We start from the raw sequence: 115,343 nt of genomic DNA, 5'->3' as shown, positions 1-115,343 counted from the left end.
ATCGTCCGACCGCACTCTCCAGACCGCCACTGACCCAGGCGCTCTGCGGATTGCCGTCGAAGGCCGCGGCCGCCGAGTTGGCCGGTGAGGTCTGCCCGGGCTGAACCGCGTCCGCCGCCGATCCCGACGTGGACACGTCGACCTCGCCGCTGTCGTTGTCCAGCAACCACTCTCCGTGCACCAGTGGCTGGCCGTCGACGGGGTAATCGGCGACGGCGTTCTGCGTTCGACGCGGATCCGAGGGGGATCTGATCGCCGAGCTGTGGTCGTCGACGCGGCCGAAGTCGGTCTCCCGGTCGCTGGGTGTGTCGGTCACGATCAACGGACCGTCGACGACGCCGGCGCGGCGTGCATCGGCATCGAGCACGACCGGTCCGAGCGGCGGAAGCCCCTGGCGTGCACGAACTTCCGTCAGTTCGGCGACGGCTTCGGGACCACCGGCCACCCGCGGCAGTCCCGCGGTGTCGACGAGGCGGGGTCCGGTGCCGGCGTCCGGCACGCCGGCAGCACCGACGGCGAAGATCTGCACCGCGGGCATCGTGGGCCGCAAGCCGTTGTCGCGCACCACCCCTCGAACGCTCGGCGGGCCGATCTGCGGACCGAACGTCGCGACGCGGCGTAGTCCGGGCGAGTCGTCGAGTGCCTGTTGCACGAGCAGCGGACGGGCCGACCGTGAGGTCTCGGGGTCGAGATCGGCTCGCAGGACGACGAATCCGATACCCTGCCCGGCGAGGGTGGCGGCCAGGCCCGGTGATCCGCGGCCGGCGGCGATCTCGCGTTGCACGGAGTCGAGCGCTCGGATCGCGCCCGGCGGCGTGAGGGGTATCGCGTCGCGGACCGCCCACGGGGTGTCGGACAGCGGCTGCAGCGGTTCGTCGCGGGTGAGTCCCCACAGCTGATCGGCGAACGGGGCGCCGGGGACGACCAGTGCACGGGCGGGTGGGGCGCCGTCGCTGCGTTCGCCGTGCTCGGCCAGCCAGTTCGCGGTGTCCTGCCAGTGGCGCGGGATCGCCTGGTAGGTCCCGTTCGGTGCGAGCTGGCCCGTCCACATCAGCGATCCGGCGCCGATCACGGCGACGAGCAGGACGATCGCTGCGGCGACCGGACGCGACCGCTGGGGCTGGGCGAAGGCGGAGAGCGTCTCGCGGCGACTCGCGCTCCCTGGCAGCGGGACCCGCGCGAGCAGGTGGGCGACACCGAGGGCCAGCGGGATACGGAGAAGCGGCTCGAACTTGTGGATGTTGCGCAGGGGCGCGCCGGAACCGTCGAGGAAGACGCGTACCTGCTCGGCGATCGGCGACCCCAGCCCGCCCGCGTAGCCGATGCACATCACGACGAGACCGACGCCCAGGATCGCGACGAGCCGGCCGCGGAACGGCATGTGCCGCATGCACAATCCGGCGAGCCCCGCGGCTGCGATGGTCCCGGTCGCCAGGACCGCGGCGGGTTGGGTCACGAGCACCGCCCCGGCGACGCGCTCCGGGGACACGAAGGGCGTCCACGAACCGGCCCCGCGCAACACCTCGGTCAGCGAGGTCCACTGCGTGGTGACCCGGGACGACTCGATGTAGTCCAGGAAGGGCGGACTCACGCGCGAGAGGATCAGCAACGGGACGACCCACCACGCGCAGGCCAGGGTCAGGCCGGCCGCGGTCCAGGCGCCGAATCGCCACCAGCGGCGGTCGCGCGGGCTGTGCAGCAGCCACCACAGGGCGGCGACGCCGAGAGCCGCCAGCGTGGCGACGGCGTTGACCGCACCCATCAGTGCGACCGCGGCCGCCGCACGTGCGGCCTCACGCCAGAGCGGCGGACCGTCGTCGGCACCGCGCGTGTCCAGCGCCCGCACCACCGGGACGAGCACCCACGGCGCGAGCATCATCGGCAGGGTCTCCGACGAGATCGAGCCGAGCGTGGTGAGGACCCGAGGGCTCAGCACGAAGACGGTGGCGGCGATGACCCGCGAGGCCGGCGACCCCAGTCGTAGGACCTCGGCGAGGCGGACGATGCCCACGAAGCCGACGGTGAGCAGCACGGCCCACCACAGGCGCTGCACGATCCACGGCGGGACGGCGAGGAGGTCGCCCACCGCGAAGAACGCGCCGTGCGGGAAGAAGTACCCGTAGGCCTGGTTCTGTACCTGCCCCATCGGGGCGTTCGGCGTCCACAGATGCGCGGCGCGCGCCAGGAAACCCAGCGGATTCGCGGTGAGGTCGAGTTTGGTGTCCGCGGCGATGCGACCCGGTGACTGCAGCAGGCAGATCAGCAGCGAGATGGCGGCGACGACGGCGACGCCGCGCCGACTCAGCCGAGACCGATCGAGGCCGGACCGATCGATGCCGGACCGATCGAGCCCAGACCGAGTCAGAACGGACCGATCCGGTGGTGGAGGCGGAGTACTCAGTTGCTGCTGCCGTCGATCAGGAGACGCCGGGACCGGCGGCGTCGTGGATGTGTCAGTTGGTGTCGCCGGCTCCGCCGCGCGAACCGTAGTCCACCGAGCCCTGGATGAATCCGTTGTTCGGGCTGATGTTGTTCAGGTCGGTGGACGGGCTGTTCTCGGAGGCCAGGAAACCGCCGAGGAACACCGCGCCGAGTCCCACCAGGATGCCGGCGACTCCGGCGACGGCTCCGGCGACAAGGCGGTTGTTGGTCATGGCGATGAAACTACCATCGCCGAAGTCCGATTCCGGGTGACACCCGCGGAGACCTGCGTATCCACTCCGCCGCGGTCAGCGCCGGGAGCGCACTGTGGTGAGGGCGCGATCCCACAGCAGACGCGCGCTCGCCTTGAGCAGCTCGGGTTTGTCGACATCGCGGGTGAGCAGCATCGTCGATGTGGCGATCGTGCCGGCCGACGCCTTGGAACGATGTCCGGAGTCCAGATGCGGTTGAGGGTCGTATTCGATGATCAGCTGGATCGCCTCGGCTCGTGCGCGCCCGGCGATCTGCTCGGCCAGCCACAGCGCGAGGTCGATCCCGGCGGACACGCCGGCGGCGGTGACGAGGTCGTCGTCGGGCAGCGCGCGGACGACGCGCTCGTCGGACACGGCCTTCGCCCCGTGCAGGGTCAGTCCCGCCATCGAGGACCAGTGCGTGGTGGCCGGCTTGCCGTCGAGCAGACCCGCGGCGGCCAGCACAATCGAGCCGGTGCACACCGACGTCGTCCACTGGGCGCCGGGTCGCACGGCCCGCAGCCAGTCGAGGACCTTCTCGTCCTGCGACGCCGACAGGAATCCCGGCCCGCCCGGCACGAGGACGACGTCCGGCGCCGGCGTCTCGTCGAACGAATGCGTGGCGCCGACGACGAGCACGCCCGAATCGGCGACGACCGGCCCCGGCTCGTGCCAGACGAACCTCACCTCGGCGTCGGGCAGGGTGCGCAGCACCTCGTAGGGGCCGATGAAGTCCAGCGCGGTGAACTGCGGGTAGAGGACGATCGCGATCTGGGTCATGGGGGGCCTTTCGGTAGGTGGGATGGGCGGAGAAGTGGCGAGGGGGAGCGGGATCAGCGGAAGGTGCGGCGGTAGGTCTCCGGCGGTACGCCGAGTCGCCGGACGAAAGTTCGGCGCATCGTCTCGGCGGACCCGAATCCGCACCGGGTGGCGATCACCGGCATCGTGTCGTCGCTCTCGGTGAGTGCGCGTCGGGCGGCGTCGGTCCGAATTCGTTCGACGTAGGCGCCGGGCGCTTCGCCGGTCTCGTCGGTGAAGATGCGGGAGAAATGACGAGGACTCATCGACGCGTCGCGGGCGAGGTCGTCGACGCGGTGTGGCCGGCTCGGTTCGCCCTCGATGCGCTCCTGGATCTCGCGGATCACCGTGCGCCGGGCCCGCGGCATCCACACCGGTGGCGCGAACTGGCTCTGACCGCCGGGTCGCCGCATGTAGAGGACGAGCCACCGTGCGACGAGCTGCGCGAGGTCGGTGCCGTGGTCCTCTTCGACGAGGGCGAGCGAGAGGTCGATGCCGGCGGTGACTCCCGCGGAACTCCACACCCGTTCGCAGCCGCGGACGAACAGGGCTTCGGCGTCGACCTCGATCGAGGGGTACCGCTCGGCGAGCAGCCCGGTCACCGCCCAGTGGGTCGCCGCGCGTTTGCCGTCGAGCAGGCCCGCCTCGGCTGCGAGGAACGCACCGTTGCACACGCTGACGACCCGTCTCGCCCGTCCGGCCGCCTGCCGGATCCAGTCGACGAGATCGGGATCCCGAGAAGCGTCGTGGACGCCGGTGCCACCGGGAAGGATCAGGATGTCGATCGGATCGGCCGGATCGGGCAGCGGGTGCGCGACGAACTCCAGGCCGACGCCGGTGCCGACGGGTTGTCCCGAGTGCGAGACCAGACGCAGGTCATAGGAGATGGGTGAGCCCCGGTCGGCGAGCGCGAGGGATGCGGTGGTGAACACATCGGCCGGACCGGTCACGTCCAGGGCCTGCACCCCGGGATAGCCGAGAATCAGCACCGATCGAGTCATGAGGACATCGTTTCCGACCCACACCGTGGCGTCCAGGCCACGCATCCCACAGATCAGGACATCTACGGCGTGACCTGTGGCTCCTTCTCGCACTTGGCGGGAACGATGAACACCGGCCGATGGCAATGTTTGAGAACCCGCTCGGCGACGCTGGAGCGCAACAATGCTTTGAGTCCCGACGCCCCGCGGGTGCCGGTGACCAGGAGGTCCACGTCGAGCGCCTCGGCCGCGGCGACGAGCGCGCCCCACACCGTCGACTCCACTTCGACGAGCGTTCCACGCGCGGACAGCCCGCACTCGGCGGCGAGAGTCACGCCACGCTCATTGATTGCGGCGGCCTCGTCTTCGAGGGCTTGGTCGACGCCGGCGTCGAGCTGGGTGTCGATGAACGGTTGCATCCCGCCCGCGAGGGTGGACATCCGCGCCGGGGTCATGCCGCCGGGCTGCCAGGCGGTGACGACCACCGCGGATTGCGCGCGTAGGAATTGTCCGGCGTAGCGAATGGCGCGATCGGCGTTCGGTGATCCGTCGTAGGCGATCATCAGTGTCTGCGCGCCGTTGTCACCGCCGCTGCCGCTTCCGGCGGCGGCGGACCCGGACGAAACGGACCCCGCGTCCATTGGCTCAGACTACATGCCAGACTCGAGCCATGGGCCCAACTCGCAGACCCCGGCGGATTCGTCCTGAGGGGGTTCGTCACGCGTGGATTCGCAATGCGGTGACGACGGGAACGGTCGCCGTGGTGTGTGCGGCGCTCGCGGCGTGCACGTCGTCGACGCCGGACTCGCCACCGCCGACGCCCTCGTACTCGGCGTCGGCCGATGCAGGGGCGACGTCTTCATCGGCGTCGACATCCGCCACCCCGGTCGTGAATGCTTGCGGTGCAACCGAACTCGCGAGGTTGTCGGTCCGCCAGAAGCTTGCGCAGCTGATCGTCGTCGGTGTGACCGGGGCGGCCGATGCGCAACAAATCGTCGAGAACGAGGAGATCGGCGGGATCTTCGTCGGGAGCTGGACCGACAAGGCGATCCTGACGAGCGGTGCGGCAGCACGGATCTCGCAGAATTCCTCGATTCCGTTGATGGTCACGGTCGATCAGGAAGGCGGCCGGGTGTCGCGGCTGTCGGCCCTCGGTATCGACCACGCCTCGCCGCGCGAGCTGGCGCAGACCAAGACGCCCGCGCAGGTGCGGGCGATCGCGGCCGGCGTGGGACGCGAGCTGAAGAGCCTCGGGGTCACCGTCGACTTCGCTCCCGTCGCCGACGTCAGCGACGAATCGGACGACGAGGTGATCGGCGACCGCTCCTTCAGCAACGACCCCGCGGTCGTCACCCGATATGCGGGGGCCTACGCCGCCGGGCTGGCCGATGCGGGAATCACGCCGGTGTACAAGCACTTTCCGGGGCACGGACACGGCTCGGGCGACTCGCACCTGGGTGTCGTGACCGTGCCGTCGCTCGCCGAATTGCAGGACAGCGACCTCGTGCCGTTCCGGACGCTGTTGCGTGACCCCGGGACCGCGGGAGCGATGGTCGGACACCTGATCGTCCCGGGCCTGACGAAGGGATTGCCCGCGAGCATCAGCCGGCCCGCGATCCAGATGCTGCGCACCGGTGTCGGCTACGACGGTCCGCGCTTCGACGGCGTGATCTACTCCGACGACCTGTCGGGCATGGCGGCGATCAGCGCGCAGTACCCCATCGAGCAGGCGGTGGAGAAGTTCATCCTCGCGGGCGGCGACGTCGCGCTGTGGCTGTCCACCGACCGCGTCGACTCGGTGCTCGACAATCTCGAGCGCGCGGTGTCGACCGGTCGTCTCGCACCCGCCCGCCTCGACGACAAGGTGGTGCGCATCCTGCGGTCCAAGGGTGTGGTGAAATGTTGAACTGCGCAGGCCCGGCCCATGCGAATGGGGTTTCACCTTACCGATTGGTAAGTTGTTGATATCGTCGGTCGAACGGATGTGGTGAACGGAGGTGGCGGTCATGTCGGGCGGAACCAAGCGACTGCCGCGCGCGGTGCGCGAGCAGCAGATGCTCGATGCGGCCGTCAAGGTGTTCGCGCAGAACGGCTTCCGTGAGACGTCGATGGATGCGATAGCCGCCGAGGCGCAGATCTCCAAGCCGATGCTGTATCTGTACTACGGCTCCAAGGACGAGCTCTTCAGTGCCTGCATCGCCCGCGAGTCGGGCCTGTTCATCGACGCGATGAGCGTCGGCTTCGATCCCTCGCTCTCGCAGCGCGAGCAGGCGGTCACGGTGATCCGCGAGTTTCTCCGCTTCGTGCACGAGCACCGTCAGTCCTGGCGAGTTCTGTACCGCGTGGCCATCGGCACGGCCGGTTTCGCCGGCATCGTCTCCGAGAGCCGCCAGCGCGTCACCGAGATGGTCACCGAGCTGATCAAGGCCGGCACCACGGTCGAGGGCGCCAGCGATCTCGACTTCGAACTCACCGCCGTCTCGATCGTCGGTGCCGCCGAGGCGGTCGCCGACCGCATCACCGAGGGCGACGTCGACCTCGAGAAGGCCACCAACCTCCTCGTCGGCATCACCTGGCGCGGCCTGAAGGGTGTCGGTACCGACTCCTGAGCGACTTGGCCCCGGACGAGCGCGGGAGCGCAGCCTCTGGGCCTTTTGAGAGCTGACAACCTCTGTGCCGCAGAAACTCCCGCGGCCCCGCCTCCCAGCCGCTGATCAGATCCGATCAGCGGGACGGAAACGGGACCGCGGGAGGAAAACGCGAAAGTCGCTCAGCTCTCCCGCGTCGTCGCGGTGAGGTGCGGGAATCCCTTGCGACGGTCGCGGATCGCGATGTCGAAGCTGCCCTTGCCGTCGATGCGGCGGGTGTACAGGTTCACCTTGGCCGGCAGCAGGATCGGCTTGCCGAACTTGACGTCGTAGGTCACCGCGTCGGGAAGCTGCGCCTCCACGTTCGCGATGGCCGCTGCCGCACTCCACATCCCGTGGGCGATCGCCTTGGGGAAGCCGAATGCCTTGGCCGGCAGGTTGCCCATGTGGATCGGGTTGCGGTCGCCCGAGGCGGCCGCGTACTCGCGGATCCGCTTGAGGTCGACGGCGAGGATCGCGTCCGGCGGCGGCGGGGTCTTCGACTTCGGTTCGGGACCACGCGGTTCGTCGGAAAGGCTGGTGCGCTGCTGCTTCAGGAAGGTCGCCGTCTGCGTGGTGACCAGTTCGGACCCGACGCTGATCTCGCTCACGACATCAATCAGAATGCCCTTGCGGTGCTCCCGGAGGTTCTGGGCGTGCGTGACGATGTCGAGCGGTTCGCCGGCCTCGATGGGTCGCTTGCGTTCGATCGTGTTCGTCATGTGCACCGAACCGACGGCGCCGAACGGGAACTCGTCAGATGTCATGAGCTTCATGACGACCGGGAACTGCAACACGAACGGGTACGTCAGCGGCAGGGTGTCGCCGAAACGTTGCCCCGTCGCGTGGCAATACGCCTGCAGCGCAGCCGAGTCCACCCGTATGCCCTCGAGCCGGTAGCGCGTCTCGGGTGCGGTCGCGTCGGCGGGGACACGCGGCGGCTTGCCGATGCCGGGCAGCAGCGCGGTGACCGCCTTGCCGTACAGCTCACCGGTGCCGGGTGCCGCCGGGAGTGTGATCGTCTTCGGCATCAGGCCCCCAGGAATCCCTGGCCGCAGACGCGGACCACGTTGCCGGTGATGGCATTGCTCGCCGGGTTGGCGAAGTAGGCCACGGTCTCGGCGACGTCGACGGTCTGGCCGCCCTGCTGCAGCGAGCTCATCAGGCGTCCGGCCTCGCGGGTCGCGAGCGGGATGGCCGCGGTCATCTTGGTCTCGATGAAGCCGGGGGCCACCGCGTTGATGGTGATGCCCTTCTCGGCCAGGATCGGCGCGTAGGCGTCGACGAGTCCGATGACACCCGCCTTGGAGGCGCCGTAGTTGGTCTGGCCGCGGTTGCCCGCGATGCCGGCGATCGACGACACGTCGACGACGGCGCCGCCCTCGCGGAGCGCACCCTTCTCGAGCAGCGTCTCCACCAGGGTCTGCGGTGCGATGAGGTTGACCGCGATGACCGCGTCCCAGCGGGCGTCGTCCATGTTGGCGAGCAGCTTGTCGCGGGTGATGCCGGCGTTGTTGACGATGATGTCGATGCCGCCGTGCCGCTCGAGGGCGTGCTCGGCGAGCTTGGCGCCGGCGTCGGCGGCGGTGACGTCGAGCGGGAAGGCCGTGCCGCCGACCTTGTTCGCGGTCTCCGACAGTGCGTCACCCGCCTGCGGGACGTCGGCGGCGATCACGTGCGCGCCGTCGCGCGAGAGCACCTCGGCGATCGTCGCGCCGATGCCGCGCGCGGCACCGGTCACGACGGCGACCTTGCCCTCGAGCGGCTTGTCCCAGTTCTTCGGGGCTGTCGCATCGGCGCCGCCGACCCGGATGACCTGGGCGTCGACGAAAGCCGACTTCGCCGACAGGACGAAGCGTACGGTCGACTCGAGGCCGGTCAGACCGGTCTTGGCGTCGGGGGAGACGTAGACGAGCTGGACGGTGGAGCCCTTCAGGAGTTCCTTGCCCAGCGAGCGCGTGAAGCCCTCGAGCGCGCGCTGTGCGACACGCTCGGACGGGTCGGTCACCAGTTCCGGGGTGGTGCCGATGACGAGGAACCGGGCGCACGGTGCGGTCGAACGCATCGCGGGCTGGAAGAACTCGAAGAGCTGACGCAGCTCGGCGGGGGAGGTGATGCCGGTCGCGTCGAAGACCAGGCCGCCGAACTTGTCGGCGCTGCGGCCGGTCGTGGCGTTCTGGATGAGGTCGTAGTCCTCGGTGGAGAGCATCTCGCGAAGTGGTTCGACGAGTCGGCCGGACCCGCCGAGCAGCACCGGACCGGGCAGCGGCGGCTCGGTGGGCTTGTAGCGCCGCAACGGCGGCGGGACGGGCAATCCGGCCTGCTTGGCGATGAATGCGCCGGGCGCGGAATGGACGAAGCTCGAGTACAGGCCAGTGTTTCCGTTGGCGGCCACGGTGATCTCCTCTGACGGTCGTTCGACAACGAACTTACTGATGAGTAAGAATACGCTATAGATACCGCACACGACCCTGGGAGATCGACGTGGCCGAACAGTCCAACCCCGCCAGCAAGCCCAAGACCCGGACCGACCGCCCGGTCGCGATCCTCGGCGGCAACCGCATCCCGTTCGCGCGCCAGGACAAGGCGTACGCGAAGGTCGGCAATCAGGAGATGTTCACCGCGGCCCTCGACGGCCTGGTGAGCCGGTTCAGCCTGCAGGGTGAGCAACTCGGCATGGTCGCCGGCGGTGCCGTGCTGAAGCACGCTCGTGACTTCAATCTCATCCGCGAGTCCGTGCTCGGTTCGGCCCTCTCGCCGTACACCCCCGCCTTCGACATCCAGCAGGCGTGCGGAACGGGTCTGCAGGCCATCACGACGGTCGCCGACGGCATCGCCCGTGGCCGTTACGACGCCGCGATCGGCGGCGGCGTCGACACCACCTCCGACGCCCCGATCGCCGTGGGTGAGGGGCTGCGTCGTCAGCTGCTCGAGGTCAACCGGGCACGCAGCACCAAGGACCAGATCCTCGGCGCCGCGAAGTTGCTGACCAAGCTCGGCATCGAGATCCCGCGCAACGGCGAGCCCCGCACCGGCATGTCGATGGGTGAGCACGCCGCCGTCACCGCCAAGGAGTTCGGCATCAAGCGCGCCGACCAGGACGAGCTCGCCGCGCGCAGCCACCAGAACATGGCAGCGGCGTACGACGCGGGCTTCTTCGACGACCTGATCACCCCGTTCCTCGGCCTGACCCGCGACCAGAACCTGCGCGGTGACTCCACCGCGGAGAAGCTCGCCAAGCTCAAGCCGGTCTTCGGTGTCTCCCTCGGCGACGCGACCATGACGGCGGGCAATTCGACCCCGCTCACCGACGGCGCGTCGACCGTGCTGCTTGCCAGCGACGAGTGGGCCGCCGACCGCGGACTGCCGGTGCTCGCCTACTTCGTCGACAGCGAGACGGCCGCAGTCGACTACGTCAACGGTCCCGACGGATTGCTGATGGCGCCGACCTATGCGGTTCCGCGACTGCTCGCCCGCAACGGACTCACCCTGCAGGACTTCGACTTCTACGAGATCCACGAGGCCTTCGCGTCGGTGGTCCTCGCCACCCTGCAGGCGTGGGAGTCCGAGGAGTACTGCAAGGAGCGTCTCGGCCTCGACTCCGCGCTGGGTTCGATCGACCGCAGCAAGCTCAACGTCCACGGTTCGTCTTTGGCCGCGGGTCACCCGTTCGCCGCCACCGGCGGCCGGATCGTCGCGCAGGCGGCCAAGCAGATCAAGGAGAACGGCGGCGGTCGCGCACTGATCTCGATCTGTGCCGCCGGCGGGCAGGGCGTCACCGCGATCATCGAGGGCTGACCCGGACGGGGTCGCATCCGACGCGGCGAGGGACCGGATCCCGACAGGTGGGACGGGTTGGCGACTGATCAACCGATCCGTCTCACCTTCGTGGGACGAAACGGGGTACTTCGTCACATATTCGGCAGAATCGTCCCTCCGGGGATGCCTCCGGCCGAAAAGTAGCGTAAATATGTCTATAGCTCCGGCTGCGCTGTCAGACCCCCGACCCGACAGCTCGGCCGGAGCGCCTACTTTCCGACCGTAGTTCTGCGGCCACCCCCTGATCTGCCCACTCGTCAGCCCCACCCGGCTGTCAGCCACGATGGATGGAGATGTGACCCCAGGCTCTCGCCGAGCACGATCCGCGCTTCGCGCCGTGCTCGCCGTCGTCGCCGTGGTCACCCTCGTCCTCGCCGCCGAATTCGTCGCCACCCGCTCCGATTCCGCGCGCAACGCCGTCGTCGGCGGAATCGACGCAGGTGGTCGGGACACCGCCGGACTCACTCCCGTCCTCGACGAGCTGGCGGCGCGCTCGACCCAGCCGGTCATCGTGCGGACGCCGGAGGGTTCGGCCGAAGTCGCGCCGGCCGATCTCGGACTCTCCTTCGACCTCGACGCGACACGCACACGTCTGCTCGAGCAACCGCGCAACCCTCTCGTGCGACTGGGCGCCCTGTTCGGCCGGGACGCCCACGTCGAACCGGTCGTCAGGCTGGATCGGACCGCGATGAACGCCGCTCTCGACGCCCAGCGCACATCACTCGAGAAGGCGGCGGTCGAAGGTGGCGTGCACTACGACGGCACCCGGCCCATCGGAGATCAACCCGCCGCGGGTGAACGCATCGCCCGGGACGCGGCGGCCGCCGCCCTCGTCGACCACTGGCTGGACGGCAGACCCGTCGACCTGCCCATGGAGCCCTTCTCGCCGACCGTCAGCGCCGAGGTCGTGGCGGCCACCGTCGCCGGACCTGCCGAACGCGTGACGTCGGCTCCCGTGCGTCTCGTCGACCGGCGGAAACGGACGGTCGAGGTACCCGCGGGAGACCTGGCGTCGATGGTGACCTTCGGTCCCGACGGGCGCGGCGGACTCACGCCCCGAGCCGATGAGAAGGTCGCCCGCCAGATCCTCGCCCCCGACCTCGACGCGTCCCAGCGTGCCCCGGTCAGTGCGAGGTTCAGCCTCGCGTCCGGCCGTCCGACGGTGGTGCCCGGGGTCGCCGGCGCATCGGTCAACTGGCCGAAGACGCTCGAGGCCGTTGCGACGAGCGCGGCCGCCGACGGTGACAACCGCACGGTCGAGGTCGTCTACGACGAGGTGGAACCGAAGCTCACGACCGATGCCGCCCGCAAGCTCGGTGTCACGGAACTGATCAGCGAGTACACGACGGGTGGCTTCTCGAGTGCCTCCGGGGAGAACATCCGGCTCGTCGCCGCCGAGGTCGACGGGGCGCTGGTCATGCCCGGAAAAGTGTTCTCGCTCAACGGACACACCGGACCGCGCGGGTCCGAGCAGGGATATGTCGAGTCGACGATCATCGACCAGGGCCGGGCGTCGACCGCCGTCGGCGGCGGCATCTCCCAGTTCGCGACGACCCTGTACAACGCGGCGTACTTCGCCGGACTCGAGGACGTCGATCACACCGAGCACGCGTACTACATCTCGCGGTACCCCGAGGCGCGGGAGGCGACGGTCTTCGAAGGGGCCATCGACCTGAAGTTCCGCAACAACACGCGGCACGGCGTCCTGATCGAGACCAGCTGGTCGTCGTCGTCGGTGACCGTGAGGTTGTGGGGCACCAAAGCGTTCGACGTGGAGTCGGTGACCGGGGAACGGTACGCGACGACCGACCCGCAGCGCGTCCGCGTTCCGCGCGGAGACGACTGCATCCCCAGCAGCGGGAGCAAGGGTTTCACCACGTCGGACACCCGCATCATCAAGGATGCGCGCACGGGACGGGAGATCGACCGGTCCACCCGTACCGTCCGTTATGCGCCCGAACCGATCGTGAAGTGCGTCTGACCCGACGGGGCGTTTCGCGGAGGGACTTTACCGAGCGATAGAACGATCGATAGGCTCCGAGTCGTGGATATCAATGGAGCTAGTGCAATCGTCACGGGTGGCGCCTCCGGCATCGGCGCAGCAGCGGCTCGCCAGCTGGCGGCCAAGGGTGCGAAGGTCGTCGTCGCCGACCTCAACGCGGACAAGGGCGAGGAACTCGCCAAGGAGATCGGCGGGCAGTTCGTCAGCGTCGACGTCACCTCGACCGAGCAGATCGAGGCCGCGGTCAATGCGGCAACCGAACTCGGCCCGCTGCGTGCGCTGGTGAACTCGGCCGGAATCGGCTGGGCGCAACGCACCATCGGCCGCGACGGCGAGTTCGGTTCGGCACACAACCTGGACGCCTACAAGAAGGTCATCGCGATCAACCTGATCGGCACCTTCGACGCCATCCGCCTCGCCGCCACCGCGATGAGCCGCAACGAGCCGCTCGACGCCCACGGTGAGCGTGGCGCGATCGTCAACATGGCCAGCGTCGCGGCATTCGACGGCCAGATCGGCCAGGCGTCGTACTCGTCGTCCAAGGGCGGCGTCGTCGGCATGACCCTCCCGGTCGCGCGCGACCTGTCGGCGGTCGGCATCCGCGTCAACACCATCGCCCCCGGACTGATCGACACCCCGATCTACGGCGAAGGCGAATCGGCCGAGGCGTTCAAGGCCAAGCTCGGTGAGTCGGTGCTGTTCCCGCACCGCCTGGGCGTGCCGGACGAGCTCGCCTCGATGGTCGTCGAGCTGGTCACCAACAGCTACATGAACGCCGAGGTCATCCGCGTCGACGGCGGCATCCGGATGCCACCGAAGTAGTCAACAGCCATGATCGACTCCCGCCGGAACGCCGGCCTGGGTCTGATCGGAGCGATGGCGGCCGTGCTGATCTCGGCCGCGTGTGCAACCGAGACCTCGGGGACCGCTGTCCCCGAGGTCTCGCCGATCGCCCTGACGACAACTGAATCCGCGGTGACCTCGACCGCGACGACCACGACGTCACCCGCCACGACCGGCCGGGCCACCCGGCCACCGGCGGCGGTCCCGCCGCAGGCGGGTGCGGCGACCGACCCGGACGAGATGACCTGCGGCACCTATCTGTCGCTCACCGATTCCGAGCAGATCGCCACGATCACCGCGTTCGCGGACCGGCACGGCAAGGAACTGGTCAAGAGCAACCCCAACAGTTACCTGTTGGTTCGCGCGTTCTGTGTGGGCGACCCCGACATGCTTCTGAAGGACAACCTTCTGCTGCAGGGCAGCTGACCGACGTCGGCGATGAGGACCGTCGACGAGTAGACGCACCGCCGATCCGGCGGTGCGTTTCTCGTTGTCCGGGACCTGGTCACGTGAAAGAACTTTCATCCGCGTCTCATTGAGGTGTCACGCCGGCGACCCATAGTTGTCGCCATGAACGTTCCGCCCGCGACCGAACGACTCCCGGACCACCCGGGGCCGGTGACGATGTACGCGACGCGCCCACCCGTCCGGCCGATGGTGCCGCCGCCGTCTCGACGCAGCTTCGCCGACATCCGCGGCGGAGCGCTGTCGCCCTGGGCGGCAGCAGGTCTCGTCGTGATCGTGCTCGCCGGCGCGTTCGTCGGACACGCCGGCTGGTCGGGTGGGTTGTCATTCGACGCCGTCGTCACGCTGCTCGTGTTCCTGGTCGCGGTGTGGGCGTGGATCTTCTCGCCACTCGATGACACCTACGTCGCCCTGGGCGGCGGCATAGCGCTGGTGATCTTCGGGATCATCGACGCCGACACCTTCGCGGGAACGCTGGGCTCGGGTGTGATCTGGCTTCTGATCGGCGCTTTCGTGATCGCGGCTGCGGTCACGGCGTCGGGATTGTCCGCTCGTGTGTCGGCGCGGGTGGTCCGCCGGGCCCGCACGCCTCGTCAGCTGGTCCATCTGATCACCGCCGCGCTGTTGCTGACCACATTCGCGATCCCGGCGACCTCCGGGCGCGCGGCACTCGCGCTCCCGATCTTCCTGGCGCTCGCCGCGGTCCTGCGCGACCGGCCGCGCCTGGTGCTGTGCCTCGCGCTGGTCTTCCCGCTGGTGATCCTCTTCTCGGCGGTCGGGTCGCTCCTGGGAGCCGGAGCTCACCTGATCACCGCCGAGATCGTCTCGGCGGCAACGGGTGAGGGTATCGGCTTCGTGCACTGGGCGGTCCTCGGTGTGCCCCTGGCCATCGTGTGGTCGCACCTGGCGGCCGAGGCGTCGCTGTGGCTGATGACCGATCACGACGAACGGGCACGTGGGCTGTGCGTGCCACCGGCCGCGTTCGAGGAGATCGGGACGGCGACCTCCGGACCGCTCACCTCCGCGCAGTGTCGTGTGTCCGTCATTCTCGGAATCGTGGTGGTGCTCTGGTGTTCCGAACCGCTGCACGCCGTCGACCCGGCGATCGTCGCGGTATTCGGCGCTCTGGCCGCGTCCGCGCCGGCGGTCGGAGCTACGACGCTGAGCGCGGCACTCAAGACCATCCCGTGGACGCTGCTGCTGTTCATGGCCGCCACCCTCGCCCTCGGCATGGCCCTCGACTCCAGCGGCGCCGCACAGTGGCTGGCGGATCGTACTCTCGGTTCCATCGCCGAGACCGGCCCGGCCGCTGCGATGGTGTTCGTCGTCGTGTCGGCGATCGTGTCGCTGCTCGCGCACCTGGTGATCCAATCCCGTTCTGCCCGATCAGCGGTGCTGGTCCCCATCATCGTGGTGACCGCCCCGGCCGTCGGGGTGGATCCGGTCGCCGCGGCCTTCTTGTCCACCGCCGCCGCCGGTTTCTGCATCACCCTCACGAGTTCGGCCAAACCGGTCGCCATGTTCGCCGCGAGCGACGACGTGCCGGGTTATCAACCGCGACATCTCCTCACGATGTCGGCGTTGCTCGCACCGGTCTCGCTGGTGTTGCTCATCGTCTTCGCCTGCTGGGTCTGGCCCCATCTCGGGCTTCCCCTTCTCCCGTCCTGACCGTCTCGTGCCGACCGACTCGTTCCTTACAGCTGTGCCGCGCAGGTCATGCCGGTCCGATTTCCATCCCGTCACCAACCCTCGTCCGATCGATCAACAGGAGTGCCGATGTCCGTCCGAGTTCCGCAACGAATCCTGGTCGCCCCGAGCGGTTTCAAGGAGAGTCTCGACGCCGTGTCGGTGGCGGCCGCCATCGCCGCGGGGGTGCGCCGCACGCTTCCCGGGGTGCGCGTCGACATCGCGCCCATCGCCGACGGAGGTGAAGGAACGGCGCGCATCCTGGCCGCCGCGGGCAACGGCCGACTCCACGAGCTGACCGTGTGCGGCCCCACCGGCGAGCCCGTGCAGTCGCACTGGGCCGAAGTGGGCGTCGGCCGCAACCGTATCGGCGTCGTCGAGATGGCCGCTGCCGCAGGGCTGGCGCTCGTTCCGGCGGGGCAGCGCGACCCCGGTGCCACCACTACTTTCGGTGTCGGACAACTGATCGCCGCGGCCCTCGATGCCGGTGTGTCGGCGATTCTCGTCGGCTGCGGCGACTCGGGCACCTGCGATGGCGGGGCCGGCGCGCTGCAAGCACTCGGCGCCCGCGTCCTGGACCGCGACGGACGCGAGATCGGGCGCGGTGGTGACGAACTGGCACGTGCCGCGTCGCTGGACCTCACCGGTCTGCATCCGCGGCTGCGTGAGACGGAGGTGGTGGTCGCTGGCAATCCGCACAACGTCCTCACCGGACCGAGCGGCGTCGCGCGCGTCTTCGGCCCCCAGAAGGGAGCGACACCCGCGCAGGTCGACTCGCTGGCTGCCGCGCTCGACATCTGGGCAGGCGTCTTGCAGCGAGATGGGCTGGCCGACATCGACTATCGCCACGGAGCGGGCTCCGGCGCGTCGGGCGGTCTGGGGGCGGGTCTCGCCGCGGTCGGCGGAATCCTGCGTTCCCGGTTCGACGCGCTGCTCGATTCCGGACTGTCGGGAATCGACCTCGACCATCGGATCGGCAAGGCGGACCTCGTGATCACGGCCGAGGGTTCCATCGACTTCCAGACCCCGCACGGGAAGGTGCCCGCCGAGGTTGCTCGCCGCGCCCAGCTGCGGGGTGTGCCCGTGGTCGCGCTCGCGGGTTCGCTCGGGCACGGTGCACCGTCGGTCCACGACGTCGGGATCGGCGCGATCGCCTCGATCATCGCGGTACCCATGCCATTGTCGGAGGCGGTCGCCAACGGCGAGCAGCTCCTCGCCGACGCCGCCGAGCGCACGATGCGGATGATCCTGCTCGGCGCAGCTGTCTCCGCCCGGGCGGGACAACGGAAGCGCAAGAAGGCCGTCTGAGTCGCGGGGTGCAGGTCCGGGCCGTGGTCGTTGTACTGGCGGCCCCCGCAGGACACAGATCCTCCAATCGGTCGAATGAGCCCCGTATCCGGCCCCACTTCTCGATTCACCACACGCCGACAGCGGTCTTGCCAATACGTTGTCGAGGTGGAGCTTCGAGAGCTGTCCAAGGGTGGGAACGTGTCCGTCGACGAGGTCGCCGGTGAAATCTCACCGCGGCTGGTGGTCGTCATCCAGACAGAGGCCGCGGCGGGCCGGGAGATCGGCCTCGATGCCGGGATACTCATCCTCGGTAACGACGGGCAGGTGCGATCGAACGATGATCTGATCTTCTACAACCAGCCCACGGGAGTGGGTGGTGCGGTGAGGCTTGTCTCGGCTGACGTCGACGCGAAGGGCGCGGATGACGAGTCCTTTCGGCAGCGGGATGCGGTGGAGGTCGATCTCGCACGCATTCCCGATTCGGTCGCGCGCATTCTTGTCACGGCCAGCACCGATCCCCGGACCGACGCGAGCTTCGGCGACGCGGCGCTTGTGAACATGTATGTCGCACACGCAGACCAGCCCGATGCTCCGTTTGTCGTTCACGCGATGGAGGGACTGTCCTCGGAACGCGCACTGATCTTCGGCGAGATCTACCGGCGGGATGACGCCTGGAAGATTCGAGCGGTCGGACAGGGGTACGCCGGAGGACTCGAGGCACTCGTGTCCGACCACGGAATCGAAGTCGACAACACGGCGTCAGTTGATGACCTCCCGGATGCGGCCGGCCAGACCGAGGAGGCAGACGCCGACCCCTCTGTCGCCGATTCACTCGCCGACGCAAGTTCGGCCGAGGCTGCTCTGGCAGCCGACACAGTGGTGGCGAGTGCCGATGACATCGAGAGAGACACCGGACCCGCGCCCAGTGAACCCGGTGCCAAGGTGACGATCGCACGCAAACGTCGGCCTGCGCCGCTACCAAAGGACTGGCAGTCGAGGAGCTTGGCATATCTGCCTCGATCCGGTGAATCGGAATGGAAGCGAGCGCGGTTGTTCCCGTCTGTGGGCATCAAGTCGACCGCCGAACAGGAGGTGCGTACGACCTCGATCTTGTTGGCGACGATGGAGACGGTCCCAGAGTTCGGACGTGCGGTTCTCAGCCAGACCGGAGCACCGCGAGGACGTATCGAAACCTTCACCGAGGTTCGGTTCACCTTGGCGGGTGAGGAAGTCCGGCCGGACGGCTTGATCAGGGTCAGCCGCGGCAGCAAGGTATGGCGGGCGTTGGTCGAAGTGAAGACCGGTCGTTCGGAGTTGACCGGTGACCAGGTCGGAACCTACGTGAAACTGGCCAAGACCAAGTCGATGGACGCGGTGATCACGATCAGCGGCGACTTGATGGCGTCTCCCGACCTACACCCCTTCGTCGTCGACGCAAGGCACTCGAAGAACATTGTCTTGAAACATCTTTCGTGGGAGGAAATCCTCGCCGAGGCGATGATCGTGCACGAGCATGTCGGCATCGACGAGAGGGTGCGAGCTCGTCTGCTCGAGGAACTCTTGTGGTACGCCGCCGACAGCCAGTCCGGCATGCGGACCTTCGACGACATGGGTAAACAGTGGGTCAAGATCCGGGAAGCAGTGAAGAACAAGACCGTCGGCGCGTCGGATGACTCGACGTCGGATGTGTGCGACCGGTTTGATCGCCTGGCTCGCCATGTTGCGCTTCGGTTGAGTGCACTCACCGGGCAGCGGGTTACTGCGCAACCACCAGCGAGTCGCGTGGACACTGTGAGTCGCGCCCGGCAACTGGCTGATTCGGGTGAGCTCTTCGCGTTGTTGCGGGTATCCGGGGCGGCCGGGCCGGTAGCGATACACGCGGATCTCGGTCGCGGACGCATTGGTTGTTCGTTGAAGACGGCAGCACCCCGTGTAGGACGAACGCAGACTGAATCGCCCCGGGTTTGCTGGGGGCTCGTTTACTTGGTTCCAGCGACTGCCGGGACCGGGTTCTCACGGTAGCTGGTGACTGTGTGGGTCGACCAGTAGGTGGTCTCGTACTCGACGGGTGGGACGTGCCCGATCTCGCCGTGCAGGCGGCGGTGGTTGAACCAGTCGATGTACTCGGCGACGGCGATCTCGACCTCGCCGACACCGCCCCAGCCACCGCGAGGGCGCATGACTGGGTTACGGATACACTCGGCCTTGAACAACGAGTTGAACGCCTCGGCCATCGCATTGTCGTACGAATCACCCTTGGAGCCAACAGAAGTCACTGCGTCTGCTTCGGCGAGACGTTCGGTGTAGCGGATGGCTCGATACTGCACTCCGCGGTCGGAGTGGTGAATCAGCCCGGCCACGCCCTGGCCGGCACGCGACCGCGCCCACAACCCCATATCCAAGGCGTCGAGCGCGAGGTCGGTGTGCATGGTGGTCGAGACCTGCCAGCCCACGACCATCCTTGAGAAGACGTCGAGGATGAACGCGGCATACACCCACCCCGAGTGTGTGCGGATGTAGGTCAGGTCCGCCACCCACAGCGCGTTGGGCGCCGCCGCGGTGAACTGCCGTTCGACACGATCGGCCGGCTGCGGAGTTTCGGCCCCCTCGCTGTGCGTGGTCTTCCGCGTCTTGGATCTCGTTATCCCCTGCAGCCCATCAGCTTTCATCAACCGCTCGACGGTGCACCGGGCCACGCCGATACCCTTTCTGCGTAGTTCGGCGTGGACTTTGCGGGCACCGTAGACGCCGAGATTGTCGGCATGCACGGTGCGGATCTCACCGAGGATCTCGCGGTCACGGACCACCCGTGGCGCCTCGACTCGTCGAGAGCTCAGATGGGCTCGGACTGTGGACGGAGCGATCTGGGCGGCCGTGTCGCGCAGGGCCGCGCAGATCGGATCGACTCCGTGTTCGTCGCGGAAAGCGGCGACGAACTCCACGATCAACGCTGTGGGCGGTCGATCTCCGCCGCAAAGAAAGCTGATGCCTGCTTCAAGATGGTGTTCGCCCGCCGCAACTCCCGGTTCTCCCGTTCCAGCTGCGCGATCCGCTCAGCCTCGCTGGTCGTGGTCCCCGGGCGGTCCCCGCCATCGATCTCGGCCTGCTTGACCCAGGTGCGAAGCGCCTCCGGGTGCACACCGAGTTGATCGGCGATCCGTTTGAGCGCCCCTGGTCGCGTGGCTGGGTCCTTGCGGGCCTCCACCGCCATCCGCGTCGCCCGCTCCTTCAGCTCAACGCTGTACTTCCGTGGTGCTGCCATGCTCTCCATCCTTCACAGATTCGAGAGCCTCCGACAAACCCGGGGCGTTTCAGACCAAGGTCAACTGGTTGATTCGGCAACTTGTCGACGCGCCGGACGATCTGCGGATAACCGCACACCATTCGGGAAGTCGGGTCGAGTCGACTGCCGCTTTGCTCAAGGACATTCGTTCCGACGCCACTACTGTCATGCCTTCCGACGGCCGCGACATACGCGAGTTCACGGTGACCATGGAGTCGTCCATGGGGTCGAAGCGGTCCGGAAGCGAAGGCGGATTCGTGACGGCTATGGTCCTTCTGACCACCACCTTCTACGCTGACGTGGTCGAGCGTGTGAGGTCAGGACGAGATACCTGAGTAGTACCGTCGATACCCCCCTGCGGCCGACTGGCGAACGTCGAGTCGAGGTTCGTCAGGGAAGTTGATTCTCCCGCGTGCTGCCGGACACAGCTCCGCAGGTGGATACGGCCGGTCGTGCTCGCGCGGTTCGGGATAGTTCTCGCGGCGTGACCAATTCGCCTTATCAGTCGGGGGACCCGCGATTTGGACCACAACCCCCACCCGGGCAGTACCCTCCGCACCAGGGCTTCGTGGCGTACTCACAGCCGTACCCGCTTCCACCTTCGTACGGCCCACCGGTGCCGGGAGGCGTACGCACCGGGACCGCCGTTCCCGCCGCCCCGGAAGAAGAAGCGCACGTGGTTGTGGGTTTCGCTGGGCGTCGCGGGTCTAGTGTTCGCAGTGGCAGGGCTTGGTGTCCATCGGCGGGGGGATTCGATCCCACCCAGCACAGTGCTGACAACCAGTAGTGACGTCTCTATCGGTGAATGCGTCCAGATGGAGATCAGGCAGGGATCGCTGATTGCAAAGCGTGCGTCGTGCTCGGGTTCTGAGTTCCGCTACGTCGTGGTCTCGATGTCCACTGGCAAAGAGAGCTGCGGTCCGGAGTATGCGAAGTTCTGGTTTTCGACCAAGTATCCGTCTGCGGCCGGCGCATTGTGTCTCGCGGAGGTTCTGAACCCTGGTAGCTGCTATTACGTTTCTGCTGCCACCGAGGGTGCGGCGATCGCCGAGACTCGGGAAATTGACTGTGCTGAACCGATTGTGATTCCCGGCGTGACCAATATTCGTGTCGACTCGAAAACGGCCGGCAAGCCGACGTGCCCCCGAAGCCCAGTCGGAGTACTTCATCCCGAAGCCCACCCCCACCGGTTACTGCCTCACTTTCTGGAGTGATCGATCCGCGGTAGAGAATTCTGCCGTGCCGGTGGGGGCCGGTAGTCTTCGCGGCGTGACCAACTCGCCATATCAGCCGGGGGACCCGCGATACGGGCCACAACAACAACCCGTCCAGTACCCACCGCACGGCGGGTTCCCGCCACCGAATCAGCCCTACGGGGCTCCGCCACCGAATCAGATGCCCTACGGCGCGCCGCAGCCGTATCCAGGCGGTCCGATGCCGGGAGGGATGTACCCACCCGGGCCGCCGTTCCCGCCGCCGAAGAAGAAGCGCACCGGCTTGTGGGTCGCACTGGGCGTCGTGGGGGTGTTGTTGCTGATCGTGATCGCCGGCGGCGTGGCGCGGGTGCTGGTGTCGTCGGCGCAGGGTGGCGGGATCTCGGACGTCAGTGACGTCGACGCCGGCGACTGCATCACCGTGACCGCGGAGCCGGACACGCTCAAGGCCACAGAAGTATCGTGTGGTGACACCGATTTCCACTTCGTCGTCGCGGAGAAGTCCATCTCGCAGGGACTCTGCGGACCTCAGTACTCGCGGTACTGGGTCGCGGGAGAGGACGGCGCGCTGTGCCTGGCGCAGGTGTACCAGGAGGGTCGTTGCTACCATCTGCCGTCTGCGACCGGTGGGACCGCGCTTGCCGACATCCGTGAGATCGATTGTGGTTCACCGGTATCGGGTGGAACCAATATTCGTGTCGACACGAAGGCAGCGGGCGAGCCCGACTGTTCCGGTTCGGACGGGACCTACTTCGCGGAGAAGCCGAAGCCGGTCGGGTACTGCTTCAGCGTCATCGAATGACGTCGCCGCCGCGACGCAAACGAGAACTCCCACCGGCGATTGCACCGGTGGGAGTTCTTGTTGAGCGGAGAGTGTCTCAGAAGGCCGCTTCGTCGAGTTCCATGATGTCGTTGTCGATGTTCTCGACGGTGACGCGGACGGAGGTGAGCAGCGGCAGCATGTTCTTGGCGAAGAAGCTGGCCACGGCGACCTTGCCTTCGTAGAAGGACTTGTCGGCGTCGGAGGCCCCGTTGTCGAGGGCGGCGAGGGCGACCTCGGACTGGCGGAGGAGCAGCCAGCCGATGAGCAGGTCGCCGACGGCCATCAGGAAGCGAACCGAACCGAGTCCGACCTTGTAGAGCTCGGCCGAGTTCTCCTGTGCCGCCATCAGATCGTTGGTCAGCGACGCGGCCATCGCCTGCACGTCGTCGAGCGCGGTCTTCAGCAGTGTCCGCTCGGTCTTGAGCCGGCCGTTGCCCGCCTCGGAGTCGATGAAGGTCTGGATCTGCCCGGCGACGTGTGCGAGGGCCTGGCCCTTGTCGCGGATGATCTTGCGGAAGAAGAAGTCCTGGGCCTGGATGGCCGTGGTGCCCTCGTAGAGCGAGTCGATCTTGGAATCACGGATGTACTGCTCGATCGGGTAGTCCTGGAGGAATCCGGAACCGCCGAGCGTCTGCAGCGACTCGTGGCCGAGCGTGCCGTAGGCGCGCTCGGAGCCGACGCCCTTGACGATCGGGAGCAGCAGATCGTTGACGCGGTGGGCCATCTCGGGGTCGGCGCCCGACACGATCTGTGCGGCGGCGGTGTCCTGGTGCGACGCGGTGTAGAGGTAGATCGCGCGCAGACCTTCGGCGTAGGCCTTCTGGGTCATCAGCGACCGACGCACGTCGGGGTGGTGGGTGATCGACACGCGCGGTGCGGCCTTGTCGGTCATCTGGGTCATGTCCGCACCCTGGATACGCTCCTTGGCGTACTCGAGTGCGTTCAGGTAGCCGGTCGACAGGGTCGAGATGGCCTTGGTGCCCACCATCATCCGCGCGTGCTCGATGACCTCGAACATCTGCGCGATGCCCTTGTGAACGTCGCCGACGAGCCAGCCCTTGGCGGGGGTGCCGTGCTGACCGAAGGTGACCTCGCAGGTGGCCGAGGCCTTGATGCCCATCTTGTGTTCGACGTTGGTGACGTAGACGCCGTTGCGTTCGCCGAGTTCACCGGTCTCGAAGTCGAAGTGGAACTTGGGCACGAAGAACAGCGACAGGCCCTTGGTGCCCGGTCCGGCGCCCTCGGGGCGGGCGAGAACGAGGTGGAAGATGTTCTCGGTCATGTCCTGGTCGGCCGAGGTGATGAACCGCTTCACGCCGTCGATGTGCCACGAGCCGTCTTCCTGCTGAACGGCCTTGGTGCGTCCGGCGCCCACGTCGGAGCCGGCGTCGGGCTCGGTCAGCACCATGGTGGCGCCCCAGCCGCGCTCGGAACAGATGGCGGCCCACTTCTTCTGCTCGTCGGTGCCGTTGTTGTAGAAGATGTTGGAGAAGCCGGCGCCGGCGGCGTACATGAACACGGGCGGGTTCGCGCCGAGGATCATCTCGCCGATCGCCCAGTACAGCGACCGCGGGGCGGGGAGGCCGCCGAGTTCCTCGGCGATGCCGATCTTGTCCCAGCCGCCCTCGACCAGGGCGTTGTAGGACTTCTTGAACGACTCGGGGATCGTGACGCTGTGCTCGTCGGGGTCGAAGACCGGGGGATTGCGGTCGGCGTCGACGAAGGACTCCGCAATCGGGCCCTCGGCCAGCGCACGGACCTCGCGCAGCATGTCGACGGCGGTCTCGTGGTCGAGGTCTCCGAAGTCGCCGGACTCCAGTACCTTGTCGAGCTCGAACAGTTCGAAGAGATTGAACTGCAGGTCGCGCATGTTGCTCTTGTAATGGCCCATGGTGGTTCCTTGTCTGGTGTGGCCGTCTGCGTTGGCGTCTTCGGCCCGGTCCGATCGCTCACGAGATGTTCGCGTACCGGCCGGGACGAGGTGACTGTTCGGCTCAAGCTAAGTTACTCGCCGGTAACCACCAGAATAGACCGAACTCCCGGTCTGATCAATCGGAAGATGTGTGATCTGCGCCGGCGGCGACTTCGACACGAGAATCTCCCAACGCCGACGCGCGGGCCGGATCTGCGCTCCAATGACTGAATGGACAGAGCCCGCACCGCCGGACGCCGAAACGGCGTGGTCATCTCCGCTAGCGTCGTCGCCGCGGTACTCGCCCTGGCCGCGGGGCTGCTGGTCAGCGTCGCCCCCGCGGACGCGGCGCCCACGCCGAGGTGGGACGGCGTGTACTCGCTCAAGAGGTTCGCGGCGTCCAAGACCGGCACCAGCCTCGCGGCCCGACAGCGCGAACCCGATTTCTCCGACGACTACACCTTCGCGACCGACTGCGTGCGGAGCCGATGCGTCGCGACCGTCGTCGGAGGTCCCAAGCCGGCCAATCCGACGTTGCCGCAGCCGCCGCGATACACCTGGCAGAACGGTTCGTGGGTGCATCGCTACAGCTGGCAGTGGGACTGCTGGCAGGGGGTGGGCGTGCCCAAGGTGTGGCGGCCGGCGCGGTCGGTCGCGACCTACAAGCCCCAGAGCGACGGCTCGCTGAAGGGTGTGTGGCGGACCACCATCTACGGCGGGCCCTGCCGGGGGACGGTCGTCATGAACGTGGCCGCCTATCCGGTGCGGGTTCCGACCTCGTGAGGTGAACGCCTACAGCGCCTCTCGCAGATAGGCGAGATCGTCCGGGATGCCGTCCCCGGGCGTCTCCAGGATGACCGGAGCGCCCGCCGCCTCGGCGACCGCGACGAGGACCTCGGGGTCGATGTGCCCCGACGCGAGGTTGGCGTGACGGTCGCGACCAGAGTCGAACTCGTCGCGAGAGTTGTTGAGGTGCACCAGATCGATCCGGCCCGTGATCTGGCGGACCCGCTCCACGAGCCCGACCAGATCTTCGCCGCCGGCCCAGGCATGGCAGGTGTCGAGGCAGAATCTTGCCTGGTCGAAGTCGCCGACGGCCTCCCACAGCCGGTCGATCGACTCCAGGGTGCGTGCCATCGCGTGGTCTCCGCCCGCGGTGTTCTCGATCAGGATCGGGACACCGAAGCCGCCCTTGTCGACCTGACGGTCGAACAGCTTGCGCCAGTTGGCGAATCCCTCGGCACTGTCCTCGCCGTCGCGCAGGTGCCCGCCGTGGACGACGAGTCCGAAGGCGCCCAGCTCGGCGGCGGCCGCGGCCTGCTGTTCGACGGCCTTGCGTGACGGCATCCGCAGCCGGTTGTTCAGGCTCGCGACGTTGATCTGGTAGCTGGAGTGCACAACGACGTCGATGTCGGATTCGCGGAACTCCGCCGCGCGGGGGTTCGGCTGCGGCTTCTTCCAGCTCTGGGGGTCCGTGACGAACATCTGGAAGACGTCGATCCCGAGCTCGGCGGCCGTGGCCAGGGGATCGGCGTCCTCGCGAAGATGTGCTCCGATGCGCATGCGACAACGATAGTTGCCCTCACCGAGGGTCGGACGCCCCCGTCGACGTCGATCGGCGGACACGCCGTGGGCGCCGGAATTCGTCCCGTCGTCTCTGAACCCCTGTCCGGGGCGTCACTCACCCATGCACGGCTCGGTCTCGATGGTGATCGGCACACCGGGTGCGATGAGGAGCCGGCACGGTGCCGCGCTGTCGTGATAGAGGTTCAGCCACTCGTGACCGCGGGTCCCGTCGGCGTACACGGCGTCGAGAGTGCGGTTGAGGCGGGCCTCCGCCTCTTTGTTGATGATGTAGCGCTGATCGCCGTAGCGCAGGTAGCGATTGGGCACCGAGGCCTCCTTCAGGGGATCGACGAGTCCAGTGTGATCCACAACACCCCGTCGGGCGAGGCGTCCGCGAAAACCGCTCTCGGCGCGCGTGGGCTGGGCGGCGCCGCGCCGAAACCACTCGAATCCGACATGCCTGACCGTCGGGGTCGCTCGCCAACAAGAGATGGCCATTACACTGACGGCAGGTTAAGTGGGTGGTTGCCCTGCGGGGTGTGACAGGCGGGGTTGTGTCGGGTGAGTGTCGACGAGACGATGGGCGTCCCGCAGCCGGGCAGACCTTCAAAGCGCGACGAGCGCCAGAATCCCGAGACGACCGCCGAGACCGACCCCTCGCTGGACACCGAACGTGAGGACGCTGATCGCGAGGACACCGGTCCCGCGGGTGTGAATCCGGTCCTCGACGACTTGGCCGCGGCCGCCGAGATGGAGGCCGACCCGGAGAGCCGCCGCGACCTGACGATGGTCCGGCGCATCGCGATCGGCGCCTGGGTCGTGCTCATGGCGGTGCACGTCGCGCTCTATGGCCTCGCATTCGACCGCACGCGACTGATCGTCCTGATGTGCCTGGGACTCGCCGCCGCCTGTATAGGCCGGCGCAAGTTCATCACGATCCTCATCGACTGGGCGCCGTTCGCGCTGATCCTGATCCTCTACGACTGGACGCGCGACGTCGCGCGCATCGTCGACATGCCCACCCATTGGCATCTGGCGATCGATTTCGACGCTTGGCTGACCGGTGGTGTCAATCCCACGGCGTGGCTGCAGGAGAACCTCAAGCAGGCGACCCCGCCCTGGTGGGAGGTCATCGTCAGCGTTGTCTACATGTCCTACTTCATCATTCCGTACGCGGTCGCGGCGGTGCTGTGGCTGAAGGACCGGGCCGCATGGCGACGTTACGCGGCGTGCTTCGTGGCGACGACTTTTCTCGCCCTCGTCGGATACACCCTCGTCCCGGGTGCTCCGCCGTGGGCCGCCGCGCGATGCACCGCGGCCGAGGTCCAGGACTTCCCGCGCGACCCGATCTGCATGTACTCGCCCGAGGCGAAAGAACCCGGCGGGCTGCTCGGGCCGCTGGACAACGCGTACCCGGACGCCAATCCCTACGTCGAACGCATCTCCGCGCGGGGCTGGGGCTTCCTCAACATCCACGCGGCCTCGAACCTCGTCGAGGTCGGTCAGGGCAAGTCCAATCTGGTGGCCGCGATCCCGTCGCTGCACGCCGGTCTGACTATGCTCCTGGCCCTCTTCATGTGGCCACGCGTGAAGGCGCTGGGTAAAACACTGTTCATGGGCTACGCCTTCGCGATGGCGTTCGCCCTGGTGTACACCGCCGAGCACTACATCTTTGACATCGTGCTCGGGTGGGCGCTGGCCGCCGCGGTGGTGGCAACCTACCTGGTCATCGACCGCAAGATACTGATCCCACGACAACGACGGCGGGCTGCCGAAGAGGCTGCGGGGGAATCGGGAGACGATTCGGTCCCCGACGGCGCCAGGGCGTCGACGCCGGCGTCGTGAGCTCGTAACCTGGCACCGTGAGCCGCCGCCGTGGAACCGGTCGCGGTGCCGTACGCCGGCGCCGCGGGCTGGTTCTCGTGCTCGCGCTCGCCGTGATGCTGATGCACACGGTGGTGTCGGGTCACGCGGGTTCGCCGGCATCGTCCGCTTCGGCAGCGGGTCATTCCCAGGCCGGGCCTTCCGGCGGCGACAGCGGGATGTCGCACCACGCCGGTCATTCGGCGCACACCGGGTCGTCGACGATGAGCGCCGCGCCGGAGATGACCGGCCCGGAGATGACCGACACCGACGACTGCGGCGAGCACTCGCACGACTGCGTCTTCATCCGCGCGGCGGGCGTCGATCTCCCGGCCGTGGTGCTCGTCCTCCTCGTCTGGTCGCTCGCGGCGCTGCCGCGCATCGCCGACATCGCTCGCCGCCGAACGACAGTCCTGGGTCGGCCACCGCCGTGGGCCATCTACTCCCATCTGCAACTACAGGTGATCCGCTGCTGAGACGAGCGTCTGCGGACCGCCGGGTCCGCTCTGTCCTCATCTCTCTCCCATCCGGCCGGCCGTCGCGCCCGCCGGATACTCCGACAGCAGCAAGGAACTCACTCATGCACACGTACAACACATCTCGACGCCGTACCCGGGCAGCGGCGGGAATCGGGCTGGCCGCGGCGGCACTCATCGCGGTCGCCGGGTGCTCGCCGGACGACTCGCCGGGTGGCACCACAGCCGGTGCCACCTCGACCCCCGGGTCGGCGACGACCTCCGCGCCTGCGTCGGCCGCTCACAACGAGGCCGATGTCGAATTCACCTCGACGATGATCGGACATCATCGCCAGGCCGTCATGATGGCCGAACTCGTCGAAGGCCGAACGGACAACGCGGAACTGATCGCCCTCGCGTCGACGATCGAGAAGGCCCAGGACGCCGAGATCGAGCAAATGGAGGACCGGCTCGAGAGCTGGGGCGAGCCGGGCGACGACCACGGGGACATGGGCCATGGGGACATGGGCCATGGCGGTCACTCCGCGATGCCCGGCATGCTCACCCCGGACCAGATGGCCGCCCTACGCGACGCACGCGGTGGGGAGTTCGACCGGCTGTGGCTCGAGGGCATGATCCGGCACCACGAAGGCGCCATCGCGATGGCCGATGCGGTACTCGCCGACGGCGTCGACCCCGCGACGAAAGCCCTTGCCCAAGAGGTCAAGAGGGCCCAGCAGGCCGAGATCGACCAGATGAAGGGGATGCTCGGCCAGAGCTGATCGCCCCAACCGACGACGCCGGGGCGGTTGTGTCCGGAAACGGACGTCAACCGCCCCGACGTGTCGGTGGGTCACCTACCGACAGGCGGCAGGACGAGTTTTCGTATCGACTGAGTTAGGACCGTAACTGTCCTAACTCGACGACACACTCGGATCATGAGTGAAGCGAACCGACTGCAGGACAGCCCGATCAGACCAATATCACCGACTACGACGATCCGAACGCGCCGTGGAACCAGGCGTGGGAACAAGAGGGCGGCATCGCCAACTGGAACGATGATGTGATCAAGGAGTTTCGTGAGAACGCGGGCAAGGTGGCCGGCGCTTATGCAGGCGTCGACCTCATCCTGCTCACCACCATCGGGGCCAAGAGCGGGAAGCCACACACGACTCCACTGGGACCCTGTTACCGCGGCGACACCATGTACGTGAGCTCGTTCATCGAGGACAAGTACCCGGCTTGGTGGTACAACATCAAAGCGAATCCACAGGTCAGGATCGAGTTCCGGAACAAAACCCACCAGGGGGCCGGCAAGGTGCTCGAAGGCGTGGACTATGACGAGTTCGCAGCCTGGGTGCTGGCCAACAACCCACTGCTGGCGGACTTCCAGTCCAAGGTCGAGCGCCCCATCCCGCTGGTCGTGCTCACCATCGCCGGCGAGGGCTGAGCCCCCCCCACGTGACCTGAGCGCGGGGAGTTCGGCGTTGTCTCACGCGGCAATCGGATCTGGCGCGCCTGGGTCGACCACAGCCACGACGGTTCGGACGCTGAGGAGGTGTCTCAGGAGGTGAGTCGGACGGCGCCGAGGCCGGAGCATTCCATGTAGGGCACGGTGGTGCCGCCTTGGTAGCAGCCCCAATTTTGTCCGGCGACGGTGACTGTGATGGGGAACTGGGCGCCGGCGGTGCGTTGGGCGCCCAGGGCCGATGACACCGATTGGGCGGTGGCGCAGTCGGGTCCGAAGGCCCATACGGCCAGGCCGTTGTAGCCGGCGCCGCAGTAGGTGCCTGCGGCTGAGGGTTCGTTGGGGTCGGTCGGGCGTTCGGCGGCTGGGGGTGCTCCCTGGTCGGGTGCGGGACCGCTCACCTCGGTGGGCTGCGGTTGATCCGGGGCGTCGATGCCGGTTTCGGCGCCTGGGGTACCGCCGGGAGCTGCGGTGGATTCACCGGCCGCCGATGTGCTGGTGCTGCCCGTGGCTGCGCTGCTCGACGCTGACGGTGACTGGGGTGGGGTGTCGGTGGGGTCACTGGTACAGCCGGCCAGTGCGAGTGCCGTGGCGGCGGCCGCGACGGCGGTGAGTGTGCGGATATGCCTCATCGGTTGTGCCCCTTGCTGTCTGTGTGGTGGGTCGTAGGGGTTAGGGCACGAGGAGTGCGTTGAGGCCGGGAATGATGTTGTTGGCCACGGTGCCGCTGTACTGCTCGCGCAGTACGGTCACGGTCGCTACGACGGGTCCTGCCCCGGTCGGTGCTGATGCTGTGGTGGGCAGGGTGGAGGGGTATCCCGTGAGGGGGATGGTGCCGAGGGCGAAGTTCGGTCGCTGCCAGTGCCTCAGGTTCACCGTGCCGGTTGCACCGGTGGTGAGGTTGCGCCACGCCACTTGCACGTACTGGTAGGCGTAGAAGGTGTTGTAGTGCGCCAGGTTGGCGACCGCGAATGACACCGATGATCCGGCGGCGGGTCGGGCGGTCACGAGGGTCTGGCGAAACAATCCACCTCCCACATAGCCCGGGCCGACATTCGGGCCGCTGATCGCCGGGAGGGCGAACGTCAATTCCGGTGCGGCGACCGGGGTTGCGGGGTCTGGGGTCGCTGATGCTGTCGGAGCGATGGCGATCGATACTGCTGCGGCGCCGGCCATGGCGATCCCGGCAACGGTTGCTCGGATGCGGTGGAGCATGGGTGGGTCCTCACTGTTGAAGAAGCAAAGATGGAAGGAAGTGCAGCAATACTTTGCTACATCGAACCCCCTGTGATGATGGTCGCCCCCGCCTCGCTGGGTGTTACTGAGTCGGGTGATCGAACGACGCGCGCGGGTGGGCACTTGCGTGCGAGCGGTACTGCCGACGACCGCGGTGATCATGTATTCGTGTGCTGGCAGGCGACGCAGACCTGGCGTGACGGAGGCGGCTAGCGGTCACCGGTAGACAACTTCGAGTCAGACTGGCACCACCAGAACTAGATTCGGAACACCGAGAGATACGTCGCATCCTCCAGAACCGTAAAGTCGTCGTGGTGTGAGCCGATGGCTGCGACATAGCCTCCGCCGCTGGTCATCTCAAGGCCCTGATTGCGCAGGCGCCCGCTCACCACATACGAGAACTCAGTCGAGGTGTGTTCGTGCGGCGAACCGCTGTAACCCGCCCGCGCCTCGACAAACACGAGCATGTAGCCGTCACCGGAAGCGAGAACCTTGGCCCTGGCGAGGTTGCCCTCGCCCCACGGCACCCAGTCTGCAGTGCCATTGGGATTGATATCCCAACCGGCCGCCAATAGTGAGGAGGTGTCCATAACGCGTTCCTTTCGGGTCGGATTATTGAAAAAGGCACACTTTCACCAGCGTCAAACCGCCCGGCGAGGCGGATCTTCTCCTTCTGCGTTCTGCACACGCATCATGTTGCGGCCGGGAAATCATTCATGTCTATTTCGCAACCGTCCCTATGATCGTTTACCTTGTCTGAATGATTGATGTCCTCGGTCTACGGGTGCTTGTAGCGGTCGCTGACGTAGGCAGCGTGACGGGGGCAGCGCGAGAACTCGGGTATAGCCCGTCGAACGTCACCCAGCACCTTCGACGCCTGGAGAGGGCTCTGGGTGCAGCCATGGTTGAGCGGACCGGGCGTCGGATCATGCTCACAGATCGCGCGCAGGCCCTGGTCGAGCGTGGCCGTCACCTGCTGTTGGAACTCGACGATCTCGCCGATGGCACAACGTCTGTCCCATCTGGCTCGATCGACGTCGGCGCTTTTCCCACGGGCTTGCGCGGCCTGCTCATTCCCGCTATCGCCGAGCTCGCCGAGGACTACCGGGCCCTGAAGATTCGACCCCGCGAGCTGGAGCCGGACGAGGCTCTGAACCTGCTCCGCGCGGGCCGTCTTCACGCCGCGATCATCAAGGAGTGGGGAGCGATCCGACCGCATGATGACGAGATCGTGCACGAGCAGATTCTCGGTGTCGACCCCGTCGACGTCCTCCTGCCCGCGCAGCATGCGCTGGCACGAGCAACTTCGCTCACGCTGCAGGATCTGGCCGAGCAGTCGTGGGCGCTCACGCCCCGCGAAGATCCTACCTACCGTGACTGGTTTACCAGCCATCAGAATGTTCTCGCCCTTCGGCCAACAGCGATCTACGAGGCCAGCGAGTTCGCCTCTCTGGTCAGCTTCGTCGAGCACGGCCTCGCCATCACCGCGCTGCCCCGGCTCGGGCGCGCCCCACTCCCGAGCACCGTGGTTCCGGTGCCACTGAGTAACCCAGACGCGAGCCGGACGATATCCATTGCGATCCGCCGGACCTCGCAATCCTCCCAGAATCTGGCGTCGCTCACCGCGGCGCTTCGCGAGCAAGCAAGCAAGGCCCTCACCCAGACACGGTGAACTCCGGCCTACTAGGGGGATCGCGAAACTACCCGGCATTGCCGAGTTTCCGGTGATGGTCTCGCGAAAGGGACCATCGCAGACATCGACACGTCCACGCCCCTCGAAATCGCATCGTGGCCGCCGCCCCCTGCTTACCGGCCATACCGTGCTCGCGGACGCCCCCACCCTCGTAGCGTCTCGATCAAAGGTTCTGTGCGCGAGGAGGTGGTGGGGCAATGAGCGTCAAGGGGAGCTGAACAGTCTCCATGGCGTCCGCCGGAACGTGTGTTACACGGTGGGCGGGTTGAGCAGGGCGAAGCCTTCCTGTCGTCGGTAGGGGAAATAGGGGTAGGGCGCCTCGACTGCTGAGGCGTCGTCGAGGTAGCGGACCTGTTCGGTGGTCAGTGACCATCCGGCCGCGCCGAGGTTGTCCAGGAGCTGGGAGTCGTTGCGGGCGCCGATGATCACGCTGGACACGGTGGGTCTGCGGCTGAGCCAGTTGAGGGCGACTTGGGCGACGGTGTGACCGGTCTCTTCGGCGACGTGGTCGAGGGCGTCGACCACGGTGTAGAGGTGTTCGTCATCGACCGGTGGGCCGGCGTCTGCGGTGGAATGCAATCGACTCGTCGGTGGCAGGGGCGCGTCGCGCCGTATGCGTCCGGTCAGTCGACCCCAACCGAGGGGACTCCACACGATCGCGCCGACGCCCTCGGCGGCGGCGAGTGGCATCAGCTCCCATTCGTAGTCGCGCCCGATCAGCGAGTAATACACCTGATGAGCGACATGCCGTGGGGCGTTGCGTCGGTCGGCGGTCGACAGTGAACTCATCAACTGCCAGCCCGAGAAGTTGGACACACCGGTGTAGCGCACCTTGCCGCTGCGCACGAGCACGTCCAGGGTGTCGGTGACCTCGTCGAGGGGGGTGGCGGCATCGAAGGCGTGCAGCTGAAACAGGTCGATCCAGTCGGTGTCGAGGCGCCGCAGCGCTGCGTCGACGGCGTTGATCAACCGCGTGCGGGAGGTCCCGCGATCGGATGGGCCCGCGCCGATGGGCAACGCGGCTTTCGTCGACAGCACGACACGATCGCGCCGACCGCGTAGTGCTGCACCCAACACTTCCTCGGATGCGCCGTCGGAGTACACATCAGCTGTGTCGAACAGGGTGACACCGGCATCCAGACACAGATCGACGAGCCGGCGCGCGGCCACGACGTCGGTGTCTCCCCACGCGCCGAAGAACTCACCCCGTCCGCCGAATGTGGCGGCACCAAAACCGAATTCCGAGACCACCAGACCAGAACGGCCCACCTGCCGATACTCCATACCCACTCCTTAACGGGACAACAGAACCATTAGCAACAATACCTGCCGAACACCATAAAGGGAACTTGGTTCCCGATAAGGCGAGCGCGGTCGTAGTATCGAGTCATGGCTCAGTCCCGCCCGAGTGCCGCTCAGGTCGCTGTTCATCCGGTCGTTGCTCGCCCCGGCGGGCGCACCGCTGCAGTACGCAAGGCGGTGCTGACCGCGACTGAAGACGCGCTCATCGAGCACGGCTTCGCCGGAATCGACCTGCCCTCGATCGCTCGGTCGGCGGGGGTGGGAAAGACCACGATCTACCGCCGGTGGGGGACGCCTCAAGCGCTGGTGGCCGACCTGCTCGATGACATGGCCACAGCATCGGTGTCCGCGACACGAACCGGTGATCTGGACGCCGACCTGAGCGCCAACGCCGAACTGCTCGTACGGACGCTCACACACCCACGTCAAGGGCCTCTGTTCGCTGCGCTGATCGCCGCAGCCACCCACGATCGGGACACCAAGACCGCACTGGCCAAGTTCTACCGGCGACGCGTCGAGGAATGGTCGCTACCGATCCTCGACGCCATCGACCGCGGCGACGTTCCCGCAAACACCGACGTGACAGCCGTCGTACGCCACCTGTCATCGCCGCTGTACTACCAATTTCTCACCACCACAACACTACTCGATGACAGTGCCGCCGAGCTGGCGGTACGCACCACACTTGCGGCATTGCATGCACACTGCTTCACTCGGTCCGGTGCCGCACCGACCTCGCCCGCAGCTGCGACGACACCCCCGCGTCCGAGGCGATAGAGCACTGACGCCCTCTTGGCGCACCTGAGTGCAGCAACCACCGCTGAGTTCGCGCGTGGCGGTCTATCCATCCCGATACCCCAGAGAGGTCGAGTTCTGACTCATGGACACCGAACTACCGCGGCCGCACTACCTCACTGTCGACGGAATACGTGTTGCGACGTACGTTTTCGAGCCCACGCACCGGGCCGTTGGAGAGGTTGTGATGTGTCACGGCACCCCGTGGTCTGCGCATGTGTGGGCTGAGGTAGCCCGCCATGTCGGCCGCGATCACCGCGTGTTCCTATGGGACATGCCGGGATACGGCCAATCGATCACCCCCGATGCGCCACTCGACCTGACAGCCCAGATGTCGAGATTCGCCCAGGTGCAGTCGTTGTGGGGCGTTTCCCGGCCGCATGTCGTTGCTCATGACATCGGCGGTGCGGGGTCAAGCCCCTGGTAGTGGTGTAACTGGTTTTTGATCCTTCGTTGGTGATCAGGCGGGTAGTTGCATCAGTTCATCGGTGCTCACCTCCGTGGTCGAGCTGGTGCCGGTGTCGGTGGTCAGTGTGAGGCGGCAGCGGCTCAGGACTTCGAGTCCGAGGTAGCGGCGTCCTTCGGCCCATTCGTCGGTCTGCTCGGCCAGGACCGCCCCGATGAGGCGGACGATGGCGTCCCGGTTGGGGAAGATGCCCACGACGTCGGTGCGGCGGCGGATCTCCCTGTTGAGCCGTTCGGTGGGGTTGTTGGACCAGATCTGGCGCCATACGTCGTCGGGGAACACGGTGAAGGCCAGCAGGTCTTCGCGGGCATCGCCAAGGTGGTCAGCAACGTCGGGCAGCCTGCCTTCGGTGTACTCCAACAGCCGATCGAACTGCTCGTTCACCGCGGTGGCCGTGGGTTGGTCATACACGCTGTGCAGCATCGCTTTCACGGCCGGCCACATGGACTTGGGGCACACGCCCATGAGGTTCGCCGCGTAGTGGGTGCGGCACCGCTGCCACGCTGCACCGGGCAGGTTCGCCGCGATCGCGTCCACGAGCCCGGCGTGGGCATCGGAGGTCACCAGCCGCACCCCGCCCAGTCCGCGGGCCACCAGGTCGGCGAAGAAAGTGTTCCACGAGGCCTTGGTCTCACTGGTGGCGACCTGCATCCCGAGGACCTCGCGGTGCCCGTCGCCATTGACCCCGGTGGCCAGCAGGACGGACGCCTTGACGACCTGGTTGTTCTCGCGGACCTTGATCGTCAACGCATCGGCGGTGACGAACGTGAACGGGCCGGCATCGTCCAGGCGGCGGTGCCGGAACGCGGCCACCTGCTCGTCCAGGTCGGCGGCCATGCGTGAAACCTGCGACTTTGACAGTGAGTCGATGCCCAGGGTCTTGACCAGCTTGTCCATCCGGCGGGTGGATACCCCGGCCAGGTAGCAGTCCGCCACGACGGTGATCAGCGCGGACTCGGCCCGCTTGCGGCGCTCGAGCAGCCATTCGGGGAAGTAGCTGCCCGAGCGCAGCTTCGGCACCGCGACGTCGACGGTGCCGACGCGGGTGTCCAGGGGCCGGTGCCGGTAGCCGTTGCGCCGGTTGGTGCGCTCGGCGGTGCGGGCGTTCCACTCGGCGCCGCACACGCTGTCGGCGTCGGCGGACAGCAGGGCGTTGATCATGGTCTGCAGCAGCTCGCGCATCAGATCCGGTGATGCGTCGGATAGGGCTTGGCCAAGTAGGCCTGCAGGGTCGACAATATGGGGTGCGGTCATCGTGATGACTCCTCGAGGATTCTTTAGACGGTTGACTCGAAGGATCACACGGTGGCCGCTCTACATCCGTGTACAACACGTAGCTGCAGGCGATCTCGGCCACCGAGTTACACCACCCTATGGGGCACTACTCGGTGCGGTCGCGTTGGGCGCACATCTACTCCGCGATTGCGGGTATTCATCGTTGTTTCTCTGGGACATCGTGACCCTCGATCCATGGGGATCACCGTTCTTCCGCCTGGTCGCTGACCATCCAGAGGTGTTTGCTCAACTTCCCGACGCGCTGCACGCCGCGCTGGTACGCGAGTACATCGCCGGAGCCATACCCCACGGACTGCCCGCAGAGCAGCTCGATGCGCTCGTCCAGCCATGGCTCGGCGGGAACGGCCAAGCCGGCTTCTATCGGCAGATCGCGGCCCTGCGACCAGAGCACACCAGGCCCGTCGTGGAACGACTGTCACAGGTACGGTGTCCCACCCGCATCGGTTGGGGCGCCGACGATCCATGGATTCCCGTCGAGCAAGCCACCCGGTTACAACAGCTACTACCCGGCCGTCCCGACCTGGTCACGCTCGACGGCGTCGGTCATCTCGCCCCCGTGGAATCCGCGGCGCAAGTCGCCCAAGCCATCGACGACTGGCTGGGAGGATTCGCGTGAACCGACCGACACGGGACGGTGATGTCCATCTCCCGACGTGTCGGGGGTGGGCAGTGGTAGGTCAGCCGCGGCGCAGCGGTAGCCGCATCAGGTAGACCTGGTACCCGATGGAGATCGAGTAGGTGAAGTAGAGGGTGCTGCCCTTCGACCACGGGTGGATGTAGGGTGCGTAACCCGTGTACGGGTCCACCGAGGGTGCGACGATCTCGCCGGAAGTCCATGGGCCCCAGGGCTTGTCGGCGGTGCGCAGGGTGACGCCGACATCCTGGCTGGCCAGTGAGATGTACTTGCCGAGGTAGTCGTTCCACTGCACCGACAGCTCGCCTGTCGGCGCACCCATCACCGGGGTGGCGGCATCGGGGTTGTTCGGTACCCAATTGCCGTAGGAGAAGTACTGCCACTTCCCGAGCTTCTCGATGTCCTTCTCGTCGACGCGTGCGAGATAGACCCCGCCCCAACGTCCGTCGGGCGTCCCGTAGTAATAGATGGTCTTGCCGACCTTGAGGAAGGCGCCCATCTGGAACTTCTTGTTGCCGCCCCCGTTGGGACGGAACGAATTCACCGCACGCCAGTTCTCCCCGTTGTCGGCGGAGGACACCAGACCGGCCCAGTTGGTGGTCCAGATGCCGGGCGAGTCCCAACGTTTCACCGACATCACGGTCATGTACTGCTTGCCGTTGGCGGCCACACCCGCGGTCGGGATGATCGTGACCTCGCGGCGGACGTTCGGCTTCAGCAGACGCTTCGCATGGCCGGGGCGGCCGGCATGCGAGGTGAACGTCATCCCGTCGTTCAGATGCCTGTCGGTGCTGCGGAGCAGGACGTTGGACCGCCAGTAGAAGAGTTCGCCGTACAACAGGGACCACCCGTTGAACGACTGGGTGTCGCCGAACGCGGTGAGTATCTCGCCGCGACCGTTGTCCCACATGACACCGAGATCGGTACCGACGATGTTGAACCGCCCGATGGTGTCGTTCATCGCGAACGGGCCGGTCAACCGGTTGACGATGGTCGCCGGACCATTGGCATACCGGGCGGCGTGCGCGGGTGAGGCGGCCAGGGTGGTCGTCAAGGCCAGGGCCAATACGGAGACGACAAGACCCAGGAAGAGCCGTGAGAGGCGCCGTGTCATGGCCGTGACCTTATCAAGACCTGAGATATATGTGTGAGGTGCACTACGGTGCTTCGCGAGGCTCAAGAAGTGCGGGCTCAGGCTTCCCGGTACCGCTCCGAGGTGTCCACAGTGGTGAAGTCGATCTGCGCCGCCGCGTTGTTCACCGCGGTCACGAGCGCGGTCCCGAACATCCCGTCCGCGTCGTAGAGGCCCGCGTTGCTGACCGAGACACCGTCGTCCTCGATGTGGGCGTCGGCCTCGACGCCGACCCGCTCACCCGACGGCAGCCGGCTCAGGGCGACGGTCAGATCACAGTTGATGAAGCCGATGCCGCTGGTGCCCCAATTCGACACGAGGCTCGCGGACTCGGCGCTGATGACGGCGCGCTGGAACGGGGTGAGTTTCTCTCCCGCCACGATGGGCGCGGCACGGGACCACATCCGCTTACGGCGTCCGTTCTGGTGGTTCGCCATGTCCCGCTCCCACTCGCCGATGGTGTCGTCCGCGGCGTCGGAGGCGAACCGGGGTGACAGGTCGTCGTCGGAGGCGATCTCGGGTGGGCGGAAGGTGGTCGTGTCCGCGGATCGATGCCACCGCTGTCCAGGCGGGTTGGTCGAGGTGCGCAGGAATACGGTCGTACCACGGGCGACGACCACCTCGTCGGAGCCCTCAGGATGCTGCACCACGTCGACGTCGACGACCCGGATGCGTCCGCCGGACCGGACGAGGCGGACCCGCGTCGAGGTGACGATGTCGCGCGCCGCCTTGAAGAGGTCGATGGTGCACCGTGCTGGTACGAATTCGTCGTCGCCGAACTCGGTCTCGACCGCACGCGCGGCGAGTCCGCACACCGCCGGACCGTTCAGGGTGCCGGGTGCCCACAGGCTGGCCGCGAAGGTGGTCGGTCGGTACCGGATTCCCTCGTCAGGCCGGCCGGTGCCGCTGATCGGCTCGAAGAAAGCGATAGTGGTCATCGTTACTTGTTACCCCCTGTTCACCCGCATCGACGACGACGGTCGGGTTTGTGCCACTCCTGCGCGAATAGCGCGCCGAATCCTCCAGTGCCGGATAACCTCCGACCATGACTTTCGCCACGGTGTACACCAAACACTTCCCCGACGAACTGGTCGGTGCCGTGCGCACGGCACTGATCATCACGTCGATCGTCGGCATCGTGATCGGCGTCATCGCGATTCTGTGGCCCGGGCCGACCATCGTCGTCGTCGCGCTGCTGTTCGCGATCTCGCTGATCATCGCCGGCATCTTCCGCATCTACCAGGCCTTCGCGGCATCGTTCCTGAGCACCGGGGTCCGAGTGATGCTGGGCGTCGTCGGCGCAATCGTGCTGCTGGCCGGCGTGATCGCATTGTTCAGCCCGGGCGATGCCGTGTGGCTGCTCGCGGTGTTCATCGGGATCGGCTGGATCTTCCAGGGGGTCGCCGACCTGTACGCGGCGATCACCAAGTCCGGTCACTCCCCGACCTGGTTCCTGATCCTGTCGGGCGTCGTCGCGATCATCGCCGGCATCGTGATGATGGTGCTGCCCGCGTTCTCGCTCGAGGTGCTCGCATGGGTCGGCGGCATCATGCTCGTCGCCCTGTCGATCGCCACGCTCCTCACGCTGCCCAAGAAGGTCGAGCAGCCGGCCGCCGGAGAGGCCGCGGTCTGATCGCACCCCTCTGCCGGTTGAGCTTCCCTCTGCCGGTTGAGCTTCCCTCTGCCGGTTGAGCTTGTCGAAACCCCGTCAGCGCGGCCAGGGAGCGATGGGGTTTCCCTGCCAGCGGGTGTGCGCCGGGACGACATCACCACGCATGACCAGCGACGCGGGTCCGACGGTCGCCGAGTCGCCGAGTCCGGATGCGGGGAGGGCGACGCAGTGCGGGCCGAGGGTCGCACCCGCGCCCAGGGTGACGCGATCGATGGCCATCACCCGGTCGTGGAACAGGTGGGTCTGCACCACGCAGCCGCGTTGCACGGTCGCGCCGTCGCCGAGGGTGACGAGGTCGGCCTCCGGCAACCAGTAGGTCTCGCACCAGACGCCGCGACCGATCTTCGCGCCGAGCATCCGCAACCACAGGTTGAGGATCGGTGTACCGGTCGCGGCGTTGGCGAACCAGGGGGCCGCAACGGTTTCGACGAAGGCGTCGGACAATTCGTTCCGCCAGACGAACGAACTCCACAACGGATGCTCGCTGACCCTGATGCGTCCGACGACGAGCCATTTCGCCGCGGCGGCGGTGACACAGGCGATCGCGCCGACGACCAGCAGCAGCAGGCCGCTCACCAGGGCTGCGACCCCGTAATGCACGTGTACCGCCACATATTGCAGCGCGAGCAGCAGGCCGATACCCAGCCCGAACGACACCATGACGGGCACCAGGCGCAGCGTCTCGATGAGTGAGCGGGCGACCTTCAGCGTGGCCGATGGCTCGAAGGTGCGCGAGGTGTCGGTCTCGGCGGCGGTCCGGCGCAGACGTACCGGCGGGCTGCCGAGCCAGCTCGACCCCGACTTCGCCCGGTCAGGCGTCGCCGAGAGCACCGCCACCAGACCGTTCTTGGGGACCTTGCGGCCGGGACCGGTCATGCCGGAGTTGCCCAGGAAGGACCTCTTGCCGATCTTCGCCTCGTCGATGTGCAGCCAGCCGCCACCGAGTTCGTAGGACGCGACCATCGTGTCGTCGGCGAGGAAGGCGCCGTCGCCGATGGTGGTGAACCGGGGGAGTACGAGTGCGGTCGAGATCTCGGTCCCCGCACCGACCTTCGCGCCGAGGATACGGAACCAGATCGGTGTCAGCAGGCTCGCGTACAGCGGGAACAGGTAGGTGCGCGCGGCGTCGAGGAGGCGTTCGGTGATCCACACCTGCCAGCCGACGCGGGAACGCACCGGGTGGTAGCCGGTGTTCAGGCCCAGCGAGGCGAGCCGGACCAGGGCCGCGGTGATCGCGGCGAACACGAACAGACTCGTGACGGTGGCCGCGGGCAGCAGGATCAGCGCGCGAATCCCGGCGTCCCGCAGGCGGTCCGCGGTCAGTGCCCAGGACCCGATCACCGCCAGGCCCGACGCCAGCGAGATCAACGGGATCGCGGCCAGCCCCAGTGAGGACAGGCCGAAGACCGGCACCCACCACGTCGCCCGTGGGGGCCGGTGGTCGGGCCAGGGATGTTCGGCCTTCCCGATCTTGACCGCGGGCGAACCGGCCCAGTGTTGGCGGGCCTTGACCCGGCCGAACACCGCCGACCCGGGGGCGACGACGGCGTCGCGTCCGACGACCGCGCCCGGGGTGAGCGTCGACCGGGCGCCGATCGACGCCCCGCGTTTGATCGCGATCTCACCGATGTGGACGTCGTCGCCGTCGATCCACCAGCCGGAGATGTCGACCTCGGGTTCGACGGACACGCCGTCGCCGACCGTGAGCAGCCCTGTCACCGGTGGGATGGTGTGCAGGTCGACGCCGCGCCCGATCGTCGCACCGAGCGCCCGCGCGAGATAGATCATCCACGGCGCCCCGGACAGATTGGCGGCACCGCTGGCGTCGAGGAGCCGCTCGGCCACCCACAGCCGCACGTGCACGTTGCCGCCGCGTGGGTACACGCCCGGAGAGACGCGGGCGAGGAGTACTCGCGCGCCGATGGCCGCGATGCACATGCGTCCGGGTGGGGTGATGAAGACCAGGAACGCCGCCAGCAGGACCCACCAGTTGATCTCGACCAGCCACTCGACCGTGCGGTCCATCCGCTCGGCGGTGAGGACCGCGAGGTTGTTGACCACGCCGAGCCACGTCGCCCACTGCAGTCCGGTGAGCGTCGTCAGCGGGAGGGTCAGTGCGAGCTGTGCCAGCCCGGCCGAGCGCGGGGTCGGTTCGATGTGGCGTTCGTCGATGCTCGTCGTCGGGCGCCGGGCGTCGAGCATCTCGGCCATGGAGCCCAGGCGCGGGTGGTCATAGAGATCGGCCACCGAGATGTCGGGATACCGTTCGCGGACAGCGGTGACGAGCTGTGCCGCGGCCAGTGATCCGCCGCCCTCGGCGAAGAAGTCGACATCGGGGCTGGAGACGGTCAGACCGAGGACATCGGTCCACAGTTGCGCCAGCCACAGCTCGGTCTCGCTGAGTTCTACGTCGTCATCCACTGGTCTGCCGCTGCCTGGCAGGGGCCAGGGCAGCGCATCACGATCAACCTTTCCCGAAGTGCGCGTGGGCAATTCGTCGACAAGGGCAAGAGTGGGCACCATGGCGGCGGGCAGTTGGCGCCGCAATTCGGCGTGCGCGCCGGCCACGTCGAAGCCGGGGTCGGCGGACACGAGATAACCGACGAGCAGGCTGTTGCCGGCCGCGGATTTGCGGACCGCGGCCGCTGCCCCACTCACCCCGGGCAGGTTCTGCAGCGCGTTGTCGATCTCGCCGAGTTCGATGCGCCGGCCGCCGACCTTCACCTGGTCGTCGGCGCGGCCCATGAACAGCAGGCCCGCGGTGTCCAGCCGCACCAGATCGCCACTGCGGTAAGCACGTTCCCAGCCGAGCGTCGGCATCGGAGCGTACTTCTCCGCATCCTTCGCGGGATCGAGATACCGGGCCAGGCCGACGCCGCCGATCACCAGTTCACCGACCTCGCCTTCGGCCACCGGTTGGCCCTGGGCGTCGACGACGGCGAGATCCCAACCGCGCAAGGGTAATCCGATGCGTACCGGACCACCGCCGCCCAGTGGTGCGGCGCAGGCGACGACCGTCGCCTCGGTCGGGCCGTAGGTGTTCCAGACCTCACGGCCCGGGACGGCGAGCCGGTCGGCGAGCTCGGGCGGGCAGGCCTCGCCGCCGAAGATCAACAGCCGCACCGCTTCCAGGGCTTCGGGCGGCCACAGCGAGGCCAGCGTGGGCACCGTCGACACGACGGTGATGTCCCGCGCCACCAGCCACGGTCCGAGGTCCATGCCGCTGCGTACCAGCGAGCGCGGTGCGGGTACCAGGCACGCGCCGTTGCGCCACGCGAGCCACATCTCCTCGCAGGACGCGTCGAAGGCGACCGACAGCCCGGCCAGGACCCGGTCGTGGGGGCCGATCGGGGCGTCCGGGAGGAACATGGCCGCCTCGGCGTCGACGAAGGCCGCGGCGTTGCGGTGGGTGACCGCGACGCCCTTGGGCTTGCCGGTGGACCCGGAGGTGAAGATGATCCACGCATCGTCGTCGGGTGTGGGGCGGGCCGGGGGTTCCGCAGGCGTCGAAGCGGTCGACCCCGTTCTCGTCGAACGGGGTCCGTCCGCGTCGACGATGGCGTCGACGTCGGCCTCGCCGAAGACGAGCTCGGCGCGTTCGTCCGGGTCGTCGGCGTCGACCGGCACGTAGGCGGCGCCCGCGTAGAGGGTTGCCAGGATCGCGACATAGAGGTCTCGCGAGCCCGAGGGCATCCGGATGCCGACCCGGCTGCCACGCCCGACGCCGGCCTCGCCGAGGCGCGCGACGGTGCGGCGGACCACGGCCAGCAACTGGCCGTAGGTCAGGGTCATCTCGCCGTCGTCGATGGCCGCCGCGTCCGGGTGTGCACGGGCGGTGGCGGTGAGTACGTCGCAGAGGGTGCGAGGGGGGTCTGCCTGCGCAGACAGCAGGAACTGGGGTGGGATCGGCACCTAACCGGCACCTGCCGGGCACATCCGCGATGGGGTCACGAGTCCGAGAATATAGCCGACGAAGGTGACCGACCGGCCTCGACACAGTGAACGCGGTCGCCGATGAACGGACTGAAACGTGTGGCTCCGAGGTGTAGTTTCGGGCCAGGAGGAATCTGATGCCCATCGTTCACCACCGTCGGCCCAGCCTGCGGTCGTTCCCCATGTGGCTCGGTGCACGTGTGCTCCTGAAGCCGACCCTGGCGTTGTGGCCGGTCAACAAGCCGGGACTCGCCGGTCTCTTCCTCATCGACCGGCTCATCGCGATCGGACCCAAGCCCCGGGGCGTGGTCCGCGAGCAACTGGTCCTCGCCGGCCGGCCTGCGGAACTGATCATGCCGGTCGGGCCGTCGCGCCGGGACAGCGACACGGCAATGCTCTATCTGCACGGTGGCGCCTTCGTGGTGTGCGGGCTCGGCACGCACCGCTCGATCGCGGCGCGGATGGCGCGGGCGTGTGAGGTGCCGGTGTTCTCGCTCGAGTACCGCCAGCTGCCGAAGGCGGGTGTCGGTACGTCCGTCGTCGACGCGGTCGACGCCTACGCCGAACTGATCAACGAGCGCGGGTTCCGTCGCGTCATCGTCGCCGGGGATTCCGCCGGCGGTTTCCTGGCCGCCAAGGTGGTCGAGGCGGTCGCGGCCCGGGACCTCCCGACCCCGGCGGCCCTGGTCGGGTTCTCGCCGCTGCTCGACATGGATCTGGGTACTCATCCGGACCGGTCCAGCCGTTCCGACGCCTACCTGCCGAAGACCAAGATGGCCCGGCTGGCGCCGCAGTTCGACAGGGGCCCGATCCCGCTCTCGGGTGTGCGACGCATCGTCGACGCCGACCTCGCGTCGTTTCCGCCGACCGTCCTGGTCGCGGCCGAGGGGGAGATGCTCGAGCCCGACGTCATCGACCTCGTCGAATCGCTCGACGAGGCGGGTGTCACCGCGGTGGCCCACATCTACGCCTGGCAGATCCATGCATTTCCGGTGCTGAGCTCGCATCACCCGGAGACACTGGACGCGGTCGAGGTGACCGCGGCCTTCGCCACCGACGCGATCCGAGAGGGCAAGACCACTGACGAACGAACGGGCAAGCGCGCCGGCTGACGACGTGAACACCCCGACCCCGGCGAACCCGGGCACCGCCTACGCCGACGAGTTGGAGACCAGACCCCCGGGCGCGGTGGACGCCCGGTTCACCCTGGCCGCGGAGCGCACGCTGCTCGCGTGGGTCCGGACCGCCCTCGGATTCATGGCGGCCGGGATCGCCGTCGTCTACCTGTCGCCCGACGAGACCACCCCGCTCATCGACGTCGCACTGGGCGTCCTGATGGTCGGGCTGGGTGCTTCGCTGGCCGTACTCGGGGCCTGGCGATGGCGACGGACGACGCGCGCGCTGGTCACCGGAGGCGAGATGCCGGGCCCGAAGCAGGTCATGCTCGTGGTCGCTGCGATAGTGGTGGTGGCGGTCCTCGTCGCGGTGGTCATGGTGATCCAGTCCTGACCTCGCCGTTCACCACGACACTCCTACCTTCGGGACGGCCGCGACACTCAGCCGTCCACCATCCAGGGAGATCGACGTGACCACCGGCCCCGACTTCTCGCGGAGCGCGCAGACGTTCTCGATGACGCTGACCATCGTCGGCGCGACCATCCTCATCTTCTGCATCGGCTGGCTGACCGTCGGCTGGTGGCAGGAGGGCCGGTGGTTCTGGGTGGCCGTCGGGATCGCCGTGGTCGTCGTGAACGTCGTGCTGATCGGCATGCAGCTCCGGCGCCGCCTCGGTGAGCGGGTCAAGGACACCGACGACCGCCCCCGGCGCCGCGGGTTGATCGACAACTTCGACGACCTCGACGACTGAGCCCGCCCCTGCTCCCTGAGGAGCGGGCGGAGCTTGCGGAGCCCGCGTTGCCCCTGCTCCCTGAGGAGCGGGCGGAGCTTGCGGAGCCCGCGTTGCCCCTGCTCCCTGAGGAGCGGGTGGAGCTTGCGGAGCCCGCGTCACGAAGGGTCACGCCGTCAGCGAATCCGAGTCCTCGGGATCGTCGTCGGCGAACTGGGTGCGGTAGAGCTCGGCGTAGCGACCGTTGCGGGCGAGGAGTGTCGGGTGATCACCGCGTTCGACGACGCGCCCGGCTTCGAGTACGACGATTTCGTCGGCAGCCCGGATCGTCGAGAGCCGGTGTGCGATGACGATCGAGGTCCGACCCTCGAGTGCTTCACCGAGTGCTTCCTGGACCGCAGCCTCCGACGTCGAGTCGAGATGCGCGGTGGCCTCGTCGAGGATCACGACCGACGGCTGGGCCAGGAGCAGTCGGGCGATCGTCATCCGTTGGCGCTCACCGCCGGACAGCCGGTAGCCGCGTTCGCCGACGACGGTGTCCAGCCCGTCGGGAAGTGATCCGACGAGGTCGTCGAGCCGAGCTCGCCGCAGCGCGTCCCAGATCTCGTCGTCGGACGTGTTCGGCCGCGCGAGAACGAGGTTCGCGCGAATGGAATCGTGGAAGAGATGCCCGTCCTGGGTGACGAGGCCGACGGTCCGGTGGACCGACGCGGTCTGCAACTTCCGGATGTCCACCCCGGCCAGCTGGATCGACCCCTCGTCGACATCGTAGAGGCGGGTCGCGAGACTCGCGATGGTCGACTTACCCGCACCCGAACTCCCCACGAGGGCCACCATGCTGCCGGCCGGAACATTCAGGTCGACGTTGTGCAGAACCGTCGTCCCGGCTCGATTGTCCAGTTGGGCAACCTCTTCCAACGAGGCCAGGGACACCTTGTCGGCCGCCGGATAGGCGAACGAGACGTCCTCGAACCGGACGGACACCGGCACGGGTCGGCCACTCTCGGTGCCGGGCACCGCGATCGCATCCGGCGCGTCGGTGATGAGGGGCCGCAGGTCGAGCACCTCGAAGACGCGCTCGAAGCTGACCAGCGCACTCATGATCTCGACGCGGGCATTCGCCAGGGCCGTCAGTGGCGCGTACATCCGGGTCAGCAACAGCGCCAGCGAGACCACCGCGCCCGCGGACAGGTGATCCTGTACCGCAAGCCAACCGCCGAGCCCGTAGACCAGGGCGAGGGCGAGCGCCGACACCAGCATCAGCGTCGTCATGAAATACGCCTGCAGCATCGAGCGGCGTACCCCGATGTCGCGGACGCGGTCGGCGCGTTCGGCGAATTCCCGGGACTCGAGATCGGGCCGCCCGAACAGCTTCACCAGCGTGGCGCCGGGAGCGGAGAAGCGCTCGGTCATCTGCGTCGACATCCGGGCGTTGTGCTCGGCGGCCTCGCGGGACAGCGCGGCCATCCGCCGGCCCATGCGCCGCGCCGGTACGACGAAGACCGGCAGCAGGATCAGCGCGAGCAGCGTGATCTGCCAGCTGATCGCGATCATCACGGCGAGGGTCAGGGTCAGCGTGACGATGTTGGAGACGACGCCCGACAGGGTGTCGCTGAACGCGCGCTGGGCACCGATGACGTCGTTGTTGAGCCGGCTCACCAGCGCCCCGGTACGGGTACGCGTGAAGAACGCGACCGGCATCTGCTGCACGTGGTCGAAGACGGCGCGACGCAGATCGAGGATGAGGCCCTCGCCGATGTTCGCCGACAGCCACCGGACCCCTATCCCCGCGGCGGCCTCGGCGACGGCGATCAGCGCGATGGCGACCGCGAGTCCCACGATCATCGCCTCCGAGCCGCCCTCGGTGATGAGGTTGACCACCCGGCCCGCCAGCAGCGGGGTCAGGACCGTCAGCACCGCGGTGAAGACCGACAGGACGAGGAAGAAGGCGATACGACGCCGGTGCGGGCGGGCGAAGTCGCCGATCCGGCGAAGTATCACCCGGCGGTCGCCCCGCAACCGTTTGCTGCTCGGCTGGGTGGAGGACTTGTACATCATGTCCCAGGCCACGGACTGCATGCTCATGCCGTCCACGGTAGAACTTCAAGTTGGCTTCAAGTCCACTCTGTTCGCTGCCGGAGGAATCCTCCGGCAGCGAACACACCGCCCCGCAGGGACGAGAGCGCTATCCGGCGAGCGCGTCGGCGACCCCCGCGCCGAGCACGTCGAGGAGGTCCGACGACGCGGCGACGGCGCCGAACACACCGCCCTGCATCGTGACCATGTTGAGCGCCGCCTCGTGGTTGGCGGGATCGGTCGCACCCGTGCAGTCGGAGAGGATCAGACATTCGTAACCGCGGTCGTTCGCCTCGCGCATCGTGGTGTGGACGCAGACATCGGTCGTGATGCCGGTGAGGATGACGTGCGTGATCCCGTTGGTGCGCAACACGAGATCGAGGTCGGTCGCGTAGAACGCGCCCTTGCCTGGCTTGTCGATGACGATCTCGCCGTCGAGCGGAGCGACCTCCGGCACGATCTGCCATCCCGGTTCGTCGCGGATGAGGATGCGCCCGCAGGGGCCGGTGGAGCCGATCTCGGCCCCGATCCGTCCCGACCGCCAGCGCTTGTTGGCCGGGAGGTCGGACAGGTCGGCGCGGTGACCTTCCCGGGTGTGGATGATCGTGAGGCCGGCGTCGCGCGCCGCGGCCAGGACCCGGGCGGTCGGCTCGAGCGGTGCCCGCGTCAGCGACAGGTCGTAGCCCATCGAGTCGACGTAGCCGCCGGGACCGCAGAAGTCGGTCTGCCAGTCGATGCAGAGGAGTGCGGTGGAGGCGGGGTCGAACCCGCCGTCGTAGGGCCACGCATACGGCCGTGCGCCGCCGATGGTCGAGAATTCATGTGGTGCAGCAGATGTCATGGTCGATTCCTGGTCGGGGGTGTGCGGATGTCGGGGGTGATCTGTCACACCGGCGCCGAGGTGGTGTTCTCGGCGGTGACGTCCGGCGTCGACGACGTGGCGGACGTCCGCCGGCTCAGAAGTGCCGCGAGGGCGCCGGACACGACGATCCCCACCGCGACGACACACAGGGCCGGGGCGACGTAGTGGGTGACGAGCGCTGCGATCGCACCGGCGCCCCACGCGATGAACGCCGTTGCGCGCCAGGGTGTCGGGGCGTCGGACGACGCGGCCCGCCTGGTCAGCGGCAGCACCTGGTCGACGATGAGGACCGCCCCGAGCGGTGGGACGACGACGCCGAGCAGGTTGAGCCAGTCCTCGAAGTGCTGCCAGATGCCGGCGACGGCGAGCGCGACGCCGATGGCGCCGAGTCCGACGGTGAGCACGCGCATCCGGATGCCGGTCAATTCGCTCCAGCCGACGGCGCCGTTGTAGAGGCAATGCGTGCACACCGAACCCAGGTTGATGAACACGAAGGCGACCGCGATCGGCACCAGCACGCCGCCGTTGTCGATGAGGATGCCGAGGAACCCGCCGCCGTTGGTGGCCGGATCATCCCCAGCGCCCATCGCCACGATGACGCCGCCGATGGTCAACGCGACGGTGTTGCCGACCGGGAAGGCGCTGAACGCGGCGAGGAATGCCTGCTTGCCGTTGACCGACCAGCGGGTGAAATCCGCTGTCATGGTTCCGGAGTCGGCGAACAGGGCGACCACGAGCGTGACCGCGGCTCCGAACGTGAGCGCGGTGACCCCCGCTCCGCCGGTGTAGGAGGCGAACTCTCCGGCGCCGGGTGCGGACGAGGCGTCGACGATGGCGAGAACGCCGAGGATCAGATAGAGCGGTGCCGCGACGATCCCGATCACGGTCAGTGCCCGGATGCCGAGCAGGGTCGCCGCGACATACCCGATGCCCGCGATCAGGGCGATCAGCGTGGCGTTCCACCCCATGCTTGCCTCGAGCGTCGATCCGGTGAGACCGGTCTGGAAGGCGAACCAGCCGATCACCACTGTGGTGAGGAAGGCTGCCGGGATGCGGTAGCCCTTGGCGCCGAACGTGCGGGCAGCCATCAGCGCGAAGTTCTCGCCGGTGCGGCCCGCCTGGTAGCTCAGCAGCCCGACGTAGGCCATCAGGATCAGATTGCCGACCGCGATCGCGGCCATACCCGGCCAGAACCCGAGCGAGTACACGATCATGCCGCCGAAGACGGCGCAGGTGAGGATCATCGGGAACCCGAGCCACACCGACGACACCGCGAAGAGCGATTTGCGCGCCGATGCCGGTACCGGCCGGTCCTCGTACTCGTCGAACGCCGACGTATCGCCGTCGGCGTCGTCAGGGCTGGTGCCGGCGACCGGTATGTCTGAGGTGGATCTCATGGTTCCTCCCGAACCTCGTTGCAGGTTCCTATAGGAAACGCCGGAGGCGTCGCGCTCCCGTTGCAGCTTCGTTAACAGCCGATTAATCCGCATAGTCCGCGGTACAGCGAGCGCGATCTCGCGCGGTGGTGACGGCCCGATACGCACCTCTGCGCGAGACGACCGTCGTCATATAGGATCTCTGCATGATCGAGCGTGCCCCCGTCGTGGGCGCCACCCCCGCGCCTGCCGACCGGATCCGCGCCGACGTGGAGGAGGCCATCCTCTCCGGACGGCTTGCGCCGGGCACGAGGATCAACGCCGACGAGCTCGCCCGCGAGTCCGGGGTCAGTCACATCCCGGTGCGGGAGGCCCTCCGGTCCCTGGAAGCCGAGGGGTGGGTCGTCCGTCGTCACAACCGCGGGACCTACGTCCGGGACCGGGACTCCGCCGAACTGTCGGACCTGTTCGAGGCGCGGCTCATCGTCGAGCGGAAAGCGGCGTGGCTCGCAGCGCAACGACGGACCGCGGCGCAACTCGACGATCTCGTGCGGATCGTCGAACGTCAGGACGCGACGACCGATGACGCAGTGCTGTCCGCGATCAACTGCGACTTCCACGTCGGCCTCGCCGGTTGTGCGCACAACCGTGTTCTCGAGTCGATGGTCGCCGACGTGAACAAGCGGGTTCGCTTCTACTACCTGCCGACCGCGGGCCGACGGCACGGCGTCTCGGTGGCCGAGCATCGCGCGATTCTCGACGCGGTGCGCGACCGCGACTCCGAACGTGCGGCCGACTTGCTGGAGCTGCACATCGCCGACACGAGAGCAGGAGCGTCCCGGACGCTCACCGCCGGTGAGGTAGATGAGGCGGGCACGGCCGGAAGGCAGGCCGGCTGACGCGGCGGCAGGCTGGCGACGCCGGGGTTCCCACGCATGCTCTACGTTGGTATGCGAGGTCACAACACGATTCGGCCGACTGACAGACCGGCCCGGGCCGGCGATGGGGGCCGGTGGCAAAGGAGCGAGGCGACATGGCAGAACTCAAGCTCGGTTTCAAGGCGTCGGCGGAGCAGTTCGATCCGCGCGAGCTGGTGGAGATCGCGGTCGCGGCCGAAGAACACGGCATGGATTCGGTTGCGGTGAGCGATCACTTCCAGCCCTGGCGGCACAACGGCGGGCACGCGCCCTTCTCCCTCGCGTGGATGGCGGCGGTCGGTGAGCGCACCAAGCGGGTGCAGATCGGCACCTCGGTCATGACCCCGACCTTCCGCTACAACCCCGCGGTCATCGCGCAGGCCTTCGCCACGATGGGTTGCCTGTACCCCGGTCGCATCATGCTCGGCGTCGGAACCGGCGAGGCACTCAACGAGTACGCGACGGGATTCCAGGGCGAGTGGCCGGAGTTCAAGGAGCGCTTCGCGCGCCTGCGTGAGTCCATCAAGCTGATGCGCGAGCTGTGGACCGGCGAGGAAGTGAACTTCGACGGCGAGTACTACCACACACAGGGCGCGTACATGTATGACGTTCCGGAGCAGCCGATCCCGGTGTACGTCGCCGCCGGCGGTCCGGTCGTCGCTCGTTACGCGGGCCGCTCCGGCGACGGTTTCATCTGCACCTCCGGCAAGGGGCCCGAGCTCTACACCGAGAAGTTGCTGCCCGCGGTCGCCGAAGGTGCGGAGAAGGCCGAACGCGACGTCGACACCATCGACAAGATGATCGAGATCAAGATCTCCTACGATCCCGATCCCGAACTGGCACTGGAGAACACGCGCTTCTGGGCGCCGCTGTCGCTGACGCCGGAGCAGAAGCACAGCGTCAACAGCTCGACCGAGATGGAGCGCCTGGCCGACGAGTTGCCGATCGAGCAGGTCGCCAAGCGGTGGATCGTCTCGTCCGATCCCGACGAGGCCGTCGAGAAGGTCAAGTTCTACACCGACGCCGGGCTCAACCACCTGGTGTTCCACGCCCCCGGGCATGACCAGCGCCGCTTCCTCGAGAACTTCGAGCGCGACCTCGCCCCACGACTGCGCAAGCTCGGCTGAGCCTACGAAACCGTCTGGGCGACAGCGGCGTCGAGCATGTCGAGCACTCGCCGGATCGGAGGCAGGTCGAGTCCGGCCTGTCGCACCCTCACCCGCACCTCGCGCGCGGGCGTGGGGTCGACGATGGGAATCGACGCGACACCGGGTGGCAGGTCGATGAGTGCGAGCTCGGGGACGACGGTGAGTCCGACGCCGGCCGCGACGAAGCGGATCGCGGTCGGGTAGTCCTGCGTCTCCACGCTGAAGTCGGGTACGAAGCCCACCGAGGTGCAGGCGTCGAGCAGTGCCTGCCGGCAGGGTCCGCGTGCCACGTCGTTGTCTACCCAGGGGACCTGGGACAGTTCGCGCAGGGTCACCGACTCCAGCGCGGCCCACGCTGAATCCTCCGGCACGACAGCGTGATAGGGGTCCGTGGTCAGTCGGCGACCGACGAATCCCGCGACCTCGGCGGAGGGTCGTCGGCTGTCCGCCACGTAGATCTCGATGTCGGGCGACGCCGACGACGGACCCATCAGTTCGATGAGGCGCAGATCGAGCCGCAGCCCGGGGAACTCGCGGGAGATCGTGGCGACGATCGGCGGAATCCAGGTGGCGCCCGCGGAGGCGAAGTAGTTGATGCGCAACTGGCCGAGACGCCCGTCGCGCAGCTCCGAGATCAGGCCGTCGACGCGCGCGATCTGTTCGAAGACGGTGTCGGACTCGCGTGCCAGGATGAGGCCGGCCTCGGTCGGCACGATGCCGCGCCCGTCGCGCTCGACCAGTGACAGCCCGGTCTCGCGCTGGAGCGTGGCGATGTGCTGACTGACTGCCGACGGTGTGTATCCGAGCGCGGCCGCGGCCCCGCCGATGGACCGCTCGCCGATGACCGAGCGCAGGACCCGGAGGCGGTGGATGTCGACCATGTGGAGACGATACAACGGGAACACTTCAGTGATGCTGAAGTATCGGAAATGAGTATTCACTTGTCCTGAAGTGCGGAATGGGCGAACCTGGAGGACATGTCCTCGCGCCTGACGCCGGCCTCCTCTGTGTCCGCCGCCGCATCACTGCCCGCGCTCGCCGCACTCGTGACCGTCGTGTTGTGGGCGTCGGCGTTCGTCGGCATCCGTGCGCTGGGCGACACGTTCTCCCCGGGTGCCATGGCCTTTCTGCGGTTGCTCGCCGCGGTCATCCCGCTGACGATCCTCGTGGCGGTGGTGCGTCTGCGTGCACGGGCGACCGGGGCGCAGGCACGGCCACTGTTCCCGCGGGGTCGAGCGCTCGCCATGGTGACGGCCTACGGCGTCGCCTGGTTCGCCGGGTACACCGTCCTGCTGAACTGGGCCGAGCGTCACCTCGACGCCGGGACCGCGGCGCTGCTCGTGAACCTGGCGCCGATCCTCGTCGCCGTCGCCGCGGGATTGTTTCTGGGAGAGGGATTCCCGCGCCATCTCGTGATCGGCATGACGATTGCTTTCGCGGGGGTGGTGCTGATAGCACTCGGCGGGTCGGCGACCGCGGACGCGCACGCCGACTGGCTCGGTGTCGTGCTCGGGGTAGCCGCGGCGATTCTCTACGCGACCGGCGTGCTGATCCAGAAATCCGCACTGCGCACCGTCGATGCGCTGACCGCCACCTGGCTGGGTGCGGTCGCGGGCTTGGTCGCGACTGCGCCGTTCGCGCCCGTCGCCGTCGCCGAACTGTCCGGCGCCGAGCCGGGCGCGATCTGGGCGGTCATCTACCTCGGGGTCGGACCGACCGCGATCGCATTCTCCACGTGGGCCTACGCGCTGGCCCGGACCGACGCGAGCGCGATGGCGGCCACGACGCTCGTCGTCCCTGCACTCGTCATCGTCCTCTCATGGGCGCTGCTCGGCGAGCTGCCCACCGGTGTCGGCATCGTCGGTGGACTGCTCTGCCTGGCCGGCGTCGCCGTCGCGCGCCGATTGCTGCCGAGACGGCCGCGTGTGGCCCGCCGTGCGCGTAGCCTGGACGCATCGTCGCCGGCGTTGACGCCTCCCGACCCACGACGGGTTCCCGGCACGACCGCAACCGAGGGGACACCGCCATGCGCAAGCTCGTCGCCGGCCTCGCCATCGGCGGGTCGCTGACTCTCGGTGCGGTGGCAACGCTGCTGACCGTCGACTCGGAATCGCCTGCGGCGCCGCCCACTGTGAGCTGCCCACCGTTCTCCGGTTCCGGGCCGATCCCCGGGTGCGCGTTGCGTGTCGACGGAACCCACCTGCAGATCACCCTGTACAACAACGCCACGCGCAGCCCTGCCCTGGAGTGCACCCTGACGCCGAGCGGTGCGCTCCGTCCCACCGACTCCGCGTCGATGGGGCCGGGCTCGCGCGGGACGCTCGGGGCCTCGGTGTTCCCGAACGTGTCGAGGGTCTTCGTCGTCGACTGCCGTGGCGGCGGTACGGGCGTCGACCGCGTCGAGCGCCAGACCACGATCAGCGCGCGCGCCGAGGCGCCGGTACCCGAGCGGACGACGCCGCCGGCCCGTCGATCGTCACCTCCGCCGGCCCCCTCGGCGCCCTCCACGTCACGCGAGTCCGACGTGCCCGCGGATGACTCGGCACCGCAGCCGAGTACGGGGGATGCCGGGTCCGCCGAAGCCGCGATCCCGCCGCCGACCGTCACCACGACGACCACGACGGTTCCCGCCTCAGCCTGATTCGCTACGGTTTTCGCATGGATCGCGACCGCATGGTGGATGTCGGAGTCGGGCTTGTCTCCCGGTTCGGGGCCAAGACGCTGAGTCTGACGTCGGTGGCACGGCACGCCGGGGTCGCGCGCGCCACCGCCTACCGGATGTTCGGCGGGCGCGAAGCGCTGGTCACGGCGATCGTGGAACGCGAGGTCTCGCTGCTGCGGGTGAAGCTGGTGGAGTGGTCGGCGAGTGCACCCGACGCGGCGGGCAAGATCCACGCGCAGGTGGTGAACGTGCTGCCCTACATCCGCAACCACGACGCATTGCAGTACGTCCTGCGCAAGGAGCCCGAGGAGGTCGTGCGCGCGCTGGTCGCCACCAGCGATTCGGCCGGGCCCACCCTCATCCACCAGATCGTGTCGGAGACCCTGCCCGACCTCGAACCCCAGATCGGGGACCAGCTGTTCCCGAACCCACGGGGAGCCGCGGAGTTCCTCGTACGCACCATCTACTCCCTCATGCTCATCCCCGACAGCTTCCTGAGCGATGAGCAGATCGCCGAACTCGTCGTCCGGGCGGTCGTGCGCACCGACGCCGAGGGAGACGCCCCCGGTGGGGATGATCCCGGGGGTGTTCCGCCGACCGGCGGTGCCGCACCGGGCGCGGCCCGATGACCGACGAGCGGATGTCCGACGAGACCGCGATACCCGTCGTCCAGATGCGCCGGCCGCGATGGGGGGACCCGGCGCGCACCGCCGAACTGCCCAGCGCGGCGGCTGCGCTCGCCGGCGGCCGGGACGCCGACTCCGGCGTCGACCCGGCGACGATCACCCTTCCCCGACCGGTCGTCGATCCCAGTGTCCGAGAGGAGATCTCGGCGATCGTCGGTGCCGGAAACGTCACCGACGCGGATGCCGCACGGGTTCAGCACACGCGCGGGTACTCCACCCCGGACATCCTGCGGTTGCGTGCGGGCGACGCCGGCGATGCGCCCGATCTCGTGGTGCACCCCGGTGGCCACGACGAGGTGGTCGCGATCCTGCGGCTGTGTTCGGACCGGCGGATCGCCGTGGTGCCCTTCACCGGTGGGACGTCCGTGGTCGGTGGTCTGACGCCGGATCGTGCCGCGGTCACCGGTGTGATCAGCCTCGACCTGCGACGCCTCGACCGGGTGGTGGAGATCGACGAGATCTCCCGGATGGCGACCCTGGAGGCGGGCCTGCGGGGGCCGGCGGCCGAAGCGCTCCTGCGTGAGAAGGGGTGGACCATCGGGCATTTCCCGCAGTCCTACGAGGGTGCCGGAATCGGTGGCTACGCGGCCACCCGATCTGCCGGCCAATCGTCGGCGGGCTACGGGCGGTTCGACGAGATGGTCGAGGGACTCGTGCTGGCGACCCCGCGCGGCACGATCGAACTCGGTACCGCGCCCCGCTCGGCGGCCGGCCCCGATCTACGTCAGCTGGTCCTGGGGTCGGAGGGTGTGTTCGGTGTCATCACGAGCGTGCAGGTGCGCATCCGGCCGGTGCCGGTGGCCCGCGTCTTCGACGCCTGGCGCTTCGCCACGTTCGCCGACGGTGCGACCGCGCTTCGTCGGCTCGCCCAGGACGGTCCGTTGCCGACGGTGCTGAGGCTGTCCGACGAGGTGGAGACCGCGCTGAATCTCGCGGATCCGGCCGGCGCCGGGAGCGAAGCGGGCGATGGTGGGTCAGCGGGGTGTCTGGTCGTCGCCGGATATGAGGGTGCTGCCGACGAGGTGACACGCCGTCGCGACGCGGCGTCGGCGGTCCTGACCGACGCCGGCGGCAGCGCGCTGGGCGACGGTCCCGGGGAGTCCTGGCGGACAGGCCGTTTCGCCGCACCGTATCTGCGTGATCCGTTGCTCGATGCGGGCGTGCTGGTCGAGACGCTCGAGACCGTCGCCTTCTGGTCGCGGTTGCACGAGGTGCGCGACGCGGTGACGGCCGCCCTCACGGATTCGCTCACGGCGTCGGGCACGCCACCGCTGGTGATGTGCCACATCAGTCACGTCTACGAGTCGGGCGCCTCGCTGTACTTCACCGTCGTCGCACCGTTCGGCGACGATCCGCTGACGCAGTGGGCGGCGGCGAAAACCGCGGCCAATTCCGCGATTCGGGCGTCCGGGGCCAGTATCACCCACCACCACGCGGTCGGCCGGGATCATCGGGACGCCTACCACGACGAGATCGGGCCCCTGGCGCTCGAGGCGTTGCGGGCGGTGAAGGCGTCGCTCGATCCGGCCGGCGTGTGCAATCCGGGAATCCTGATCTGACCCTCGATCCGACGGGCGGGGTGCGTGGCTCGAGCGCCACTATGCTGGGGCGCATGGCCACGGATGCAGTCCAGACCGCCGACGGACCCGCGAGTGCGGAACAGGTCGTCGCCGACACCACGACGAGTATCTACATCGCCTCCGCGGAGGGGGAGACCGGCAAGTCCATCGTCGCGTTGGGGCTGCTGGCGCTGCTGTCGGCCACCGGCGGGCGGGTCGGCGTGTTCCGTCCGATCTCGCGGACGGCCATCGAGGATCGGGATCCGATCCTCGATCTGCTCCTCGACTACGACTCCGCCGACCTCCCCTATGAGGACTGTCTCGGCGTCACCTACGAACAGGTCCACGACGACCCAGAAGGTGCGATCGCGGAGATCGTCGCCCGTTTCCACGCCATCCAGTCCCGGTGCGACCGCGTGGTCATCGTGGGCTCGGACTACACCGACGTCGGAACTCCGTCCGAACTGAGCTACAACGCCCGGATCGCAGCCAATCTCGCTGCCCCGATGGTGTTGGCCATCAGGGCGATCGACCGGACGCCGGCAGAACTGCACGGTCTGGCCGAAGGCCTCATCGCCGAGGTGAAAGCCGCGCACGCGACCCCGGTCGCGCTCGTCGCCAACCGGTGCGATCCCGATCGGCTCGGCGAGATCCGGGAACAGCTGCGCAGCACCGGGATTCCGGCGCTGTGCCTCCCCGAGGAGCCGGTGCTGTTCGCGCCCACGATGGGGGAGCTGAAAGAGGCGCTCGGCGCGACCATGTACAGCGGCGACGAGGAGTTGCTCGACCGGGAGGCGCTGCGGGTGATGGTCGGCGGCATGACCGTCGAGCACATCCTCGAAAGGCTCACCGACGGCACGGTGGTCATCACTCCGGCCGACCGATCGGATGTCCTGCTCGCCCTGGTGAATGCGAACACTGCGCAGGGGTTTCCGCGTCTGTCGGGCATCATCCTCAACGGTGGGCTCAAACCGCACCCGATGATCGAGGCGCTGGTGAGTGGTCTCAAACCGACGCTGCCCATCATCAGCTGTCCGCAGGGCACCTACGACACCGCGCGTACGGCCGCGCACACGCGGGGCAAGCTCGGTGTGGGCTCCGTGCGCAAGATCGAGGCTGCGCTGTCGATGATGGAGACCCACGTCGACCCCGAGAAGGTCATGCACAACCTCAACGTGTCGACGCCGACGGTGGTGACGCCGCAGATGTTCGAGTACCGGCTGATCTCCCGCGCGCGTGCCGACCGGAAGCACATCGTGCTGCCGGAGGGGGATGACGACCGAATCCTGCGCGCGGCCAACCGGCTTGCCCGGCGCGGCGTCGCCGATCTCACCATCCTCGGCGATCCCGACACGGTCCGCGAACGCTCCATCGAACTCGGACTCGACCTGGCCGATGTGACGGTCATCGACCCGGCCGAGTCCGAGTACCTCGACGAGTTCGCCCGGATCTACACCGATCTGCGCACACACAGGGGCATGGATTTCGAACGGGCACAGGAGAAGATGCGGGACGTGTCCTACTTCGGCACGATGATGGTGCACACCGGCCGCGCCGATGGGATGGTGTCGGGGGCGTCGCACACCACCGCACACACGATCCGGCCGGCTTTCGAGATCATCAAGACGAAACCGGGGGTCTCCACCGTCTCGAGCGTGTTCTTCATGTGCCTGGCCGACAAGGTGCTGGCCTACGGTGACTGCGCCATCGTCCCGGACCCGTCCGATGAACAGCTCGCCGACATCGCCATCTCGTCGGCGCAGACGTCGGCGGCCTTCGGCATCGATCCGCGGGTCGCGATGCTGTCCTACTCCACGGGAACGTCCGGGTCGGGCGCCGACGTCGAGAAGGTCAAGACGGCAACCGAACTCGTGCGCGAGCGGGAACCAGGGCTGCTGGTCGAGGGACCCATCCAGTACGACGCCGCGGTGGAACCGTCGGTGGCGAAGACCAAGATGCCCGATTCGCCGGTCGCCGGTCGCGCGACCGTGCTGATCTTCCCCGATCTGAACACCGGCAACAACACGTACAAGGCGGTTCAGCGCAGCGCGGGCGCGATCGCGATCGGCCCGGTGCTGCAGGGATTGAACAAACCGATCAACGATCTGAGTCGTGGAGCTCTCGTCTCCGACATCGTGAACACCGTGGCCATCACCGCGATCCAGGCCCAACAGGGGGATGTGGACCCGATCACGGGGAACGCCGACACCGCCGACGCCGAGGCCGGTCGATGAGCGGGGCGTCCGGTGCGGTGCTGGTGTTCAATGCCGGCTCGTCATCGCTGAAGTATCAACTGGTGCAGCCCGCGGACGGCACGGTGGTCGCCGAGGGCATCGCGGAGCGGATCGGCGATGCCGGTTCGTCGATGACGCATGAGCAGAACGGTGAGACGGTCACCGAGACATTGCAACTCGACGATCACCTCGCCGCGGTCCGGCGCGCGGAGCGTTTCTTCGCCGACAACGGAACCGACTTGGCGAAGGCGGGACTGAGTGCGGTGGGGCACCGGGTGGTCCACGGCGGCAGGTCGTTCTACGAGCCGACCGTGGTGACCCCCGAGGTGATCTCGGAGATCGAGCGGATCTCCCCGCTGGCGCCGCTGCACAATCCGGCCAACCTGGTCGGCATCCTGGCCGCGAAGGAGTTGCTGCCCGACGTCCCGTCGGTCGCGGTTTTCGACACCGCCTTCTTCCACGGGCTCCCCGACTCGTCCGCGACGTACGCCATCGACCGTGCGGTGGCCGAGGAACATGCGATACGCCGCTACGGTTTCCACGGCACCAGCCACGAGTACGTGGCCGGCCGGGTGGCCGAGTTCCTGGAATGCGACCCGGCGTCGCTGAACCAGATCGTGCTGCATCTCGGCAACGGCGCGTCGGCCTCGGCGATCGCCGGCGGACAGCCGATCGACACGTCGATGGGTATGACCCCGCTGGAGGGGCTGGTCATGGGAACCCGCAGCGGTGACATCGACCCTGGGCTGGTGTTGCACCTGAACCGGGTGGCGAATCTGTCGGTCGGCGAGATCGACACGCTGCTCAACAAGCGTTCGGGACTTCGAGGTCTGTGCGGTGAGAACGACTTCCGCACCATCACCGAGCTGATGGACTCCGGTGACGACGCCGCCCGTCGCGCCTTCGACGTCTACATCCATCGCCTACGTCGCTACCTCGGCGCCTACGCCTTCGCCCTCGGGCGCGTCGACGCCATCACCTTCACGGCTGGGGTTGGGGAGAACTCGGCAGTCGTCCGGTCTCGTGCGCTGGCGGGCCTGGAGGTGTTCGGGATCGTTGTCGACGAGGAGCGGAACGCTCTGCGCGGCAAGGCTCCTCGGCGGATCTCGACGGATGACAGCGCCGTGGATGTGCTCGTGGTGCCGACCAATGAGGAGCTGGCGATAGCGCGGCAGTCGGCGGCGGTTGTGGCCGGCTGACCCCGGCCGACGACGAGGTATCGCTGTAGGTGTGCGCCACGGCGGGGTTCGCTGATGGTGCAATAATCGGCTGCCCTAGCACGCACCACCGACAAGACTAGGTGTGCGACCGACAACAAAACGTGTTGCAGACCAGCGCTGTAGCCACTGAACTCGAACATCTTTGGATCTCCTGACCTGGTAGTGGGCGGTTTTTGGTCAGTTCTGATGCGGAAGTGTCGGGCTGTCCAACGCCTGATTGACCCACTGCAGCACATGAAATGGGTCCATACACCAATACGCGCCTGGAGCTTGTTCGGCGAGGACCGCACCGATGTACTCGGCCCCATCAGCACTGATGTGGGTGATCTTGCGTGCACGCACATCGCCTAGTTCATCGAAGAACCGCTCGATGGTCTCCTTCTTGGCGCCTTCACCAGCCCAGACCAGTTGGCCTGTGTCGTGGTTGACGACCACCACCAGGTAGCGGCGGCCCTTGCGGTAGGCGATTTCATCGATGCCGATGCGCCGCAACCCGTTCAAGCGTTTGGTGAGTCCGACATGGTCGTCGACGACACGCTCGACGATCCGAGACACCGTACGCCAGGAGACCCGTAGATAGGCACTCACCGCGGTCATCGGCGCGTGCGCACACATCCACGCGACTGTGTCATCGAAAGCCCTGGTCATCTTCGCTTGCGGCCGCGCCCACGGCACCCATTCGCTGCACACATTGTGGCGAGGGCACTGCACCCGGGTGGCCGGAAGCTCCAGAAAGCACCGCCAGCCGCCCATGTCAAGATGCCGCCACCGTCGCGGTGCCGGCGGCTGATCGTAACCAGGGCAGCGGTTCCGACATTGCGGGCACCGTAATCGTGCCCTGCTGTGCAGTTCCAACGACACCACCAAAATCTGCCCGCGATCATCCTCATCGAACCTGACACCCACGACACGGGCACGCTCGATTCCGAGCAACTTCTGCAGTACTCTGACAGTGCGCAACGCCCACTCCTTCAGTTTTGGTCTTCGCAACTCAAAACCTAAGGGACAGTGGGCGTTGCGTGCATTAGGCGCGCGACAAGGCACCCACTTTTGCGTCAGAAGAGCCACATCTTTTCGAGAAAGTTCGAAAAAAGTTCTCCGGGGGTGACCATGTCCGTGTCATCTCGCAGGACATCGGTGACAGTTCTGCATCAAGACATCGATGACAATCTGAGTGGTCTTGGTGGTGACACTTCTGCCTCGATGCTCAGGTGGCTGTAACTTCACCGCTCGCTGCCTGTGCGCCGTCGACGGTGGGCAGGTGGTGTGGTTGCTTCTGGGCGCCTGCGGCGTGGTGACTGTGCCCGTCTGAGAGGGTGGGTGATGAAGCGAAGCTCGGCAACGTTTGGGGTGACGGTGAACGACCACTTCTGGAGGACTCGACGGGTCCACTTGACGGTTTGGGTACGGGTGACGATGTTTCTCGCCCCATTGATTGCGGCGGTGTTCGTTCCTGGCGAGTTCGCCGACCCTGAGGGGAGCCCGTGGCCTCTGGTCTTTGTGTTCCTGTTCATGGTGATCTGCATGTGGCCTTTGGCGTTTGTCGCCCACTGGGTCGAAATAAGCGGTGATGGAATCACTCTCAGGTACTGGCCTCTCCTGTCACGGCGCATCAGCTACTCAGACCTCGCGTCCGTGCAGTACCGCGACAACGTCTCGTCGTGGGAGTTCGCCGGTATCGGGCTCAGGGTCGCTTCTGGCGGCGTGTTGGCTTTCGTGAATCGCAAGGGGCCAGGTGTCGAACTGCGTCTGACGGGCGGGCGAGCATACTTCGTGATTCTCTCTGACATCGCTGAATTGACCACAGTTCGAGACCGTCTCGCCCATGCGCGTCCCGATCTGACGTAGCAGGTGGACGCCAGGCCATCACCATATGGGCTTCGCGCCGCTGCTGATTTCCCGGCTCGGGAGGTCACCTTCCAGGACATCGGCACTTGTTCGTCAACGCTCAGGCGGGGGCTGTGAATGAACCTATCGATCCTGTCGTGCGGCTGGCGATCTCGCAGTGGCCTGATGATGCACCACGCGGAGCGGTCTCGACGTTCTGCGCCGAATACCGTATTTCCCGGAAGTCGTTTCACGAGGCAAGTGAGCGAAGACAGAGGGGCCGTCGGCGGTACTTGAACCGCGGACGCGCCGCCCGAAGTCGAGCCCGTCGGCGCTCGGTGATGAGGTCAAAGCGCAAGCGGTAGCAGTGCGTGCCGCCCTGGAGGCGTCCGGGCTGGACCACGGACCGACCAGCGTCCACGACAAGATGCAGTCGATGGGCCTTACCTGCGTTCCTTCGACGGCATCGCCGGCGCGGGTCTTCCGCGACGCCGGTGTCGCTCGCTGCGAGCCGAAGAAGAAGCCCCGATCGGCGTGGCGGCGGTTCGTCGATCCGGCTCCGAACGCGTGCTTGCAACTCGACGGCACCGAGTACGTCCTCACCGGCGGGCGTAGGTGTGCCATCCTGCAGCTGATCGACGATCATTCGCGCGACGCCGTCGGCTCCCACGTGGCCTCAGGTGAGACCGCTGACGCAGCGATTGTCGTGTTCGACAAGGCGGTCGCCGCGTATGTCACCGATGTCCCGACACACAAGTGTCACCGATTGGCGTGTCCCCCGTGAACCGGTCCGGGTGGTTCTAGAGTCCTGATTGCCCTGTTGAGGGCGGAGAAGGGACGATAGGGGTCATGGCGGGACGTAAGTGTCGCTCGGCGGGGGACATCGTGGGCAAGTTGCGCCGGGCCGATGAGTTGGCGGCGGAGGGCAAGACCGGTGAGGAGATCGCCGCCGACCTCGAGGTGTCGGCGGCCACCGTGTACAACTGGTGCCGCCAGTACGGCGGGATGGACGCTGATGCCGCCAAAGAGCTCAAGGAGCTTCGCGAGCAGAACGGCCGGCTCCAGCGCCTCCTCGCCGACGCCGAGTTGGAAAAGGACGCACTGCGCGAGATCGCGAATGGAAAATTGTGAGCCCTACTGCGAAACGCGCCGCGATCGACATGCTCAAAGACGTGAAGAGTATGTCAGAACGTATGGCGTGCAGGGTAGTTGGGCTCTACACGATCTGCGTACCGACGTGTGCCATTGGCTCGTGCTCCGGCCGACCCGGACGCTGGCCTGCGTGAGCAGCTTCGCACCTACGCCCGCAAGAACCCTCGGCACGGGTTCCGGCGGGCGTGGGCGCACCTGCGGTTCGACGACGGCATCGAGGTGAACAAGAAGAAGGTGCACCGGCTATGGAAGGAGGAGGGCCTGCAGGTGCGCCGGGCTCCGCGGCGCAAATGGGCTGGGCAATCCTCGGCGCCGATCATGGTCGCCGATGCACCGAAGGTGGTGTGGGCATTAGACTTTCAGTTCGACTCGACCGTGGATGGCAAGAAGGTCAAGATCGCGTCGATGGTCGATGAACACACCCGGTTGTCGTTGCTGAACATCGTGGATCGTTCGATCACCTCCGAGCGGTTGATCGAGGAGTTGGAGAAGACATTCGCGATCTGGGGCGGCCCGCCGATGGTGCTGCGCATGGACAACGGCCCTGAGTTCATCTCTGAGGCCCTACAGACGTTCTGTGCAGGGTTGGTGGGGATCTCCTACATTCCGCCCGGCACGCCATGGAACAACGGGTTCATCGAGTCGTTCAACAACGGCTGCGCGACGAGTGTCTGAACCGCAACTGCTGGCTCACGCTGCTCGAAGCCCGGGTGGTGATCGGCGACTTCAAGGACGACCACAACCACCGGCACCGGCATTCTGCGTTGGGCTACCAGACCCCGGCCGAGTACGCTGCCCGATGCACCCACCAGCATCACCCCGTGGGCTGCGAGATCGACTGACCGACTGCTAAAGACTTCACGCCGGCAGGTCAGCTCATCAGGCCAGGACTGCTCATCTTGTAGGACCTCGCGTTTGAGCGTGGCGTTGAACGCCTCGGCCATCGCATTGTCGGCACTGGTGCCTACCTCTCCCATCGACTGGGTCACGCCGAGTTCGGAGCACAATCCGGCGTAGGCCTTGCTGGTGTAAACCGAGCCGTGATCGGAGTGAAAGACCGCGCCCGACAACGATCCTCGCATCTGTTGCGCCGCACGCAAGGCATCGGTGACGAGCTCTGTGCGCATATGATCGGCCACAGCCCACCCTGCCAACCGTCGGGAGTAACAATCGATCACCGTAGCCAGGTACAGGTTGGAGCCACCGGCGATCGGCAGATACGTGATATCTCCGACGTACACCCGGTTCGGTGCGGGCGCGGTGAAATCGCGTTCCAGCAGGTCAGGAACCGTGCAGTCGGCAGGTTCGGGGATCGTGGTGACCACTCGGCGGCGCCGCCGATAGCCGGTAATGCCGTGGGTGCGCATCACTCGGGCCACCCGTTTGTGGTTGACCCGCTCCGCCAGCGGTACCCCGTCGTTGAGTTCAGCGGTGATCCGCGGTGCTCCACAGGTGCTGTCACCGTCGTGAACCTCACGGATACGTTGCGCCAGAACACGTTCAGCCTCCGCAGGAGCCGCCCGCACGGGGGCAGCCTTCCGCCACGCATAGAACGAGGAACACGCGATCTCGAGGAGATCGCATAGCCACTTGACCGGGTAGGTGTCGAGGTGGTCGGCGACGAACTGGAAGTGGCTCACCAGTTCGTCTCCCCGGCGAAATACTTGGCCGCCTGACGCAGAATCTCGCGTTCGGTACTCAGCTTGTGCTGCTCAGTGCGAAGCGCCGCGTTCTCCTTCTCCAACCGCGCAATCTTGGCCTCGGCGCTTTCTGGCCCGACTACAGCCGACCCATCGCCGGTACGGGCTTTGAGCGGGCTGACCGCCCCGGTGCCATCGGCAGCGGTCTTGCGGCCGGTGCCGTAGCGGTCGAGCCAGTGACGCAACGTGCCGCGCTCGACCCCGAGGTCGGCCGCGATACCGCGAACCGTGGCCCCGGGGGTCGACTCGTACAAGTCCACCGCGTCCTGACGAAACTGCTCTGAATAGTGTCTCCGAGCCATACCTTGATCATCTCGCTTCTCCCGCGAACTGCGGGATTCAACGTGTCCAAGGTCCGGGGTCAGGTCCCGTACACCCGTCACGTATTTTTGGACTTGCGCACAATGGGGGCAGCCCAAGAAAAGCCGTCTCCTCAGCGTTAATGAGACGATCGTCACATGCGAGCTTCGGGACCACCGCAACGGCCGCGCGCTCTCAGTGCCATCCGAATCCAACCGACACCCATCAACTGCCCGAGTGCATTCGCATACCGAAAAGGTGCTGAGCGTACGGAACTTTCGGCCACACACCACCACAGCACCGGGTGGATTTTTCATTGACCACACAGGGCAACAGCGAAACAACGCCTGGCCGTATCACGTCTCAGAAACCCACCTGTTCATTCGTGGCTCAGGAAACTGCCCCTCTCCTTCACGGGAAACGTGGAAAAGAGCCGGACAGGAAGTATCTCCATCAACATCCATGGGGCTCGTATCGGGCTCGAGTCCCCACGCCCCTACTCCAGAGAGAAGCCAGATGGTATCGGAAAGCACGCTTACCACTCGTGCGGGCAGCACAGTTACCCGCAGCGCCAGGAAGGCAATTGTTGCGGCAAGCTTCGGCACATACGTGGAGTATTACGACTTTGTCGTATACGGGTATGTCGCTGTGTACATCGCCCATGCGTTCTTCCCCTCCAACAATCCCCTCGTCGGCTTACTGCTCACCTTCGGGGCTTTTGCTGCGAGCTACGTGGCGCGTCCGCTGGGCGCGGTAATCTTCTCCCCGCTTGGCGACAAGTACGGACGCAAAACCGTACTCGCCGTCGTCATCTTGATGATGACCCTTGCGACCGCAGCGATCGGGCTTCTACCGACATATGCACAGATCGGTCTCTTCGCCCCGATACTGCTCACCGTGCTTCGTGTCCTACAGGGGATCTCAGCCGGTGGCGAATACGGTGGCGCAACCTCGCTGATTGCCGAGTTCTCCCCACCCGATAAGCGTGGGTTCTACGTCGGATTCATAGCTCTCACCACCGGTCTTGCACTTCTTACCGGATCGATCGTGGCTCTCTCCCTTACACGGATGCTGCCGGAGGGATCCATGCTCTCATGGGGATGGCGTATCCCCTTACTGCTCTCCCTACCGCTTGGTCTCGTCGGCCTGTACATCCGCTTCAAACTTGAGGAGACCCCGCACTTTGCGGCGCTGAGCTCGCAAGAAAAGGCGGTAAACAAACCTCTGGCAACTACTGTCAAACGTGACTACAAGACGGTGGTAATCGCAATTGGACTCGCGGCCACGAACGCAAGCTTGCTGGCCGTCTACTTCATCTATATGCCATCAGCTTTGAAGCAATTTGGGAATTTCGAGGCCGCCGCTGCCCAACTCATCACGTTCTCGGGACTGGCCGCCTACTGCCTGGCAATCGTTCCCTTCGCAAGGCTGACCGACAAGATAGGGCGCCGACCACAGTTGATCACCTCGACGATCGCGCTTGTCCTCGTAATCTATCCATCCTTCCTGTTGGTATCACATGGCAGTATTGCTCTTGCTGTCTTGGGTATGGTCATCGTCACGCCGCTGATGGCAGCCAACGTAACGGCGGTGCTCCCGCTCCTTACCGAGCTATTCACTACCGCCAATCGGTACACCGGATTGTCGTTGGGCTGGCAGATCGCGACCACGCTGTTCTCGGGCCCCACTCCGGTCGTGCTGGCCGCGCTGGCCGGCGCCGCTGGCGCAACGATGCCGGCGTTCTATGCGATGGCCATCGTCGCAGTGTCAGCATGTGCCGCATTTGCCGTTCGGGAAACCTTCGATACACCACTGCAGTAGGTGGTGACCTTGGGAGCAGACTGAATTGTCGGGGGTCTCCGCAGAACGACTGGGCATCAGACGAATCGTCCGTGCGACTCATCGGCCGTCTGCAGAGCGTCAAGCATCCAGCTGCTCCTCCGCCGACCGCACACACCCACCCGCCGACGCCGGTCAAGAACGTGTGAAGTTCTCAGGCCGCGGCGAATAGCCGCGGCCTGAGAGTCTGATCTTCCCAACGGAATGACACCGCGATCGGCACGACAATGGCCGACAGACAAGAGGAGGATCGCACGACACCTTCTGCTACACCCAGACCCTTTTCCGGATTGGGTTGGAAGGAGCCGAGCAATGGTCAATACCTGCGGATCGGGGAGGGCGTGCCTTCCCCGATGATGGTCTACAAGAAACCGGGCCTGTGCTCACGACCACGACCAGTCCAACGACGACAACCCCACCCGTGGCCAGTCGTTGCTCGACGAGATCGTCCGCGACGGTGCCGGCAGATGCTCGCGGCCGCTCTGCAGGCGGAGGTCGCCGCCTGTATCGAACAGTTCGCTGATCAGGTCGACGAGAACGGTCGCCGTCCGCAACGGCTACCTCCACGCCCGCAACGGCCTGACCGCCGCGGGCGCGACCACCGTGAAAGCCCTCCGGGCAACGATAAGCGCATCGACCCGGACATCGGCGCGCGGCAGCGATTTTCGTTCGCGATCCTTCCGTCCTGGGTGCGCAAGTCCCCGCAGATGAACGAGGTACTGCGCTGCAGTATCTGCACGGGGCTCCACCAGCGACTCCGGGGCCGGCGCTAGAGCAGTTCCTCGGATCGGGCGCAGGGCTCTCGGCGGCCTCGATCACCCGGTTGACGACCCAGTGGCAGGACGAGGCCAAGGCCTTCCAGGGTCGGGACCTCTTGGGCACCGACTTCGTCTATCTGTGGGTCGACGGCATCCACCTCAAGGTGAGGACTTGAGCAGGACGAACTATGCCTGCTGGTGATGATCGGGGTCCGCGGGTACCGGCCGGAAGGAGCTCCTCGCCCTCACCGACGGATATCGCAAGTCCACCGAGTCGTGGGCGGACCTGCTGCGCAGTTGCCGACGCCCCGGCATGACCGCTCCCGTCCTCGCGGTCGGTGACGGCGCGGTGGGGTTCTGGAGGGCACTGCGCGAGGTGTTCCCCGAAACCCGCGAGCAGCAGCGCTGCTGGTTCCGCAGCAGGCCAATATTATTATTCTTGCTGCGGTGCCGAAGTCGGCGCATCCGGGTGCACTTGCGGCGATGAAGGAAAGAATCCCACACCCGAACTGGGCCTTCGCTTGAACGCACACCGATCGAGCAAGCCACCTGAGCGGCCCGAAGTTGACCCCTGCCAACCAGCACTCAACGAGAGACGTATGTGGAAAGCAGATCCACGAAGGATGTCACTCTCAGGAGCTCACCTGCATACACGCGTTTCCTCGTTGGGACGACACGTATCGACCACGAGACGTTATCTACCCGCGACGAAAACGGCCTGTTGCTGACTGGGGAGAGGGCTATACGTCGAGGACGATGCGAGGGGTCTTCGACCTGGAGCAGCACGGAGTGATGACCTCTCCGGAGGCGCGTTGCTCCTCGGTGAGCACTGCGTCGCGGTGCTCGGGTATACCTTCGAGCACCCTCGTCTCGCAGGTTCCGCAGACTCCTTCACCGCAGGAGACGGGAATGTTGATGCCGTATCCGGCGAGTACGTCGACGATGGTTTGGCCGGCGGGTACCTCTGCGGTTACTCCGGACTGCGTCGCGACGACCTCGAACGTCGCCTGCCCTGAAGACTCCGCCCCCGTGGCAACGGGTGCTTGGAATCGTTCCACGTGCAGTGATCCGGGGGGCCATGAGCGTGCAAGGCGTTCGACGGCTTTGATCAGAGGTTCCGGGCCACAGCAATAGATAGCCGTCCCGAATTGCGGCGTACCCAAAACGGTGTCGAGGTCGATCAGGCCCCGCTCCTCTTCGGGCCAGATCTCTACCTTGTCGCCGAAGCGGTCGAGTTCGGTGAGGAACGCCATGGATTCGCGGTGGCGGCCGCCGTAGACAAGTGTCCACGGTGTTTCCGGACGGGTCGCGTCGAGTTCTTCGATCATCGGTAGGAGGGGTGTGATGCCGATTCCACCTGCGATGAAGAGGTACCTGCGGGCGGATTTCAGCGGGAACTTGTTGCGCGGTCCCCTTATCCGGAGGTGGTCGCCGGCTCGGATGCGGTCGTGAACCCATTCGGAGCCGCCCCGGCTCTCGCTGGCGCGGAGGACCGCTACCCGCCAACGGGACCGGTCGTCTCGGGGTCCGCACAGGGAGTACTGCCGTTCGAGTCCGTCGTCCAGTATCAGATCGATATGTGCGCCGGGATCCCAACCGGGTAGCGGCCGGCCGTCGGGCGTGACCAAGGATAAGGTTCGAACTCCGTCGGATTCCTCGTGCACGGTTTCGACGAGGACGTCGAATCCGGTCACGTCATGAGGTTGGGACATGCTGTCGGTCTTGATGTTTCCGCTAGTGGTCATCGTCGGTTCCTGCCGCTTGTGCTTCGCGCTCAACCATGCGCAAGTACAGTTCCAATATTTTTTGCTCGAGTTGCTCGCGGAGCGCTTCGTCCAGCGACTGGTCTGAGCGCCAGCGGCGGTCGAAGTCTTCGAGGAGGCCCTGAAGGGCTTCGTTGACGGCCATTTCCATGGCCAGTCTGTGGTCGTGCACGCGGTACTGCCGTGTATCCGTACCGTTACCGCCGGTTGCTTTTGTCAGGCGAGTGAAGAGGGCGCTGTAGTCAGCCCCGGTGGTCGCGGCGGCGACGTCGGCGAGGGCGATGCTCAAGGTTGCGGCAATGTCGTCGTTGTCGGCCGCCAAATAGGCGGGCATCCGGTCCCAGGAGCGTTCGAGTCTGCCGAGGATGTGCAGTGCCGCCCGAAGTTGGCGGGCGGCGCCCCCGTCGGACACCTTCGGGAGCACGTCCTCGGTCAAGCCGCGGCGTACTCCGCCGAGCAGTTCTGTGGTCGTCGGTTTCAGCACCAGGCCCGTCCTTTCCCGTCGTCGGCGATCCAGTTCAAGCTGCGTTTGAGCGAGGCGGTGACGGTCGCGGCGCGGTCCGCCAAGCGGAGGTTCCCGCTGACACCGTCGGCGAACGAGCGTGATGCCCGCAGGGAGATGGTTGCGAACTTCACTTCGGCGAAGACCCGGTAGAACCGCAACGCGTGTTCGGTCACCTTCGGTCCGCCGAACTCCTCGTACGATCGGACGAATTCCTCGAGGCCGACAAATCCTTCCGGACTCCACAGCGCCCGGTAGGCCCAGGCGAGATCTTCGACCGGGTCACCGAGATGCGCCATCTCCCAGTCCAACAACGAGATCACGGTGTTGTCTTGGTAGAGAAAGTTGCCCGGGCGGAAATCGCCGTGCACCACACAGATCCGGGTCGGCTCGGGCAGGTTCTCCCGCAGCCATCCGAATACGTATCCCAGCGCGGGATGAGGCTCCATGCGGTTGGTCCGGAACTGGGCCTCCCAGGATTCGATCTGTGCGAGTGGGCTGCGGTCGGTGGGTCCGGATGCGAGGATTTCACCGAGGCCGAGTCCTTCCCAGTCCGAGCAGTGCAGTTCCGCGGCGGCCCGGGCGAGGTCGAGGGTCAGCTTTCGGCCACCTTCCCGGTCCTCGGATCGCAGGAAGGCGAGCGGGTCCGCGCGTCCAGGCATCCGCTCGAGCAGGATCGACGGCGCGCCGACCACGGAGCCGTCCGCGTCGAGCGCGAAGGCGCGTGGTGCGCGGGTCGCCGAGTGCCCGAGTGCGCTGAGAACACCGAACTCCCATTTTGGGTCGACGTCGACCTGTGAGCCGTTCGTGCGGCTGAGCATGATGACCGATTCGGAGCGGCTGGCACCGGATTGGTCCGTCCAACGGGCCGTCGATGCCCAGGCGCGTCGGGCGTTGCCGCCGAAGACGCGCTCGACGCCGTCGGCCCGTACGTCGCGAGCACCGGGGATCGAGACGCGCAGCAGCTCCTCGATCCGCTCGCCGATCTCCGAATCGTCCATGGTCAGCGCACCCCGGCCGCGACTCGCATGACCTCACCGGTGACGGCGTCGGACTGCGGTTCGAGGAAGAAGGCGATTCCCTCGCCCAGATCCTCCGGGGTGGCCAGGTCGCCGAGAGCGGTGTAGGCGAGGTGGCGCTCGTGATAGCCCGGTTCGATCCACGACTTGACGCGGTCACTCAGGACCAGGCCCGGGGCGATGCAGTTGGCGCGGACGCCCTTGCGGCCCATCGACATGCTCAAGCTGCGAGTCAATCCGACGACGGCGGCCTTTGCCGAGTTGTAGGCGGCGTTGCCGAGTTCGGGGCGGTTGGCGAAGGCGGCCAGTGAGGCGACGTTGACGATCTTGCCGTAACCCTCGTCGTAGAAATGTCCTTCGATCGCCTTCGACAACAGGAAGGCACTGTTGACGTTGAGTGCGAAGGTTCCGACGAAGTAGTCGAGTGAGATGTCCGACAACGGCAGGTCGTACACATCCTGGTTGATGTTGACCATGCCACCGGCGACGTTGGCGATGCCTTGCACGGAGCCGAACTCGGACAACGCGTAATGGACGGCGTCCTGGGTGCCGGACTCGGTGGTCACATCGACCTTGATCGTCTTCAGCTTCCCGGGCAGATCTTTGGTCTTGTCCTCCGTCTCCGCCAGTCGTCGCGAGCTCAGATCAACCCCGACAACGTTCGAACCGACGCGCAGCAGTCGTGCTACCGCGGCGCCACCGATGCCGCCACCCGCTCCGGTCACGATGTAGGTCCGATCCTGCAGGGCCCGATTGGATCGGGGCGGAGCGGTAAAAGGCTGAGTTGACATGTGTGGTCGTCCTTCTGGTGTGGTCGTACGGTGATCAGATGTAGGAGCGCTGCTCGAACACGGGGGGCCGCTTTTCCTGCAGCGCGGCGAGCCCCTCTTTGGCTTCGGGGCCGGTGAAGCCGAGGATTCCGAAGGCCAGTGACGCCTCGAAGGACGGCCACGCGGCCCGAATCCAGTTGTTGAGAGCAAGTTTGGTGAATCGGATCGCGCTGGGCGCTCCGCGGGAGAGGCGGACCGCGATCTCGAGGGCGCGAGTATCGACCTCGTCGTCGTCCACGCAGAACGACACCAACCCGATGCGCTCGGCTTCCTCGCCGGTGATCGCGTCGCTGGTCATGAGGTAGTACTTGGACTTGGCCATGCCGCACAGCAGCGGCCAGAGCGCGACCGCGTGGTCGTCGGCGGCAACGCCGAGGGTGGTATGTCCGTCGACGAGTTTCGCTGTTCGTCCCGCGACAGTGACATCGGCGAGTAGTGCTGCGGCCAGTCCGCCGCCGGCGGCGGGACCGCTGATCGCCGAAACGATCGGTTTGGTGCAGTCGAGCATGTTCTGCACCAGTGCGCGGCCTTCCTTCCACATCTGGCAGCGGAAGTCGTAGTCGTCGATGATCCGCTGGACCATGTCGAAGTCGCCGCCGGCGGAGAAAGCGCGGCCTTCGCCCGCCAGTAACACCGCTGAGACGGTCGGGTCCTCGTCGATCAGGCGCCAGATGGATCCGAGGTCCTTGTGCATTTGGAAGTCCAGCGAGTTCATCTTGCCGCGGGAGAGCAGGACCCGCAGCACATGGGGAGCGGGCCGGTCCAGCTTCAGGCTTTCGTAGTCGGGGTAGACGACCGGAGATGTTTCCGGGGCGGTTGTGGCGTTGTTGGGGGTGGGCATCAGGCGGTTCCTCCGACGTATTCGATGGGTGCGCCGGTACCGAATTCACGGCGCAGAGCCTCTTTTTGGATTTTTCCGTACACGGCGCGCGGCAAGTCCTCTCGGAATATCACCGCACTGACCCGTTGGTACTTCGCGAGTTGGTCGTTACCCCAAACCCGCAGTTCCTCCTCGGTGATCGCGGCACCGGGGCGGGGAATGGCGATCAGGATCGGGGTCTCTCCCCACTTGGGGTCCGGCTTGGCGATCGCCGCGACCTCGAGGACGTCGGGATGGCGCATGAAGACCTGCTCGATGTCCACGGCGAAGATGTTGATGCCGCCGGACTTGATCATGTCCTTCGCACGCCCGGAGACGTAGAGAAAGCCGTCTGCGTCGACGTGGCCCACGTCGCCGGTGCGCATGAAGGAACGACCGTCCGGTGCGTACCAGGTCGCCGCTTCGGTCAACTCCGGGTTGTTGTAGTAGCCCTTCATCATGCCGATGGACCGGGCGACGATTTCTCCGGTCTGCCCGACGGGCAGTTCGATACCGTCGTCGCCGACGATGCGTACCTCCTCGAGCATGATCGGCTTGCCGACCGAGGTCCGCTTGCCTTGGGCCGCGTCCTGGGGGATGCGCAGGTAGGCAAAGCCTTCCGAGAATCCGTAGACCTCGTAGATGCCGGCGTTCTCGAAGGCGCGGTCGATGGCGTTGTAGGTCTTCTCGGCGATCGGCTGACCGGAGGTAACCAGGCATTGCATCGAACTGACATCGAAGTCGCTCAGGTGCGGATCCTCGAGCAACGCGATGTACTGGGTCGGCACGAGGAAGGCGTGTGTTCCCCGTTCCCGTTCGACCGCTGCCAGGAAGGCGTTCGAGGTGAACTTTTCCAAGATCACGATTTTTCCTCCCCGGTACATCGTGGGGATCATCGTGATCCAGGTACCCGACGCGTAAGGCGGAGTTGCCAGGATGGCGGTCGAGTACCGATCGATGCGCAGCCCCATGCCGAAGCCGTAGGGGTACATCATCCGGCTCAGATGGGTGTGTTCGATGCCCTTCGGCATCCCGGTGGTTCCGGAGGTGTAGAGGATTGTGATGGTGTCCTGCGGCTTGATCTTCACCGGTGGCGCCTGCGGTGAAGCGCCCTCGATCAGGGGCCGGATATCGGACCATCCCGTCCCGGGTGTCCCGAAGGTGAAAAACCGATCCGCGGGAATGTTGGTCAGCTTCGAGCGAACGGACTCGATCTGGGCCGCGGTCTGCGAATCGACGAAAATGATCTCGGCATCGGAATCGTTGAGCAGACGGGCCAGTGAGTCGCCGTCGAGTAACACGTTGAGCGGAACGGTCACGCACCCCGCCTTCGCGCTTCCCCAGAACGCGATGAAGGTGTCGATCGAGGCGGGCATCAGGAGTGCGACTTTGTCGCCCTTGCCCAGTCCGAGGTCCCGGAGGGTGTTGGCGAACCGATTGGTCGCCTCGTCGACCTCACGCCAGGTCATCCGGGTGTCCCCGCACACCAACGCAGTCTGATCTGTGAAGACGCGACCGTTGTGGCTGATCACGTCCGGACACATCAGGGGAAAGTCGTACTCGAGGGTCATGGGGTGCTCTCCTGTGCGGTGGTAGCGCTTCATGCGGATGGGGAGGTCGGTGCATGTGGTGCCCTGCGGCCGTGACACATGCACCGGGTGCGGGAGTCACACTGTGGTGATAGCCACACTAGGGAACGAAGGCGAAATTCTTTGGACTAGTCACCTCTATCCTTTGTGCACAAGTCCAAGATCCGGTTCGTCGGCTGCACCGGGGTCGGGGGCTCTGATCGGCGCCGGTTCAGAGGAAGGCCCACCCGCGCTCACCGCGGGCGCAGGACTCGTAGGCGTCCGGTTCCAATGGTTGCAAGATCCCCGTGGTGGTGCGGTCCTCACAGGTGATGCGGCAATGGTGCTCGTTGAGACCGCTGAGCTTCGAACGCACGGAGGCCTCCCGCACGTCGAATTCGTCGCCTTCCACCATCGGCTCTCCGAAGTATTCGCCGTGATGCAGACCCGTTTCCGGGCTCCCACCGTAGAGGCCGCACTTCATGTACGCGGTCTGGAAGCCCAACCGTTCGAAGTGCACTTGCCGTTGCTCACCGGTGTCGAAGGTGTAGTCGATCACGCCCTCGGTGAAGATTTGGGTGTCTTCCTCGAACCGGAGCCGGCGTTCGACGTTGACCACCCTTCCCGCTCCCGGGCGGGGATCGCCGAAGTCGTAGAGGACGGTGCGACCCCAGATCGCGAAGTCGTCGAACCAGATCCAGTTTCCGCCCTTCCAGCCGGCCTTCACCGTGCGGCCCGGATGCATTCCGGGTCCGCCGACACCACGCCCGATACCCCAATGCCGGTCCCGGGTTCCGCGCGCGGCACCTTCCGGCCATTCGACTCGGGCGTCGCCGATCTGCACCCACCCGGTCACGTCGCCGAAGCCTTCGAAACCCGCGGTCACATGCTTCTGGGAACCCGCGGGCGTTGCTGATTTCAAAGATCCGTAGGCGGCGCTGTAGACCTGCCGCTTGCGGTCGACCCAGTCCAGGTCGTAGGAGATGTCCCAGTCATTGGGTGCGAGTACATGGCGCCATCGTCGAAGCCCCTCGACGATAGACGGCCGGATCGGACCGACTTGCAGGTCCATGCGGTCGACGCCGAGTGGACGGAATGCACGGATGGACCGGTGGATGCCGCGATAATTGACGATCGCATACGCCTCCGCCAAGTCGAGGTTCGGGTAGAAGGTTCCCCCCGCAGCGATCAGCAGATCACCCACCTCGTCATGGAAGACGTTCCAGTATCGCTCGTAGAACCGTGGGTCCGAGGAGTAGGCCACCCTAATCGGATCCGGGGTCTGATGAATGAGGTGATCGTCGAGTGGTGCCAGGGGAAACTGCTCGTCGAGGTGGTCCATGGATCAGCTCAACTTCACCGGAAGCCGGGTGGGGCCACGGGTGACCATCGAGTTGCTCCAGGCGATCTCCTCGACCGGCTCACTGATCCGGTAGTCCGGGAAGCGCCGCACGATTTCCGTCAGGGCGATCTGCGCCTCGAGCCGGGCGACGGGGGCTCCGAGGCAGAAGTGTGCGCCCTTGGAGAACGCAACATGGGCATTCGGGCGACGCTGAAGATCGAGTTCGTCGGGTCGATCGAACACGGCAGGGTCACGATTGGCGGCGGCAAGGATCGCGAAAATGCGGTCGCCCTCGGCCAGATGCTGTCCACCCAGCTCGGTGTCCTCGGCAACTATTCGGGCTGTCGAGAGCACCGGACCGTCGTAGCGCAGGAATTCCTCGATTGCCCCCGGTGTCACCTTGGCTGGATCTGCGCGCAATTCAGCCAGCGTTTCCGGGTGCTCCTGCAACGCCAGGAGGGCATTGCCGATCAAGTGGGCGGTGGTCTCCTGGGCGCCATTGCCGATCATCATCATCGAGGCGACCAGTTCGTCCTCGGTCAGTGTCTCGCCATCGATTTCGCTGGTGATCATGCGGGTGAGCACATCATCCTGCGGGGCCGCCTTCCGGTCCGCAATCAACTCGCGAAACAATTCCGCCATCGACAATGCGCCGTGGCGGGCCCGGCCGTACTTGTTCTCCACCGAGCGGGCACTGCCGATGAACAACATCATCTCGTCCGACCACTGCTTGACCTCCGGCAGCCGCTCCCGCGGGACGCCGAGCAGATCCATCACGACGTATCCGGGCAGCTGCAGACCAAAGTCGGTGTAGAAGTCGAACGATTCGTTCTTCGGGAGACCGTCGAGCAATTCCGTGGTGATTTCCAGGATCGGCTCGCGCAGGGCCTTGGTCATGTTCGGGTTGATCACCTCCGCCAAATGGCGGCGCAGACGGGTATGGTTCGGCGGGTCCTGGAACACCATCCAGATCGACAACCACCGCATGACGTCGGCGGCGGAGGCCTGATCCTTTTCCTTGAGCCGATCGAAGACCGGCACCAAACGGTTCGCCGAGAACACCGCCGGTGTCGTCAACACCGTCTGAACGGACGCCGCGTCCACCGCCAACCAGGCCGACAGCTCCGCGCTCCAGTGCACGGGGGCCTCGGCCCGCATCCGGGCGAAGGTGTCATACGGGTCACGGAGGGTCGCAGGATCCGTCGGGTCGAATTTAGTAGTCGAAGTAGGCACTGTTTTCTCCAGATCATGTGGCTGGGGCCACCACTTCTATCCGCGGCTAGGACTACCCGCGGCTGGGACGTGGCCGGCTCGTGTTTCGAGCATCACACGGATGAGTGCGCACCCGTTGCCGCCGGCGTCCAAAACGTTGGACATCGGCACAAATAGTCATCGACCCTGGTGATTGGTGAGACGGCGGCGTGGATGGCCGAAGAGTCGAGGACGGAGGCGGGCGCCGCGGGTACTCCTCGCCGCTGCTGGCCTTTCGGTAGTCAGGCCCGACGACACGGTGTCCTCGTCAAGTTGGATAAGGGTACAAAATTTCGTCTCACGGGCCGCGCGATAAACGAGAGCGCTATGAGACTGTCGTCACATGAGCCTTTCAATCAAACGCGTGGTCACCGGTATCGATTCCAATGGCAAGTCGGTCGTTTACGAAGCGTCCGATGTTGCACCCGTCGAGTTGGCGATGATGCCCGGCGCCCAGTTCTTCGCGATCTGGGGCACCGAGGGAGCCCTCGAGAGTCCCGTTGTCTCCCCGCAACCGGACAACAAGACCTTCTTCCCCGGCCCTGGGGGCACCCGGTTCGGGTTGCTTCGGTTCCCCCCCGAGTCCGCGGCAGAGCCGGACGCCCCTGCGCCCACGGAAGAGGAGCTTTCCGAGTGGGCCACGGAGGCCGAAGCCAAGCTTCCCGGCCTGGTCGGCGTCTTCGAGCCCGACGCCCCGGGTATGCATCAGACCAAAACGGTCGACTACTCGATCGTCGTCGAAGGTGAGCTCTACCTCGAACTCGACGACGGGGCCGAGGTGCACCTTCCCACCGGGGCGACGATCGTGCAGAACGGTGCACGCCACGCCTGGCGCAATCGAAGCGACCAGCCGGCGACCCTCGCCTACATAATCCTCGACGTCGACAAGTAGGAGTCGGCCGGACCTCAACATTGCCGCCGAGACAGATCCCCCCGCCCGGGCATCCGGGATACCTAGGAGATTGTTGTGCCTACCAACCCTTACAAGTCGCTCGATCTGACGGATAGATCGCTGATCGTCACCGGAGCCGGCAGCGGTATCGGCCGCGCCAGTGCAGAGCTGTTCGCTGCGCGTGGTGCGAACGTGATGGTCGCCGACATCAACGAGCAGAACGCGAAAGAGACCGCGGAGCAGATCAAATCCGATGGCGGCCGGGCCGAATACCTGCGCACCGACGTCTCCGTCGAAGAAGAGGTCGAGGCCCTGGTGCACACCACGGTCGAGAAATTCGGTGGCCTGCACGGCGCGTTCAACAACGCCGGAATCGGGCCGCAGTCACCACTTCACGAGACCCGCGCCGAAGACTGGTACCGCACCCTCGGCATCAATCTGACCGGTGTCTTCTTCTGCCTCAAGCATGAAATCGGATACCTGCTCAAGCACGGCGGCGGGTCAATCGTCAACACCGCATCGCTGGCAGGGTACAAGGCGGTGCCCGGGATGCCGGCGTACGTGGCGAGCAAACACGGCGTCGTAGGACTCACCCGCGCCGCCTCACTGGACTACGCCTCCCAAGGCATCCGGGTCAACGTCGTCTTGCCCGGCACCATCGCCACCCCGATGCTCGACTCGGTGCTGCACGATCCGGTGCTGGCGAAGTCATTGGCAGAGGGTCAACCGATCGGACATGTCGGGAACTCGATCGACATCGCCGAGCAGGCTGCCTGGCTACTCTCCGACGCCTCCGCCTTTTCGACGGGTGCACTGTTCTTCGTCGACGGCGGCAGCAGCGGAGTCTGACGGCGTCCTCACCGAACGCGGGTCCACCTCATCGTGGTGGTGCTTTGTGGGACTGTCCAATTCTGCCAAGCGCCGCCGAGGAAACCGCGCTAATACCCTGCTACACACAAGGAACATCACTCTCACCATCGGTGATTGCCTCGAGTACCTGGGTTCGCTGCCACCCCACTTCGCACCACCGGTGTCGTACCAGTCGTGCCGAGAAGCGGCCCCGGGGAGGGCCGTTGACCGCCGAGGCGGTCGGCGGCCGCGCCAGCCCTTCTCCGGGCACCGACCGCTTCCCCCTGCAACCGAAAGAAGTTCAACTCATGACCAACGCGGTGATCGTCGATGCCGTCCGCCTCGCCTCCGGCAAGGGCAAGCCGGGTGGTGCCCTGTCCGGCACCCACCCCGTCGACCTGCTCGCCCACGTGCTGCGCGCCGTGGTCGACCGCAACAACCTCGACCCAGTTCGGGTCGACGATGTCATCGGCGGCTGCGTCTCCCAGGTCGGGGAACAGGCGCTGAACATCTCCCGCTCTGCGCTGCTGGCGGCCGGGTTCCCGGAGTCGGTGCCCGCGACGACCGTCGACCGCCAGTGCGGGTCGAGCCAGCAGGCCGCGCATTTCGCGGCACAGGGCGTCATCGCCGGCGCGTACGACATCGTCATCGCCTGCGGGGTGGAATCGATGAGCCGGATCCCGTTGGGCGCCGCGTCGATCGGTCAGGACACTGCCGGACCGGGCATCGCCGCCCGCTACCGTCAGGGCCTGGTCCATCAGGGCATCTCCGCCGAGCTGATCGCGGCCAAATGGAAGTACGACCGCGAGGCCCTCGATGTGTTCTCGGCCGAATCCCACCGCCGGGCCGCCGCCGCGGCCGCGGCCGGACTCTTCGCCAATGAGATCGTGCCCATTGCGGTACACAACGACAACGGCAACGTCGTCGAACACACCGACGACGAGACGGTACGCGCCGCGACCACCGCAGCGGGGTTGTCCGGCCTCGAGCCGTCGTTCCGCACCGACGAGTACGCCGCCCGGTTCCCCGAGGCGCAGTGGCTGATCACCCCGGGCAATTCGTCGCCGCTGACCGACGGGGCGTCAGCGGTACTGATCATGAGCGAGGAAGCCGCGGCCAAGCTGGGTGTGACTCCGCGGGCGCGGTTCCATTCCTTCGCCGTCGCCGGGGACGATCCGCTGTTCATGCTCACCGCCCCCATACCGGCCACCCGCAAGGTGCTGGCGAGGTCGGGGCTGGGCATCGACGACATCGACGCCTTCGAAGTCAACGAGGCCTTCGCGCCGGTGCCGTTGATGTGGGCGCACGAGTTCGGGGCCGACCCGGCCCGGATGAACCCCCGAGGTGGCGCGATCGCCCTCGGACACGCCCTCGGCTCGTCCGGCACCCGGTTGCTGACCACGCTGATCAACCACCTCGAGTCCACCGGTGGCCGCTACGGCCTGCAGACCATGTGCGAAGGCGCCGGCATGGCCAACGCCACCATCATCGAACGCCTCTGAAAACGAAAAGTCGGAACAACAACGATGCAGCGCACCTTCTTCGAAGAAGACCACCAGGCGTACCGGGAGACGGTGCGCGAATTCCTCGCCCGCGAGGTCGAACCACACTATGAGCGGTGGGAGACCGAACGGCTCATCGACCGCTCCGCCTGGCTCGCCGCCGGCAAGTCCGGGATCGTCGGCCTCGCCATCCCCGAGGCCTACGGCGGTTCAGGCGTGACCGACTACCGGTTCCGTAACGTCGTCGCCGAAGAGATCGCCCGCACCGGTACCACCTCCTTCGGCGCGGGTATGAGCCTGCAGGACGACGTCGCACTTCCGTACATCATCGATCTGGGCACCGACGATCAGAAGCAGCGCTGGCTGCCCGGCATGGCCGCCGGCGAACTCATCGGCGCGATCGCCATGACCGAACCCGGCACCGGATCGGACCTGCAAGGAATCAAGACCACTGCCGTCCGCGACGGTGACGACTGGATCCTCACCGGCCAGAAAACGTTCATCACCAACGGCATCCACGCCGACGTGGTGATCGTCGTCGCCCGCACCGACCCCGGTGCCGGCGCCCGCGGCTTCTCCCTGCTCGTCGTCGAACGCGACATGCCCGGCTTTACCCGAGGACGCAAACTGCGCAAGGTGGGCCTGGCCGGCCAGGACACCGCCGAACTGTCCTTCGACCGGGTGCGCGTGCCAGCATCGAACCTGCTCGGCACCGAAGGCCGCGGCTTCCTCCACCTGATGGAGCACCTTCCACTCGAACGGACCTCCATCGCCGTCGCATCGATCACCGGCGCACGCGCCGCCTACGAATGGACCAAGAACTACGTATTCGAACGCACCGCATTCGGCGGACCGATCGGCGACCTGCAAACCACCCGATTCACTCTCGCCGAGATACTCACCGAAATAGAAGTCACCCAGTCGCATATCGACCGGTGTGTCCTGGCCCTCAACGCCGGGGAGCTGACCGCCGTCGACGCCGCCAAGGCCAAATGGTGGGCCAGCGAATTACAGAAACGTGTCGTCGATCGGTGCGTGCAACTGCACGGCGGCTACGGCTACATGCTGGAATACCCCATCGGCCGCGCCTACGTCGACACCCGCGTCCACACCATCTACGGCGGCACCACCGAAATCATGAAGGAAATCATCGGCCGCGACATCGCCGCCGACATGTCCGCACCCGAGTAACCCGAACACCGGACAGCAGGCTCCGTGACCGAACTTGTCCCCATCCAAGGAAGACCTGCCCGACGGGCCAGTTCACACCCATGAACTGGTCCAGCAACAAGGACGGGCGACCAAGTAACCAACTGCCGGGGCCGTTTTGATGCGGCCACCCGGCGTAACGCGAACTGAGGTGGAACCTATGGCCAAGCCCGTACTTCTCGTGCACGGTGCCTTCACCGGAGCATGGGCATGGGACAAAGTGATCGCCGAACTCGAACGACACGGCATACGAGTAAATACCGTAAATTTGACGAGCCGCGGTCCGGACGGAACGCTCGAGCGGGATGCCCAGGCAGTCCGCGACGCGCTGAAGGATTTCGACGAGCCGGCCGTCCTGGTCGGCCACTCGTATGGTGGTGCCGTAATTACCCGTGCCGCCGCGGACAACGACGCCGTGGCACATCTCGTCTACGTCTGTGCAGCTCTGCCCCAGGCCGGCGAATCCGTAAGCGACCTCCTGAGCCGCGACCCGGAGCCACAGGGCGATCTCGCGGCAGCGCTCGAGCCACGGGAGGACGGCACCGCCACCCTCGAGCGGGCGGCAGCACGGGAAACCATGTTCAACGACGCCCCCGACGAGCAAGTCGCCCACATACTGGACAAGATGGGATCACACGCGCTCGGCACGCTCGGCGAGAGCGCCACTGGACTCGGCTGGCAGCAACACCCCACCACCTACGTGATCACGCTCCAGGACAAGATGTTCTCCGTCGCCTTGCAGCACGAGTTCGCGAGCCACGTCGATATTGTCGTCAAGGTGGACGCGGGACACGGACCGATGTTCACCAAACCGGCCGAGATCGCCGAGGCAATCGCCGTAGCAGCGAGCTGACACAGTCCAAGGGCTGGGCCGGAACGAATTCCGGCCCGGCCTGGCGACGCGTAGTCCGATCTAGAACTCCTGCCCTCTGTTTCGCGGGACACACCTCATGCGGGCGTGTCGTCTCAACAGCACCGTGGCGTGTCATCGAGTCACACGACGCTCCGAAGGGGGCCAGCAACGACGTCCAGGCAGTGGCCGGTCGTTGGGTGTCGGTCTAGGCGAGTGGGCGGGTGGTCTGCCTCGTTACTGTTCGCGAGCCCTCCCGACTCGGTTTACCGAGCGGCGGCGCAGCTCCCCACCGATCGCGCCTGTCCGCCGGCGACATTGGCCGCGCGTGTGGGCCGGGGGATTTGCAGTTCACCTGCCCATTCGGCGGTATCGGTGAGCAATCGCACAGACCCGGCGGGTGTGGGAGAGCTGACGTTCAAGCGCCTTGGGGATGGTGCGGGCCGGCCTGAGTTCGACTGGCGTGTGTGCGCATCGATCTCTGCGGCCGGGAGGCGACAGAAGCCACGATCAGCCCGAACGGGATGCGCAGCAGGTGCTGATCTGCGGACGAGCACCCCTGCGGGAGGAGGCTGGACCCACATCCCGAGATGCGCTCGCAGTTTGCTCGAGGGCTCCTGAAATCGCTCCTCATTAACGTTTTCAGCGGGGCTCGCCGGCTCGCTTGCCGATCAGGACCCGGCAATCGCGACTATATGAGGGCCCGGAGGGCGTTCCCGATCCGTGGCTGGGGCGAACGCTACTGGGCCGGTTCAAGGCCGTTCCGGCCACTGCCCGACGGATCGTCGAGGATGCCTGTCTCGTCGACCTCGAGCTCGGCGAGCACCTGGCGCGTTTGGTCGCTTCCCCACGCGCTGGTGCCCAGCGGCCGAAGCGCCGTTCGGCTGAACCGGGGCGCCGGCGAGGGAAGGAGATCGTCGCCGGCTCGGGTGAAGATTCCGCGTTCCCGGTTGTGCGGATGGTCCGCGGCCTCCGTTGCCGTCAACACCGGGGAGAGGCAGGCACCAGCGGCCTCCGGGTGCTCGGACCACTCGGATTGCGTGCGCCGGGCGAAGACGGCCCCGAGTCGTTCACGCCACCAGGGCCAGGTGACACGATCCCACCGATCCGGCCCGTCCTCTGGAAGTTCGAGCAGCGCCAGTAGGGACTTCCAGTACTTCTCCTCCACGGCTCCGACCGCGACAAGCTGGCCGTCAGATGTTGGGTATACATCGTAGAACGGGGCGCCGGAGTCGTTGAGGTTCGAACCCCGGTCGTCGTTCCACCGGCCCTCGTTGCGCATCTCGTGACTCATGGTGCTGAGCAGCGCGTGGCCCTCGAGCATCGAGGTGTCGACCACCTGTCCCATGCCGGACTCGCGGGCCTCCAGCACGGCAGCGGTCACTCCAAGCGTGAGCAGCATTGCGCCCCCACCGTCGGCGAGCAAGTTCATCGGGGGTGCCGGCAGGGTGTCGGCGCGTCCGAGGTGGCCGAGAACGCCGGAGACGGCTAGGAAGTTGATGTCGTGGCCGGGATGGTTCGCCAAGGGCCCGGTCCGCCCCCAACCGGTGATCCGTCCGTAGACCAGCCGGGGATTTGCAGCCATACAGTCGGCAGGTCCGACACCGAGGCTCTCGGTGACTCCGGGTAAGAAGCCCTCGATGACGGCATCGACCCTGCTCGCGATCGCAAGCGCGGCCCGCCGGCCCGCACGGGTGCGCAGATCGAGACTCACTCTCCGCCGACCCCGCCCGAGCCCGACGTCTCCTGACGGTGTGATGTCATCGGCGGGCCGAGGGCGGCAGATGCTGATCACCTCGGCGCCGAGATCGGCCAGCAGCATTCCACTGAAACGCACCGGACCCCGGCCCCCCAGCTCGAGCACCTGCAGTCCGTGCAGGGGTCCCACATCGATTCCTTTCCCGTTCGGATCATCGCGCTTTGAGGGTCCGCTCGTGCTACTGCACCGAGCGGACCCCCAAAAAACGCGCGCCGACGTCAGCTAGGCAAGAGCGTGCGCCGCATCAAGCACGTAGCTCGAGAACCCGCTCTCGACCTCCTGCTTCACTGCTTCGACGTAGCTGCCCAAGCCGCCCAGGTAGCACAAGGTGCTCGGCTTCTTTCCGGGTACGTTCGCGCCCAGGAACCACGGCCGGTCGCCCAGGCCCTGCTCGAGCAGCGTCGCCTTGAGCACCATGTCGCACTGGTCCGACCAGGCCTCGACACCCTCCGGAGTGGCCTCGACACGGGTGGCCTTCTCGGCCAGGGCGCGTTCGAGGATCTTTTCGATGAGCTCGACCTGCGTCTCGATGACCGGCGGGTGGCTGGCGAAAGGCGCCTGAGGTCCCAGGATGGTGAACAGGTTCGGGAAGCCGGCCGCGGACAGACCGAGCAACATCTTGGCCCCATCTGCCCACTGCTCCGCGATCGTGCGACCTCCGACTCCGCGGATGTCCAGGTTGGCCAGGGGGCCGGTGATGGCGTCGAATCCTGTTGCGTAGATGATCACGTCCAGCTCGTACTCGGCGCCGCTCACGGTACGTAGACCGGTCGCAGTGATCTCGTGGATCGGATCCTCCCGCACACTCACCAGAGATACGTTCGGACGGTTGTACGTCTCGTAGTAGAAGGTTCCCAGCGGTGGGCGCTTGCCGCCGATCGGGTGGGTCGTGGGGCAGAGCAGCTCGGCGGTGTGCGGATCCTTCACGATGGTCCGGATCTTGCGGCGGACGAACTCCGCGGCGGCGTCGTTGACGCGCTGGTCTACCAACAGGTCGTCGACGGTCTCGAAGATGAACCGGAAACCGCCGGCCTCCCAACCGGCCTCGAAGACCTTCTCCAGCTCCTCGTCGCTGAGCTCGGAACCTAGCCGCTGCGGAGATTCCATCGGGAAGCCGAAGACGTGCTTGAACGCCTTGTCCCAGACACTCTCGTAGTCGCGACTGAGCTCGGCTTTCTGCTCGGGCGACAACGCATGGTTGCGTGTGGGCACCACGAAGTTGGGGGTGCGCTGGAAGACCGTCAGATGCTCGGCGACGTGCGCGACACTCTGGATGACCTGGACTCCGGTGGCGCCGGTACCGATGACGCCGACCCGCTTGCCGGCCAGGTCGACCGGCTCATGGGGCCACTGGGACGTCGAATAGTACTCGCCCTGGAAGGAGTCGGCTCCCGGGAAGGGGGGCTTGAAGGCGACGCCCAGCCACCCGAGGCCGGTGATCAACCAGCGGCAGCTGACCTCGAGGCCGTCCTTGGTGACCACGGTCCAACGGTTCGTGTTCTCGTCGAAGGTCGCGCCCGTGACCTGCGTATTGAACCGGATGTGCTTGCGCATGTCGTGCTTGTCGGCGACATGGCGAAGGTAGTCGAGCGTGTCGGGCTGCGCGGAGAAACGCTCACGGAAGTCCCATTGCTCCCAGCCCTCGCGGTCGAAGGAGAGGCAGTAGGCCCAGCTCTCGGTGTCGGTCCGCGCGCCGGGGTACCGGTTCCAGTACCAGGTTCCGCCGACGTCGGTACCGGCCTCGAACACTTGCATGGACAGGCCGAGCTTGCGCAGGGAGTGGATTGTGCGCAGGCCGGCGAAGCCTGCGCCGATGACGACGGCGTCCACGTCGGACAGGGTCTGCAATGGCATAACGGGTGGTCCCTTCGATCTTTCAGGTTGTGTGTTGCTGGGTGCGCCGGGCATCGGCGGTCTATCTAGATCGACGAACTGGCGTCGAGGATCAGGTGGGCAAGGTGGCCGGCGCGCTGCCGTGGGTGCCAGCTGGGTCGGACTCGTCCTGGACCCGGCCGCCCACCGGAAGGCGCATGTCTTCGGTGGTGAGGCCAGTGGCGACTCGTTGGAGGGGAACGGTCATGAGCCACTGTGACACGCATCTCAGAACCGGTCATCCTCGTGCCCAGCACAAGTTTGTGCACTAATACAGAGGCGGTCCGAGGAACGGCTCCCTGGGCTTTCCGCGGTGGTAAGTGGTCCGAGGAACGGCTCCCTAGGCTTTCCGCGGTGGTAAGTGCGGGATCCGGATCGATCTGGGGGGCGGCGACCTGCGGAAGGCGACGCCTCCGCCGGAACGGGACCCGCGGCCCCGGCGCCGGTATGGTCTGGCTGGTTGAGCGAGGCTGCTGGTTAGACCCCGACAAACGAACCTCGCCCGACGGCACCACTCGGCAGCTGCCTCACGGGGTCCAATCATCAGGCGACCTTCATGCGGTGGCTTCCCCGAGAGACTTCGGCAGCGGGCTGTGTCACGGGAGTGCGACGCCCCCGAGCGGGTCGTAGGACTGATTTGCCGTGACGGATCAGGAGCTCGGGGAGGGAACGAGCATTACTACCGGGTCGTCAAAGGGAGCCCGCGCCACCACCGGCATCCTGCAGCCCCTGCAACCCCCGCATCACCTGCGTCGACCGGCAGTTGGGCTGGTGACTGTGGGACGACCACTGCACCCTCTTTGTATGGATACACAAAATGCCGCGCCGGAATCATGGCAGCGAACCCCTGGGCGACCTATCGCTGGAGAGGCAGACACCGCCGCGGCCCAGGTCGAACCATCGTCGGGCCACCTCTTCGCCCTGGCTACCTTCGTAGGAGCTGAAATGTTGAGATTCCAACGTCGCGGCGCGGGTCCAGCTGCACCAACTCCATCGACTGGGAGTACGACTTTTCCCTGGATATGACCAAACATCAAGACTCACCAGCCGCAACAGGTGTGCGTGGATCCTTGGCTTCGTAGGGTGGGTACCCACGAAGGTCACTGATCAGCGCAGATTGCAGGGCGTCCCCCGCACGCGGGAACGTCTGAAACCGCTTACCTCAGAGCTGCTAGTCCACGTCCGCGTCGTCCGCGTCGTCGGCCTCGCTCTGATCGCTGGTTTCCGTGAGGTGGCCTGTCATCGTTAGGGCGGATGTCGGGGGAAGCAGACCATTCATCCGCAGAATGAGGAGTGCGAGCTGGGCAGTGAGCTGGGCGTGTGCATCGGTGGCGACGTCGAGGCCGGTCAGCTGCTCGATTCTGGCGGTGCGATAGCGGATGGTGTTGGCGTGTACCCCGAGAAGTCGCGCGGCGCGTCGAACGCTCCACCCGGCATCCAAGAAGACGCTGAGCGTGGTCAACAACTCCCGGGTTTTGGCGCTGTCCGACGCCAGGAGCGGGCCAAGAGCGTCATGCGCGTAGCGCAAGGCATCAGTCGGGTCGGTGGAGGACAAGAGCAGACGGCCGGCGCCAAGCTCGTCCACGGTGAGGAATTGAGTGCCGGGAATGCCCAAATGGTGGTGCATGCAGGACAGGACCTGACGGGCCTCGTTGAAGGCGCGGGTGTCCTCACCCGGGGCGTGGGCCACGGTGGAGATGGCAACGTTCAGCGCCTCCGCGGAGGCGATTCCGGTGAGGGCGGCGCGGACTCGATTTTTGGCCCAGGCGACACCGCGGCGGTGATCGGCACTCTCGGGAAGTTCGAGAATCAGGGCAATGTCGTTCCCGGATGGCGCCGCCATGACCGCCGAGGGTGATTCCCGATCGGTGAGCCGTTTTGCCAGCACCTGCGGTGAAATTTGCAGGGGCGCATCCTTCTGCCGCGCAGCAACCAGGCATACGACGCGGGGAACGTCCAGACGCAGGCCCAACACCTCGGCCCGCTCTTCGAGGGCCGCGACCGACTCATCGCCACGTAACAGACTTCCGGTGAACGCCTCGATCGTGTGCCATTGAACGGTACCGGCGCGTCGCTCACCGGATCGTTCCAGCGCGATGTTCAGCGCGGCGCGGCGAACCACGGCCTCATCGAGCGGACTCAATCGACGGCCGTGCTCGGCTACCACCACATAGCCCCAGCAATCCCCCTCGAGCATGACGGCGCAGAGGAGGAGACGGTGATGCAACCCAAGCCAGGGGAGAGGTTGGATCACCGTGGGCGTTCCGGGCTTCAATTGGGCAAGAGATTCCCTGACCGCTGGAGCCTCGCGAATATCCTTGTCCAACAATTTAGGGGTGAAGTTCTGCGCGGACCGGGCGGGGAAGGACAAGACTCGTCGTCGGAAGGCGTTGTCGTAGATCGCGCACGGTTTGCCCAGAAGGCGGGCGACCGTGTCACCAATCTCCTTGAGGCTCGACCCTCGAAGCACTATCTCTGTCAACTGCTCTTCCAGGCTGGCGGCTTGCCGCAGTTGTTCGACCTGCGTGGCTACCGTGGACAGACTCGAGCGCAGCCGAGTGGTCAGCTGTGTCTGCCGGATCGCCGTGGCCCCCAGATCCGCGAACGCGACAGCGAGTTCCTGGTCCGCGGCGCTGAACTCGACCGGGGTGTTTTCGCTGTCGAGGTAGACGGCCCCGATGACTTCATCGTGAAGGACCATCGGAACACCGAGGACGGATTGAGCGTTCCATCGGCGCATCGCGGATTTGATCGGTCGCGGGTCGGACAGGGTGTTCAAGAGGGCCACCGGTCGGCGAGTCGTGAGGATCTCCCGGGTGAAACTATCCTGCATCGTGCCGCTGACCAGCTGTTTGACTTGGGCGTCGATATTGGTCGGGGCATGCGCCGCCCGACCGTGCAGAAGCCCGGTCTCCTTATCCACCAGATGGATGCTGCATCGGCCGGCACCGGTCAATAGGCACAGCTTTTCGGCGATCACATGCAATACGACATCGAGATCGCGGCCCTCGGCCAGCGCCTCGGCCACCTCACGAAACGCGGTGCACGCCCGGATGTCGGCGCGGTAGGAACCTGGTGCCGTGGCGGCCGGTTTACGCTTATCAGGCAGGGGGGCTGCAGTGCTCACACGAATCTCCGTTGATCTGGGTCACGCCTGGAGGTAACCCGTAATGTGAAGCCTGCCACATGACCCATGCAGCGCCATGCTCGCGCTGAGAAAACCTGATGTCAAATTTCCGCGCGGCTTCACCGAGGATGCCCGCATAGCGGCGTGCCTGTCACGGTCGGTGCGGTGGTCGAGGATAGGACCGGATGATGGAACTGACCATGGCTGACGTAGGGCCGTGACCACCACGATCGCGACCCGACGAGCCGGGTAAGGCGAAAAATCTCGACGAGCTGTGCGCCCGCGACCGGCGGCATCGCGACCATGCCCGCATGGTATTGAGGATTACGGGACAGCAGGCCCATCGACGTACGAACCGAAAGTTGTTGCGGCGTTGATCTTCTGCTGGGCAGCGCTGGCAACGGGCGGCAACTTGACGGCAGGTCTGCGGCGTCATTGACGGACGGCATGAGGTACCGTCCTGAGAGGCCGCAGGTCCGTGCTTCTTCATGACACGTCACACAGGTCCGTGGCCTCTCAAAGTTGGATCTGGGGCAGCAGGCACTTATGTAACGCGAGCCGGTAGTCCGCACTCAACCCGGCTGCACCGGCTTGGCCTTCTATGGTATTCACGTCGACAGACCGCGACACGGCCACACAGCGCCCCCTTGGAAGAGAGCAGCCCCTAGCCGTACCGAGGTTGTTCCGATCTCCTGGACGCCGATTCCGAGCTGTACCTCGCCGGGGTAGGAAACTTCCGCGGCATAGTCGATTTCGACGTGTGCCAGCACCATCCTCATCGTGCGCTTCTCGGAAAGATAGCTGTCTACCATTCGATACAGATGGACCCGTGCCTCTTCGAAGAATCTCGCGATCGCCACGTTGTTCACATGGCCGATGGTGTCAATGTCCCCGAACACCAGGCTGAGGTCGCGCTGACACGGGTACTTGTCGAGCGGCAGGCGATCGAGGGGATACATGGTCATGAATTACTCCAGGTGTCCGTGTTGGCGTGATGAAGAAGCTGACCACCACAGGCCGAGCACATTCACCCGCATCGTCGGAAGTCGCAGAACCAGGTCGAACATCGCCGACTCAGATAGTGGGGTGGGCCTCGGACCGGCAAGCATGTGCTGATCGTCTCAGTAACGTCAGTAACAGGATTCTTTCTCGACGGGCCCATGCTGTGCACAACTCCAAAAACCCCACCAGTGGGATGAACCGGCACCACCAAATCGCCATCTGGCCACCACTCCCGTCGTGAGATTCTTGTTGACTCACCCAACACGCAAAATGGGCTGAAAGCTGGAGTGCTTCATGATCGAGTCACAGGGTTGGGAGTCCCGTCCAGGTCCATCGCGTCGAGGACGAGGCTGTCAACGACAGTTTAGACGAGAGCCACGAGGTGGTGAGCGGACCTTAACGGGGCGGACGTGAGATACCTGGCTGCCAATTTGCGAACTTGCACGCGGCTCGCGTTCAGGGGCACATTCGTCTGTCCTTCATGTTCTGCACGCGCGGCCACCACATCAACGATCCTGCGCCGGAGATAGGTCATCCCTATACTGCTGCACGCGTATTCGATATAGCTGACTGCCCTCGGTTAATCCCTTCAGTTGATACGTTCCCGCCGATTCAATCGTTATTTCAGCACTGCTGATTCGGCGCATGGTCTCACTGTCTGCAAGTACCTCGAGCGGCTCCGCTATGGTGGCGATCCTGCTGGCTCGATTCAGCGGTTGGCCAATCCAATCGCCAGCGCTGCGGACGGCGGTACCCCACGCTATGCCGGCATGTATGGGTGGAAGGCCCTGCTGTTGAGCGGCGGCAAGAATTTTGAGCACAACTACAGCGAGGCGTGTGGGATCGGGTGATAATAACATCACCGCGTCGCCCACTGTTTTGACGAACTGGACCGGTGGTTCGACCAAATCTGTAGTTAGGGTGTCGAGTCGATCCGCCAAGTCGCCCAATTCGGTCGGCGTCAACTGTTCGCCTAACACAGTGAACCCGACCATATCGGCGAAACATGCTGCGAGGACATGTGATTCAGACGTATGTTCAGTAGTGATGTCTGCACGAATTTGTTGACTGATTTGCTGTCGAAGGCGAGTGGCGACTGCCCGGTGGAGAAGTTGGGATTGGAATTCGGCGAACCGTTGCAACTCATGCGCAAATTGTAAAGCGGTTTCGGGTCGATCGCGGTTGGTGTACAGATTGTTCTGTATCAATGACTTGCTCGCGTCGGCTAAAGTCGAGGTATTTCGGCCCACAATCCGGGCGAACGCGAACAACCCAGCGTCTGCGATACCCAAAGCGCGATACTCGTTGAGTAGTTGCGCAAGGCGCAGGTCGTCATCGTTATAGTCTACCGAAGTACTTTCAGACACGCCGCGGCCCATTGACCTAAACCATCTCTCCACGTCTTCCGGCGAAATGTTGGTCGATTGTGCAATCTGCTCCAACGAGTATATGGCGCCGTGGGGCGACAAGGTCACGTCGAGCAATTCGTGACCTAACTGGCCTTCACGAGTGGCAGACACGAGGCCATCGGTACTGATCCCACGGTCGGCGAGATATTGCAGTACCCGGATTCGAGTAGATCGTTCTGTTCCGTCCAGACCTTCCAACAAGCCAACCTCTGCGAATTCGCGAATACGCCGGTGCCGTCGAAAAACTCGGACGAACGCGGACAACAAACATCTACCCATTGACGACGGCACGTCAAGATTGTCTCAGGCCGCACCCGAGGCGGCTCCGGGCCAGACTCAGCGCCGATTCCATGCCCAGCGGGGATACGTCGTCTCGGGCTCCATCATGGGTGGTCGGACGGGGGCGGTCGGCTCCCAATTCGTGTTGAGGCCACGTGCGCGCGATCGGGACGAGTGACCCCATGTGCCCCACGCAAGGCGGCAACTGACTCTGCGAGGGACCGTAGCGATCGCACAGCTGAAGGCCTGTCCGGCCCTACGCTGCAGGCCACCGACAGGGGCACGTCCTCAGCCGACTACCCGAGTGTTTCTGTAGAAAGAGTTATTGGAACACCGTCCAGGGATCTTTCCCCCGGCGGAGGATGTAACGTGGTCGGACGGCTAGATTTCCCCCATGGGCGAAGACAGGGTGCGTGTCCGAGTAGGGGATAACGGTGTCGCGACGGTCACCATGGTCCGAGGCGACAAGCACAACGCGTTGGATCATGCAATGTTCGAAGGATTGCTTGAGGCCGCCGACGAGTTGGCAGCCAACCGACGTGTTCGAGCAGTCGTGCTCCATGGGGAGGGCAAGAGTTTCTGCGCGGGCCTGGATGTTCCGAGCTTTCTGGCTGGTCCAACGGGTATCGATGTGCTACTCGTCCGACAGCACGGCCACAAGGCCAATTTCGCCCAACGCGCGGCTCATGACTGGTCGCGCGTCCCTGCACCGGTGATCGCCGCCATCACCGGCAACTGCTTCGGCGGAGGCATGCAGATCGCACTCGGCGCCGACATCCGTATCGCCGCGCCTGACGCGAAACTCTCCATCATGGAGGTCAAGTGGGGGCTGGTGCCGGACATGGCGATCACACAGTCGCTACCCAGGCTGGTCGGCATCGACGTTGCCAAGGAACTTACTTTCACCGGCCGCATCCTCGCCGGTGATGAGGCCGATGCGCTGGGTCTGGTCACTCGCACGGCGGAAGACCCGCTGGCATCCGCGTTGAGATTGGCAAACGAGATTGCCCAGAAGTCACCCGACGCGGTCCGCGCGGCCAAGCGCCTCTACGACGAGACCTGGGCCGGCGCCGACGCCGCCGCCGCGCTCATGCTGGAAACGGACTTGCAAACCGAACTTTACGGGAAACCTAATCAGGTCGAGGCCGTCACAGCAGGCGTCTGCAAACGCGCTCCGTCATTCGCCGATCCAGACTGAGGCCGGCGCCTGGGAGTTCAAGGCACAGTGGGCGGGAGGTCCGACGGCGCATCCCTCACAGGGTCGTGACAGGGGCGTGTGCTCGTTCCTGTCGGTTGTCGAGCGAGACCGGGTCACTCGGTGACAGGCGGCTCAGGAACGAGACCACCACGATCACCAGTGCCGCGAGCACCGCCACGACCAGCGCCGCCAGTATCAAGAACCCGATCCGGCGACCCCGCGGACCGGCAACACCGGCCTGCGCGGTGCCGCCGGTCGCCGACACCACGCGCGAGCTGCGCGCCGGCGAAGCAGTCTTCCCGCTCACCCCGCTCACCTGCCTTACACGTCGGCCGGAACGAGTCCAGCGCCGACCGCACCACTGATCAGCTGCGAGGCCAAACCGGGAGTCGATTCTCCGAAGAACGCATCCACGGCCCCGTCGACCTGCTCGAGCACCTGCTTCCCACCCGGCGTAGACGTGGCGAAGTCGCGAACCTGCGTATCAAGCGCCGGTGCCGCCTCGACCGTGTCCTGCACCGCCGACACGACCTGGGAGCCGACAGGATTCGATTCCCACTGTTCGACGACCTGCTCGGTCTGCTCGGTGACCGCGGGCTGGTCGATGTCCGGGACCTCGACCAGCTTCGGTTCGCCCTTGTCGCCCGCTGCGAGCGGGGTCACCGCGGCCACAGCGAGACCGCCACCGACCAGTGCCCCACCCACAGCGGCGGGAGCACCAGCTACTGCCGCGCCGATCCCCGCACCCGCGGCGGTGCCGACGATGCCCACCGGCACCCAACCGATACCGGGGAGGAACACGTTGCCTGCGGTCATCCCGGCGAGACCGCCGATAGTGCCCCCGACCAGTGCACCGGCCGTGGCCGCCGTGGCACCAGCGGTGACAGCGCCGACGGTCGCTCCTGCCGCACCGGCGGCCACCTGTGCCGCTGCGATCCGATCGGCCCGTTCCGTTTCCACACCGATGGACCGCCAGGCCGTCGACACACCGGATTCGACCAGTGCGAAGGTGTTGTTGGTCCGGTCCTTGTCCCCGTCGGTGACCCAGTTCGGCTGCTTGACGTGCAGCTCTCCGATGCGCAGGGTGTCGCGCGGTGCGATGAACGGCTTCGTCGGCTCCACCGGCGTCGGCAGATGCAGCTCTTCGACCTGCACCGGCGCGATGTAGTAGTCATCGGGCACCACGTACGCGTTGGAGTCGTAGTCGTAGTTCGGAATCGCCTGGTACTCGATCCTCTGGGCGGGTGCTGGACCCCAGTACACCGGTTCGGGTTGGGCGGGTTCGGAGAACTCCGCCGCGGCCGACTCGACGGGTGTCGACGGTGTCGAGGTGATGCCTGCCTGCTCCGCTGGAGCCTCCGGAGTCGTGATCCCGGGCTGGTCAGGTGCGGCGCTAGCCATCCCGTTCGTGGCCAATCCGATCACCACCGTCACAGCCCCGAGGAGGGGCGAACCCGTTGGGCTGCCTTCTGCTTATGGAGGCGATGCCGACCACTGAATTCGTTGTGGTTCATACGTTTCCCTTCGTTGTGCCGCGCGTCATCCGAGGCCCGGTATGTATTTGAGGCCGTCAAAGAAGAAGATGAGGAAGTTGAGGAACATGCGAGAAGCCCTTACGTGAGAACGCACTCCACGGCAGGAGTGAGGAATTGGTGAGCGTCGAGGCGTCAGCAGTGAGATAAGTCAGAAGCTGGAAATCAGCGCGTGCCCGACCGGGCACGTCGGATGGCCAGGCAGATGCAGCTGGTAACAGGTGTGGCCGGGTGCCCGCCCCGGGCAATGCTCATCGAGGCCGGGTGCCCGCCCCGCAGGGTGCGGCAAGATCGCCGGACGCGGTGTGGTCGCTCGCGGCGCCTGTAACGGCAGCGAGGCGTAAGTACGATCAGCAGGTGGGTATAGCCGAATGCCCGAGGTCATCGGGTCCTCCATATGGGTACGGCAACGGCCCGCGGGGATCCGAGATCCTGCGTTTGTAACTGTCCAATCCGAAGTCGCTTAGCCACCCCGCAAACCCCTCCCCTAAATTTTCGTACCTCGCTTAAACGCCACCACTCATGCGCGCTTACATTCCGTGCATACATTGGCGATAAGAATGTACCTACCCCTTCTATGTTTACGCAACGCTTATATAGTCTCGGGCAGTGACGTGCCGCGCGCGAGTGTTGGGGTCAGAGACGCTTGTCTTCCTTAAGTACGCTGCTTCCATGCCCGATATGCAGCAGTTCGCCGATGTGGTCAATCTGCGTCGACGTCAGCTAGGGCTGAGCCTTGCCGCTGTCGCAGCACAAGGCGGGCCGTCTGAGCCGACGATGGTGCGGATCGAGAGCGGAGAATCACCGCCACTGCGCGTCGCGACGTTCAAGAAGCTTGACCATGTGCTTCGGTGGGCCGAGGGAAGTGCTGCGACCGCCTACGAGGGCGGCGAGCCGACACCCTTAGGCTCCGATGAGGTTGGTGCGCCAGCTGGTGAAGTATCGATTACCTACTCAGCATTGGGTGAGCTTGTCGAGGTGAGCGCCGAGCTTCGCCGGCTCGCCAACAGTATTGACGAGCCAGAGCTGTCTGCCGCGGTCGACCGTTTACGCACGTTGATCTCGCCGCATATAGGCAGAGTTGCCTCGGCCATGCTCCGAAATCAAGGGGAACAGGGTCATATCAGGCCTACGTGGGTTGCGCAAGCGCTCGATGAATTTTGGGCTGTACCTCCGGAGGACATCACTCCGGCTCGAACCAGGGCAAATATTCGACGGCGTTCGCTGGCCCATGATCTAACGAAGGATGATGAGGCAGATGTTTGAGGAAGTTACCGATCGCCAAAAGGTTGAGTTGCTTCTTAGCCTCGATGTTTCGTGAGGTGGCGGTCCCTTGTTGAGTGGCCCGGTTGGGTGGTCTGAGGACCGGATTTCGGGCGTGGGCCGTGTGGTGTTGTCCGAGGCGTCGGTGTGCGTCGGGTTTCACGGCCCCGAGGTGTGAATGTCCTTTCTGGATCGAAGGTTGGTCGGCCTGGTGGTCAGGCCGGCGCTGGAAGTGCTGCAAGCCTTGCTAGCCCGTCGAGTAGCAGATCGACGTGCGGAGCGTGGGTGGCCAGCTTCATGCGGGTTCGCCGGGCGTGGCGGCTGATCTTGGCCGCGATCGAGAACACGCGGTGGCGCAGTCGCTTGGGTTCCCACCGGCGAGCAGGGTGATCGGTGAACGCGAGCATCTGCGTCCAGGCGATCAACTCGCAGGCGAGCATCACGATCGCGCACCAGATCCGGTTCTGATCGAAGCCGTGCAGCGGGAGATTCGTCAGGCCACAGTCTTTGGCGGTACGGACCCGGTCCTCACATCGAGCCCGCCGCCGGTGACACAGCTCCAGATCAGCGAGTTGGCCACGGACGGTGTTGGTGGCGAACGCGGTCAGCCGCAACCCATCACGGTCGGTGAACCGCAATTGTGCACCCGGGTGCGGCCTCTCCTTCCGGACGATCACACGCATCCCCTGCGGCCAGCCCGATAGGTCGATCAACCCGGTCAACTCGGCCACCCACGCCCCGTCGCGTTGCACGCCGTCGGCATCGTAGGCCGGGGTCCACGCCTCGGGACTGATCCGGTCGGTTGCGGCCGCGATGGTCTCGGTCAGCCCGAATCCCACTGAATAGGCCAGGCGCCGGCGGGTGAGATAGCCGAGGAACTCGTGGGTGCCGCCGGCCGAGTCGGTGCGTACCAGCACCGACTTGCCGACCCGATACCCCTGCACCGTCGGTAGCTGCTCGAGTGCGGCGGCGGTGACCGTGATGTGGTCGGCGGCGGTGTTGGCGCCGGCGTTGCCGGGCCGCAATTGGATGGCCAGGGGTTCGCCAGTGCCCTGGCTACCGTGATCGACAAACGCACACAGCGGGTGGAAACCGAACCCGCGCTTGTAGGTTGGTGCCGCATCCTGTTTCTCCGAGTGCGCGGTCACCAAGGTTGCGTCGAGATCGACGATCAGGGGATCGCCAGTATCGGCGTCGTGATCGGGGGCGGACGTGGCGGCTGCTGACCAGCACTCTGCCCGGGCAGCAGCGCGGGCGGAGTTGATGGCCGTCAATGCCGCTGGGGCGTCGGCGGCCAACGCCGAGATCAGTCGTGACACCGTGGGGTCAGAGGCGACCTGACCGAATACGGCGGGGTCGGCGCGCAGTTGGTTGATGTCGGCCAGACAATCACCGCCGATCGCGACTGCCACGGCCAGATCCGTGATGATCTTGCCTGGATCGTGGGTCGCCAGGGGTTTACGCCACGGTGTCAACGCGTCCGATAAATCGGTGGTCAGGCCCGTTTTCTCGGCTGTCCGCAGCAACACCGTGGCGCCGGCTTGCGACACTACCCCGGTTCCGGTGCCATCTGCAGACAGCACGGGATAGGGCGACGTAGACTTACTCACCTGAATGGTGCTCCTCGATCTGGTCCGATTGATGACTTCGCAATCTCAATCATCCCAGGTCAGGGCACCATTCTTCATTCACGACACGGAATCAGCGTGAAAGCACGAGGTTAGTGTCACGGCGCTGAGTAGTGGTGAAGTTGCGGAGACACTCGGTTGCAGCGAGCAGGCGCTCCTGGCTGGTGATCTTACGGCGGATCAGCAGCAGCGTTTCGTTGAGATCAGCGGCGTTTTCAACGACAGAAGTACCGCTCACGCCACCTACTTCGGCACTCCTGGTGAGAATGACGCCTACACCGAACTTCGGCTGTTGAAGGTGCTGGTCGCTGCTGGGCCGGAGTGCGTTATGTTGCGCGGGTCTGCCAACGCGAGTCAGCGTAAAGCACTCCTGGTCAGTCTCGAAGAGATTGGGAATCCCAGCGTCGCGCAAGATTGATGACATCGGCGGCGGTGACGCTGGAATCCGTGAGGGTCTTACCTGACTTCGGTCAGGTTAGTGCGCACTGCGGATTGCGGTGATGAGCTTCTGCAGGTCGTCGGGTAGCGGGTCGGCGGCGGTGATGGTGTGGGCGCCGGCTTTGATCTGCACGGTGCGGTAGCGGCGGGTGGTGGTGACGAACTTCTTGATCGACCAGCCAGAGCGTTCCTCGATGACGCGGGTGATCGCGAGGGCTGCGAACACGATGGTCAGGTGGGCTTCGATGGAGTCGCGGGTGTGGTGGAAGATCGGCCGGGCTGCGAGGTCAGATTTCGACATCCGGAAGCTCTTCTCGATCCGCCACAGTTGGTGGTAGGAGCCGATCACGAATTCCGGTGTCGGGGAATCAATGTTGGTGGCGTAGGCCTTCCAGCCGGCCAACGTGCGGGCTTTGGTTTCGAGTTCACGGTTGACGCTTTTGTCCGCGCCTTTGAGCGTGACGAATCGGTTGCGCTTGACCGGCGCTTTGCCGGCAACAGCATTCTCAGCTTTGGCGACCTGCTCGTTGATGCCGCGCACACTGCGCCGCGCCCGGTCGGCGCTGTATTTGTAGTAGACGACGTGGTCGCGGCGCTTGTTCTTCGACCCCGCCGGAAACGGCTGGGTCAGCACCAGTCCGTCCGGAGGTGTGGAATCGGGATCGTTGGTGTGCCACTGTGCAATCAAGTACGGGATTGTTGGGATCCTCTCGCCGAGGATGAACGACAGCCCGGCGGCCTCGATGGCTTTCTTGTTGGCATCGGAGATCATCCCGGCATCGGCGACCACGGTGATGTCGGACAGGTGGTGGGCGGCCATGAACGCCCGCAGGGTGGGCAGCATGGTGGCGGTCTCGGCCCGGTTGCCCTCGAACGCTTCGATCATCAGCGGAAACCCGGTCGCGTCGGTGAGCAGGCCGACGGTGATCTGCGGCTCAAGGCGACGTTCCTTGGAGAATCCGGGCTCGCGGAACCCGTCGGCCTTGTCGGTCTCGAAATACAGCGTGGTGACGTCATACAAGATAAGGCTCGCCGGTCCCAACCCGGCGCGCGCTGCGCATGCCGCGGCAAGCCCGCGACGGAACTCCACGGTCGCGTACTGCGGGAGTCGGCGCGTCAGGCTGCGATAGGACATGGTGTCCACGCCGACTTCCTCGAGTACTCGCAGTGAATCCAGCTTGCTGGTCGGTTCAATGATCCGGGCCAGCACCAGATCCCGAAACACACTGTCTCGCTTTGCTGCTGACTCGAATCCGAGATCGACGTAGACCGCGGCCAGGGCGTCCCACAGGACCTGCATCCGCGACGACTGGATCGGCAGCGGCCCCGAAGCGGCGGCGAGACCGAGGTCGAGTTCGGTCTGCCCTGCGGCCAACCGCTTGGCGGCGACCTCCCTCAACGCCGCCAACTCGGCCTCGGTGTGCGCCGAGCCGATGTGCTCGATGTTGCGTGATCCGCGCCGGTTCGAGTGCACGATTTGCACCGCCGTCGCTCCCGACGCTGTCTTCACCGTGCGTACATACGCCACCTAGGCAGCCTACGGACCAGCCCTTAGTGCACAAATTTCGACCACGAGACACCCAACACCGCAGGTCAGAGCTTCGCAAATCCCGCGGACCCTCCAACTTGTCCTAAGTCAGGCCAACGCGAGTCAGCGTAAAGCACTCCTGGTCAGTCTCGAAGAGATTGGGAATCCCAGCGTCGCGCAAGATTGATGACATCGGCGGCGGTGACGCTGGAATCCGTGAGGGTCTTACGGTTCGGCACGATAGAGCCCGAGTGTAGATCTGCAATGGTGACTGTCGCGGGGTTCAGTCCGAGGTCATAGAGGGCGTCAATGCACTCCGTGATCATTCGCACGGTACTGGCGTCTGGGTCGAGATCTTTCATGTCGAGCTTTACGTGCGGGACTGCATCGGTCAGGTCTCGCCACAAAACCTGAAGTTCGGTGACATTGACGGATGACCGGTTCACAGTGCTGTCACCACTAGTTCGCCGGACCACCGCTGCTGCGCCGACCATCGCCACCACCAAGGTGAAGTAGGCGAAGAGGTTCCCGTTCGAGTTCCGCTGTAGTTGCTCTGCTGGTCCAATGTCGCCAGCAGCGGCACGAATTGCGTACCACAGCAGTGTGATTGCATTGAGGCCTGTGGCAAAGAATAGGGCAACGACCGTGGCAGAGGGTGCGAGTAGTCCGCGGTTCGGCCTATCAGTTCGGATCGCGGCAGCGAGAACTGTCGCGGCATATGCTTCGAGCACGATGATCGAGCCTGCATAGATGGTGAAATACGCGACTGCGATGCCCTGCGGATGCGCGGCTTCGATGACACGGTCACGTTGACCAGCCAGCCCGTCGAGAGCGATGAGGCCAGCTGACGCAGCGGCCACCCCGGAGGCGAGGCGGACAGGTCGTAGACGTTTCGCTGCGCTTGCTGCTGCCCAAGCCGCAACTGCGGCTGCTATGACACACAGGACGTGTGCGGCTAACCGGACCGTGCGGGCATCGAGGTAAGCGGTGAGAGTGTCGTTGATGGGGCCGGCCTTAAGGGTGTATACCGCGGTGAAGCACAGGATGAGCACGGTGACGATCCGCGCGTGCCTGCTGCGGACCAGGTAGAAACGGGAGATCACGACGATCAAGGCAAAGGAGAGTATGCCCAGATCGAGAGCGAGGGGTAGGTGATTTCTCATCGACTCGCGTAAGCCCGAATCATGTTGCTAGCACACACGACCTGCACAGAGTTGCGTAACGCCTTGAAGTCGTGATCATCGAGTAGCGTGAGAATCAGTAGTTTGGTAGCCAAGTACTCGGCGCCGTACTCCGCGATCGTGTCGTACTCGGTTCGTTTAAGTGCGTCCTTGAGCAGTTCCGGAGACAATGAGGGAAACCAAGCGGCCAGCATCTGGTCGTCCAGTACTTCGGTCATGCCGCAGCTATGGTCCAGCAGAATATGTGCCAATTCGTGGCAGATGATCAGCGTGGCCCGCCACGATCCTGCTCTGTGATCGTAAAACACGTAATCGGTGTTGTTTCGGGCGCGCAAGAGGAATCCGGAAGGCCGATCCTCCAGACCGGAGACCGGGAAGGGTACGAGTGAGGGGGACCCGTTTGGTGGTCCAGTCGCTATGCGGCTTGGGGTGCGTGGGTCGTGGTCCACTGTAGAGCGAACTCGGCGGGGCTGAGTTCGCCGTGGGCGCTGTGGGGTCGGGCGGTGTTGTAGTCGGTCCTCCAATCCGCGGTGATCACTTGGGCTTCGAGCAGCGAATCGAAACGCCACGAGTTGAGTAGTTCATCACGCAGGCGACCGTTGAACGATTCGATCCAGCCGTTCTGCCACGGCGAGCCGGGGTCGATGAACAAGGCTCCGGTGCCGGTGAATCGGCACCAGTCGCGTACGGCGTGAGCCACGAATTCGGGGCCGTTGTCGAACCGCACGTAGACCGGTGTTCCACGCGTGAGAGCGAGGCGGTCAAGGACTGCGACCACTTGGTCGGCGTCGATTGACCTGCCGACTTCGATGGCCAGGCACTCTCGGGTGTACTCGTCAATGATGTTGAGCAGCTTGACTGTTCGCCCGTCAGCGAGGGCGTCGAATTGGAAGTCCATCGCCCAGATCACGTTCGGCCGGATAGGACGCATCGCCCCTACGGTGACACCGATACCAGTCAACCGCTTCTTTTTGCGGCGCTGGGGCACTCGAAGTCCTTCCTCACGCCACAGTCGACGGATGCGTTTGTCGTGGGACACCGTGGAGGCGTCCAGGGCGCACGCCTGTGCCAGCCGCCGGCAGTCGATGTCGAGAACCCGGGTTCGGGCGGTGCGCGCTAGCGCCGTCAGCGCGTGCAGGATCCGCTCGTCACTGGCCCCACCGCGCCGGCCCCAGCGCGCCGCTGTCGCTACGAGGGCATGTTCGATGCCGTCGAGTTCGTCGTCGATCGGCTCACGCGGCGCCTGGCCAGGGTCAGCGGTAAAGGTAGCGGCTCGGACGAGGGCGCGGGACCACTGGCGTTCTGTGTCGCCGCGGCCGCGGGCCGCGTCCTCACGAAGCCGAATCAGTCCAGGGGCGGCGGCAACGGCGGCACGCGCGTCGTCCAATGTGTGCCCAGCCCGCGCCATGGACAGGAAGATCGCGTGGGTCAGGGCGCTGCGGTCGGTGCCCGGTGCCGGTGCGGCACCGAGTAAGGCCGCGGTGCGGTGGGGAATGGGCCGGCGGGGACGGTCGAGGCGGGGACCCGCGGAGTCCTCCACGATCCGCAGTGCGGACGAGCGGCGGGCGGCGGAGGATGGACCCGGTTCGAGGTGGGGATGGCGCGCGAGCAGCCAGGTTACGACCTCGGGTGTTGTTCCGCGGCCAACCTCATCAAGTGCCGCCACGAGGGCCCGGCCTTCCAGATGCGGTGTCGATCGCCCTCCCGTGCGATGGGGCGCTCCCGGCGGGCGCATGGCGCCGGTGGCCGGATTCGTCAGGGCGGAGGTGTCGAGACTGGGGTAGTGCTGGCGGAGGGCATGCGCCAGTCGCCGAACCATGTCCGGGTCTGCGCCGGTATCGGCGAGCCGGACCCATACGTGCTGTCCACCGGTAGGACCGGAGTGAGCCCGCAAATGCGCCACTCCCAGCTCGGTCAGCTGAGAGGCGAGACGGTCCGAATCCTCGCGCACGACACCGCGACCGTAGCGGCCGCTGTCGAAGTCGAACCCGAGCAGGCGAAACCGCTGGTCAGAGTCGGCTAGATAGATTGCCCACGGAAACTCCGGCGGCTGCGCCGGGATGGACACCGTAGCGGTGTAGCTGTGAGTTCGGTCTGGATCAATTCGTACTCGTCGACGAGGCGACCACAGTCGAGTGCACGCCTCGTAAATCTGCGATTTCGCGCCGTCACCAGCGCAGACCTCTGTGACACGCGCATGAATGATTGAACCTGGATCAGGGCATGCGATACCCTGAGACATGTCAGCCAAGACAGTCCCTTCGGGGAAGCAGCAGTACCACTGAGAATCGAGCTGGTAACTCGAATCTCACCAACCTCGAAAACCCTCGGCCTACCCGCCGGGGGTTTTTGGTTTCTCAGCTGGTCAGAAGCACTGCAGACAATGTATGGCGGCTTGCGAGTCGTCCTTTGGTGTCGGACCCCGCTTTCGCGTCGCGTCCTTATGCGGAGAGTGGCAACACCCCCTGATCCAGCTCGCGTACTAGCTCGGGATGCCCGGTATGAAGGGCCAGCAAGTCAGAGACGTACTGGCTAACTGAGCTAGAAGGAAACTGGCTCTAGAACTGTCTGGACCGGCTATCGGGGACCTGCCACGATGTCTTGATACAGAACTGTCACCGATGTCCTGGGAAATGACAGTTGCAGACCAGCGTGTCATCTCCCAGGACATCGGTGACACTTCTGCATCAGGACATCGGTGACAGTGTGAGTGGTCGTGGTGGTGACACTTCTCCACCAACGCTCGATGTCGGCGCCAGCTCGATGTATGTCCATGGCCATGAGAAAGTCCCCATTGGTGGCCAGGTCGAGGTCCCCGCTGGTGGCCAGATAAAAGTCCCCACCCTGTGTTCGTCGTGTCGACCCGGAACTGAGGGCCCAGGCGATGACGGTGAAGGTGCCAACCGATCACCATCACCGCCTGGGAGTTCCATTGAAGTCTGCGAAGGACCGTATGGACATCATTTCTGCTTACCGAGAACTCGGAAGCTATCGCGCCGCAGCCGAGGTGTGCGGCACCACCCACAAGACCGTCAAGCGTGTGGTCGACCGGTTCGAGGCCGACGATCAACCACCCGACCGCAAGGAACGGGCCCGCAACTACGATGCGGTCGCCGAGTTGGTCGCTGAGCGAGTCGAGCGGTCACACGGCCGGATCACCGCCAAGCGACTGCTGCCGGTAGCACGTGCCGCGGGCTATGAGGGCTCGGCCCGCAACTTCCGTCGTCTCGTCGCCCAGGAGAAAACACAGTGGCGCCGTGATCATCATCGTGGCCGCCGCCCGGCGGTGTGGGCTCCGGGTGACTACCTGGTCATCGATTGGGCCGTAATCGGCGGGCTGCACATGTTCTGCGCGGTGTTGGCGTTCTCGCGGTGGCGGTTCGTTCGGTTCGCCACCAACGAAACATCCATCACCACACTCGGATTCATCGCCGAAGCGTTAGAAGAGATCGGTGGAGTGCCCAACAAGGTACTCGCTGATCGGATGGGTTGCCTCAAAGGTGGAGTCGTCGCCAACGTCGTCGTACCCACCCCCACGTATGTGCGGTTTGCCACCCACTACGGGTTTTCCCCGGACTTCTGTCACGGCGCCGATCCGGAATCGAAAGGGATCGTGGAGAACCTCTGCGGGTACGCGCAGTCGGATCTGGCGCAGCCGTTGTGGACCGAAGCCAAGATCGCTGCTGGTCGTGACGACGTGCAGCTGGATGTGCACGCAGCGAACCGGGCCGCGCGGGACTGGTGTGTCGAGGTCAACACCCGCCGTCACAGCGACACACTGTGCGTGCCTGCTGACCAACTCACGATCGAACGAGACACATTGAGCCCGTTGCCGTCTCTGCGGGCCCAGGTCGGTCCACCGCCGGTCACCCGTAAGGTCGATCGCCTCTCCTGTATCCGGTACGCCTCGGCCCGCTACTCGGTACCCAACCGGCTCATCGGCACCACCGTGACCCTCATCCAGGACGGTGAACGGCTCCTGATCGCCGAACCTACCTCCGGTGAGGTGGTCGCCGATCATCTGTTGGCCGCACCCGGAGAGGTCGTCCTCAACGATGCCCACTACGGGGGGCCACGCACCCCGCCCAGTCGTGCACCACGACCCAAAACCGCAGCAGAGAAGCAGTTCTGCGATCTCGGTGAGGTTGCTGAGCAGTTCCTGGTCGGTGCCGCGGCCATCGGGAACACCCGCCTGGGCGGTGAACTCGACGACATCCTCGGGCTCGTCACCTCCCACGGCCACGAACAGGTGCTCACCGCCCTGACCAGGGCGGTGGCATTCCGACGGTTCAAGGCCGCCGATGTGCGCTCGATCCTCGATGCCGGAGCCGGCACCCCCAACCCGCGACCGGCCGGCACAGCACTGCTCGGGCACCTGCCTACCGCGCCCACCCGCTCGCTGGATGCCTACAAGCTCGGCGCCGGCGACAAGGAGGTGTCATGACCACCACAACATCGACACCCGTTGCACCTCAGACAGTGCCGCCACTACCGGCCGACCTCGACCAAGCGCTACGCCGATTGAAGCTCGCCTCGATCCGCCGCACCGCACCCGAGGTCCTGCTCACCGCGAAAACCCAGCGATGGACACCCGAAGAAGTACTGCGAACCCTGGTCGAAGCCGAGATCGCCGCTCGTGATGCCTCCAACATCCGCAACCGACTAAAAGCTGCCGGGTTCCCGGTCACCAAAACCTTGGAATCGTTCGACGTGGCCGCATCCTCCATCCCGGCCAATACCTTCGAATACCTATCCTCACTGGAATGGGTTCGAGCCCAACACAATCTGGCCTTGATCGGCCCAGCCGGGACGGGTAAGAGTCACACCCTGATCGGGCTGGGGATCGCCGCAGTACACGCCGGACACAAAGTGCGGTACTTCACCGCCGCCGACCTCGTGGAGACCCTGTATCGCGGACTGGCCGACAACACCGTCGGCAGAACCATCGACACCCTGCTACGCCAAGATCTGCTCATCCTCGACGAGATCGGATTCGCACCACTCGACGACACCGGCACCCAACTACTGTTCCGGCTCGTCGCCGGCGCCTACGAACGCCGATCTCTCGCGATCGCCAGCCACTGGCCCTTCGAACAATGGGGACGATTCCTGCCCGAACACACCACCGCCGCCAGCATCCTCGACCGGCTCCTACACCACGCCACCATCGTCATCACCGACGGCGACTCCTACCGCATGACACACCGAACGGAGGTGCCACCCACCTAGAACATCCCGCACAGGGTGGGGACTTTTACCTGGCCACCAGCGGGGACATCAAACTGGCCGTTGACAGATGTAGAAGGCGGATTGTGTCGGCCCCTTCCGTGAGTGTCTGTCCCACAGGCGCTTCCAGTAGAGAAAAGGCACACCTTATGTCAGGTAAACATGACATCGGATGGGGCAGAGCTTGGTATGCGTCACGGGCCTGCGTATCACGGCACTATCCGCGGCTCGGCATTGCCATTCGACCGCTTACGGAGGAGAACGGTCCACCTTGTTCTCGTACGCTAGGCGCCCGGTCTGGGTTGACAAGACTCGCGCGTCAGGCGGAACCGTGACGACGGTGCTCAATGGGCCTGTGTGTTGGCATTTTGTCAATGCTGTCTGTACTAGATCGATGTTCATTTGGTGTGCACCGAGACTGGAAAGTACATCCGTGCTTCGGCTGTGGCTAGCCGTGCCTCGGCTTGGTCAGCGGTAGTGGGTGGCGCGTCCGCACAACGGCATTAGCCGTGCGTGAGCAGGAGTTGACACGTCGGATATCGCCGGACCCCGGGGGGGTAACAGGGCGCAGCAACCATCGGTCTGGCACAACCCCCGACTACTAAGAAGGAAGTAGGCACCCCATGGCCATCGACTTTACGTTGTCCGAGGAACAGATGGGCCTCCGCAAACAAGCCCGCGACTTCGCGGAAGGCGTTCTCAGCACGGTCGCCGACACGATTGCTCCGTTCGACGACCCGTTGGACAGATTTCGAGCCCTCAAGCCGATCTACCAGCAAATGGTGGACGCGGGCTTCATCAAGGGTCTGGTCCCCAAGGAGTATGGCGGCGATGGCCTCACGAGTCTGCAGTTTGCTCTTGCCGCCGAGGAACTAGCGCGGGTCGACGTCAACGTCCCCACCGCATTCATCGCTGGAGGAGTCGGCCTGTACCCGATCGTGGCAGGCGGCACCCCCGAGCAAAAGGAGAGGTTCTTCGCCCCCTTCATAGACGGTAGTCCCTCGCTAGCCGCTATCGCCTTCAGCGAAGCGGCGGGCGGGGCTAACTTCGACCACCCTGACCCCGACTTCGGCGTTCAGACGTTCGCGGTGCCAGACGGGGACGAGTGGGTGATCAACGGTCGCAAGGCCTACACCACCAGCGCCTCAGGCTGGTCAGACGGGGAAGGCGTAGAGGTGATGAGCGTGGTGTGTCGAACCGATCCGACGAAGCCGCCGGCCGAGTCGCTGGCCGTCATCGTGATCGAAAAGGGCACCCCCGGCGTGGAAATCGTCGGCATGATCGACACCATCGGCCATGTTGCCTCCAACTCACCGGTCGTGGAGTTCAAGGACGTGCGAGTACCCCTCGAGAATCTGATCGGCAAGCCCGGCGACGGACTCAAGCTGACCAAGGGCGCCTTCTCGTGGAGCTGTGCCAGCATCGGCGCCGCTGCGGTTGGGCGGATGCGGGCGGCCTTCGAGATTGCCTACGACTTCACAAAGACCGAAAAGCGCTCGGGCTCGGTTCCAGTTCTCGAACACCAGAACGCCGGCTACATGCTCGCTGACATCAAAACCCGCATCGAGGCAGGACGCTACTTCGCCTGGAAAGCGGCCGATCACTTCGACAAGACAGGCGGCCTGGACCGCGAACTGTCCAACATGGTGAAAATCTACAACTCCGAACTGTCCGTGCAGACGGTCTATGACGCGATGCGATTGGTCGGAATCGACTCTTACGGCGACCGGACCGGCCTCGCACCCATCATGCAGGACGTACTCTGCTTCCCCGTCTACGACGGCGGCAACATGGGTGTTCGCCGCCGCCACCTCCACGAGATGCTCCTCGACCCGACCTACGACCACCTCGCGGCGGCCGAGAACAGACTCTCAATCGCCTGAGCCTCAGGTGCGGTGCCATCCGACCACCGATCGGCACCGCACCCGCTTAGCGGCATACCGGCACCGCGTCACGCTGTCCTACATGGTTGATGTGGGCAATGCCTTCGACACGATCCTCGGCGCCTCCTCCGCGCGTTGGCGAGTACGAGCGTCGAGTTCGTGTTCGTTGTAGGCGCTCAATGTAGCGGCGGATGCCAGAGACGCCGAGGTGTGCCGATTCCACCCGTTCCACGATCGACTCAGCAACGCGCTCGAACTCAACGATCAGCACACGGGCCTGAGATCTGCCTAACTTGTCGACGCCAACGGGTCATCAGAGGGCGGGCACCGCTGCCATCCCGACGCGGGAGGCCATCCTCCCAGGACATCGGTACTTCCTTCCTCAACGCTGGGACGGTGGCAGTTAATGAACCCATCGACCCTGTTGTGCGGCTGGCGATCTCGCAGTGGCCCGATGATGCACCCCGCGGATCAGTCTCGACGTTCTGCACCGAACAAGGCATTTCCCGGAAGTCGTTCTACGAGTTACGTAAACGCGCGAAGACCGACGGGCCCTCAGCGGTCCTCGAACCGCGGACCCGCCGCCCGAAGTCGAACCCGTCGGCGCTGAGTGCTGAGGTCAAATTACAGGCGGTAGCAGTGCGCGCCGCCCTGGAGGCGTCGGGTCTGGATCACGGACCAATCAGCGTGCACGACAAGATGCAGTCGATGGGCCTGACGCAGGTCCCCTCGACAGCATCGCTGGCACGGATCTTCCGCCAGGCCGGCGTCGCCCGCCACGAGCCGAAGAAGAAACCCCGCTCAGCATGGCGACGGTTCGTCTATCCCGCACCGAACGCGTGCTGGCAACTCGACGGCACCGAATATGTCCTGACCGGCGGACGCAGATGCGTCATCCTGCAGCTCATCGACGATCACTCTCGCTACGCCGTGGGCTCCCATGTGGCCGCCGGTGAGACCGCCGAAGCCGCGATCGCCGTGTTCGACAAGGCAGTCGCCGCGCACGGAGTACCCCAACGACTCCTCACCGACAACGGACCCGCGTTCAACCCCTCGCGCCGCGGCCGCATCGGCCAGCTCGTCAAACACGCCCAAGCGCTCGGGGTCGAAACAATCACCGGCAAGCCCTACAAGCCGACCACCCAAGGAAAGAATGAACGGTTCCACCAGACGCTGTTCCGATACCTGGACAAACAGCCGCTGGCCGACACACGGGCCGAGCTGCAAGCCCAGGTCGATGCGTTCGACCACATCTACAACACCCAACGGCCTCACCAAGGACTCCCAGGGCGGGTCACACCGCTAACCGCGTGGCAAGCAACAACGAAAGCCGATGCGCCACACCCTAAATCCGGTCGGCCGTTGTTCGACCGACCCACACCGCGCCCACGGCCTGTACTGCGACCACCCACTGATCTGCCCGACGGCGTTCTGGTCAGAACCGTCAGCACCTCCGGCACCATCAGCGTGGACGCAGTCACCTACATGGTCGACGTGGATTATGCCTTCGACCAGGTCCTTGTCGCCGTGGACGACAGCACAGTTGTCATCGCCGACGCCCACGGAAAGGTTCTCGTCGAGCATCCCCGGCCAGCTCCTGGAATCACATACGTCGGCAACCGCCGGCCCCGCGGCCCACGCCCCGCCAAGAAGACCACACCGTCACCGAAGTCCTGACACACCAAGTGTCACCAATGTCCTGATGCAGAACCGTCACCGATGTCTTGATACATCACAGTTGCAGACCAGCGCCATAGTCGCTACACTCGAACATATATGGATCTCCTGACCTGAAAGTGGGCGGTTTTCGGTCAGATTCGATGTGGAAGTTCCGGGCATGCGCCACCCCTGGTGAGGTTCGCCATCGCGATCAAAGCGTCAGGTGTGTGAAATCCGTATGACCGCTTCGTCAATGACCGCAGATGGCAGTTCGTTGCTTCGACTCGCGCGTTGCTCATCTGACACTCGACCGCGTTAAAGATCTGGACCTCACGTTTACGGATACTCGGCGCCAGGGTGCGAATCTCGGGTATATCGCAGGTCTCCGCCTTCTTCAACCAGCGCCGCAACGGCGCCCAACACGAGGAATAAGCACCTGAAAGTATGTGCCTTATCTCTTCTTTCATCTGATACGCACGGGCCAGCACACTGTTGGCATCGGTGACCACGATGGACTGCAGCCGCTCCTGACTCTCGGTGAGGTCGTCAGGATTCTTCAACAACGCCCACCTCAATCGGCCGCGTTCCACCTTTGACAAGCCGGCTATCCGGCTCATCACCCGAGACCGGCACCGGTCCAACGCCTGATTAACCCACTGCAGCACATGGAATGGGTCCATACACCAGTACGCCCCCGGCGCCTGCTCAGCGAGGACCGCACCGATGTATTCGGCGCCATCAGCACTGATGTGAGTGATCTTGCGTGCTCGCACGTCACCCAGTTCGTCGAAGAATCGCTCGATGGTCTCCTTCTTGGCGCCCTCACCCGCCCACACCAACTGACCTGTGTCATGGTTGACCACGACGACCAAGTACTTGCGGCCCTTGCGATAAGCGATTTCATCGATGCCGATACGCCGCAACCCGTTCAAGCGTTTAGTAAGTCCGACATGGTCGTCGACCACGCGCTCGACGATACGAGACACCGTCCGCCAGGAAACCCGTAGATAGGCACTCACCGCGGTCATCGGGGCGTGCGCGCACAGCCATGCGACGGTGTCGTCGAACGCCCTGGTCATCTTCGCTTCCGGACGTGCCCACGGAACCAACTCAGTCTTCGTACCATGGCGAGGGCACTTCACGCGGTTGGCGGGCAACTCGAGGAAGCATCGCCAGCCACCCATGTCGAGATGTCGCCACCGTCGCGGTGCCGGTGGCTGATCGTAACCAGGGCACCGCTTCTTACACTGCGGGCACCGTGATCGTGCGTTCGCGTGCAGTTCCAGTGTCACCACGATGACCTGCCCACGATCATCCTCATCGAACCTGACACCCACGACACGGGCACGCTCGATTCCCAGCAACTTCTGCAGTACTCTGACAGTGCGCAACGCCCACTCCCTTTGGTCTTTGTTTTCGCAACTCAAAACCTAAGTGAGACTGGGCGTTGCGTGCGTTAGGCTCGCGAGAAGGCACCCACTTTGGCGTCAGAAGAGCCACATATATTCGAGACAATGTCTCCGGGGGGGTGACCATGTCCGACGAATCCGCTTCGCTGCAACCACGTGCAGTCGAGCTGGTGGCCGAGCTGCACGCGATCCTCGACGAACTGCAGACCGTCGACCTGTCCCGGTGTACCGACGAGGAACTGATCGACGTCGCCTCTGCCACCGAACGTGCAATCGCTCGAACCACTTACGCCGGCGACCGCCAAGTCGCCGAAGTCGAGGCTCGCGACCTGCCACGCAAGACCGGATACCGCACCCTCACACAGTTCATGAACCATCGCCTCCGCATCGCCAACCCGGTGCGACGGCGCAAGCACCTCAATGCCACCGCCACCCTCACCTGCCTCAACGGCGACCGTCTGGAACCCGAACACCCCACGCTGGCAGAAGCTTTCGCCACAGGGACTGTCGGAACCGCGCACATCCAGGCAGCCCTCGACGTCCTCGACCACATCCCGACCGCCGTCGACCACGACGTGAAAGTCGCTGCTGAACGTCAGATGGCCGAGGTCGCCGTAGCCCACACGCCTGCCGAGATCACGCAACTCGGCGCGCGGTTGCTCGCCCATCTCGATCCGGACGGCACCCTCGCCGATGAGAACGAGCGAAAGCGCCGCCGTAGCCTGTGGGTCAACCGGCAACGCGCCGACGGCACCGCGAAGATGACCGCCACTCTGACGCCCGAACTGACCGCCAGGGTGACCATGCTGTTGGCGGTATGGGCCAAACCCGGCATGAACAATCCCAATGATCCTCATTCGCCCACAGGCTCTTTCGAAGATGCCGATCCGGACGCACTCGTGGCCGCGGCGGAACGCGACGAGCGCACCCCCGCCCAGATCAATCACGACGCGCTGAACGCACTGCTGAAAGCCGTGCTCGAAGACGGGTTGCTCGGCACCTCACACCGTGGGCTACCTGTCCAGCTGATCATCAAAGCCGATCTCTGTGACTTGATCCGCGAAGCCGGCCTCGCCACCACCGCCACGGGCACCCTGATCCCCATTCCCGACCTGGTCGCGACCGCCGGCGACATTCAGCCGTGGTTGGCGATCTTCAAAGACGCCACCGCCGTACCCCTGTACTTCGGGCGCGGCAAGCGTCTGGCCACCCGCGAACAACGCCTCGTCTCCTTCGCCCGCCCCGACGGCGAAGTGTGCTCGGCACCTGGGTGCGATCAGCCCGCCACCCAGGTCGAACTCCATCACGCCCACAAGGACTGGGCCAAGGGTGGTCTCACCGACATCGACGACCTCGCGCCGGCCTGCCCGCGGCACAATCGCATGGTCGGTGACCAGCCCGGCCAGTACACCACCCGCATCGAACGGTCCGGACCCGACGAAGGCCGCTGCGTCTGGCGACTCAACGCCGAACCCGGCGCGCCACCCAACCCCGGTCGCCTGAACCGCCGACCCGACATACCGCAGCGGTTCACGACACACCTGAACACAGTGCGCAACGAGATCCACGGACCACCGACACGGTCCGGCGATCACTCACGCCCAGACAACCGAAACTGCGATGACCTGCGCCTGACGATCAGCCACGTCATCGACGTAAGACCACCACGGCGCGTGCGTCGCACCCGTCTGTCGCTGGTCGAGGCACACCTCGAGGATCTCCTCAGCAAAGACTCGCTGGTGCGCAGTGCAACAGCACCGTTCCGGTCGTCCTAGAACAACGTGTTCGGCCGAACGTAATTGGCGAGGTCGACGAGCATGAACCGGTGGTCCCGGTTGGTGCGGGTCAGACGTGCCAGCTGACGTAACGAGCGCTCCGTGCCGGTGCGAATCCCGTACTCGGTGAACGGGAATCCGAGAAGCGTCGACGGCTCCTTGTCCAGCAGGGCGTCGTCGGGGTTGTCGTGAATCCAGCCCAGCGCGGTGCCCAGCACGATCAGCAGCATCCGGGCCTTGCGCGGTTCGGTGTCCGGGATCTGTTCCAGGCGCCGCGCCGCCTCGACGATCTGCTCACGGGTCACCTGCGCGGTGGGCCGTCCGTGGACGAGCGCGATGATCGCCGTCGCGCGTGCGGTGTTGAAGTGGCGGCTGGTCGCGGGAACCTCGTCGAGCGGCTGGATGGCGGCGTCGATGTCACCGGCCGCCACCGCGAGCCGGGCCAGACCGAACGCGGCGGTCACGATGCTGTGATCGGTCAGCCACAGATCGTGATAATGGTGCTGCGCAACGTCATACAGTTTGGCGATCTTCTCCGCGGATTTTGCCGGACCGTTCTCGTCGGCGAGCCAGCGGCCGATGAGTTCGGCCGTACCCGCGACGGCGAGCTTGGGTGCGACCTCACCGGGCATCGCACCCAGGACCTCGTCGAAGCGCTCATAGGCCAGTTCGGGCTCGTCGTTCATCAGCGCGCAGATACCCATGTACCACTCGACCCGCCACGAATCGCCGTGGTGGGCGCGGACTTCCTGGAGGAGGGCGAGCGCGGTGTCGACGTCGTCGAGCTGCAGGTGCGCGCGGGCCTCGGCCAGGTCGATCTCCCGTGAGGGGTGGGCGTTCTCGACCGGCCGCCCGCCGAAGAGCGAGGCGAAACCCTCCGCCCGCGCGGTGTTGATCGAGTCGAGGGTCTGACGCGGATCCGACAGCGCCGCCGACGTGAGCAGGCTCGCCGCCGGGTCGAGCGGGTTGACCAGCGGTACGGGCAGCGCGTTGGCGATGTCCACCGGGTCGTAGAACGCCGCCTGATCGGGGTCGAAGAAACCGTCGACGGGCGCGAGCATGAGGTCGGTGCCGAAGGTCGAGCGCTGCGGGGTGAACACCGTCGACAGTGCGGGTCGCGGAACCCCGGTGTGGACGGCGACCGTCTCGCGCAGCACGTTCAGCACCTGCGTGCTCATCTCCTCCGCGGAGACGAAGCGATCGGCCGGGTCGGGTGCCGTGGCACGCTGCAGGAGACGGTAGTACGACGGATTGTTCCGGAAGACAGGCGTTTTCGACGCGGCGGGCAGGCCGTCGACGTAGCGCCCGTTCCGCATCTCCATCGGCACGGTGAGGACTGCGAGCGTGCGCCCGATGCTGTAGATGTCGGTCGCGATCTGCGGTCCGGTCTTGACGATCTCCGGTGCCTGGAAGCCGGGCGTCCCGTACAGGTGTCCGTAACCGTTGATCGGGGAGACGGCGCCGAGATCGATCAGCTTCACCTCGTCGCTGCCGACCATGATGTTCTCGGGTTTGACGTCGTTGTAGACCAGTCCGACCGAATGCAGATAGCCCACGGCGAGAAGTACTTCCAGGATGTAGGCCAAACCCTGCTCCACCGAGAGCAGGGCGTTGTCGGGATCACCTCCGGTGATCTGCTTGAGCGTCTGGCCGCCGATGTACTCCATCACGATGTACCCGAAGCGGTCATCGTCGTCGACGTGCTCGACGAAGTTGTAGATCTTCACGATCCCGGGATGGTTGACCGAGGCCAGGAACTGCCGCTCCGCGACCGCGACGCGCTGGGCCTCCGAATCCGAGGAATTCAGCAGACCTTTGAGGACGACGGGCCGATCACTGACGTTGCGGTCGATGGCGAGGTAGATCCAGCCGAGGCCGCCGTGGGCGATCGCGCCGGCGATCTCGTACTGGTCGGCGACCAGCGTGCCCGGCGCCAGGCCCGGGACGAACGAGTACCGGGCGCCACAGTTGCCGCAGTCGCCGGTCGGGGGGCCGGCACCCTCGCCCTCCCGTCGGCCGACCGGTTTGCCGCAGCGCCAGCAGAACCGCTTGCTGTCGGCGATCACCGGGTCGTCGATGACGGCATCGGCGGGTTCGATGTCGGTGATCTTCGGCATCTCGACCAGGCCACTGCCGAGCCGGCGTTCGTGCACCGGAGGCCGACGATGCGGCACCAGTCGCCGGCCGAGCGGACCCGAGTCGGGTTCGGGATGGGGTACGGCCGGACGGGATCGGACGACGCGGTCGGTCCGGTCGTCGGGGTCGACCCCGACGGTGAACACCGGTGCGACCGCCTGTGTTCCGACACCCGGGTCGGCGCGGCGCCCGGGCCGTGGATCGGTCGTGTCGTCGGAGCCGGCGGTGAGTGCCGCGAGGTCGGCCTTCTGGGTGCCGACCTCGGTGACCTTCGCGGTGGTCTCGGCGTCGCTCCCGTGTGGGTCGTCATCCCCGAGAAGCGAGTCGAGCGAGACCCGCTGGGTGCCCAGCTCGTCGCCCTCCGTGTGGGCGCGCGAATCGCCGCGCACGTCGTCCGGCTCGTCGTCGCGGGCGGTGCGGTCCATGGGCATCAGTCCCGGTAGTACGGCTGGGGTGCGCCGTACCCACTGTCGAGGATGGACAACCAGCGGTCGCGGATCTCCTGCCAGCGACCGG

Annotated in this window: 92 protein-coding genes, 8 pseudogenes and 1 other annotated feature (2 of these 101 running past the window's edge); of the genes and pseudogenes, 50 read left to right on the top strand and 50 right to left on the bottom strand. The window is 65.8% G+C overall.

Features of this window, described 5'->3' with window-relative positions; all coding sequences use genetic code 11:
• From AC3B5T_RS05000 to AC3B5T_RS04980, 5 genes and pseudogenes are all read right to left on the bottom strand, one after another.
• Positions 1-2,233: pseudogene (locus AC3B5T_RS05000) on the bottom strand (alpha-(1->3)-arabinofuranosyltransferase domain-containing protein); its annotated part reaches 950 nt to the left of the window's first position; the annotation flags it as partial.
• A gap of 220 nt (positions 2,234-2,453) precedes the next feature.
• Positions 2,454-2,654 carry a DUF2613 domain-containing protein gene (locus tag AC3B5T_RS04995; RefSeq protein WP_010843342.1) on the bottom strand — a complete coding sequence of 67 codons (201 nt, stop codon included), beginning with the start codon at positions 2,652-2,654 and terminating at the stop codon, positions 2,454-2,456.
• A 75-nt stretch (positions 2,655-2,729) separates the two neighbouring features.
• Positions 2,730-3,452 carry a DJ-1/PfpI family protein gene (locus AC3B5T_RS04990; RefSeq protein ID WP_055475654.1) on the bottom strand — a complete coding sequence of 241 codons (723 nt, stop codon included), beginning with the start codon at positions 3,450-3,452 and terminating at the stop codon, positions 2,730-2,732.
• 53 nt (positions 3,453-3,505) lie between these two features.
• Complete coding sequence (locus tag AC3B5T_RS04985; protein ID WP_055475690.1) at positions 3,506-4,471, bottom strand: GlxA family transcriptional regulator; 966 nt, start codon at positions 4,469-4,471, stop codon at positions 3,506-3,508.
• A 62-nt stretch (positions 4,472-4,533) separates the two neighbouring features.
• The gene (locus AC3B5T_RS04980; RefSeq protein WP_010843344.1) at positions 4,534-5,091 is read right to left on the bottom strand and encodes a universal stress protein; all 558 of its coding nucleotides are present in this window, start codon (positions 5,089-5,091) and stop codon (positions 4,534-4,536) included.
• A gap of 29 nt (positions 5,092-5,120) precedes the next feature.
• On the opposite strand from AC3B5T_RS04980, the gene AC3B5T_RS04975 reads away from it, so the two are divergent.
• Together AC3B5T_RS04975 and AC3B5T_RS04970 are read left to right on the top strand one after the other, a co-directional pair.
• A complete protein-coding gene (locus tag AC3B5T_RS04975; RefSeq protein ID WP_442902694.1) occupies positions 5,121-6,356 on the top strand; it encodes a glycoside hydrolase family 3 N-terminal domain-containing protein in 1,236 nt (411 codons plus the stop codon).
• A gap of 100 nt (positions 6,357-6,456) precedes the next feature.
• A complete protein-coding gene (locus tag AC3B5T_RS04970) occupies positions 6,457-7,059 on the top strand; it encodes a TetR/AcrR family transcriptional regulator (RefSeq protein WP_014928333.1) in 603 nt (200 codons plus the stop codon).
• A 161-nt stretch (positions 7,060-7,220) separates the two neighbouring features.
• Here the strand turns inward: AC3B5T_RS04970 and AC3B5T_RS04965 are convergent, their stop codons facing one another.
• Together AC3B5T_RS04965 and AC3B5T_RS04960 are read right to left on the bottom strand one after the other, a co-directional pair.
• Positions 7,221-8,108, bottom strand: a complete 888-nt coding sequence (locus tag AC3B5T_RS04965; protein ID WP_055475656.1) for a MaoC/PaaZ C-terminal domain-containing protein — start codon at positions 8,106-8,108, stop codon at positions 7,221-7,223.
• Positions 8,108-9,472 carry a 3-oxoacyl-ACP reductase gene (locus AC3B5T_RS04960; RefSeq protein ID WP_014928331.1) on the bottom strand — a complete coding sequence of 455 codons (1,365 nt, stop codon included), beginning with the start codon at positions 9,470-9,472 and terminating at the stop codon, positions 8,108-8,110. Before AC3B5T_RS04960 ends, AC3B5T_RS04965 begins: the two co-directional genes overlap by 1 nt.
• 89 nt (positions 9,473-9,561) lie before the next feature.
• Here AC3B5T_RS04960 and AC3B5T_RS04955 point away from each other — a divergent pair, with 89 nt between their 5' ends.
• The 8 genes and pseudogenes from AC3B5T_RS04955 to AC3B5T_RS04920 all read left to right on the top strand — a co-directional run bounded on the left by AC3B5T_RS04955 (position 9,562) and on the right by AC3B5T_RS04920 (position 19,204).
• Complete coding sequence (locus tag AC3B5T_RS04955; protein WP_014928330.1) at positions 9,562-10,875, top strand: acetyl-CoA C-acetyltransferase; 1,314 nt, start codon at positions 9,562-9,564, stop codon at positions 10,873-10,875.
• Between the two features lie 304 nt (positions 10,876-11,179).
• On the top strand, positions 11,180-12,877 hold the full coding sequence (locus AC3B5T_RS04950; RefSeq protein WP_231632684.1) for a VanW family protein: 1,698 nt from the start codon (positions 11,180-11,182) through the stop codon (positions 12,875-12,877).
• A gap of 63 nt (positions 12,878-12,940) precedes the next feature.
• Positions 12,941-13,720 carry an SDR family NAD(P)-dependent oxidoreductase gene (locus tag AC3B5T_RS04945; RefSeq protein WP_010843351.1) on the top strand — a complete coding sequence of 260 codons (780 nt, stop codon included), beginning with the start codon at positions 12,941-12,943 and terminating at the stop codon, positions 13,718-13,720.
• Positions 13,721-13,729: 9 nt separating this feature from the next.
• Positions 13,730-14,167, top strand: a complete 438-nt coding sequence (locus tag AC3B5T_RS04940) for a hypothetical protein (protein WP_014928327.1) — start codon at positions 13,730-13,732, stop codon at positions 14,165-14,167.
• A 144-nt stretch (positions 14,168-14,311) separates the two neighbouring features.
• Positions 14,312-15,874: an SLC13 family permease gene (locus AC3B5T_RS04935; RefSeq protein WP_084817243.1), complete on the top strand. Its 1,563-nt coding sequence runs from the start codon at positions 14,312-14,314 to the stop codon at positions 15,872-15,874.
• A 108-nt stretch (positions 15,875-15,982) separates the two neighbouring features.
• Positions 15,983-17,200 (top strand): glycerate kinase family protein, encoded by a 1,218-nt coding sequence (locus AC3B5T_RS04930; protein WP_055475658.1) that lies wholly within the window; start codon positions 15,983-15,985, stop codon positions 17,198-17,200.
• A gap of 75 nt (positions 17,201-17,275) precedes the next feature.
• Positions 17,276-17,857, top strand: a pseudogene (locus tag AC3B5T_RS04925) (TerD family protein); the annotation flags it as partial.
• 387 nt (positions 17,858-18,244) lie between these two features.
• Complete coding sequence (locus tag AC3B5T_RS04920) at positions 18,245-19,204, top strand: hypothetical protein (protein ID WP_488358802.1); 960 nt, start codon at positions 18,245-18,247, stop codon at positions 19,202-19,204.
• Here AC3B5T_RS04920 and AC3B5T_RS04915 read toward each other — a convergent pair.
• Positions 19,162-20,444 (bottom strand): annotated as a pseudogene (locus AC3B5T_RS04915) (IS3 family transposase). The gene AC3B5T_RS04920 and the pseudogene AC3B5T_RS04915 overlap by 43 nt on opposite strands.
• Positions 20,038-20,166: a sequence feature (AL1L pseudoknot), on the bottom strand. Its footprint overlaps the pseudogene before it by 129 nt.
• Positions 20,445-21,734: 1,290 nt before the next feature.
• Between AC3B5T_RS04915 and AC3B5T_RS04910 the strand changes: the two are divergent.
• Complete coding sequence (locus AC3B5T_RS04910) at positions 21,735-22,481, top strand: LppU/SCO3897 family protein (protein ID WP_231632685.1); 747 nt, start codon at positions 21,735-21,737, stop codon at positions 22,479-22,481.
• Positions 22,482-22,557: 76 nt separating this feature from the next.
• Here the strand turns inward: AC3B5T_RS04910 and AC3B5T_RS04905 are convergent, their stop codons facing one another.
• Positions 22,558-24,393: an acyl-CoA dehydrogenase gene (locus tag AC3B5T_RS04905; RefSeq protein WP_055475661.1), complete on the bottom strand. Its 1,836-nt coding sequence runs from the start codon at positions 24,391-24,393 to the stop codon at positions 22,558-22,560.
• 252 nt (positions 24,394-24,645) lie between these two features.
• Here AC3B5T_RS04905 and AC3B5T_RS04900 point away from each other — a divergent pair, with 252 nt between their 5' ends.
• Positions 24,646-25,197 (top strand): Rv2253 family sensor-like surface protein, encoded by a 552-nt coding sequence (locus AC3B5T_RS04900; RefSeq protein WP_010843357.1) that lies wholly within the window; start codon positions 24,646-24,648, stop codon positions 25,195-25,197.
• 9 nt (positions 25,198-25,206) lie between these two features.
• Here the strand turns inward: AC3B5T_RS04900 and AC3B5T_RS04895 are convergent, their stop codons facing one another.
• Complete coding sequence (locus tag AC3B5T_RS04895) at positions 25,207-25,977, bottom strand: deoxyribonuclease IV (protein WP_055475662.1); 771 nt, start codon at positions 25,975-25,977, stop codon at positions 25,207-25,209.
• Positions 25,978-26,091: 114 nt separating this feature from the next.
• Complete coding sequence (locus AC3B5T_RS04890) at positions 26,092-26,307, bottom strand: hypothetical protein (RefSeq protein WP_014928319.1); 216 nt, start codon at positions 26,305-26,307, stop codon at positions 26,092-26,094.
• 234 nt (positions 26,308-26,541) lie between these two features.
• On the opposite strand from AC3B5T_RS04890, the gene AC3B5T_RS04885 reads away from it, so the two are divergent.
• The 4 genes from AC3B5T_RS04885 (at position 26,542) to AC3B5T_RS04870 (ending at position 29,748) form a co-directional block, all read left to right on the top strand.
• A complete protein-coding gene (locus AC3B5T_RS04885; RefSeq protein ID WP_010843360.1) occupies positions 26,542-27,825 on the top strand; it encodes a phosphatase PAP2 family protein in 1,284 nt (427 codons plus the stop codon).
• A gap of 17 nt (positions 27,826-27,842) precedes the next feature.
• A complete protein-coding gene (locus AC3B5T_RS04880; RefSeq protein WP_035717679.1) occupies positions 27,843-28,319 on the top strand; it encodes a hypothetical protein in 477 nt (158 codons plus the stop codon).
• A 104-nt stretch (positions 28,320-28,423) separates the two neighbouring features.
• A complete protein-coding gene (locus AC3B5T_RS04875; RefSeq protein ID WP_055475663.1) occupies positions 28,424-29,080 on the top strand; it encodes a DUF305 domain-containing protein in 657 nt (218 codons plus the stop codon).
• Between the two features lie 281 nt (positions 29,081-29,361).
• Positions 29,362-29,748, top strand: coding sequence for a nitroreductase/quinone reductase family protein (locus tag AC3B5T_RS04870; RefSeq protein ID WP_010843363.1), 387 nt, complete (start codon positions 29,362-29,364; stop codon positions 29,746-29,748).
• A gap of 113 nt (positions 29,749-29,861) precedes the next feature.
• Here the strand turns inward: AC3B5T_RS04870 and AC3B5T_RS04865 are convergent, their stop codons facing one another.
• The 3 genes from AC3B5T_RS04865 to AC3B5T_RS04855 form a co-directional block, all read right to left on the bottom strand.
• Entirely contained in the window at positions 29,862-30,398 is a 537-nt protein-coding gene (locus AC3B5T_RS04865; RefSeq protein WP_055475665.1) for a hypothetical protein, read from the bottom strand.
• Positions 30,399-30,438: 40 nt separating this feature from the next.
• Entirely contained in the window at positions 30,439-30,981 is a 543-nt protein-coding gene (locus AC3B5T_RS04860; protein ID WP_055475666.1) for a hypothetical protein, read from the bottom strand.
• Positions 30,982-31,259: 278 nt separating this feature from the next.
• Positions 31,260-31,592, bottom strand: coding sequence for a cupin domain-containing protein (locus AC3B5T_RS04855; protein ID WP_055475667.1), 333 nt, complete (start codon positions 31,590-31,592; stop codon positions 31,260-31,262).
• Positions 31,593-31,762: 170 nt separating this feature from the next.
• Between AC3B5T_RS04855 and AC3B5T_RS04850 the strand changes: the two genes are divergently transcribed.
• Positions 31,763-32,674, top strand: coding sequence for a LysR family transcriptional regulator (locus AC3B5T_RS04850; RefSeq protein WP_084817245.1), 912 nt, complete (start codon positions 31,763-31,765; stop codon positions 32,672-32,674).
• Between the two features lie 270 nt (positions 32,675-32,944).
• Here AC3B5T_RS04850 and AC3B5T_RS04845 read toward each other — a convergent pair whose 3' ends face one another.
• Entirely contained in the window at positions 32,945-33,979 is a 1,035-nt protein-coding gene (locus AC3B5T_RS04845; RefSeq protein ID WP_055475669.1) for an aldo/keto reductase, read from the bottom strand.
• A 105-nt stretch (positions 33,980-34,084) separates the two neighbouring features.
• Between AC3B5T_RS04845 and AC3B5T_RS04840 the strand changes: the two genes are divergently transcribed.
• Together AC3B5T_RS04840 and AC3B5T_RS04835 are read left to right on the top strand one after the other, a co-directional pair.
• Positions 34,085-34,774, top strand: a complete 690-nt coding sequence (locus AC3B5T_RS04840; RefSeq protein WP_055475670.1) for a TetR/AcrR family transcriptional regulator — start codon at positions 34,085-34,087, stop codon at positions 34,772-34,774.
• 103 nt (positions 34,775-34,877) lie between these two features.
• Entirely contained in the window at positions 34,878-35,219 is a 342-nt protein-coding gene (locus AC3B5T_RS04835; protein ID WP_488358334.1) for an alpha/beta fold hydrolase, read from the top strand.
• Between the two features lie 33 nt (positions 35,220-35,252).
• Here the strand turns inward: AC3B5T_RS04835 and AC3B5T_RS04830 are convergent, their stop codons facing one another.
• A complete protein-coding gene (locus AC3B5T_RS04830) occupies positions 35,253-36,512 on the bottom strand; it encodes an IS256 family transposase (RefSeq protein WP_205334498.1) in 1,260 nt (419 codons plus the stop codon).
• A gap of 202 nt (positions 36,513-36,714) precedes the next feature.
• Between AC3B5T_RS04830 and AC3B5T_RS04825 the strand changes: the two genes are divergently transcribed.
• Positions 36,715-37,170 carry an alpha/beta fold hydrolase gene (locus AC3B5T_RS04825; protein WP_488358333.1) on the top strand — a complete coding sequence of 152 codons (456 nt, stop codon included), beginning with the start codon at positions 36,715-36,717 and terminating at the stop codon, positions 37,168-37,170.
• A 61-nt stretch (positions 37,171-37,231) separates the two neighbouring features.
• Here the strand turns inward: AC3B5T_RS04825 and AC3B5T_RS04820 are convergent, their stop codons facing one another.
• Positions 37,232-38,302: a glycoside hydrolase family 183 protein gene (locus AC3B5T_RS04820; protein ID WP_055475672.1), complete on the bottom strand. Its 1,071-nt coding sequence runs from the start codon at positions 38,300-38,302 to the stop codon at positions 37,232-37,234.
• A 77-nt stretch (positions 38,303-38,379) separates the two neighbouring features.
• Entirely contained in the window at positions 38,380-39,258 is an 879-nt protein-coding gene (locus AC3B5T_RS04815) for an acyl-CoA thioesterase domain-containing protein (protein ID WP_488358331.1), read from the bottom strand.
• A gap of 107 nt (positions 39,259-39,365) precedes the next feature.
• Here AC3B5T_RS04815 and AC3B5T_RS04810 point away from each other — a divergent pair, with 107 nt between their 5' ends.
• A complete protein-coding gene (locus tag AC3B5T_RS04810) occupies positions 39,366-39,953 on the top strand; it encodes an HdeD family acid-resistance protein (protein ID WP_055475674.1) in 588 nt (195 codons plus the stop codon).
• Between the two features lie 75 nt (positions 39,954-40,028).
• Here AC3B5T_RS04810 and AC3B5T_RS04805 read toward each other — a convergent pair whose 3' ends face one another.
• Entirely contained in the window at positions 40,029-43,904 is a 3,876-nt protein-coding gene (locus AC3B5T_RS04805; protein WP_055475675.1) for a Pls/PosA family non-ribosomal peptide synthetase, read from the bottom strand.
• A gap of 158 nt (positions 43,905-44,062) precedes the next feature.
• Between AC3B5T_RS04805 and AC3B5T_RS04800 the strand changes: the two genes are divergently transcribed.
• The 3 genes from AC3B5T_RS04800 (at position 44,063) to AC3B5T_RS04790 (ending at position 45,792) form a co-directional block, all read left to right on the top strand.
• A complete protein-coding gene (locus AC3B5T_RS04800; RefSeq protein ID WP_014928303.1) occupies positions 44,063-45,037 on the top strand; it encodes an alpha/beta hydrolase in 975 nt (324 codons plus the stop codon).
• A gap of 4 nt (positions 45,038-45,041) precedes the next feature.
• Positions 45,042-45,434: a YidH family protein gene (locus AC3B5T_RS04795; protein WP_055475676.1), complete on the top strand. Its 393-nt coding sequence runs from the start codon at positions 45,042-45,044 to the stop codon at positions 45,432-45,434.
• A 76-nt stretch (positions 45,435-45,510) separates the two neighbouring features.
• The gene (locus AC3B5T_RS04790) at positions 45,511-45,792 is read left to right on the top strand and encodes a hypothetical protein (RefSeq protein ID WP_014928301.1); all 282 of its coding nucleotides are present in this window, start codon (positions 45,511-45,513) and stop codon (positions 45,790-45,792) included.
• A 147-nt stretch (positions 45,793-45,939) separates the two neighbouring features.
• On the opposite strand, the gene AC3B5T_RS04785 is transcribed toward AC3B5T_RS04790, so the two are convergent.
• From AC3B5T_RS04785 to AC3B5T_RS04775, 3 genes are all read right to left on the bottom strand, one after another.
• Entirely contained in the window at positions 45,940-47,856 is a 1,917-nt protein-coding gene (locus AC3B5T_RS04785; protein ID WP_055475692.1) for an ABC transporter ATP-binding protein, read from the bottom strand.
• Between the two features lie 100 nt (positions 47,857-47,956).
• Positions 47,957-48,688 carry a biuret amidohydrolase gene (gene biuH / locus AC3B5T_RS04780; protein WP_055475677.1) on the bottom strand — a complete coding sequence of 244 codons (732 nt, stop codon included), beginning with the start codon at positions 48,686-48,688 and terminating at the stop codon, positions 47,957-47,959.
• 44 nt (positions 48,689-48,732) lie between these two features.
• Complete coding sequence (locus tag AC3B5T_RS04775; RefSeq protein ID WP_055475678.1) at positions 48,733-50,106, bottom strand: cytosine permease; 1,374 nt, start codon at positions 50,104-50,106, stop codon at positions 48,733-48,735.
• 185 nt (positions 50,107-50,291) lie between these two features.
• On the opposite strand from AC3B5T_RS04775, the gene AC3B5T_RS04770 reads away from it, so the two are divergent.
• A complete protein-coding gene (locus AC3B5T_RS04770; RefSeq protein WP_055475679.1) occupies positions 50,292-50,984 on the top strand; it encodes a GntR family transcriptional regulator in 693 nt (230 codons plus the stop codon).
• 134 nt (positions 50,985-51,118) lie between these two features.
• On the top strand, positions 51,119-52,129 hold the full coding sequence (gene fgd / locus AC3B5T_RS04765; protein ID WP_010844846.1) for a glucose-6-phosphate dehydrogenase (coenzyme-F420): 1,011 nt from the start codon (positions 51,119-51,121) through the stop codon (positions 52,127-52,129).
• Between the two features lie 2 nt (positions 52,130-52,131).
• On the opposite strand, the gene AC3B5T_RS04760 is transcribed toward fgd, so the two are convergent.
• Positions 52,132-53,031: a LysR family transcriptional regulator gene (locus AC3B5T_RS04760; RefSeq protein WP_055475680.1), complete on the bottom strand. Its 900-nt coding sequence runs from the start codon at positions 53,029-53,031 to the stop codon at positions 52,132-52,134.
• Positions 53,032-53,127: 96 nt separating this feature from the next.
• On the opposite strand from AC3B5T_RS04760, the gene AC3B5T_RS04755 reads away from it, so the two are divergent.
• Genes AC3B5T_RS04755 through AC3B5T_RS04730 form a run of 6 tightly spaced genes read left to right on the top strand, consistent with a single transcriptional unit; the run spans position 53,128 to position 60,490 of the window.
• Positions 53,128-54,219, top strand: coding sequence for a DMT family transporter (locus AC3B5T_RS04755; protein ID WP_488358329.1), 1,092 nt, complete (start codon positions 53,128-53,130; stop codon positions 54,217-54,219).
• Positions 54,177-54,791: a hypothetical protein gene (locus AC3B5T_RS04750; protein ID WP_488358327.1), complete on the top strand. Its 615-nt coding sequence runs from the start codon at positions 54,177-54,179 to the stop codon at positions 54,789-54,791. Before AC3B5T_RS04755 ends, AC3B5T_RS04750 begins: the two co-directional genes overlap by 43 nt.
• A 17-nt stretch (positions 54,792-54,808) precedes the next feature.
• The gene (locus AC3B5T_RS04745) at positions 54,809-55,441 is read left to right on the top strand and encodes a TetR/AcrR family transcriptional regulator (RefSeq protein ID WP_488358325.1); all 633 of its coding nucleotides are present in this window, start codon (positions 54,809-54,811) and stop codon (positions 55,439-55,441) included.
• Between the two features lie 11 nt (positions 55,442-55,452).
• Positions 55,453-57,057, top strand: a complete 1,605-nt coding sequence (locus AC3B5T_RS04740) for an FAD-binding oxidoreductase (protein WP_488358748.1) — start codon at positions 55,453-55,455, stop codon at positions 57,055-57,057.
• Positions 57,058-57,098: 41 nt separating this feature from the next.
• Complete coding sequence (gene pta / locus AC3B5T_RS04735) at positions 57,099-59,291, top strand: phosphate acetyltransferase (RefSeq protein ID WP_488358324.1); 2,193 nt, start codon at positions 57,099-57,101, stop codon at positions 59,289-59,291.
• On the top strand, positions 59,288-60,490 hold the full coding sequence (locus tag AC3B5T_RS04730; protein WP_488358323.1) for an acetate/propionate family kinase: 1,203 nt from the start codon (positions 59,288-59,290) through the stop codon (positions 60,488-60,490). Before pta ends, AC3B5T_RS04730 begins: the two co-directional genes overlap by 4 nt.
• Before the next feature lie 225 nt (positions 60,491-60,715).
• Here the strand turns inward: AC3B5T_RS04730 and AC3B5T_RS04725 are convergent.
• Positions 60,716-61,471, bottom strand: a pseudogene (locus AC3B5T_RS04725) (transposase); the annotation flags it as partial.
• Between the two features lie 450 nt (positions 61,472-61,921).
• Here AC3B5T_RS04725 and AC3B5T_RS04720 point away from each other — a divergent pair.
• From AC3B5T_RS04720 to AC3B5T_RS04710, 3 genes and pseudogenes are all read left to right on the top strand, one after another.
• Entirely contained in the window at positions 61,922-62,359 is a 438-nt protein-coding gene (locus AC3B5T_RS04720) for a hypothetical protein (protein WP_488358321.1), read from the top strand.
• Between the two features lie 86 nt (positions 62,360-62,445).
• Positions 62,446-63,071 (top strand): annotated as a pseudogene (locus tag AC3B5T_RS04715) (transposase family protein); the annotation flags it as partial.
• 116 nt (positions 63,072-63,187) lie between these two features.
• A pseudogene (locus AC3B5T_RS04710) lies at positions 63,188-64,332 on the top strand (IS3 family transposase).
• Positions 64,333-64,341: 9 nt separating this feature from the next.
• Here the strand turns inward: AC3B5T_RS04710 and AC3B5T_RS04705 are convergent.
• Positions 64,342-65,492 (bottom strand): annotated as a pseudogene (locus AC3B5T_RS04705) (IS3 family transposase); the annotation flags it as partial.
• A gap of 514 nt (positions 65,493-66,006) precedes the next feature.
• Between AC3B5T_RS04705 and AC3B5T_RS04700 the strand changes: the two are divergent.
• Positions 66,007-67,311 (top strand): MFS transporter, encoded by a 1,305-nt coding sequence (locus AC3B5T_RS04700; protein WP_488358320.1) that lies wholly within the window; start codon positions 66,007-66,009, stop codon positions 67,309-67,311.
• 401 nt (positions 67,312-67,712) lie between these two features.
• Here AC3B5T_RS04700 and AC3B5T_RS04695 read toward each other — a convergent pair whose 3' ends face one another.
• Positions 67,713-67,883, bottom strand: a complete 171-nt coding sequence (locus AC3B5T_RS04695; protein WP_488358319.1) for a hypothetical protein — start codon at positions 67,881-67,883, stop codon at positions 67,713-67,715.
• Positions 67,884-68,152: 269 nt separating this feature from the next.
• On the opposite strand from AC3B5T_RS04695, the gene AC3B5T_RS04690 reads away from it, so the two are divergent.
• Both AC3B5T_RS04690 and AC3B5T_RS04685 read left to right on the top strand, forming a co-directional pair.
• On the top strand, positions 68,153-68,263 hold the full coding sequence (locus AC3B5T_RS04690) for a hypothetical protein (RefSeq protein WP_488358317.1): 111 nt from the start codon (positions 68,153-68,155) through the stop codon (positions 68,261-68,263).
• A 104-nt stretch (positions 68,264-68,367) separates the two neighbouring features.
• Positions 68,368-68,574 (top strand): annotated as a pseudogene (locus AC3B5T_RS04685) (hypothetical protein); the annotation flags it as partial.
• Positions 68,575-68,827: 253 nt separating this feature from the next.
• On the opposite strand, the gene AC3B5T_RS04680 reads toward AC3B5T_RS04685, so the two are convergent.
• The 8 genes from AC3B5T_RS04680 to AC3B5T_RS04645 form a co-directional block, all read right to left on the bottom strand.
• Positions 68,828-69,799, bottom strand: a complete 972-nt coding sequence (locus AC3B5T_RS04680; RefSeq protein ID WP_488358747.1) for a PDR/VanB family oxidoreductase — start codon at positions 69,797-69,799, stop codon at positions 68,828-68,830.
• A gap of 22 nt (positions 69,800-69,821) precedes the next feature.
• A complete protein-coding gene (locus AC3B5T_RS04675) occupies positions 69,822-70,334 on the bottom strand; it encodes a hypothetical protein (protein WP_488358316.1) in 513 nt (170 codons plus the stop codon).
• Positions 70,328-71,353 (bottom strand): phosphotransferase family protein, encoded by a 1,026-nt coding sequence (locus tag AC3B5T_RS04670; protein WP_488358315.1) that lies wholly within the window; start codon positions 71,351-71,353, stop codon positions 70,328-70,330. The genes AC3B5T_RS04675 and AC3B5T_RS04670 overlap by 7 nt, the downstream gene beginning before the upstream one ends.
• A 2-nt stretch (positions 71,354-71,355) precedes the next feature.
• Positions 71,356-72,162 (bottom strand): SDR family NAD(P)-dependent oxidoreductase, encoded by an 807-nt coding sequence (locus tag AC3B5T_RS04665; RefSeq protein ID WP_488358313.1) that lies wholly within the window; start codon positions 72,160-72,162, stop codon positions 71,356-71,358.
• A 34-nt stretch (positions 72,163-72,196) separates the two neighbouring features.
• Positions 72,197-73,042 carry an enoyl-CoA hydratase/isomerase family protein gene (locus tag AC3B5T_RS04660; protein WP_488358312.1) on the bottom strand — a complete coding sequence of 282 codons (846 nt, stop codon included), beginning with the start codon at positions 73,040-73,042 and terminating at the stop codon, positions 72,197-72,199.
• Positions 73,042-74,631, bottom strand: coding sequence for a class I adenylate-forming enzyme family protein (locus AC3B5T_RS04655; RefSeq protein ID WP_488358309.1), 1,590 nt, complete (start codon positions 74,629-74,631; stop codon positions 73,042-73,044). Before AC3B5T_RS04655 ends, AC3B5T_RS04660 begins: the two co-directional genes overlap by 1 nt.
• Positions 74,632-74,860: 229 nt before the next feature.
• Entirely contained in the window at positions 74,861-75,970 is a 1,110-nt protein-coding gene (locus AC3B5T_RS04650) for an Rv3169 family protein (RefSeq protein ID WP_488358308.1), read from the bottom strand.
• A 3-nt stretch (positions 75,971-75,973) separates the two neighbouring features.
• On the bottom strand, positions 75,974-77,128 hold the full coding sequence (locus tag AC3B5T_RS04645) for a cytochrome P450 (RefSeq protein ID WP_488358306.1): 1,155 nt from the start codon (positions 77,126-77,128) through the stop codon (positions 75,974-75,976).
• A 436-nt stretch (positions 77,129-77,564) separates the two neighbouring features.
• Here AC3B5T_RS04645 and AC3B5T_RS04640 point away from each other — a divergent pair, with 436 nt between their 5' ends.
• The 5 genes from AC3B5T_RS04640 (at position 77,565) to AC3B5T_RS04620 (ending at position 82,526) form a co-directional block, all read left to right on the top strand.
• On the top strand, positions 77,565-78,113 hold the full coding sequence (locus AC3B5T_RS04640; protein WP_488358304.1) for a cupin domain-containing protein: 549 nt from the start codon (positions 77,565-77,567) through the stop codon (positions 78,111-78,113).
• 75 nt (positions 78,114-78,188) lie between these two features.
• The gene (locus tag AC3B5T_RS04635; RefSeq protein WP_488358302.1) at positions 78,189-78,962 is read left to right on the top strand and encodes an SDR family NAD(P)-dependent oxidoreductase; all 774 of its coding nucleotides are present in this window, start codon (positions 78,189-78,191) and stop codon (positions 78,960-78,962) included.
• Between the two features lie 308 nt (positions 78,963-79,270).
• On the top strand, positions 79,271-80,464 hold the full coding sequence (locus tag AC3B5T_RS04630) for a thiolase family protein (RefSeq protein ID WP_488358301.1): 1,194 nt from the start codon (positions 79,271-79,273) through the stop codon (positions 80,462-80,464).
• Between the two features lie 24 nt (positions 80,465-80,488).
• Positions 80,489-81,655: an acyl-CoA dehydrogenase family protein gene (locus AC3B5T_RS04625; RefSeq protein ID WP_488358300.1), complete on the top strand. Its 1,167-nt coding sequence runs from the start codon at positions 80,489-80,491 to the stop codon at positions 81,653-81,655.
• A gap of 178 nt (positions 81,656-81,833) precedes the next feature.
• Positions 81,834-82,526 carry an alpha/beta fold hydrolase gene (locus AC3B5T_RS04620; RefSeq protein ID WP_488358298.1) on the top strand — a complete coding sequence of 231 codons (693 nt, stop codon included), beginning with the start codon at positions 81,834-81,836 and terminating at the stop codon, positions 82,524-82,526.
• A 736-nt stretch (positions 82,527-83,262) separates the two neighbouring features.
• Here AC3B5T_RS04620 and AC3B5T_RS04615 read toward each other — a convergent pair.
• The 5 genes from AC3B5T_RS04615 to AC3B5T_RS04595 form a co-directional block, all read right to left on the bottom strand.
• On the bottom strand, positions 83,263-84,411 hold the full coding sequence (locus AC3B5T_RS04615) for a CaiB/BaiF CoA transferase family protein (RefSeq protein ID WP_488358297.1): 1,149 nt from the start codon (positions 84,409-84,411) through the stop codon (positions 83,263-83,265).
• Between the two features lie 93 nt (positions 84,412-84,504).
• Positions 84,505-86,136 carry a flavin-containing monooxygenase gene (locus AC3B5T_RS04610; protein ID WP_488358296.1) on the bottom strand — a complete coding sequence of 544 codons (1,632 nt, stop codon included), beginning with the start codon at positions 86,134-86,136 and terminating at the stop codon, positions 84,505-84,507.
• A 1,189-nt stretch (positions 86,137-87,325) separates the two neighbouring features.
• Positions 87,326-89,281: a helix-turn-helix domain-containing protein gene (locus AC3B5T_RS04605; protein ID WP_488358295.1), complete on the bottom strand. Its 1,956-nt coding sequence runs from the start codon at positions 89,279-89,281 to the stop codon at positions 87,326-87,328.
• A 608-nt stretch (positions 89,282-89,889) separates the two neighbouring features.
• Positions 89,890-90,246 carry an acyl-CoA thioesterase gene (locus tag AC3B5T_RS04600; protein WP_488358294.1) on the bottom strand — a complete coding sequence of 119 codons (357 nt, stop codon included), beginning with the start codon at positions 90,244-90,246 and terminating at the stop codon, positions 89,890-89,892.
• A gap of 543 nt (positions 90,247-90,789) precedes the next feature.
• The gene (locus AC3B5T_RS04595; protein WP_488358293.1) at positions 90,790-91,890 is read right to left on the bottom strand and encodes an adenylate/guanylate cyclase domain-containing protein; all 1,101 of its coding nucleotides are present in this window, start codon (positions 91,888-91,890) and stop codon (positions 90,790-90,792) included.
• A 475-nt stretch (positions 91,891-92,365) separates the two neighbouring features.
• Between AC3B5T_RS04595 and AC3B5T_RS04590 the strand changes: the two genes are divergently transcribed.
• Complete coding sequence (locus tag AC3B5T_RS04590; RefSeq protein ID WP_488358292.1) at positions 92,366-93,169, top strand: crotonase/enoyl-CoA hydratase family protein; 804 nt, start codon at positions 92,366-92,368, stop codon at positions 93,167-93,169.
• 55 nt (positions 93,170-93,224) lie between these two features.
• On the opposite strand, the gene AC3B5T_RS04585 is transcribed toward AC3B5T_RS04590, so the two are convergent.
• Both AC3B5T_RS04585 and AC3B5T_RS04580 read right to left on the bottom strand, forming a co-directional pair.
• The gene (locus tag AC3B5T_RS04585; RefSeq protein WP_488358291.1) at positions 93,225-93,476 is read right to left on the bottom strand and encodes a hypothetical protein; all 252 of its coding nucleotides are present in this window, start codon (positions 93,474-93,476) and stop codon (positions 93,225-93,227) included.
• 14 nt (positions 93,477-93,490) lie between these two features.
• Positions 93,491-94,570, bottom strand: a complete 1,080-nt coding sequence (locus AC3B5T_RS04580; protein ID WP_488358290.1) for an insoluble domain protein — start codon at positions 94,568-94,570, stop codon at positions 93,491-93,493.
• 803 nt (positions 94,571-95,373) lie between these two features.
• On the opposite strand from AC3B5T_RS04580, the gene AC3B5T_RS04575 reads away from it, so the two are divergent.
• Positions 95,374-95,967 carry a helix-turn-helix domain-containing protein gene (locus tag AC3B5T_RS04575; protein ID WP_488358289.1) on the top strand — a complete coding sequence of 198 codons (594 nt, stop codon included), beginning with the start codon at positions 95,374-95,376 and terminating at the stop codon, positions 95,965-95,967.
• 212 nt (positions 95,968-96,179) lie between these two features.
• Here the strand turns inward: AC3B5T_RS04575 and AC3B5T_RS04570 are convergent, their stop codons facing one another.
• The 6 genes from AC3B5T_RS04570 to AC3B5T_RS04545 form a co-directional block, all read right to left on the bottom strand.
• A complete protein-coding gene (locus tag AC3B5T_RS04570; protein ID WP_055476915.1) occupies positions 96,180-97,574 on the bottom strand; it encodes an IS1380 family transposase in 1,395 nt (464 codons plus the stop codon).
• 91 nt (positions 97,575-97,665) lie between these two features.
• Positions 97,666-97,830, bottom strand: coding sequence for a hypothetical protein (locus tag AC3B5T_RS04565; RefSeq protein ID WP_488358288.1), 165 nt, complete (start codon positions 97,828-97,830; stop codon positions 97,666-97,668).
• Between the two features lie 237 nt (positions 97,831-98,067).
• A complete protein-coding gene (locus tag AC3B5T_RS04560; RefSeq protein ID WP_488358287.1) occupies positions 98,068-99,558 on the bottom strand; it encodes an IS1634 family transposase in 1,491 nt (496 codons plus the stop codon).
• 143 nt (positions 99,559-99,701) lie between these two features.
• Entirely contained in the window at positions 99,702-100,661 is a 960-nt protein-coding gene (locus AC3B5T_RS04555) for a DUF6545 domain-containing protein (RefSeq protein WP_488358746.1), read from the bottom strand.
• 56 nt (positions 100,662-100,717) lie between these two features.
• Complete coding sequence (locus AC3B5T_RS04550) at positions 100,718-100,957, bottom strand: hypothetical protein (protein ID WP_488358286.1); 240 nt, start codon at positions 100,955-100,957, stop codon at positions 100,718-100,720.
• A gap of 197 nt (positions 100,958-101,154) precedes the next feature.
• The gene (locus tag AC3B5T_RS04545) at positions 101,155-102,147 is read right to left on the bottom strand and encodes an IS3 family transposase (protein ID WP_488358745.1); all 993 of its coding nucleotides are present in this window, start codon (positions 102,145-102,147) and stop codon (positions 101,155-101,157) included.
• 1,524 nt (positions 102,148-103,671) lie between these two features.
• Here AC3B5T_RS04545 and istA point away from each other — a divergent pair.
• From istA to AC3B5T_RS04525, 4 genes are all read left to right on the top strand, one after another.
• On the top strand, positions 103,672-105,183 hold the full coding sequence (gene istA / locus AC3B5T_RS04540; protein WP_488357826.1) for an IS21 family transposase: 1,512 nt from the start codon (positions 103,672-103,674) through the stop codon (positions 105,181-105,183).
• A complete protein-coding gene (istB, locus tag AC3B5T_RS04535; protein ID WP_457138401.1) occupies positions 105,180-105,968 on the top strand; it encodes an IS21-like element helper ATPase IstB in 789 nt (262 codons plus the stop codon). Before istA ends, istB begins: the two co-directional genes overlap by 4 nt.
• 620 nt (positions 105,969-106,588) lie before the next feature.
• Positions 106,589-107,848, top strand: coding sequence for an acyl-CoA dehydrogenase family protein (locus AC3B5T_RS04530; RefSeq protein ID WP_488358285.1), 1,260 nt, complete (start codon positions 106,589-106,591; stop codon positions 107,846-107,848).
• Between the two features lie 396 nt (positions 107,849-108,244).
• Positions 108,245-109,525, top strand: coding sequence for a DDE-type integrase/transposase/recombinase (locus AC3B5T_RS04525; protein WP_488358284.1), 1,281 nt, complete (start codon positions 108,245-108,247; stop codon positions 109,523-109,525).
• A 134-nt stretch (positions 109,526-109,659) separates the two neighbouring features.
• On the opposite strand, the gene AC3B5T_RS04520 is transcribed toward AC3B5T_RS04525, so the two are convergent.
• Positions 109,660-110,898 (bottom strand): ISL3 family transposase, encoded by a 1,239-nt coding sequence (locus tag AC3B5T_RS04520; protein ID WP_488357563.1) that lies wholly within the window; start codon positions 110,896-110,898, stop codon positions 109,660-109,662.
• 143 nt (positions 110,899-111,041) lie between these two features.
• Between AC3B5T_RS04520 and AC3B5T_RS04515 the strand changes: the two genes are divergently transcribed.
• Positions 111,042-112,691, top strand: coding sequence for an HNH endonuclease signature motif containing protein (locus AC3B5T_RS04515; protein ID WP_488358283.1), 1,650 nt, complete (start codon positions 111,042-111,044; stop codon positions 112,689-112,691).
• On the opposite strand, the gene AC3B5T_RS04510 is transcribed toward AC3B5T_RS04515, so the two are convergent.
• Entirely contained in the window at positions 112,688-115,252 is a 2,565-nt protein-coding gene (locus tag AC3B5T_RS04510; RefSeq protein WP_488358282.1) for a serine/threonine-protein kinase, read from the bottom strand. The genes AC3B5T_RS04515 and AC3B5T_RS04510 overlap by 4 nt on opposite strands.
• Before the next feature lie 5 nt (positions 115,253-115,257).
• Positions 115,258-115,343: the 3' portion of a glutamate ABC transporter substrate-binding protein gene (locus AC3B5T_RS04505; RefSeq protein ID WP_488358281.1), read on the bottom strand. The gene runs 913 nt beyond the window's last position; only the last 86 of its 999 coding nucleotides appear in the window; its start codon lies beyond the right edge, outside the window; the stop codon is at positions 115,258-115,260.

Source organism: Gordonia sp. G4 (assembly GCF_057770005.1).
The sequence above is the reverse complement of the archived record's forward strand: the minus strand, read 5'-3'. Positions and strand labels throughout refer to the sequence as shown.

Coding starts and splice junctions, on each gene's coding strand:
- AC3B5T_RS04995 (WP_010843342.1), bottom strand. CDS start 2,654: ATGACCAACAACCGCCTTGTCGCCGGAGCCGTCGCCGGAGTCGCCGGC.
- AC3B5T_RS04990 (WP_055475654.1), bottom strand. CDS start 3,452: ATGACCCAGATCGCGATCGTCCTCTACCCGCAGTTCACCGCGCTGGAC.
- AC3B5T_RS04985 (WP_055475690.1), bottom strand. CDS start 4,471: ATGACTCGATCGGTGCTGATTCTCGGCTATCCCGGGGTGCAGGCCCTG.
- AC3B5T_RS04980 (WP_010843344.1), bottom strand. CDS start 5,091: ATGGACGCGGGGTCCGTTTCGTCCGGGTCCGCCGCCGCCGGAAGCGGC.
- AC3B5T_RS04975 (WP_442902694.1), top strand. CDS start 5,121: ATGGGCCCAACTCGCAGACCCCGGCGGATTCGTCCTGAGGGGGTTCGT.
- AC3B5T_RS04970 (WP_014928333.1), top strand. CDS start 6,457: ATGTCGGGCGGAACCAAGCGACTGCCGCGCGCGGTGCGCGAGCAGCAG.
- AC3B5T_RS04965 (WP_055475656.1), bottom strand. CDS start 8,108: ATGCCGAAGACGATCACACTCCCGGCGGCACCCGGCACCGGTGAGCTG.
- AC3B5T_RS04950 (WP_231632684.1), top strand. CDS start 11,180: ATGGATGGAGATGTGACCCCAGGCTCTCGCCGAGCACGATCCGCGCTT.
- AC3B5T_RS04940 (WP_014928327.1), top strand. CDS start 13,730: ATGATCGACTCCCGCCGGAACGCCGGCCTGGGTCTGATCGGAGCGATG.
- AC3B5T_RS04935 (WP_084817243.1), top strand. CDS start 14,312: ATGAACGTTCCGCCCGCGACCGAACGACTCCCGGACCACCCGGGGCCG.
- AC3B5T_RS04930 (WP_055475658.1), top strand. CDS start 15,983: ATGTCCGTCCGAGTTCCGCAACGAATCCTGGTCGCCCCGAGCGGTTTC.
- AC3B5T_RS04905 (WP_055475661.1), bottom strand. CDS start 24,393: ATGGGCCATTACAAGAGCAACATGCGCGACCTGCAGTTCAATCTCTTC.
- AC3B5T_RS04900 (WP_010843357.1), top strand. CDS start 24,646: ATGGACAGAGCCCGCACCGCCGGACGCCGAAACGGCGTGGTCATCTCC.
- AC3B5T_RS04895 (WP_055475662.1), bottom strand. CDS start 25,977: ATGCGCATCGGAGCACATCTTCGCGAGGACGCCGATCCCCTGGCCACG.
- AC3B5T_RS04875 (WP_055475663.1), top strand. CDS start 28,424: ATGCACACGTACAACACATCTCGACGCCGTACCCGGGCAGCGGCGGGA.
- AC3B5T_RS04865 (WP_055475665.1), bottom strand. CDS start 30,398: ATGAGGCATATCCGCACACTCACCGCCGTCGCGGCCGCCGCCACGGCA.
- AC3B5T_RS04860 (WP_055475666.1), bottom strand. CDS start 30,981: ATGCTCCACCGCATCCGAGCAACCGTTGCCGGGATCGCCATGGCCGGC.
- AC3B5T_RS04855 (WP_055475667.1), bottom strand. CDS start 31,592: ATGGACACCTCCTCACTATTGGCGGCCGGTTGGGATATCAATCCCAAT.
- AC3B5T_RS04850 (WP_084817245.1), top strand. CDS start 31,763: ATGATTGATGTCCTCGGTCTACGGGTGCTTGTAGCGGTCGCTGACGTA.
- AC3B5T_RS04845 (WP_055475669.1), bottom strand. CDS start 33,979: ATGGAGTATCGGCAGGTGGGCCGTTCTGGTCTGGTGGTCTCGGAATTC.
- AC3B5T_RS04840 (WP_055475670.1), top strand. CDS start 34,085: ATGGCTCAGTCCCGCCCGAGTGCCGCTCAGGTCGCTGTTCATCCGGTC.
- AC3B5T_RS04835 (WP_488358334.1), top strand. CDS start 34,878: ATGGACACCGAACTACCGCGGCCGCACTACCTCACTGTCGACGGAATA.
- AC3B5T_RS04830 (WP_205334498.1), bottom strand. CDS start 36,512: ATGACCGCACCCCATATTGTCGACCCTGCAGGCCTACTTGGCCAAGCC.
- AC3B5T_RS04820 (WP_055475672.1), bottom strand. CDS start 38,302: ATGACACGGCGCCTCTCACGGCTCTTCCTGGGTCTTGTCGTCTCCGTA.
- AC3B5T_RS04815 (WP_488358331.1), bottom strand. CDS start 39,258: ATGACCACTATCGCTTTCTTCGAGCCGATCAGCGGCACCGGCCGGCCT.
- AC3B5T_RS04810 (WP_055475674.1), top strand. CDS start 39,366: ATGACTTTCGCCACGGTGTACACCAAACACTTCCCCGACGAACTGGTC.
- AC3B5T_RS04800 (WP_014928303.1), top strand. CDS start 44,063: ATGCCCATCGTTCACCACCGTCGGCCCAGCCTGCGGTCGTTCCCCATG.
- AC3B5T_RS04785 (WP_055475692.1), bottom strand. CDS start 47,856: ATGAGCATGCAGTCCGTGGCCTGGGACATGATGTACAAGTCCTCCACC.
- biuH (WP_055475677.1), bottom strand. CDS start 48,688: ATGACATCTGCTGCACCACATGAATTCTCGACCATCGGCGGCGCACGG.
- AC3B5T_RS04775 (WP_055475678.1), bottom strand. CDS start 50,106: ATGAGATCCACCTCAGACATACCGGTCGCCGGCACCAGCCCTGACGAC.
- AC3B5T_RS04770 (WP_055475679.1), top strand. CDS start 50,292: ATGATCGAGCGTGCCCCCGTCGTGGGCGCCACCCCCGCGCCTGCCGAC.
- fgd (WP_010844846.1), top strand. CDS start 51,119: ATGGCAGAACTCAAGCTCGGTTTCAAGGCGTCGGCGGAGCAGTTCGAT.
- AC3B5T_RS04760 (WP_055475680.1), bottom strand. CDS start 53,031: ATGGTCGACATCCACCGCCTCCGGGTCCTGCGCTCGGTCATCGGCGAG.
- AC3B5T_RS04755 (WP_488358329.1), top strand. CDS start 53,128: ATGTCCTCGCGCCTGACGCCGGCCTCCTCTGTGTCCGCCGCCGCATCA.
- AC3B5T_RS04750 (WP_488358327.1), top strand. CDS start 54,177: ATGCGCAAGCTCGTCGCCGGCCTCGCCATCGGCGGGTCGCTGACTCTC.
- AC3B5T_RS04745 (WP_488358325.1), top strand. CDS start 54,809: ATGGATCGCGACCGCATGGTGGATGTCGGAGTCGGGCTTGTCTCCCGG.
- AC3B5T_RS04740 (WP_488358748.1), top strand. CDS start 55,453: ATGTCCGACGAGACCGCGATACCCGTCGTCCAGATGCGCCGGCCGCGA.
- pta (WP_488358324.1), top strand. CDS start 57,099: ATGCTGGGGCGCATGGCCACGGATGCAGTCCAGACCGCCGACGGACCC.
- AC3B5T_RS04730 (WP_488358323.1), top strand. CDS start 59,288: ATGAGCGGGGCGTCCGGTGCGGTGCTGGTGTTCAATGCCGGCTCGTCA.
- AC3B5T_RS04700 (WP_488358320.1), top strand. CDS start 66,007: ATGGTATCGGAAAGCACGCTTACCACTCGTGCGGGCAGCACAGTTACC.
- AC3B5T_RS04680 (WP_488358747.1), bottom strand. CDS start 69,799: ATGTCCCAACCTCATGACGTGACCGGATTCGACGTCCTCGTCGAAACC.
- AC3B5T_RS04670 (WP_488358315.1), bottom strand. CDS start 71,353: ATGGACGATTCGGAGATCGGCGAGCGGATCGAGGAGCTGCTGCGCGTC.
- AC3B5T_RS04665 (WP_488358313.1), bottom strand. CDS start 72,162: ATGTCAACTCAGCCTTTTACCGCTCCGCCCCGATCCAATCGGGCCCTG.
- AC3B5T_RS04660 (WP_488358312.1), bottom strand. CDS start 73,042: ATGCCCACCCCCAACAACGCCACAACCGCCCCGGAAACATCTCCGGTC.
- AC3B5T_RS04655 (WP_488358309.1), bottom strand. CDS start 74,631: ATGACCCTCGAGTACGACTTTCCCCTGATGTGTCCGGACGTGATCAGC.
- AC3B5T_RS04650 (WP_488358308.1), bottom strand. CDS start 75,970: ATGGACCACCTCGACGAGCAGTTTCCCCTGGCACCACTCGACGATCAC.
- AC3B5T_RS04645 (WP_488358306.1), bottom strand. CDS start 77,128: ATGCGGGCCGAGGCCCCCGTGCACTGGAGCGCGGAGCTGTCGGCCTGG.
- AC3B5T_RS04640 (WP_488358304.1), top strand. CDS start 77,565: ATGAGCCTTTCAATCAAACGCGTGGTCACCGGTATCGATTCCAATGGC.
- AC3B5T_RS04630 (WP_488358301.1), top strand. CDS start 79,271: ATGACCAACGCGGTGATCGTCGATGCCGTCCGCCTCGCCTCCGGCAAG.
- AC3B5T_RS04625 (WP_488358300.1), top strand. CDS start 80,489: ATGCAGCGCACCTTCTTCGAAGAAGACCACCAGGCGTACCGGGAGACG.
- AC3B5T_RS04620 (WP_488358298.1), top strand. CDS start 81,834: ATGGCCAAGCCCGTACTTCTCGTGCACGGTGCCTTCACCGGAGCATGG.
- AC3B5T_RS04610 (WP_488358296.1), bottom strand. CDS start 86,136: ATGCCATTGCAGACCCTGTCCGACGTGGACGCCGTCGTCATCGGCGCA.
- AC3B5T_RS04600 (WP_488358294.1), bottom strand. CDS start 90,246: ATGACCATGTATCCCCTCGATCGCCTGCCGCTCGACAAGTACCCGTGT.
- AC3B5T_RS04590 (WP_488358292.1), top strand. CDS start 92,366: ATGGGCGAAGACAGGGTGCGTGTCCGAGTAGGGGATAACGGTGTCGCG.
- AC3B5T_RS04580 (WP_488358290.1), bottom strand. CDS start 94,570: ATGGCTAGCGCCGCACCTGACCAGCCCGGGATCACGACTCCGGAGGCT.
- AC3B5T_RS04575 (WP_488358289.1), top strand. CDS start 95,374: ATGCCCGATATGCAGCAGTTCGCCGATGTGGTCAATCTGCGTCGACGT.
- AC3B5T_RS04550 (WP_488358286.1), bottom strand. CDS start 100,957: ATGACCGAAGTACTGGACGACCAGATGCTGGCCGCTTGGTTTCCCTCA.
- AC3B5T_RS04545 (WP_488358745.1), bottom strand. CDS start 102,147: ATGGCGCGGGCTGGGCACACATTGGACGACGCGCGTGCCGCCGTTGCC.
- istB (WP_457138401.1), top strand. CDS start 105,180: ATGACCACCACAACATCGACACCCGTTGCACCTCAGACAGTGCCGCCA.
- AC3B5T_RS04530 (WP_488358285.1), top strand. CDS start 106,589: ATGGCCATCGACTTTACGTTGTCCGAGGAACAGATGGGCCTCCGCAAA.
- AC3B5T_RS04515 (WP_488358283.1), top strand. CDS start 111,042: ATGTCCGACGAATCCGCTTCGCTGCAACCACGTGCAGTCGAGCTGGTG.
- AC3B5T_RS04510 (WP_488358282.1), bottom strand. CDS start 115,252: ATGGACCGCACCGCCCGCGACGACGAGCCGGACGACGTGCGCGGCGAT.